Annotated in this window: 95 protein-coding genes and 1 tRNA gene (1 of these 96 running past the window's edge); 37 read left to right on the forward strand and 59 right to left on the reverse strand. The window is 40.6% G+C overall.

The features are described 5' to 3' along the window. On the reverse strand, window positions 1-3855 hold a 3855-nt coding region (locus QHT84_RS00005), incomplete at its 3' end, for a choice-of-anchor L domain-containing protein (protein WP_283237484.1). A 128-nt stretch (window positions 3856-3983) separates the two neighbouring features. On the opposite strand from QHT84_RS00005, the gene QHT84_RS00010 reads away from it, so the two are divergent. The 4 genes from QHT84_RS00010 to QHT84_RS00025 all read left to right on the forward strand — a co-directional run bounded on the left by QHT84_RS00010 (window position 3984) and on the right by QHT84_RS00025 (window position 8407). Further along, entirely contained in the window at window positions 3984-4880 is an 897-nt protein-coding gene (locus tag QHT84_RS00010; RefSeq protein ID WP_283237485.1) for a NifU family protein, read from the forward strand. Window positions 4881-5065: 185 nt separating this feature from the next. Then, entirely contained in the window at window positions 5066-7090 is a 2025-nt protein-coding gene (locus tag QHT84_RS00015) for a thioredoxin domain-containing protein (protein ID WP_283237486.1), read from the forward strand. 47 nt (window positions 7091-7137) lie between these two features. Then, entirely contained in the window at window positions 7138-7497 is a 360-nt protein-coding gene (locus tag QHT84_RS00020; RefSeq protein ID WP_283237487.1) for a hypothetical protein, read from the forward strand. A gap of 76 nt (window positions 7498-7573) precedes the next feature. After that, entirely contained in the window at window positions 7574-8407 is an 834-nt protein-coding gene (locus QHT84_RS00025; RefSeq protein ID WP_283237488.1) for a mechanosensitive ion channel family protein, read from the forward strand. A gap of 3 nt (window positions 8408-8410) precedes the next feature. Here the strand turns inward: QHT84_RS00025 and tsaB are convergent, their stop codons facing one another. The 3 genes from tsaB to QHT84_RS00040 are packed head-to-tail and all read right to left on the reverse strand — an operon-like array spanning window position 8411 to window position 11750. Next, a complete protein-coding gene (gene tsaB, locus QHT84_RS00030; RefSeq protein WP_283237489.1) occupies window positions 8411-9070 on the reverse strand; it encodes a tRNA (adenosine(37)-N6)-threonylcarbamoyltransferase complex dimerization subunit type 1 TsaB in 660 nt (219 codons plus the stop codon). A 4-nt stretch (window positions 9071-9074) separates the two neighbouring features. Further along, window positions 9075-10370 (reverse strand): efflux RND transporter periplasmic adaptor subunit, encoded by a 1296-nt coding sequence (locus tag QHT84_RS00035; protein ID WP_283237490.1) that lies wholly within the window; start codon window positions 10368-10370, stop codon window positions 9075-9077. 3 nt (window positions 10371-10373) lie between these two features. Further along, a complete protein-coding gene (locus QHT84_RS00040; protein ID WP_283237491.1) occupies window positions 10374-11750 on the reverse strand; it encodes a TolC family protein in 1377 nt (458 codons plus the stop codon). Window positions 11751-12000: 250 nt separating this feature from the next. Here QHT84_RS00040 and QHT84_RS00045 point away from each other — a divergent pair, with 250 nt between their 5' ends. Continuing rightward, window positions 12001-13299 (forward strand): DUF4403 family protein, encoded by a 1299-nt coding sequence (locus tag QHT84_RS00045; RefSeq protein ID WP_283237492.1) that lies wholly within the window; start codon window positions 12001-12003, stop codon window positions 13297-13299. Here the strand turns inward: QHT84_RS00045 and QHT84_RS00050 are convergent. The 26 genes from QHT84_RS00050 to QHT84_RS00175 all read right to left on the reverse strand — a co-directional run bounded on the left by QHT84_RS00050 (window position 13296) and on the right by QHT84_RS00175 (window position 47455). After that, window positions 13296-13550 carry a hypothetical protein gene (locus tag QHT84_RS00050; protein ID WP_283237493.1) on the reverse strand — a complete coding sequence of 85 codons (255 nt, stop codon included), beginning with the start codon at window positions 13548-13550 and terminating at the stop codon, window positions 13296-13298. The genes QHT84_RS00045 and QHT84_RS00050 overlap by 4 nt on opposite strands. Before the next feature lie 4 nt (window positions 13551-13554). Further along, on the reverse strand, window positions 13555-14145 hold the full coding sequence (locus QHT84_RS00055) for a DUF420 domain-containing protein (protein WP_283237494.1): 591 nt from the start codon (window positions 14143-14145) through the stop codon (window positions 13555-13557). Further along, window positions 14138-14827 carry an SCO family protein gene (locus QHT84_RS00060; RefSeq protein ID WP_283237495.1) on the reverse strand — a complete coding sequence of 230 codons (690 nt, stop codon included), beginning with the start codon at window positions 14825-14827 and terminating at the stop codon, window positions 14138-14140. The genes QHT84_RS00055 and QHT84_RS00060 overlap by 8 nt, the downstream gene beginning before the upstream one ends. 8 nt (window positions 14828-14835) lie before the next feature. Continuing rightward, on the reverse strand, window positions 14836-15492 hold the full coding sequence (locus tag QHT84_RS00065) for a hypothetical protein (protein ID WP_283237496.1): 657 nt from the start codon (window positions 15490-15492) through the stop codon (window positions 14836-14838). Between the two features lie 75 nt (window positions 15493-15567). Next, the gene (locus QHT84_RS00070; protein ID WP_283237497.1) at window positions 15568-15924 is read right to left on the reverse strand and encodes a cytochrome C oxidase subunit IV family protein; all 357 of its coding nucleotides are present in this window, start codon (window positions 15922-15924) and stop codon (window positions 15568-15570) included. Between the two features lie 22 nt (window positions 15925-15946). Further along, window positions 15947-16975, reverse strand: coding sequence for a cytochrome c oxidase subunit 3 (locus QHT84_RS00075; RefSeq protein ID WP_283237498.1), 1029 nt, complete (start codon window positions 16973-16975; stop codon window positions 15947-15949). Between the two features lie 43 nt (window positions 16976-17018). Beyond that, complete coding sequence (locus QHT84_RS00080; protein ID WP_283237499.1) at window positions 17019-17609, reverse strand: cytochrome c oxidase subunit 3; 591 nt, start codon at window positions 17607-17609, stop codon at window positions 17019-17021. 2 nt (window positions 17610-17611) lie between these two features. Next, window positions 17612-18514 carry a heme o synthase gene (gene cyoE / locus QHT84_RS00085; protein WP_283237500.1) on the reverse strand — a complete coding sequence of 301 codons (903 nt, stop codon included), beginning with the start codon at window positions 18512-18514 and terminating at the stop codon, window positions 17612-17614. Between the two features lie 218 nt (window positions 18515-18732). Continuing rightward, complete coding sequence (locus tag QHT84_RS00090; RefSeq protein WP_283237501.1) at window positions 18733-19350, reverse strand: fasciclin domain-containing protein; 618 nt, start codon at window positions 19348-19350, stop codon at window positions 18733-18735. 344 nt (window positions 19351-19694) lie between these two features. Next, window positions 19695-21821, reverse strand: a complete 2127-nt coding sequence (locus tag QHT84_RS00095; protein WP_283237502.1) for an energy transducer TonB — start codon at window positions 21819-21821, stop codon at window positions 19695-19697. A 16-nt stretch (window positions 21822-21837) separates the two neighbouring features. Further along, a complete protein-coding gene (gene deoC / locus QHT84_RS00100) occupies window positions 21838-22581 on the reverse strand; it encodes a deoxyribose-phosphate aldolase (RefSeq protein WP_283237503.1) in 744 nt (247 codons plus the stop codon). Window positions 22582-22660: 79 nt separating this feature from the next. Next, the gene (locus QHT84_RS00105) at window positions 22661-23053 is read right to left on the reverse strand and encodes a VanZ family protein (protein ID WP_283237504.1); all 393 of its coding nucleotides are present in this window, start codon (window positions 23051-23053) and stop codon (window positions 22661-22663) included. Then, the gene (gene gcvH / locus QHT84_RS00110; protein WP_283237505.1) at window positions 23025-23405 is read right to left on the reverse strand and encodes a glycine cleavage system protein GcvH; all 381 of its coding nucleotides are present in this window, start codon (window positions 23403-23405) and stop codon (window positions 23025-23027) included. The genes QHT84_RS00105 and gcvH overlap by 29 nt, the downstream gene beginning before the upstream one ends. Window positions 23406-23546: 141 nt before the next feature. Continuing rightward, the gene (gene sov, locus QHT84_RS00115) at window positions 23547-30794 is read right to left on the reverse strand and encodes a T9SS outer membrane translocon Sov/SprA (RefSeq protein ID WP_407649229.1); all 7248 of its coding nucleotides are present in this window, start codon (window positions 30792-30794) and stop codon (window positions 23547-23549) included. A 63-nt stretch (window positions 30795-30857) separates the two neighbouring features. Next, the gene (gene ruvA / locus QHT84_RS00120) at window positions 30858-31439 is read right to left on the reverse strand and encodes a Holliday junction branch migration protein RuvA (RefSeq protein ID WP_283237506.1); all 582 of its coding nucleotides are present in this window, start codon (window positions 31437-31439) and stop codon (window positions 30858-30860) included. Window positions 31440-31522: 83 nt separating this feature from the next. Then, window positions 31523-33814: an NADP-dependent malic enzyme gene (locus QHT84_RS00125; RefSeq protein ID WP_283237507.1), complete on the reverse strand. Its 2292-nt coding sequence runs from the start codon at window positions 33812-33814 to the stop codon at window positions 31523-31525. Window positions 33815-33894: 80 nt separating this feature from the next. Then, window positions 33895-34818, reverse strand: coding sequence for a tRNA epoxyqueuosine(34) reductase QueG (gene queG, locus QHT84_RS00130; protein WP_283238295.1), 924 nt, complete (start codon window positions 34816-34818; stop codon window positions 33895-33897). Window positions 34819-34927: 109 nt separating this feature from the next. Beyond that, a complete protein-coding gene (ruvB, locus tag QHT84_RS00135; protein ID WP_283237508.1) occupies window positions 34928-35950 on the reverse strand; it encodes a Holliday junction branch migration DNA helicase RuvB in 1023 nt (340 codons plus the stop codon). Window positions 35951-36029: 79 nt separating this feature from the next. After that, window positions 36030-37829, reverse strand: a complete 1800-nt coding sequence (locus QHT84_RS00140) for a cytochrome c oxidase subunit I (protein WP_283237509.1) — start codon at window positions 37827-37829, stop codon at window positions 36030-36032. Window positions 37830-37851: 22 nt separating this feature from the next. Beyond that, window positions 37852-39045 (reverse strand): cytochrome c oxidase subunit II, encoded by a 1194-nt coding sequence (locus QHT84_RS00145; protein WP_283237510.1) that lies wholly within the window; start codon window positions 39043-39045, stop codon window positions 37852-37854. Between the two features lie 20 nt (window positions 39046-39065). Further along, on the reverse strand, window positions 39066-40433 hold the full coding sequence (locus QHT84_RS00150) for a quinol:cytochrome C oxidoreductase (protein WP_283237511.1): 1368 nt from the start codon (window positions 40431-40433) through the stop codon (window positions 39066-39068). 27 nt (window positions 40434-40460) lie between these two features. Continuing rightward, on the reverse strand, window positions 40461-41024 hold the full coding sequence (locus QHT84_RS00155) for a c-type cytochrome (RefSeq protein ID WP_283237512.1): 564 nt from the start codon (window positions 41022-41024) through the stop codon (window positions 40461-40463). Window positions 41025-41032: 8 nt separating this feature from the next. After that, window positions 41033-41560: a DUF3341 domain-containing protein gene (locus QHT84_RS00160; protein WP_283237513.1), complete on the reverse strand. Its 528-nt coding sequence runs from the start codon at window positions 41558-41560 to the stop codon at window positions 41033-41035. An 8-nt stretch (window positions 41561-41568) separates the two neighbouring features. Continuing rightward, window positions 41569-42978, reverse strand: a complete 1410-nt coding sequence (nrfD, locus tag QHT84_RS00165; RefSeq protein WP_283237514.1) for an NrfD/PsrC family molybdoenzyme membrane anchor subunit — start codon at window positions 42976-42978, stop codon at window positions 41569-41571. Window positions 42979-43017: 39 nt separating this feature from the next. After that, a complete protein-coding gene (locus tag QHT84_RS00170; protein WP_283237515.1) occupies window positions 43018-46080 on the reverse strand; it encodes a TAT-variant-translocated molybdopterin oxidoreductase in 3063 nt (1020 codons plus the stop codon). A gap of 31 nt (window positions 46081-46111) precedes the next feature. Continuing rightward, on the reverse strand, window positions 46112-47455 hold the full coding sequence (locus QHT84_RS00175) for a c-type cytochrome (protein WP_283237516.1): 1344 nt from the start codon (window positions 47453-47455) through the stop codon (window positions 46112-46114). Between the two features lie 218 nt (window positions 47456-47673). Between QHT84_RS00175 and QHT84_RS00180 the strand changes: the two genes are divergently transcribed. Then, complete coding sequence (locus QHT84_RS00180; RefSeq protein ID WP_283238296.1) at window positions 47674-48063, forward strand: SPOR domain-containing protein; 390 nt, start codon at window positions 47674-47676, stop codon at window positions 48061-48063. Window positions 48064-48091: 28 nt separating this feature from the next. Here the strand turns inward: QHT84_RS00180 and infB are convergent, their stop codons facing one another. From infB to rimP, 3 genes are read right to left on the reverse strand one after another with little or no spacing between them, the layout of a single operon-like run. Continuing rightward, the gene (infB, locus tag QHT84_RS00185) at window positions 48092-50806 is read right to left on the reverse strand and encodes a translation initiation factor IF-2 (protein ID WP_283237517.1); all 2715 of its coding nucleotides are present in this window, start codon (window positions 50804-50806) and stop codon (window positions 48092-48094) included. A 42-nt stretch (window positions 50807-50848) separates the two neighbouring features. Beyond that, complete coding sequence (gene nusA, locus QHT84_RS00190) at window positions 50849-52090, reverse strand: transcription termination factor NusA (RefSeq protein WP_283237518.1); 1242 nt, start codon at window positions 52088-52090, stop codon at window positions 50849-50851. An 11-nt stretch (window positions 52091-52101) separates the two neighbouring features. Next, window positions 52102-52566, reverse strand: coding sequence for a ribosome assembly cofactor RimP (rimP, locus tag QHT84_RS00195; protein ID WP_283237519.1), 465 nt, complete (start codon window positions 52564-52566; stop codon window positions 52102-52104). 172 nt (window positions 52567-52738) lie between these two features. Between rimP and QHT84_RS00200 the strand changes: the two genes are divergently transcribed. Further along, a complete protein-coding gene (locus QHT84_RS00200; RefSeq protein WP_283237520.1) occupies window positions 52739-53563 on the forward strand; it encodes a universal stress protein in 825 nt (274 codons plus the stop codon). A gap of 48 nt (window positions 53564-53611) precedes the next feature. On the opposite strand, the gene QHT84_RS00205 is transcribed toward QHT84_RS00200, so the two are convergent. Beyond that, window positions 53612-53682: transfer RNA gene (locus QHT84_RS00205), tRNA-Gln, on the reverse strand. A 266-nt stretch (window positions 53683-53948) separates the two neighbouring features. On the opposite strand from QHT84_RS00205, the gene QHT84_RS00210 reads away from it, so the two are divergent. Together QHT84_RS00210 and QHT84_RS00215 are read left to right on the forward strand one after the other, a co-directional pair. Continuing rightward, window positions 53949-57224, forward strand: a complete 3276-nt coding sequence (locus QHT84_RS00210; RefSeq protein ID WP_283237521.1) for a glycosyltransferase family 117 protein — start codon at window positions 53949-53951, stop codon at window positions 57222-57224. A gap of 69 nt (window positions 57225-57293) precedes the next feature. After that, the gene (locus QHT84_RS00215; RefSeq protein WP_283237522.1) at window positions 57294-57983 is read left to right on the forward strand and encodes a polysaccharide deacetylase family protein; all 690 of its coding nucleotides are present in this window, start codon (window positions 57294-57296) and stop codon (window positions 57981-57983) included. Here QHT84_RS00215 and QHT84_RS00220 read toward each other — a convergent pair. Both QHT84_RS00220 and QHT84_RS00225 read right to left on the reverse strand, forming a co-directional pair. Beyond that, window positions 57955-58251, reverse strand: coding sequence for a thioredoxin family protein (locus tag QHT84_RS00220; protein ID WP_283237523.1), 297 nt, complete (start codon window positions 58249-58251; stop codon window positions 57955-57957). The genes QHT84_RS00215 and QHT84_RS00220 overlap by 29 nt on opposite strands. A 75-nt stretch (window positions 58252-58326) precedes the next feature. Further along, window positions 58327-59559, reverse strand: coding sequence for a metallophosphoesterase (locus tag QHT84_RS00225; RefSeq protein WP_283237524.1), 1233 nt, complete (start codon window positions 59557-59559; stop codon window positions 58327-58329). A gap of 131 nt (window positions 59560-59690) precedes the next feature. On the opposite strand from QHT84_RS00225, the gene polA reads away from it, so the two are divergent. From polA to QHT84_RS00275, 10 genes are all read left to right on the forward strand, one after another. Then, window positions 59691-62555 (forward strand): DNA polymerase I, encoded by a 2865-nt coding sequence (gene polA, locus QHT84_RS00230; protein WP_283237525.1) that lies wholly within the window; start codon window positions 59691-59693, stop codon window positions 62553-62555. A gap of 93 nt (window positions 62556-62648) precedes the next feature. Next, a complete protein-coding gene (locus QHT84_RS00235) occupies window positions 62649-63551 on the forward strand; it encodes a nucleotidyltransferase domain-containing protein (protein WP_283237526.1) in 903 nt (300 codons plus the stop codon). Further along, on the forward strand, window positions 63544-65007 hold the full coding sequence (locus tag QHT84_RS00240; protein WP_283237527.1) for a B12-binding domain-containing radical SAM protein: 1464 nt from the start codon (window positions 63544-63546) through the stop codon (window positions 65005-65007). The genes QHT84_RS00235 and QHT84_RS00240 overlap by 8 nt, the downstream gene beginning before the upstream one ends. Beyond that, window positions 64997-65773 (forward strand): class I SAM-dependent methyltransferase, encoded by a 777-nt coding sequence (locus tag QHT84_RS00245; protein ID WP_283237528.1) that lies wholly within the window; start codon window positions 64997-64999, stop codon window positions 65771-65773. Before QHT84_RS00240 ends, QHT84_RS00245 begins: the two co-directional genes overlap by 11 nt. Beyond that, window positions 65770-67137, forward strand: a complete 1368-nt coding sequence (locus QHT84_RS00250; RefSeq protein WP_283237529.1) for a B12-binding domain-containing radical SAM protein — start codon at window positions 65770-65772, stop codon at window positions 67135-67137. The genes QHT84_RS00245 and QHT84_RS00250 overlap by 4 nt, the downstream gene beginning before the upstream one ends. Before the next feature lie 4 nt (window positions 67138-67141). Continuing rightward, window positions 67142-68653 carry a hypothetical protein gene (locus tag QHT84_RS00255; RefSeq protein WP_283237530.1) on the forward strand — a complete coding sequence of 504 codons (1512 nt, stop codon included), beginning with the start codon at window positions 67142-67144 and terminating at the stop codon, window positions 68651-68653. A gap of 9 nt (window positions 68654-68662) precedes the next feature. Then, entirely contained in the window at window positions 68663-69784 is a 1122-nt protein-coding gene (locus QHT84_RS00260) for a hypothetical protein (RefSeq protein WP_283237531.1), read from the forward strand. Continuing rightward, window positions 69777-70523, forward strand: coding sequence for a glycosyltransferase family 2 protein (locus QHT84_RS00265; RefSeq protein ID WP_283237532.1), 747 nt, complete (start codon window positions 69777-69779; stop codon window positions 70521-70523). Before QHT84_RS00260 ends, QHT84_RS00265 begins: the two co-directional genes overlap by 8 nt. After that, a complete protein-coding gene (locus QHT84_RS00270) occupies window positions 70520-72055 on the forward strand; it encodes a glycosyltransferase family 87 protein (protein WP_283237533.1) in 1536 nt (511 codons plus the stop codon). The genes QHT84_RS00265 and QHT84_RS00270 overlap by 4 nt, the downstream gene beginning before the upstream one ends. Beyond that, complete coding sequence (locus tag QHT84_RS00275) at window positions 72052-73215, forward strand: MATE family efflux transporter (protein ID WP_283237534.1); 1164 nt, start codon at window positions 72052-72054, stop codon at window positions 73213-73215. The genes QHT84_RS00270 and QHT84_RS00275 overlap by 4 nt, the downstream gene beginning before the upstream one ends. Here QHT84_RS00275 and QHT84_RS00280 read toward each other — a convergent pair. Beyond that, window positions 73177-74106, reverse strand: a complete 930-nt coding sequence (locus tag QHT84_RS00280; RefSeq protein WP_283237535.1) for an FkbM family methyltransferase — start codon at window positions 74104-74106, stop codon at window positions 73177-73179. The two genes, QHT84_RS00275 and QHT84_RS00280, sit on opposite strands and share 39 nt — an antisense overlap. 70 nt (window positions 74107-74176) lie before the next feature. Between QHT84_RS00280 and QHT84_RS00285 the strand changes: the two genes are divergently transcribed. Continuing rightward, window positions 74177-75697: a B12-binding domain-containing radical SAM protein gene (locus QHT84_RS00285; RefSeq protein ID WP_283237536.1), complete on the forward strand. Its 1521-nt coding sequence runs from the start codon at window positions 74177-74179 to the stop codon at window positions 75695-75697. A gap of 2 nt (window positions 75698-75699) precedes the next feature. Next, window positions 75700-76362 (forward strand): methyltransferase, encoded by a 663-nt coding sequence (locus QHT84_RS00290; protein WP_283237537.1) that lies wholly within the window; start codon window positions 75700-75702, stop codon window positions 76360-76362. Here QHT84_RS00290 and QHT84_RS00295 read toward each other — a convergent pair. Beyond that, window positions 76343-77368, reverse strand: a complete 1026-nt coding sequence (locus QHT84_RS00295; RefSeq protein WP_283237538.1) for a LacI family DNA-binding transcriptional regulator — start codon at window positions 77366-77368, stop codon at window positions 76343-76345. The two genes, QHT84_RS00290 and QHT84_RS00295, sit on opposite strands and share 20 nt — an antisense overlap. Window positions 77369-77629: 261 nt before the next feature. On the opposite strand from QHT84_RS00295, the gene rplM reads away from it, so the two are divergent. The 4 genes from rplM to tsf all read left to right on the forward strand — a co-directional run bounded on the left by rplM (window position 77630) and on the right by tsf (window position 80412). Then, window positions 77630-78085, forward strand: coding sequence for a 50S ribosomal protein L13 (gene rplM / locus QHT84_RS00300; RefSeq protein ID WP_283237539.1), 456 nt, complete (start codon window positions 77630-77632; stop codon window positions 78083-78085). Then, complete coding sequence (gene rpsI, locus QHT84_RS00305; protein WP_169524679.1) at window positions 78085-78471, forward strand: 30S ribosomal protein S9; 387 nt, start codon at window positions 78085-78087, stop codon at window positions 78469-78471. The genes rplM and rpsI overlap by 1 nt, the downstream gene beginning before the upstream one ends. Before the next feature lie 189 nt (window positions 78472-78660). Continuing rightward, window positions 78661-79461, forward strand: a complete 801-nt coding sequence (rpsB, locus tag QHT84_RS00310; RefSeq protein WP_283237540.1) for a 30S ribosomal protein S2 — start codon at window positions 78661-78663, stop codon at window positions 79459-79461. A 120-nt stretch (window positions 79462-79581) separates the two neighbouring features. Then, window positions 79582-80412, forward strand: coding sequence for a translation elongation factor Ts (gene tsf / locus QHT84_RS00315; RefSeq protein WP_283237541.1), 831 nt, complete (start codon window positions 79582-79584; stop codon window positions 80410-80412). Between the two features lie 221 nt (window positions 80413-80633). Here tsf and QHT84_RS00320 read toward each other — a convergent pair whose 3' ends face one another. Continuing rightward, on the reverse strand, window positions 80634-81233 hold the full coding sequence (locus QHT84_RS00320) for an FMN-dependent NADH-azoreductase (RefSeq protein WP_283237542.1): 600 nt from the start codon (window positions 81231-81233) through the stop codon (window positions 80634-80636). 113 nt (window positions 81234-81346) lie between these two features. Between QHT84_RS00320 and QHT84_RS00325 the strand changes: the two genes are divergently transcribed. Next, window positions 81347-81706 carry a winged helix-turn-helix transcriptional regulator gene (locus QHT84_RS00325; RefSeq protein ID WP_283237543.1) on the forward strand — a complete coding sequence of 120 codons (360 nt, stop codon included), beginning with the start codon at window positions 81347-81349 and terminating at the stop codon, window positions 81704-81706. A 50-nt stretch (window positions 81707-81756) separates the two neighbouring features. On the opposite strand, the gene QHT84_RS00330 is transcribed toward QHT84_RS00325, so the two are convergent. Then, on the reverse strand, window positions 81757-83871 hold the full coding sequence (locus QHT84_RS00330; RefSeq protein ID WP_283237544.1) for a M3 family metallopeptidase: 2115 nt from the start codon (window positions 83869-83871) through the stop codon (window positions 81757-81759). A gap of 98 nt (window positions 83872-83969) precedes the next feature. Between QHT84_RS00330 and QHT84_RS00335 the strand changes: the two genes are divergently transcribed. After that, window positions 83970-84620, forward strand: a complete 651-nt coding sequence (locus QHT84_RS00335; RefSeq protein WP_283237545.1) for a queuosine precursor transporter — start codon at window positions 83970-83972, stop codon at window positions 84618-84620. After that, complete coding sequence (locus QHT84_RS00340) at window positions 84610-85170, forward strand: DNA-3-methyladenine glycosylase I (protein ID WP_283237546.1); 561 nt, start codon at window positions 84610-84612, stop codon at window positions 85168-85170. Before QHT84_RS00335 ends, QHT84_RS00340 begins: the two co-directional genes overlap by 11 nt. Before the next feature lie 44 nt (window positions 85171-85214). Here QHT84_RS00340 and aat read toward each other — a convergent pair whose 3' ends face one another. The 3 genes from aat to QHT84_RS00355 form a co-directional block, all read right to left on the reverse strand. Next, a complete protein-coding gene (gene aat, locus QHT84_RS00345) occupies window positions 85215-85850 on the reverse strand; it encodes a leucyl/phenylalanyl-tRNA--protein transferase (RefSeq protein ID WP_283238297.1) in 636 nt (211 codons plus the stop codon). 92 nt (window positions 85851-85942) lie between these two features. After that, window positions 85943-86329, reverse strand: coding sequence for a DUF3127 domain-containing protein (locus QHT84_RS00350; protein ID WP_283237547.1), 387 nt, complete (start codon window positions 86327-86329; stop codon window positions 85943-85945). A 2-nt stretch (window positions 86330-86331) separates the two neighbouring features. Further along, complete coding sequence (locus tag QHT84_RS00355; RefSeq protein ID WP_283238298.1) at window positions 86332-87207, reverse strand: flavin reductase family protein; 876 nt, start codon at window positions 87205-87207, stop codon at window positions 86332-86334. A gap of 174 nt (window positions 87208-87381) precedes the next feature. Between QHT84_RS00355 and QHT84_RS00360 the strand changes: the two genes are divergently transcribed. After that, entirely contained in the window at window positions 87382-88524 is a 1143-nt protein-coding gene (locus QHT84_RS00360) for a sensor histidine kinase (RefSeq protein WP_283237548.1), read from the forward strand. Window positions 88525-88553: 29 nt separating this feature from the next. Here QHT84_RS00360 and QHT84_RS00365 read toward each other — a convergent pair whose 3' ends face one another. Further along, the gene (locus QHT84_RS00365) at window positions 88554-88943 is read right to left on the reverse strand and encodes an HIT family protein (RefSeq protein WP_283237549.1); all 390 of its coding nucleotides are present in this window, start codon (window positions 88941-88943) and stop codon (window positions 88554-88556) included. Continuing rightward, window positions 88943-89419, reverse strand: a complete 477-nt coding sequence (gene greA, locus QHT84_RS00370; RefSeq protein ID WP_283237550.1) for a transcription elongation factor GreA — start codon at window positions 89417-89419, stop codon at window positions 88943-88945. The genes QHT84_RS00365 and greA overlap by 1 nt, the downstream gene beginning before the upstream one ends. Window positions 89420-89578: 159 nt before the next feature. Between greA and QHT84_RS00375 the strand changes: the two genes are divergently transcribed. Continuing rightward, window positions 89579-90004 (forward strand): Rieske (2Fe-2S) protein, encoded by a 426-nt coding sequence (locus tag QHT84_RS00375; RefSeq protein ID WP_283237551.1) that lies wholly within the window; start codon window positions 89579-89581, stop codon window positions 90002-90004. 33 nt (window positions 90005-90037) lie between these two features. Here the strand turns inward: QHT84_RS00375 and QHT84_RS00380 are convergent, their stop codons facing one another. From QHT84_RS00380 to QHT84_RS00405, 6 genes are all read right to left on the reverse strand, one after another. Further along, window positions 90038-92182, reverse strand: coding sequence for a TonB-dependent receptor (locus tag QHT84_RS00380; RefSeq protein ID WP_283237552.1), 2145 nt, complete (start codon window positions 92180-92182; stop codon window positions 90038-90040). Window positions 92183-92437: 255 nt separating this feature from the next. After that, window positions 92438-92839, reverse strand: a complete 402-nt coding sequence (gene arfB / locus QHT84_RS00385; protein ID WP_283237553.1) for an alternative ribosome rescue aminoacyl-tRNA hydrolase ArfB — start codon at window positions 92837-92839, stop codon at window positions 92438-92440. After that, complete coding sequence (locus tag QHT84_RS00390) at window positions 92829-94397, reverse strand: DUF4301 family protein (protein WP_283237554.1); 1569 nt, start codon at window positions 94395-94397, stop codon at window positions 92829-92831. The genes arfB and QHT84_RS00390 overlap by 11 nt, the downstream gene beginning before the upstream one ends. Continuing rightward, the gene (gene pnuC, locus QHT84_RS00395) at window positions 94397-95014 is read right to left on the reverse strand and encodes a nicotinamide riboside transporter PnuC (protein WP_283237555.1); all 618 of its coding nucleotides are present in this window, start codon (window positions 95012-95014) and stop codon (window positions 94397-94399) included. Before pnuC ends, QHT84_RS00390 begins: the two co-directional genes overlap by 1 nt. Further along, a complete protein-coding gene (locus tag QHT84_RS00400; protein ID WP_283237556.1) occupies window positions 95008-95754 on the reverse strand; it encodes a geranylgeranylglyceryl/heptaprenylglyceryl phosphate synthase in 747 nt (248 codons plus the stop codon). Before QHT84_RS00400 ends, pnuC begins: the two co-directional genes overlap by 7 nt. Beyond that, window positions 95754-96392 carry a 4'-phosphopantetheinyl transferase family protein gene (locus QHT84_RS00405; protein ID WP_283237557.1) on the reverse strand — a complete coding sequence of 213 codons (639 nt, stop codon included), beginning with the start codon at window positions 96390-96392 and terminating at the stop codon, window positions 95754-95756. Before QHT84_RS00405 ends, QHT84_RS00400 begins: the two co-directional genes overlap by 1 nt. Window positions 96393-96533: 141 nt before the next feature. Here QHT84_RS00405 and ahcY point away from each other — a divergent pair, with 141 nt between their 5' ends. Next, complete coding sequence (gene ahcY / locus QHT84_RS00410) at window positions 96534-97850, forward strand: adenosylhomocysteinase (RefSeq protein WP_283237558.1); 1317 nt, start codon at window positions 96534-96536, stop codon at window positions 97848-97850. 256 nt (window positions 97851-98106) lie between these two features. Here the strand turns inward: ahcY and QHT84_RS00415 are convergent, their stop codons facing one another. The 3 genes from QHT84_RS00415 to rplU form a co-directional block, all read right to left on the reverse strand. Then, window positions 98107-100497: a T9SS type B sorting domain-containing protein gene (locus QHT84_RS00415; RefSeq protein WP_283237559.1), complete on the reverse strand. Its 2391-nt coding sequence runs from the start codon at window positions 100495-100497 to the stop codon at window positions 98107-98109. A 147-nt stretch (window positions 100498-100644) separates the two neighbouring features. Then, entirely contained in the window at window positions 100645-100905 is a 261-nt protein-coding gene (rpmA, locus tag QHT84_RS00420; RefSeq protein WP_283237560.1) for a 50S ribosomal protein L27, read from the reverse strand. A 24-nt stretch (window positions 100906-100929) separates the two neighbouring features. After that, the gene (gene rplU, locus QHT84_RS00425) at window positions 100930-101340 is read right to left on the reverse strand and encodes a 50S ribosomal protein L21 (protein WP_283237561.1); all 411 of its coding nucleotides are present in this window, start codon (window positions 101338-101340) and stop codon (window positions 100930-100932) included. Window positions 101341-101563: 223 nt separating this feature from the next. Between rplU and QHT84_RS00430 the strand changes: the two genes are divergently transcribed. Further along, the gene (locus QHT84_RS00430) at window positions 101564-102889 is read left to right on the forward strand and encodes a M16 family metallopeptidase (RefSeq protein WP_283237562.1); all 1326 of its coding nucleotides are present in this window, start codon (window positions 101564-101566) and stop codon (window positions 102887-102889) included. 13 nt (window positions 102890-102902) lie between these two features. Then, the gene (locus QHT84_RS00435) at window positions 102903-104957 is read left to right on the forward strand and encodes a M16 family metallopeptidase (protein ID WP_283237563.1); all 2055 of its coding nucleotides are present in this window, start codon (window positions 102903-102905) and stop codon (window positions 104955-104957) included. 48 nt (window positions 104958-105005) lie between these two features. On the opposite strand, the gene QHT84_RS00440 is transcribed toward QHT84_RS00435, so the two are convergent. After that, a complete protein-coding gene (locus QHT84_RS00440) occupies window positions 105006-105872 on the reverse strand; it encodes a DMT family transporter (protein ID WP_283237564.1) in 867 nt (288 codons plus the stop codon). Window positions 105873-105983: 111 nt separating this feature from the next. Here QHT84_RS00440 and QHT84_RS00445 point away from each other — a divergent pair, with 111 nt between their 5' ends. Beyond that, window positions 105984-106361 carry a heavy-metal-associated domain-containing protein gene (locus QHT84_RS00445; protein ID WP_283237565.1) on the forward strand — a complete coding sequence of 126 codons (378 nt, stop codon included), beginning with the start codon at window positions 105984-105986 and terminating at the stop codon, window positions 106359-106361. A 99-nt stretch (window positions 106362-106460) separates the two neighbouring features. Here the strand turns inward: QHT84_RS00445 and gldD are convergent, their stop codons facing one another. The 4 genes from gldD to mutY all read right to left on the reverse strand — a co-directional run bounded on the left by gldD (window position 106461) and on the right by mutY (window position 109946). Continuing rightward, on the reverse strand, window positions 106461-107033 hold the full coding sequence (gene gldD / locus QHT84_RS00450; RefSeq protein ID WP_283237566.1) for a gliding motility lipoprotein GldD: 573 nt from the start codon (window positions 107031-107033) through the stop codon (window positions 106461-106463). After that, a complete protein-coding gene (locus QHT84_RS00455; RefSeq protein ID WP_283237567.1) occupies window positions 107033-108331 on the reverse strand; it encodes a gliding motility-associated protein GldE in 1299 nt (432 codons plus the stop codon). The genes gldD and QHT84_RS00455 overlap by 1 nt, the downstream gene beginning before the upstream one ends. A gap of 25 nt (window positions 108332-108356) precedes the next feature. Further along, window positions 108357-108794, reverse strand: coding sequence for a single-stranded DNA-binding protein (locus QHT84_RS00460; RefSeq protein ID WP_283237568.1), 438 nt, complete (start codon window positions 108792-108794; stop codon window positions 108357-108359). Window positions 108795-108905: 111 nt separating this feature from the next. Further along, a complete protein-coding gene (mutY, locus tag QHT84_RS00465; protein WP_283237569.1) occupies window positions 108906-109946 on the reverse strand; it encodes an A/G-specific adenine glycosylase in 1041 nt (346 codons plus the stop codon). A gap of 132 nt (window positions 109947-110078) precedes the next feature. Here mutY and QHT84_RS00470 point away from each other — a divergent pair, with 132 nt between their 5' ends. From QHT84_RS00470 to QHT84_RS00480, 3 genes are all read left to right on the forward strand, one after another. Continuing rightward, on the forward strand, window positions 110079-110372 hold the full coding sequence (locus tag QHT84_RS00470) for an HU family DNA-binding protein (protein WP_131474623.1): 294 nt from the start codon (window positions 110079-110081) through the stop codon (window positions 110370-110372). 394 nt (window positions 110373-110766) lie between these two features. Next, window positions 110767-112311 carry a ribonuclease E/G gene (locus QHT84_RS00475; protein ID WP_283237570.1) on the forward strand — a complete coding sequence of 515 codons (1545 nt, stop codon included), beginning with the start codon at window positions 110767-110769 and terminating at the stop codon, window positions 112309-112311. Window positions 112312-112605: 294 nt separating this feature from the next. Next, a protein-coding gene (locus QHT84_RS00480; protein ID WP_283237571.1) for a DUF7619 domain-containing protein crosses the window boundary here: on the forward strand, window positions 112606-115343 show its 5' portion. 154 nt of this gene lie beyond the right edge of the window; only the first 2738 of its 2892 coding nucleotides appear in the window; it begins with the start codon at window positions 112606-112608; the stop codon falls past the right edge of the window.

Raw genomic sequence — 115343 nt, forward strand, 5'->3', positions numbered from 1 at the left:
ACTCGTCTCCGATGTAATCGCATTGGCATCGTTTTGAGCATCCGCTAAAGTCGTGTGGAACGTAACATCGGTAAGCGTCGGGTCGATACCTCCCAATATCTCCGGTTCTACACTGCTTAAATCAAATGTCTCATACCCCACAGCACCCGTGTAATCACACAATTGGTAATCGGCTGGTGTAGTGGCCTCAGGGGTTGGGTCTACAATCAATTGTAATTGTACATAGTTGGCACAACCGGTTAAGGTATAGAACACACGTACATAAATCGTTTGTGTACACGGATCGATATTGTAATACGGACTCGCTATAGGATTGGCGCCGGTCTCGGCATCGGTTTGGGTTTCGTGGTAGGTAATGGAAACTCCCGGTACCGGCCATACTCCTCCGGCAATCTCTACCGAGGCATCTTCTAAATTAAATTCTCCGAAACAATCGTTGTTCGGATCACAATAGTGTAACGGTTGCGGCGTTAAGGCCACCGGTCCTTGAGTTACCTCTAACAACTGTGTTGTAGTGGCATAACAGCCCGTATCATTATCCTCAACGCGGATGTACACAATTTCGTTATCCGTACCGGTATAATCTAATGGGGCTGTAATTGGAGTGGTTTCGTTCTGTGCATCGAGTAAGGTGTTGTAATAGGTAACTGTTACATTGCCTACTCCTCCGGTTACTTGCGCTTCACTAACCGTCAAATCAAACTGCGCCTGATTGCTCAAACCATTACTACATTGGAATATCGGGTCGGGTTGGGTAACACTCGGTAGCGGATTCACATTGATAAAGAATGAACTTACCGTGTTACAACCCGTAGTAGTGTTGCGAATGTTAATCCATATCTCTTGCGGAGCCCCGATAACCGTATTGGTGTACAAGTTCGGTAACGAGTTGGTTTGGTTAGCCGCATCAGTCGGGTTATCATAGTAACCGATAGCCACGTTGGTCTGACCGTTGGCAATCTCCAAATCTTTACTGTTTAAGGTAAAGACTTCCACACCATCACCCGGATTGTTGTAATCACACAACTCGTAATCCGAAATCACCGGATTGGCCAATGGCAATGGGTTTATAATTAAATTAAAAGTTGTATTGGAGTAACAAGCCGGAGAACCGTTGTTGTACGCTCTTACATAAATCGTTTGGAAGCCCGGGTCGATATTACAATACGGACTCGCCAGAGGGTTAGCACCCGTTTGCGAATTGGTTAACGTCTCATGGAACGTAACCACTATATTAGGGTCACCTCCGGTAATCTCGTTGATCTTAGTGTTGAAATCAAAATTACAGTAAAAACCATCGTTATTGTTGCTGTCATCACATACCACATAATCCGTAGGTGTACTGATGACAGGTGCCGTGTTAACAGTCACGGTAGCGGAACCCGTTTGAGCTTGGCCGCAGGCAGGCGTGTTACCGCTACCATCCTGAACGCTTACCAGAGTGTAAGTGGTTGTAACAGTCAACGGACCCGTTAAAAGTCCAGCGCTACCTGAAGCATCCGTGGTAATGGTCTGATTTGGTCCGTTATTCACAGTGTACGTTACAGTTGTAAACGGAGAACCATTAAAAGAAATTGTGGTCGAATCCCCCGAGCATATCGTGGCAGTTCCCGAAATCGCTACAAAAGGCAGCGGAACAACGGTAACAATTGCGGAGCCAGTTTGTGTTTGTGAACAAGTTGTGGCTGGATTTACAACATTAACCAAGTTATACGTTACAGAAGAAGTTAAAACCGGAGTTGTAATGGTTGCTATTCCGGTTCCGCTCAGCGTTACAGTCTGATTCGGATTTGAATTAATATTGTAGGTCACCACTGCATTAGGGGTTCCGGTAAATGTAATCACAGCTGTATTCCCGGAGCATATAGATGTAGTTCCCGAGATAGTAACCGTAGGCAAAGGATTCACTGTAACAACTGCTGAACCGGTAATTGCTCTGGTACAGTTGGTGGTGTTGTTTAAAACACTCACTAAGGTATACGTTGAATTCGCAGTTAAATTAGGAGTGGTTACTGTATTGGTTCCGGTACCATCTAACACTACAGTTTGATTAGGACTACCATCTACCGTATAGGTAACGGTGGCATTCGGCGTACCGTTAAAGGTAATCACCGTATTGTTTCCGGAACAAATTGATGTTGTTCCCGAGATTGTTGCGGTTGGCAAAGGATTTACAACCAACTGAAAACTGGTGGTCCCAAAGCTGGTAGGATCGGAATTATCTTCTAATCTAACGTATATCGTTTGTCCGTTTGTCCCTGAAAAAGAAATAATAGGATTGATTGCATTTATGTCATTATTGGCATCATTTTGAGAGAGATGATACGATACCGTATAATCTGCTGCGGGATAGGTTCCCAAAACTATGGCTGTTTGCGGTGTAAAATCAAAGTTTGCTGTACCGCTGCCAAAACTGTTTTCGCATAGCGTTAACGTCGGTGGCGGATTAGGAATAGGGTCTGACGTACACAAAAGCGGATTGATATGTAGCGTAAATTGCGTTATGGCAATACAACCGGTCATATCGTCTTCAACTGCCGCATAAATAATTTCTCCATCAAAACCAATGTAGTTAGAAGGGTTCGAGATAGGTGCAATTAATTCTTGAGCTTCGAATAACGTATGATGAAAAGTCAACGTATTACTTAATCCATTCAAAATAACCGGCGTGTTTTGAGTTAAGTCAAACGGGTTAGCGCAAACGGTCAAATCATTAGGCGTCCCTAAGTCCAAACCGGGAATGTATTCCACTATCACACAATCGGTTTGTTGACAACCGCTCGGATAGGTAATGGTAACACAATATTCCCCTTCTTGAGTAACATCGAGCGTATGTCCGGTAGCCCCGGGAATCGTTCCGGTATTAAACGTCCAAGAATAGGTTGCTCCGACTATAGGTGTCGTACTAGCCTGAATTGTCAATGCTTCCGAGGCACAAATAGCATTAGTCCCCGAAAAATCTCCCAAACCATCATATTGTCCTGTTCCAGTAATATTAGCCGAACCGATATCAAAACTTCCGGCTCCTAAAAACACGGCCGAATCCAAGGCATTGTCATTTCGGTCAGCAATAACTAATTTTATGTGGTACACATTATTAGGAATAACCGCCGAAGTAGCCGTCATCAGAACGGTTTCCCCGTTAAAATTAGTAGCAGAAGTCACATCGTTTGGAGGTCCGTTGAAACCACCAAAATACCCCGGATTTACCGACGGACATCCTCCGTTAAACGCATTATCTCTAATGGTAATTACAGAAATAGGTGTTGTAGTACTCGGCACCAAAGCCAAGTTAGTCGTTGGTGTTCCGGCCGTAACGTTTGTTAAAAAAAAAGCAAAGGCATCCGAGAATGTACACTGGAAAGTCCCATACTCTTCCGAAACAAACAAGAAATCAAAACTCATTTGATTGGTCAACGGAGTAAAATCAAATTCTAAAATCGTGGCATTGTTGTAATCTGTCAAACCGGGATCAATACCCAATCCTTGTATGTAGGTAAACAAATCATTATCTCCCGGCCATCCGAAACCGCCATCACTCAGGGTAGAATCGTTGGGACCCGGCGCATTCATGACATTACCCGAAGACAAGATTACACCCGAAGTCAGTGGAAAGTTCGGATTGGTGTTTTGAAAATAGCCTATCCCGTTGGTAGACCCAAAGTTGGTTCCTGTACTCCACGTAATGTTACTTATCGTACCCACACAAGAATTAGTTCCCCCTGTCGGATTCGAAAAAAGGACATCCTGTACTAACTGAGGAACAGTATAAGTGGTGGTGTTTACTGTAATAGCTTGGGAATAAGAATTTAAAACTCCGGCTATTAACAAAAGTAAAAGTAAAATCCTTTTCATGCTTAGTAGTTTAGTTGTGTTGGTTGGTTGTTTTTTTTCATTAAATGTTAATTTAATGTTTAATTGTCCAAATATAAGTATTCACAGAAAATAACTTTGTTAAATTTGCAGAAAAATATTCCAAATCCATGAAAATCATCATAAAAGAAACCCAAAATCCAACGATAATTAAATTTGAATTCCCCGATTTTATTACGCAAAACGAAAGTTTCGAATTCAAAAACATCGATGAAGCTAAAAATTCGCCTTTAGCCCAACAGTTATTCTACTTGCCTTTCGTAAAAACGGTATACATTTCGGGCAACTTTATCGCGGTTGAGCGTTTCAGTATCGTAGATTGGGCTGATGTCAAAGAAGAAGTGGCCGAGCAAATCGAAAATTATGTCAACAATGGTGGTGTTATTGTACTTCCTCCCGAAAACCAAACCAGAAAAATGCCGGTTTCCGTATACGGAGAAACAACGCCTAACCCATCAGCTCTCAAGTTTGTAGTTAACAAAGCGTTGACCAAAACCACGGTTGAGTTTAAAAACATCGATGAAGCTCAAGCATCCCCATTGGCGCAGGAATTATTTAAGTTTCACTACGTAAAAGAAATTTTTATCTCTGAGAATTACGTATCCGTAACCAAATATGACAGTATTTCGTGGGACGAAATCACACTCGAATTACGCACATTTATCAAACAATTTATCGAAAACGGCGGTACGGTCATCGACGATAGCCTCATTCAAAATGACATCAAACAAGAGAAACAGCAAATCAAAAACTTCGACAACCTGGATGTAACCTCACAACAAATTGTGAACATCCTCGAAGAATATGTGAAACCCGCGGTAGCAGCCGACGGCGGCAACATACTCTTCGACTCTTACGACGAAAAAGACAAAAAGGTAAAAGTGGTGCTTCAAGGTTCTTGCAACGGCTGTCCGTCATCGACCTTCACCCTCAAAAACGGCATCGAAAACATGCTTAAAAGCATGCTCAACGACAACCAAATTGTAGTCGAAGCACTTAACGGATAACCCTGTTTCAAAAAAAAGAAGTACCTTTAAGCGTCCGAAATTGGACGCTTTTTTTATAATTTTTTTGAAGCTTTTTCCCGCTATCCGTTACAATCTTTTTGTTTTGTGCTCCAACTTCCCGATACTTCGGACACCGGCACAAAACAAAAAGGATTTTCACTGCTATCGGGGCTAAACAATCCAATATGAACGAACTCCACCTCGAAACCAGTCCATACCTGCTCCAACACGCCAACAATCCTGTGCATTGGAAAGCTTGGAACGAGTCGGCTTTAGCGCAAGCTCAAAACCAAAACAAACTTATCATTATCAGTATCGGTTATTCGGCTTGTCATTGGTGCCATGTTATGGAACACGAGAGTTTCGAAGATACAGAAGTCGCAGCGGTAATGAATGCACACTTCATCAACATCAAAGTCGACCGCGAAGAACGGCCCGATATCGATGCGGTGTACATGAAAGCGGTACAAGTCATGACCGGTCATGGCGGCTGGCCTATGAATGTGGTTACCTTGCCGGACGGCAGACCCATTTGGGGCGGCACCTATTTCCGAAAAAACGAATGGATCAATGCCCTCGAAAAACTGCAGGAAATCTACCGGGAAAATCCCGAAACCATCTACGACTATGCCCAGCAACTTCACGAAGGGTTACAAACCATCAGCATCATCCCTAAAACCGCTTCGGAAACGGTATTCGACCCCAAAACACTGACCCAACATCTCGAAAAATGGCAACGCAGTTTTGATTGGGAGTTTGGCGGCATGGCGCGCGCACCCAAGTTTATGATGCCGACCAACTACGAGTTTTTATTGCGTTACGGCTATCAAACCCAAAACACCGAGTTGCTCAATTTTGTCTATCTCACCCTAACCAAAATGGCTTATGGTGGTTTATTCGATACGGTTGACGGCGGTTTTTCTCGCTATTCGGTGGACTTGAAATGGCATGTACCCCATTTCGAAAAAATGTTGTACGACAACGGGCAACTGGTATCGCTCTATGCCAACGCCTACAAACTTTCCGGCAATGACTTGTACAAGGAAATCATCGAAAAAACATTGCAGTTTGTGGAAAAAGAATGGCTTACCTCAGAAGGTAGTTTTTATGCCGCACTCGACGCCGACAGCCTAAACTCGGAGAATCATTTGGAAGAAGGCGCTTTTTATGTGTGGACCAAGACCGAGCTGCAAGCACTCTTAGGAACCGATTACGAGTTGTTCTCCGAAGTTTTCAACGTAAACGATTTTGGCCATTGGGAACAGGGTAACTATGTGTTAATTCAAAATCAGTCAACGGAAACCATTGCGGCCCAACATCACCTAGACACAGCCGTTTTAGCCGCAAAGAAGAAAAAATGGGAAAACCTCCTTTATAGTGCCCGGTCCAAACGAAGTAAACCCCGATTGGACGACAAATGCATCACCTCTTGGAACGCCATAATGCTCAAAGGCTTTGTAGATGCCTATAAGGCATTGGGCAATGTAAAATACTTGAACATTGCCCTGCAAAACGCGCGTTTTATTACGCAAAAACTTTGGTCACCTGAAGGTCATTTGTACCGAACCTACAAAAACGGAAAAGCCACTATTAATGCCTATCTGGAGGATTATGCTCAGGTTATCAACGCTTTGATAGCCTTGTATGAGGCAACTTTGGACGCGTCTTGGTTGGACACCGCCAAGCAACTCACCGATTATTGTTTTGATTTTTTTTATGATAAAAAAGAAGCTTTTTTTGCATACACCTCGCAAAAAGACCAACCTTTGATTACTCCTCATTTTGAAACGGAAGATAATGTGATTCCGGCCGCCAATTCGGTGATGGCACACAATTTATTTCAATTGGGTATTTATTATCACAACACCTATTATGAATCGGTAGCCGAAAAAATGGTGCGCTATATGATGCCCAATATCGATTATCCTTCTGCTTATTCCAATTGGTTACACCTTTCTTTGAAGTATTCGGAACAGAATCGGGAATTGGCCATTTGCGGCCCGGAAGCGTTGGACTATGTTTTCAAAATAAATCAAAAATACACCCCTAACATTGTGGTGGCGGGTACTCTCGACCAAAGCCATCTTCCTTTCTTAACCGGTCGTTCTTCTCAAAATCAGACACTGCTGTATTTGTGTCAAAACAAGACTTGTCAACTACCAAGCACTGATTTTGAGCAAATTATACAGGAAATCACTTCGTTTTCTTAGAAAAAATTCGTACTATTGTTAGTAGTAACCAAATAAAAACAACAGGTATGGGATTGGGTAATTTTTTTAAGAATTTATTCGGCGGCTCCAAAGGAAACGTCGGAGGACAAACACAACAAATGGCGGAAGAAACCATTGAAAAAGTTAAAGACATGGCCGAACCGGTTGTGGATAAATTAGAAACGTTTGTGGAAACAGCTCAGGAAAAAATCAGCGAGTTGGTGCCGCAAGCAGCCGACACGATTGAAAACGTAGTTGAAAATGCCAAAGAAAAAATCAGCACGTTTACGGAAAACGCCACCGACACCGTGAAAGAAAAAATCAGTGCCTTTACCGGTGACAGCTCCGAAAACACTGAAGAAGCTATTAAAGAAACGGTAAATCGTGTAGAAGAAGACGCGGACTAATTTTAAAAATCAGTATTTTTGCTTTCATTATTATCCCGAATCCCGAGACTTCGGGAAGGGATTTTTTTATCAAAGCATGGAAAAAAAAGAACTGGAATACATCCACTCATTCGCCGAATATGTTGACCGATTTATTCGGTTGCTGATTGATTATTCTCCTAAGCTCGTTTCAGCATTAATCATACTCTTCGTTGGGCTGTACGTCATTCGTTTCATCAACCGATTGGTTCGAAAAATAATGGTGAAACGAGAACTCGACCCCACCTTATCTAAGTTTTTAGCCGACAGTTTGCTTTGGGCGTTGCGGGTTTTACTTTTTGTGACTTTTATTTCAAAACTAGGTATCGAAACCTCGTCTTTTGTGGCTATCTTGGGAGCGGCCGGTTTAGCCATTGGCTTATCGTTGCAAGGCTCGCTTTCTAATTTTGCCGGCGGGATGTTGATTATCTTGTTCAAACCTTTTCGCGTAGGCGATACGATTGAAGCACAAGGCGTTGTCGGAACGGTGTTAGAGATTCAGATTTTTGTCACTAAGTTAATCACCGGCAACAACCAAACCATCTTTGTGCCAAACGGTATTCTTTCAAACGGTGTGATTATCAATTACTCCATGCAAGGTAACCGCCGAGCTGATTTGGTTTTTTCGCTTTCGTATGATACCAATATCAAAACTGCTAAAGATATTGTGATGCAGGTAATGTTAAACCACCCTAAGGTATTGAAGAATCCGGCACCAACGGTAACGGTACGCGACTTAACCGATTCGGCGATTCACTTATCCATTAAGCCGTGGGCTAAAAATGTCGATTTTGGTGATATGAGCTCGGATATTCTTGAAAACTGCAAAGAAGCTTTTGATGCTGCAGGCATCGTTACTCAACCTTTTGTCCGAGAAGCATCGAAAGGATAATACTTACTTGGTCAGCATAAAATCTTTCAGATAGAACGGCTCAAAATACGCCACATCTTCAAAAAGTTGCTGTTGGTATTTACCATAACTCATAGCGCTCATGTGTTGGGCCGAAGGGAAAACAATTTCGGGCAGAAACACAAAATTCTCTCGAGTCAAAACCGTTTTGCATTTCTCCTGACAATCGCCCACTAAATATACGGTATCGGTAACCGAAGCATAACTTTCTGAGGTGAGAATTTCAGCTTGTACTTCCTGAATCTTTTTTTTATTACTATCAAAAACGGCACTGTACACCTCCATTCTGCGTGCGTCAATCATGGGAATTACCCAACCGTCATTTTGAGAAACTGCGGCAGCCAAAACCGCTAACGTGTCTACCGCAATTAACGGAATTTGCAAGGCGTAACACAACCCTTTGGCCGCCGAAACACCAATGCGCAATCCGGTATATGACCCCGGACCTTTACTGACCGCTATAGCGTTCAGGTCTTTTAAATGAATCCCGCTCTCTTGTAAAATGTTCTCGATAAAAACATGCAATTTTTCGGCATGTGAATACCCCTGCTCGGCAATTTCTTGACACAAAATTGTAGTTCCGTTATGCGCCAGAGACACCGAACAATTTTTAGTAGCCGTTTCTATGTTTAAAATATAGGCCAAGGAATTATTTTTTAGCTTTTTCTGTCTCTTTTTTCGATCTCACTTTGTCGCCCGATTTCAAGTCTTTAGTCACCGTGGTGTAGGGTCCTACGATTACTACATCGCCTTTCTTTAAGCCCGAAACTACTTCGATGTTCGTGTCGTCTTGAATTCCGGTTTTGATGACTCTGATTTTGGCTTTGTCACCTTCTTTTACAAAAACACATTCAAATTTTTTGTCGCTTTTGCCCAGGACTTTTTTGGCTTCGCCTTCCATCTTAGGTTCGTCTTTAGACGTTGCTGCTGTATCGTTTTTCACTACCACTGAACTGATAGGCACTCCGATTACTTTTTCTTTTCGCTTGGTAATGATATCAACCGTAGCGGTCATTCCGGGTCTGAACGGGGAATAGCTGGCCGGTTTGCCTTCCAATAAGTCTTGATACGATTCTTTTAGAATGCGAACTTTCACTTTAAAATTAGTTACCTGATCTGCCGTGGTAGTCGTACTGGCCGAATTGGAAATACTGGTTACGATTCCTTTAAACTCTTTTTTCAAATAGGCATCCACTTGTATTTTAGTGCTGTCGCCGATACTCACTTTCACAATATCATTTTCGTTGACATCTACTTCCACTTCCATATTATCCAAATTGGCCACTCTTAGCAATTCGGTTCCGGTCATTTGTTGCGTTCCCAAAACGCGTTCTCCTAATTCAACCCCTAAGGAAGAAATGGTACCGTCGGCCGGAGAATAAATGGTGGTTCGGCCTAAGTTGTCTTTGGCTTCTCTCACCGTAGCATTAGCACTTTGTACGTTGTAGTACGCCGACTCTTTGTTGGCTTTGGCCACTTCAAAAGATGCCACGGCTTTATCCCATTCGGATTTGGAGATAATACCTTTATCGTAAAGTGTTTTACTGCGATCGTAACTGGCTTTGGCTTCTTTGAAAGAGGCATCGGCCTGACTTAAACCGGCTTTGGTTCCCGACAAATTAGAAACGGTTCGGTTGTAACCCGAAGTATATAAATCGGGATTTATCTTCACCAGAAGTTGTCCTTTTTTTACCACTTGTCCTTCTTTGACCGGCAAATCAATAATCTCTCCGGATACTTCAGATGAAATTTTCACTTCAATTTCGGGTTGAATTTTTCCGGTGGCAGAGACTGTTTCTACTATCGTAATTTCATCGGCCTGAGCGGTTTCAATTTCGACACCTTCCTCTTTATTACCAATAGCTCCCGATTTAGAAAGCAACAATAGTACTATTAAAATAAAAACTAAGATTCCTGTTATCCAGTATATTTTTTTCTTTGACATGATTTATGGTTTTTGAATGATTGGGATTCCAAAATAAAGTTCTACCACTTTGGTTTTAAATATGTAATCGTATTTGGCACGAATAGCATCGGATTGAGAATTCACATACAGTGTTTGGGCTTGGTTGTAATCGAAGGTATTCATCATTCCTACTGCAAACTTTTCTTTGGCATAATTAAACGCTTCCAGACGGGCTTCTAAAGCCGCGATAGATGCCTCGTAGGTATTGAGCGCTCCTTTGGTATCGGTAATCGCTTTGTACACATTCGTTTCTAAATCGAGTTTGGCCTGCTCGAAAGCATTTTTGGATCTCTCGTAAGCGACTTTGTTTCGCTCGACATTATTTTTAGCGGAAAAACCATTAAAAATGGGAACACTGACTTGAACCCCGAAATTATGTCCTTTGTTATCGCTAAACTGATCGAAGACCGGTAGCGGGCCGGCAATGATTGGCACACCGTTACTATCTATACCGATAATTCGGTCCGAGTAACTGGCGTTAGTACCGAAATTATACCCAAAAGAAACGCTCGGCTGAAGCGCGCCTCTGGCGATTTTGACATCTCTTTCGGCGATGTCTAAATTGGCTTTTGCTATTTTAATTTCCACGCGTACTTCATTGGCTTTGGATACAATAGCTTCGGGGGTTTCGGACATGACCGGACTTGCTTTAGCCTCAATATCCACATCGGCAATATCAAAAGCGGCAAAATCTTCCAAACGAAGCAATTGCGCCAAACTCAATCGGGAAATCAGCAAACTGTTTTCGGCAGCCACCACTTTTTGTTTATCGGAAGCTACCGTTGCTCTCATATCCAATAAATCGCCTCTCGGAACCATTCCGGCGTCGACCAATTCTTGCGTGCGAACTAGTTGCTTTTCATCGTTAGCTAACTGAGCCTGTTGCACTTTTAGATTTTCTCTGTTAAAAAGAATATCCAAATAAGCATTGGCCACATACAACGAAATGTCGTCCTGCATTTTGGTTAATTGGTATTGAGCGGCCAGTTGGCTGAGTTTTGCTCTTCTCAATCGGTTTTGATTTTGCAATCCGTTGTAAATATCAACACTCGAACTCAAACTCATTTGGGTAAATTGCGTGGTCTGATTTTCTCGCGCATTAGTCACAGGATTGATGTTAGCTCCTATACTCCAAGAGTGAGATCCACTAGCATTTAAATTGGGCAAAAAGTTGCCGACAGCCGCTTTTTTTTCAATGTCGGCTAAGCGGACGTCTAATTCGGATTGCTTGATGGAAATATTGTTCTTGAGGGCATACTCAACACATTCCATGATGGTCCATTTTTTGGTTTGCGCCGAAGAAACTACTCCGAAAAGTAGCGCAAAACCAAACAAAAAGTAGGTGTTTATTATTTTCATATAGGATAGCGTAACGCTCGTTTTTCTTCCGTAAACAAAGATATCGCTTTTGTAATTTCTATCTTCATTTATATTTCTTTGATTTAGACATTTTTTTTTGAATAATGTTACAATAGTATTTCAGATTTAGATTTATTTTTACCGAAAATAATTTTTCATGTCCACGTTTAAAACGATTTTTCAGGTTGCAATCCTTTCATTTCTTATTAATGCATGCTCGACGGCAAAAAGAATTGAAGCCCTAAAACCAATGCCTTCCAACGATGCGCCTATGGTTTATAAAACCAAGACTTCTTTTGTAAACATGCCTTTGGAAATTACGCTGAAAGAGATCGAAAGTCAATTAAACAAGACATTAACCGGTCAGATTTATGACGATTCCAATTTGGAAGATGATAAAACGGAAATGAAAATTTGGAAAACCGCTCCCATAAAAATTATCGAGAAAAATGGCAAGATAGAAACGGTTATGCCTTTGAAAATTTGGTCTCGTTTTAAATACGGCACTGATTTTATGGGTTTAAACGATACCCGCGAAATTAATTTAAACGGCACCATTACCATGATTAGCAGTGTTAGATTATCCAACTGGAAAATGACAACCATTTCTCAGATTGAAGATTTTGAGTGGTCTGAAAGTCCGACTATTTTGGTCGCCGGGAAAAATGTTCCGATTACGTATATTATCAATCCGACGCTTTCTATTTTCAAATCTAAAGTGGCTAAAAAAATTGATGCCGCCATAGAGAAATCGTGTGATTTTAAGCCTTATGTTTTGGATGTTTTAGACAAAATCAGCACTCCGTTCCTCACCAGCGAACACTACCAAACCTGGTTTAAACTCATTCCGATTGAAGTTTATGTGACGGATGCCATACTGGAAAAAACTCAAATTAAAATGGATTTGGGATTGAAGTGCAACATGCAAACCATGGTAGGCATGCAACCGAAAGAGGGTTTCAACCGGGATGCCATTCAATTTAAAGCGGTAACCAAAATGCCCAACTCGATTACTGCCAACATAGTGGGTATTTCGACCTATGAAAGTGCTTCCAAAATAATCACCGGAAATTTTAAAGGACAGGAATTTGCCTCGGGTAACCGAAAAATTACGGTGGAAGAGGTCTCTCTTTGGCAAAAAGACGGTAAAATTATCATTGCTTTAACCATGAGCGGCAGCATTAACGGGACGATTTATTTGTCGGGTATCCCGAATTACAACAGCATTACCAAGGAAATTTATTTTGATCAAATGGATTATGTATTGGACAGCAAAGGAATTCTAACGCGAACTGCCAATTGGTTGTTGCAAGGTATGATTTTGAGAAAAATTCAGGAAAATTGCCGTTATTCTATTAAAGAGAATTTGGAAGAAGGGAAAAAGAATATGTTGCCGTATTTGAATAATTATTCCCCTATGAAAGGGGTTTTTGTAAACGGCACAATGAATGATTTTGAATTTGAAAAAGTAGAAATCACCGACAAAGCCATGATTGCATTTATTACCGCTACCGGAAAAATGAGTGTACGAATCGACGGAATGGATTAAGATTGATTGGCTTTCTTTTTACCGTAATACATTTTGTAAACCACAAAACCTATCCCGGCGACCAACAAATAAGGTATCGCCATCAAGAAAACGATGCCGTCATTTACAGCTTCTACTTTGGCATTATCTCCTGAACTCTCTAAAGAAGCACGACACATCGCGCATTGGGAAAAAGAGAGCACAGGCAACAAACAATACGCAAAAATCAGTAATGCTAATTTTTGGCTTATCCCATTTCTCTTATCTTTCATCGCTTTAATTGGCATAATACGGAGAAATCATCAAGTACACCAAAACCCCTGTCACGGCAACATACAACCAAATCGGGAATGTAATTTTGGCTAATTTCTTATGTCGGTCAAAATGCGCTGCCAAAGCTCTGACGTAAGTAACCAGTACCAAAGGAATAATCGCTACCGATAACACGATATGTGAAATAAGGATAAAGAAGTACACCAAACGCATCGAACCGGCATTGGCTAACTCGGTGGCATCCAAAAGACCATCGTGATTAATATCGCCGTATTTGGTAGAATCGGCAGTCATATGATACGCCACATACATAACCAAAAAAATGACCGAACAAGCGATAGACAAAGTCATCATTCTTTCGTGCACTTTTCGGTTTCCGTTTTTAATGGCCAAAACGCCCATCACTAAAAACAAAGCCGTCATGGCATTGATGGAGGCATAAATTGGCGGCAAAAAAGATAATGGTTCCACATCGAATCCGAAATCTTTGAGCTTCACCGTGAACAAAACGGCAACCGCAACGGGAATGATAATAGATACGGCAATGATGGAACCTTTGAATTTTCCTTCCAGTGTTTTGGGTTCTTTACTCATTTAACAGGGTTTTTATATCTTCTATAATGGCTTTTACGCCTTCTTTTTCTAATCCGTCGTAATACAGTATAGGGTTACCGAATTTATCTTTACGACATCTGATGTTTCCTTCTTTATCAATCAAGGCAAATAATCCCGAATGTTCAAATCCACCTGAGGCATTTTTATTTTCGCCGGCATAGATATTAAATCCTTTGTTTGAAATGTCATAAATGTATTTTTTATCTCCGGTAAGCAAATGCCAATTGGTCGATTTCACTCCGATTAATTCGGCATGTTCCTTCAATACTTTGGCGGTATCGTATTCCGGATTGATGGATATAGAAGCAATTCCGAAATTAGGATTTCCGAAAAATTCATTCTGAATGCTCACCATATTTTTATTCATAATAGGGCAAATAGACGGACAGGTAGAAAAGAAAAATTCTAAAACGTAGACTTTCCCTTTATATGTTTCATTACTAATCTTTACGTTGTTCTGATCGGTAAGTTCAAACTTTGGTGCCGGTCCGACAGTTATTAGGCCGGTTTCGGCACCTTTATTTTTATGATTGGAAACGGCGTCAATTCGGTCGCCTTGAACCACTGTATTGTTTTTAATCCGTTGCACTATTTTAGGGATAAATAAAATCCCGAAGACTAATATAACCAGCGATAATCCTATATACGATTTATTTTTCATGACAGTGATTAGATTTTTCGATCGGCATTATTTCTTTTCAACGCCAAACGATACTCGGCTAATATGATTTTTACATCATCCATCATATCATTGTGTAACTCGGAGGCAGAAGTAGTATTGTATCCTTCTTTGTATTCGGCTTCGCCCTGAACACTTTTCCCTTTGCGACCGCGTAGGTTTCTTTTTTTATCTACAATATAAACGTAAGACGTTCCGGAACGGTTATCGAGTTTTCCCAGCAACTTTAATTCATTAAAATAATTTTGAATTTCCTCGGGTTTGGCAAACACAAAATGATACCCGGACACTTTGGTAATTTTTCCGAGCTCTTTTAAGAGTTTTTGCGCTTGCTCTTGCGTACCGTCGGGCGCCACAAATACCATTTGAAAATCTTTAAACTCATGGTACTTGTTATAAATTTTTTGGTTTAGGGTAAAAAAATTGCCGCTATTGGTCATAATGTCTTGACCCGGAAAACCTAAAATAGTGATTTTTTTATCTAAGGTTACCTCTTTGCCATCTAAAGATTGCCACTGCTGATTTACATCGGGGATATTTGGCGTTATCGTGGGCAAGGTAATAAAACTGTTGACCCCGGAAGCAAAGAAAAGATAGGCTACTATAGGCAGGATAAACAGTACAAAAAGGACAATATTTTTTTTCATGAAATGGCCAAAAACTATAGTACAAAAATAAAAAAATCCCGATGGAATCGGGACTTTTTTTGAATTAATATAGTGTTAAAAATTCCATTTAATAGTAGAATTTTTAAAAACCTCATATACATAATCGGCTTCAACAAGTAAGATGAATACGAGATACAAAACAAGGAAAATAACGGTGGCTACTACAGCCCAACGCAAACTACTTTTTTCACCTTCCATGTGCATGAAAGCCCAAACGATGTAGTATGCTTTGTATAACGTTAAAATAATAAACACCCAGTTAAGCAAATTCATGCTTAGAAAGTTATTCATAAAAAGAAATTCCGGTCTTACAATACCTAAGGCAACCTCAATAATGGTTACAATAGATAATAAGATGAAAACTTTCCAGATTCTTGATGTATTGGATACATGTTCGTGTGCGTGTGACATAATAATCTATGTTTTTCTGTAATTAAACTAAGTAGAAGAAAGTAAATACAAATACCCAAACTAAGTCAACGAAGTGCCAGTAAAGTCCAACTTTCTCCACCATTTCGTAACTTTTTCTCTTTTCGTAAGTTCCTAAAAGAACGTTGAAGTAAATGATAATATTGATAACTACACCTGAAAATACGTGGAAACCGTGAAATCCGGTGATGAAGAAAAAGAAATCGGCAAACAATTTACTACCGTATTCGTTTCGCTCCAAGTTAGCACCTTCTACGACCAAATGAGCATTGGCCACCATGGTTTCAGAAGCTTCTCTGTTCAAAACCTCACGGTGCTTGTTTTTGTTCAAGCCCGGTTGCAACGATTTATTTTCTCGGTCTTCTTTCGTATCTCGGTAAATTTTTTCAGTTCTAACCAATAGTTCCGGATGCGCTTTGAAACCTGCCTGCACTTCAGCTACTGAATAAGACGGTAATGATGGCTCACCTACAAACCATAAACCATTGCTCTTTTTGTGCTGCTCTCTCGCTTCAGGCAAAACCACGGCAACATCCTCTAATTTTACTCTTTTTCCGTTTTTATCCACAAACTGGATAATACTTCCGCCTTTGGTTTCGATAGCTCCGTATTCTCCTTTAATGAAGTTTTTCCACTCCCAAGCTTGCGAACCCACGAAGATTAAACCACCGACAATGGTTAACAACATATAAAACGCTACTTTCTTTTGTTTCATCTGATGTCCGGCATCAACAGCCAAAACCATAGTTACTGATGAGAAAATCAAAATAAAAGTCATTAAGGCCACATAATACATTGGCGCATCTACTCCATGCATAAACGGAAAGTGTGTAAACACTTCGTCAGCAATAGGCCAATTATCGATAAATTTAAATCTTGAAAAACCGTATGCCGCAAGGAAACCGGAGAAGGTCAAAGCATCGGATACGATGAAAAACCACATCATCAATTTACCATAGCTGGCACCCATTGGTTCATTTCCGCCACCCCAAGTATTTTCGTTTGTATTTGCAGTAGTAACTGTAGCTCCCATAAAAGTTATTCGTTAAAAAGTTCCCAAATTTAGATTTTTTTTCTTATTTAAAGAAATATAAAAAGAAAAACAAACAAATCCACAAGAAATCAAGAAAGTGCCAGTACATTGCACCTAGCTCAATTCCAAGTAATTGACTTGAATTGTATTTTTGTTTAAAATGATTATAAATTATGATTAAAAGTGAAATAATCCCTCCGGCCAAGTGTGCTAAGTGAACCACGGCTATTACATACAGGAAAGTAGTGGCAATATTGCTTTGCGGTCCGGTAAAATAATACCCTTGATTCATCAACTGACCAAAGCCTTCAAACTGTAAAAAAACAAAAGCAGCACCCAGAATTAAAGTGACCCACAAAAAACCGGTGGTGGCACTTCTGTTATCCTTTGAAATTGCTTTTTTAGCCAAATGAAACGTCACGCTGCACAAAATAATGGCAAGAGTACTGAAATAAAAAGCTGTCGGAAACTGGAAGTCTTTCATCCAATCTTCTCTCGACTTACTTACGATAAAAGCACTGGTAATCCCGGCAAACATCATAAACATGCTGGCCATGGCGAACCACAACAGCAACTTATACGAGCGTGCGGTTCTTTCTTTATGCTCTGCGGCAGTCATAGGGGTTGTTGCCATAACTATCTTAAAAATTTATCTGTTATATAAACTATTTGTAACAAGGTAATGTATAACACACTCACCAACATTAACGTTCGGGCGGCTTTGGGAGTTCGTAATCGGTATAATCGCACGGCGTAAAAAATCATCCACAATCCCAACAAGAATACAATCCCGGCTGCTATTGGCGATATAAACAATTTCCCGGTATACCCTAAACACGGCAACATGGAAGCGACCAGCAACCATATAGAATACAATATCGTTTGCAAAGCGGTCGAATTATCTCTTTTCCCGGTAGGCAACATAAAAAACCCGGCTTTTTCATAATCATCATACAAGAACCAGCCAATAGCCCAAAAATGAGGGAACTGCCAAAAAAATTGAATCAGGAACAGCGTTCCCGCTTCAATTCCGAAATTATCAGTAGCTGCCACCCAACCCAACATAAAAGGGATAGCACCCGGAAAGGCTCCCACAAAAACCGAGAGCGGAGTTACCGTCTTTAGCGGCGTATAAACACTGGTATATAAAAAAATAGAAATCGCACCAAACATGGCCGATTTCGGATTGATTAAATACAATAAAATTAAACCGATTATAGTAAGTAAGCTGGCCACAAACAAAGCATGGTTCGGCGCCATCCGTCCCGATGCTACCGGTCGGTTTTTGGTACGATCCATTAAGGCATCCAAATCTTTTTCAATAACTTGATTGAACGCATTGGAAGCACCAACCATGCAATACCCTCCAACAGCCAACATCAAAAGTGTTGCGGATTGGAGACTTTCAAAATCAGGAACGCCCAAGAGATATCCGGCTATCGACGAAAACACCACACTGATGGCTAATCCTGCCTTCGTGATTTCTTTAAAATCTATTGCAATTTGTTTAAAAGAAAAAGTATTTGCCGTCGCGTTCATCGGTAATTGTAAGCTGCCGCAAAGGTACTTTATAGAAAACGATTTGACAAAAACAATTGACAAAAAATATTGAAAAATTCCGTTTACACCCAATCGCCTTTAGTTCTTCTGAACCGGGAAGTCTATCGGTTGGAATGCAACTTTGTACATCACCTTTACCAACTAAAAAAAAGAGACCGATACAACCGGTCTCTTTAATGGTAAAGAATTGTTGAAATTTAGTTGATTGGCAACAAAACGGTATCAATCACGTGGATAATTCCGTTGGATGCCGAAATATTAGCCGCTGTAATCGTGGCAGTATTCCCTATCGCATTGATAGAACCTGACGGAGTTACCGAAAACTGACTTCCTAAAAGTGTTGTTATTTCACGTGTTCCGCGCTTAGGAACTACACTGTTAGCCGCACGTCTTCCCTCAGTCACATGATACAACAAAACATCTCTTACTAAGGGAGCCGGAAGCTCTGTTATGCTGCTCACATTTAATGCGGCATATAAATTTTGAAACGCTTGGTCGGTTGGAGCAAAAACGGTATACTGATCCGTACCGTTGGCAAACAAGTCTACCAAACCGGTATTCAATTCGCTGTCAACATACACCAATGCGTTTACCAATTCGTTAAACCCACCGTTAACTGCTATTCCGGCAATAGAAGAATTTCCGGGAGCCGGAGCACGATTGTACGCATCAAAGGTTTCTTTGATGGAAAGTTTAGACGATGCAGTGTCATTAGACCCATTGTCGTCGGTAGAACATGATGTGAATCCGAATGCTGTCACAAATAAAACCAACACGGTTTTAGCTACTGTTAGCGTGATGTTTTTGTTTTTCATAGGTAATGATTTTGACGTTATTATTGATACTTAATTAAAAATTCAAGCAAAATAAAAAGTAGGAAGTAGAGTGGGCGAATTAAAAATGTTTAACATTTTCACTTCAAAGTTAAACAAAAATTAATTTGCTCCTGAACTTTAGCAATACTTTAACTATCGTTTCAAGTTACTGAAAACGAGCACAAATCACCAAAAAGAGCTGTGAAAAGAATAAGAATTCCCCAAGGCCAAGGAATTGCCTCCTAAATTAAGAGGCAGCAGCCACAAGAGAATTTGTATAGGAAGAAGATACCGCCTAATCAAAAACGAGATTTTTAATTGCGAAAGTTTGAATCAAAAAAAGATTAATAATCGAAATACCAATTAAAAATGTCACAACGTAAGCCAATAGAAAACCAAGTGGTACTCTCTTTGACCGCCAAAGCAGTTTCGGTAGCCGGAGTAAAGTTTCGGTATATCAAACTTCCGAACACTTTCATATTCGTAACGGGATTCACCAAATAGCCGGCTTGCAAATCGGCAATAAAAACATTCGTACTGTTCCCTTGACCTACAGTTACGCCTACATCATAAGGACGCCCTTCTTCATAATCACGGTAAATATCACTTCCGTAATTGAAGGTATCATTATCATTATTGAAGTCGAGCCCTCGCGTCCCAACCGTAATTTTAGCATCGGCAAAATAACGTCCGTTATGGTAGCGGGCAATGGCAATAAATTCTCTGAAATTACCGCCCCATTGGTGACCTAAGCTTTGGTTGTTGTGTCCATAATTGGTAATGACTTCGCTATGCGCATACACATAAGGACGCACTACATTATATTCGGTTTGCAACAATAAGTTTTTAATGTTGAAGGCATTGAAGTATTTCGCTCCGAGTTGAAAACCAAACTTATTTTTCCAACTTTTTTCACCCGATTTAATGTCATTTAACGAAAACTCATCCACTAAAAATTGGCCGTAAAACTGAATTTGATTATTCCACTTGTATTTGGAAGTTAACCCAAGCATCGCATTTCCGCTACGTGCCGAAGAAGCAAATTCAACCGAACGATAGAATATAATCGGGTTGACAAAACTCATATCAAAACCGCGGTTGTTTTTGTTGGTCCAAACCACCGATTCAAACAAACCGATATTCCATTTAGAGCTGATATTTAAACTTAAATAATGTGCCGCCGCAAACTTAGTCGCATAGGTTCGGTCTTGGGTCACATCAGGACGTACGTCTTTTAACCAAGTGTACAAATTAGTGTATTTAATTTTCCAAAAAGTAGTGTTGAGTTTGAAATACGGATACGGACTCGCGCCATCACTCCACAACAGCGAACGATACCCATCGCCAATAAAGTTTCGCCCGTAACCCAAATTCATGTTGATAAACTTACTGGGCGTATAGGCTAAATTAGCTTCGGCCAACGGGAAATCGTAGGCGTCCGACTTGAATCTTTTGGCAATTCCCATACCCGGAATAATGGCCGGGTTTCCGCCTGCCGGCGCCAGCGACTCGGCGTAGCGGTTAAAATAATCCGCAAAGCGGCCCTGACTTTCAAAAACGGTAGTGGTGAAGTTGATTTCTTTACCTAAGCCGCCGTTAAACTGAATTCCGCGGGTATTTACGTAGGTATACTGAGCCACACTTGGGTCACTTTTTCCGAATTGCAAGTCCACTATCGGATTGAGCGTAAACCAGTAATCTTCCCCTTGCATTTGAACCAAATTCTCATTCCAAAATTTCTTTCCCCACCAACCTTGTTTGTTTTTTAGCAGTGATTGATTGACTTGAGAAAAATTATAATATTTGGCTACATCAGCATAGGCATACGGCTTGGAACCGGTATGATTGTTGGCGCCCACCTGATTCATGTCGTCATCAAACTGCGCATAATAACTATGCGAAAAAGGAATGTTTAAATGACTTTGATATTGCGGATTATCAAACTTTCGATACTTGATACTGTCTACTTCGGAAAGAAATTTATCATTGGGTTTGTATACATAACTCGCTTTCTCCGCAGCCGCTGCGGCTTCTTTTTCTGCGATTTTTGCCGCTGCAATTTCGGCCGAGCTTTGTAACGGTATGGCAATTCTGATGGTGTATTTCGCGTAAACAGGGCGGCCATTGTAGGTAGGCGGACTTATTTTCGGCATTTGTTCAAAAACTCTTTTGCTCTCTGCGATTAAAGCCTCATCTGAAGCGTCTACATAGATAACTTTGAAAGCCCCTTTATCGTTTACTTCAAAAATGACAATGACAGTCCCTTTGAAATTATTTGCTTTTAACGACTCCGGAACTTTAAAATTTTGATAGACATTATCTTGCACCTGATTGTAAAAACACAGCTCTAAATCGGATTTGTCCAAACCTTCACAAGCAGGGAAAACCGGAAACTTCTCGGCGTTGGTTCGATTTACTTGTGCATTGGAAATTAAGGAAAATAAAAACAATACAGAAAATAGGTTTCTCATCTTAAAGCAATATGTTTTAATAATTACCGGTAGCTGTTTTACCATCAGCGATGGTTTTGGCGGCCGAAGTTCCAATCCTTTTTACTCCTAAACGAATCATCTCTTCTGCTTCTTCATATGTGCGAACTCCGCCTGCTGCTTTTACCGGTAAAGGCGAAGCATTTTCCAACATCAGTATGATTGTTGGTACTGTGGCTCCGTTAGGCTTGTTATTTTCGGTTTTATAAAACCCGGTGGAGGATTTAACAAAAACATTCGGAAAGCAATCTTCTTTGAAATGGGTAATGACTACATTTTTAATCAAGGCCGAAATTTGAATTATCTGATCATCCGTGAGAGCCGCCACTTCAATAATCCATTTGGCTACTTTGTGATGGGCAAAGGCCAGTTGCGTTCCTTTTAATACTTCGGTCTTAACCGTTTCTGTGTCGCCTTTTTTGAAAGCCTCGTAGTTGCAAACATAATCGAGCTCGTCGACGCCGTCTTCAATGGCTTGTGTGGCTTCTTTCAATTTATCTTCAAGTGAATTCGTTCCTTCCGGAAAAGAAATAACAGTTCCGATGAGCAACTTTGAATTCGCCTTGGCAATCATCTCCTTGGCCATTTTTACATGGTTGGGACGAATCATAATCAGCTTGAAATTTTCATCGATGGCTTCCTGGATAAAGCTTTTCACAACGTTGCGGTTTTCAGTTTCAGACAAGCCCGCTTGCGCTGCTGTTTTTAAATAGGTGGAATCGAGATACGGTTTTATATTCATGCGATAAAAGTAAAAAAAAATCCGTCTCATTTCTTAAAAAAACAAGACGGTAATTCTATGGAAAACGAAATCTGATCTTTTAGTCTTTTTTAAGTCTTTGCATTCCAACCACCACAAAAAAAGCGGTGAATGCTCCGGCCAAATTGGCCAACACATCAAAGACATCGGCATGTCGGGTTACGGTAAAGGCTTCTTGTAAAAATTCAATCACAATACCATACAACAAAGAACACAAAACAATCTTCATAACATCCCGTACGCTAATCTGTCGTTGTTGTACATACTTGCTGTAACTCCACAGTAATGTAAACATGAAATGGAACGTAAAATGTCCGTACTTATCGGCGCCTTCTACCTTAACCTCGGGTAAATCCCCAAATCGCACCAGACAAAGAATCAGAATTAAAAAAGTCCAGCCAATGGCCAGACTTCGTATTGTTTTCTTAAGCACCAATGAGTTCTTTGTAAGCATCACTGGACAATAATTCATCGATTTCCGACGGGTTGGCGATTTTCACTTTTATCATCCAACCTTTGCCGTACGGATCGGTATTAACCTGTTCCGGATTGGACTCTAAATCATCATTAAACTCGATGATTTCACCACTTAAAGGCAAGAATAAATCGGATACGGTTTTCACCGCTTCCACAGTACCGAAAACTTCGTCTTTGTCGAGTGTTTGGTCTAAGGTTTCCACTTCTACATACACAATATCACCTAATTCTTTTTGAGCGAAATCGGTAATTCCTACAGTAGCGGTATCACCATCAACTAAAACCCATTCGTGGTCTTTTGTGTACTTTAAATTGCTTGGTATGTTCATTCGTTTGTTTGTTTTATTCCGCGGCACTCCAACTAATTATTATTTCTTAATACCGGATGCCTCGGGTTATGTTGTGTTTTAAAATTTCTTCAAAAGTATGATTTCTGTACAAATTAATACAATCTTTAACTCAAAACTTTATTAATTTCCGAAATTATAACGCATGGTAAATCCGGTTCTGATATTGGTTAACGGGAACGAAGTGGATATAACCGGTTTAGAGAACGAATGATCATAGAAGAAAATAGCCGTCAGGTTTTTACTGAAGGAATAATCAGCCGTTAATTTTGCCGACCAAATGTTTTGTCCGCCGCCCAACTGATTGTTATCGTAATCCAAATAACGAACAATGGTTTTGTTGTTTCGGTAGGAGAAATCTACTTTCACATTCAAATCACTCTTGATGATTCCGGTAGGATTGTCGGCTAATTTCGAAGAGAAAATAACATCTTTGAAACGATAACCCAACCCAAGAATATACTCGTGTCCTTGTACTTCGGTTAAGAGATTGTTGTCAAAACTCATCGATAAGCTTCGGTCCTTTTTCATCTCGGCTAAAATTTTGAATGAATTTTTCATTTCAAAATCCAAACGAACTAACGGATTGAATTGCTCCACTAAGTTGATATTTCCGATGATGGTTTTGTTGTAGAAGTTACCGATACCGCCGTTATCCTGATTACTGCCGGAAGGATTGTAATCAAAATTAGAACGGAAAGAATTGATGGTATACGAAGCACGATACGCATGCTGAATCGAGAAACGCTTGAATCGATCTTTAAAGAACTTGTAACGCATCAAACCGCTGTATTTGACATTCCAGTTCGGAATAGGCAAGTTGCGGAAAGCGCTCAGTGAAACACCGTCTGCTGATGTTCCTGTATAAGCTGCCATGAAAGCCGGAATTAGTACGGCTTGGTTGTTTTTACCAAAACCTATCGGGTAATCTTTGTTGGCTACATAAAAAGCATAATTCGGATCTGACGGTAGCGGAATCGGGTTTGCCGGGTCTCCGTATCTCGGAATAGTACCACCATAGTATTCCGCTGCTAACCTATCCGCAATTTTGATACGGTTTGCTCTAAATTCGTCAAAAGTAACCGACCCGTTTTCGTCGCTTTTGCTAAAGGAAGTCCCGATTAAAACGGTAGAAATCGAGAAGTTTCCGAAACTGTAAGGCGAGCGCGGATTGTACATCCCGGTAGCTTCATCCACATCGTACTGCTCGGAATAATTTTCGGAATACGTTCGATTAGCCGTCAGATCGATTTTAAAATCAGGAAATAAATCCACGTTAGCCGTCATTTCCAAAGTCTTGGTAATGGTTTGGGTGTAGTTTTGATTAAAATCCGGATAGGTCGTTAACCAACCTCTTTTGGCTGCTTCATAGCGAATATCGTCTTGTGCACCGAATACGAACCCAAACGATGGTTTGGCCGAACCAAAGAAGCCTAAGCTTGGCAAGAATCCCGGAAGCATCGTTCCCTCGTTACGGGTATAATTAATCTGAACATTTTTAACGCTGGTTAATACCCCTTTCAATCCGTTTAAGAATTCATTAGAATTAGTGGCCGGTTGGTTTCGGGTATTGGTGATTTTTTCACCCGGTTTTGGAGCGGCAGTTGGCTTTGGTGCCGTTGCCGGTTTTTTTCCTAAGCCCAAATACTTGTATAACAATTCCATGTTAAAGGCCGTATTCAAACGATGGGAACCGGCATTTTGAATGGTGTTTCCAAGGTTGTATACTGTTCCGTCTACATCTTCTACGGAGGCCATCGCCAAGGAGGCCCGTTGCCAGCTGTAATCTCCGGTATAGGAATACGTCGATTTCACAAACGCTAAGAACGGTAATTTGTTGAGCGGCAATTCGTAGTTGACTACTATTTGTTGGTTGTGTTGGTTTGGCGTACCAATATTCCAGAAGTCGGTCCACAAGGTATAGCTGTTGTCCGGCACGTTATCTTCATTCAAATACGAACGCACAATATTATGGGTAGCCGCGGTGAAATTCACCTTCAAAGATTTGGTGATGTTATAGTTAAAACCATATTGGTAATTAAACATATAATTTCTGCGGAACAACGGATCAAGAGCAATACCATCGACATCCACTTGTCGGAATTGCTGTCTGTTGTATTGTCGGTTAATATTAGAACTGAAGGAGATGCTCGCCGGCAGGTAATTGAAATTAAAGTCGCTCAGCATTTTCCAATAACTGCTCTTTTTAAAATACTTGCTTTTTTTGAACGGTTCCACCGTCTTCGGTTTGAAAGAATACGTATAATCGACAGAGGTGATTACTTGTTGATCCAAATAGTTTTCAATTTCATAATTGTGCTTTTCCGTTTCATTATACGAATACGAAAGGGTTAAATTCTCAGGATCATAGATGCGCTGTTTCTGTTCGGGCGCTCTTTCCTTTTTAACCCCGATAAAGTTAATGCTCTTTCTTTTGGTATAATCAATAGCTCGGTTTCGGATATTATCTCTTTCAGCAGCATCGGTGGTATTGTCTAATAACTGCTCCAATCGAATATCCTGTTGGTACGGATCGTATTCCGGTGTAATGGTTTCTTCTCCCACCGCATAATTAAACGGCAAATTGATACCCCATTTTTTCGGCAATAGTTTGCCTAAACTAAAATTGGTTACAATGTTGTATTGTTGCATGTCTTCCCGACTTCTTTCATTCGGACCGGCTTCCAAGGCTCCGAAACCAATCGTGCTCATTCTACCGGTAGCCGACATGTTGGCAAAATCGGCCATATTGGTATCCACATTGACTACGGCTGCCATCCCGCCTTTGTTATCCATATCGGCAATGCGCAACTCGTTGAACCAAACTTCCCCTCTGACCCTGTCGGTATGGTTGTTTTTGATTCCCACCATTAGCGTTCGAACCAAACCGAAATTCGGGTTTCCTTTAATTCCCAATCGCAATAACGGATCTCCGTCACCATCCGGTAAAGTCCCATCGTCATCCGGATAATATATCCCTTCTCCCGGTAAACTGGCGGTATTGATTTGCAGGGCTCTGATTTTCATTTTGGTCAACAAATTCATAGCCAAATTCAACTCGTTTTCTTCCGGCCAAATCACATCAGCCAGGGTAGCGCCAAACGGAGTAACCTTTAACGGAATCTCCACTTGATAATAGTTGTTGGTAAAGTCATTTCCAAAACGGATAAAGGCTACCATTTGATTGTCTAACAAAGGAGAGGTATCTGTTGGTAAAGCCTCGGCATGCAAGAACATTTTCAGCTTGTTAAACTGACGCATGTCGACACTCACATTTTTGAATACCGCTCTCGAATCACCAACTTCCAACCCTTGTCCTCCGGCTCGTAATGACAGGGATTGTTCATTTTGATTGATGATTTGATTGTTCATATTTTGCTGCTCTCGGATAACTCCCGGTGGTGTTACATACCGTATCGGCACTCTGGCTGCATTTTCTTGGATATTCACCGCCAACACATCAAAATTAGTATTGTCATCATCAGGGTCGTTATCGGTAGGTTGGAACGAATTCTCATAACGTCTCCATTCCCCGCGCACCAAATCTAAGGCTCCGAAACGAAGCGTGATGGGTTGTGTAAATCCGGTCATAAAAACTCTCATGAAACGAATGGAACGGAAATCGCTGATACTTCCCACAACGTTTTCGGGCTGTGTTACCGGAATTTTAAACTGATACCAACGGGCGCTGCCGGTATTCCCGTTGGGTAATTCGATACCATTGGTAGTTCGGATATCGGTGATAAAGTTTTGACCTACCTGCATATTCGGCGAAGAACCCGGTTCCATTTTTACCCTATACTCGTAATAGGCATTCACGGTATTCATGGTATTGTCGCGGTTGATATCTTCCACATCGGGAATCGTTGTCGACCCTCGGTTGTTATTGGAAACCGCTACCGGAGAGTTGCCCTCTAATCCGTTGTAGTTTTTATATCTTTCAAAGATACTGGTTCCTGTGGCACTCAAGAAATATTGGTAATTATCGGCAGCCGGGTCATCATAGGTGGCATAGCCTCCGATTCCCGATAAATTGCGTTCCGCATCGTCATTCACACCGTCTAAACCAACATCTTGTGCATCCCGGTTAGCACCGTCAACATCAAAAGCATAAATTAAAGATTGGGAAGAAGGCACTTTTCCCCATACTGTAGTATTGGTCAGTGACTGCGAACTGCTGTTGGAAGGCAAACCGTTCTCATATTGTTTGCGCTCGTCTTTTAGGATGTCTTCAGATATCTCACCTAAGTTGAAATAAATATCTCCGGTGTTGGTGCTGCTGGCTTCCGCAGTAGGGTTGGCCGGATCGAAATACGGATCCATTACCCAAAACTGAATGTATTCAACGTTACTTTGCTCAAAGTTAGTCGAGTTAATGGCCCGCATAATACCCCCAAAATTCTCAGCCGGATTGACAAACCCCGACGGATTCAGCGCTTCCGGATTGTAATTATATGGCCCTCTTTCGTTGGGATAGTACGTCAAGTCTAAGGTATTAATTACTTGAGTTTGACCCACGGCGATTTCCAAATTCGGGAACAATTCCCGGCTGAATATTCGTCGGGTACTGTTGAGCGAGATTCCGTCCTGACCGATGTCTCCCGGTGTTTCCACATACAACGTTGGATCAATAGTATACCAATTTAACTTGGCTCTTTTGAATCCATAGGACAAGTCGACCGCTGTGGATCCGAAATCATTATAATCTACTCCGGCTTGCCATCTTGGTGTGGAAGACAAACTCCACGACAGCGCCGAACGCATATCAATAGTGGTTTGCGAGCCCTCGAAGTCATCTACATAAACGGTTGATTCCCCTTGAAACTGATCGGCTTTTGGGGTATCGGGTTTCAAAAATGCCACTTCACCGCGCAAGGAGAAATTCGAAGGAACATCGGTATCAACATTTGGTAATTTATTCGCTAATCGTGTTAAGAATGGTACTTCGGTCGAATAATTCACATTGAATCCGAAAATGGAATTGTTAACCGACTCCTGACCATAGTTCGATTTGTTGGTAAACGGTCTTTCTGTCATTTTGATGAAGGTACCCCCCACCAATAATTTATCGGAGAATTTATGCTCCACATTGATTCCCATAAACCTTCTGGTTTGTTGCCCGAAGGTGGAGTTGTTTTCTACCGAAACCTGAATAGGTGTATTGGAAGCTTGCAACGAAGGATCTAAAATTTGAACCCGACCTGCTTGGTAATTAACACTGTAGTCTACGCCTTCCTGCAATACTCTTCCGCCGGCCGTCACTACTACCGAACCTCTCGGAACATTGTAGGCGCCGATTGGAATACCGTCTCCGCCGGTCGATTTAAATCTTCCTTTTAATTGAAATTTATTTTTGGCCGCATCCTGTAAAGCCGCTGCTTGCGTTCTGCGATACATTTCACGGAACACATATTTCTCCTGATTATCATTAAATGATGAAATTGAAGGAATATCGGCAAAATAATCCTGGTAATAATCTTCAGCCGGATCTGTGGTTTTTAACTTGTCGAAAAGATGTTTACCAAAAGGCTCAACGGTAGTAAAAATGATGCGTCCGTTTTGTTGGTCTACGGTTAATCCCGGCATAAAATCAAAAAAACCGTCTCCGCCTTCCTGAGGGTCATTGTTGTAATTTAATCGGTCTACATTGAATACTTTTAACAAGGGTGTTTCCGCCACATTGGTAGGTAACGGCGAAGTACTGTTTGCCGGTGTAATATAGTTTAGCGGTGAAGGATCGGTGTACATAATATTCATCCTGAAATCTTCCTGCTCTAATTGAAACGCGCCCGGAATTTGATAAATGTTTTTCATCATCAAGTTCCAAACCGGTTTTTGGACATTCGTTAAATTACTTTTGAGCATTTTCAAAATCAAACTCTGGGAAGAAACGGTTTGATTGGAGGTGTCTGTGTTGTCTACGACTGTAGCATCAACGCCATCGGTCCCAAACTCTCCAACTTGATAGACATCATCACCAATAGTATACTGATACGCTACGGCCAAGACTTCGTCGTTGGCCAAACGCTGTTGTAGTGAAACATACCCTAACTGCGGATGATAGGTAAATTCATTCGGGGCTAATTTTCGCGCATTCTCTAATTTGGAATAATCGGTTCCTTCATCTACTACGTTGTTGAATCCGGCACTGGATGTTACAATATCTCTGATGTTGGAATTCAACAAACCGCCACCGGTTATAATAAGTTCGGGGTCGTATAGGTTATTGTTGTTGTCGGCCGGAACATTGCCTTCATTATCGGGTGGTGTTTGCGTGGAGTTGTAGACGAAGAAGTTCGCAGGTTGCGGTGTGATGGCCACTAAGCGGTTGTCCGGAATTCCGTTGTATTGCGACTCTCCCAAATCTTGAATCGCTACAATATTTCTAAGGTTATTGTTGGTCGTGCTAACACGATTTTGACGGTTGGTAACCCACACTTCTATTCGGGTAATTTGTACACGACTGTTGATATACGGATAATTGCGCAGGGCAAAATCATACTTGTTTCTAAAATATTGTGATAAGAAGAAGTGTCGGTCAGCATCATAATCCAATCCGAAGATTTCAAAATCCTGAATGGTTCCGCCACCTTGAGCAGTTACCGATTTGGTTTGTGATTTTTGTTCTGAGAAAACGCCGGTTACCGTAGTCTTTCCGAATTGCAACTGTGCTTTTACCCCAAACAAACTCTGAGCACCTCGAATCAGCGAATTGGTAAGCGGCATACTTACGTTACCGACTTCAATTTTCTGAATAATATCGTCTTCTGTTGGTGTATATTCGAGTTTGATTAAGTTTTGAAAAGCAAAAGTTGATTCGGTATCATAATTCGCATTCACATTTAATCGTGTCCCCACTTTACCCATCAAACTCATGCTGATTCGCTGGTCAAAATCGAAAGTAGTTTGTGCTCTGTTTCGGGGAGAAAAAGCCGGATTATCCTGTTTGGTATACCGAACACCTAAATCCATTTCAACCGATCCCGTCGGTTTTACGTCGATAGTATTGCCGCCGAAAATGGTTTCAAAAAAACCGGAATTTACATAGTATCTCGGCAATAAGTCTTTTTTGTTGGCTTCACTACCGTCTTTCTTACCGTCAATAGCATCTGATTTTGTTTTAAAATAATCGCGCATCGACTCTCTCAGCACCAGCTCCTCATATTCTTTCGGTGTTAAAATGATGGGATAATTAATATTGAACCCTTCAAATGTACTGGTGTAAATATAACGATTGGTTGCCGGATCATAGGTATAGGCATTCACAATACTGTTCGGGTTATTAATTTCAACTCTTCCGGTGGCGTATCCGGTTGAATCTTGAGCCGTCGGATTTATCTGAGAAAAAACAGTAACACTCAACAACATCATAATCCCAAAAAGGATTTTTTTTAAGTTGTCAAATGATTTTGTCGCGTATAGTGTTTCCAAAAATTACAAATTTTTTAATGCTTGTTTAATTATTATTTCTGTCGTAGCCTGTGGATTTTCTTTGATGATTTTATCCACTACTTTTTCCGCATTCTTTCTGACATAACCCAAAACTTCCAAAGCAGATAACGATTCTTCTCTGTTTATATTGTGTTGAGATGCTGAAATTTCATCTAAGTCATAGATTTTTAACACTTTTTCTTTTAAATCCAAAATCACTCTCTGGGCCGTTTTCCCACCGATTCCTTTAATGGATTGTATCGTACCCACATCACCACTTCCAATCGCTTGTATGATTTGCTTCGGATCTAGCGAGGAAAGCATGGTGCGGGCAATACCGGCACCTATCCCCGATACCGACAACAGCAATCTAAAAAGTTCTCTTTCTGACTTTTCCATAAAACCAAAAAGAGCATGGGCATCTTCTTTAATTTGAAGATGCGTATACAGTTTGACAAAATCGGAATTGGGGAGTAATGAAAATGTATGTAAAGATATATTAACATGATAACCCACACCATTACAGTCGATTACCACCTCTGTTGGTGTTTTTTCGACTAATTTTCCCTGAATATGTGCAATCATTTTAATTAAAATCTTATTTCAAATATAACAAAATTCTTAAACAGACGTTATCGAAGCGTTAATATCTGAACAATATACCAAATCTATTTTGTTGTGGCTTTTTTACGTTTCTCTTTTTCTTGTGCATCCACCACGGCCACGGCCACCATATTGACCATTTCTTCCACACTCGCCCCCAATTGGAAAATATGCACTGCTTTTTCCATTCCCAACATAATCGGACCTACCGAATCTACCTTGTACAATTCTTTTAAAAGTTTGTAGTTGATGTTCGCGGCTTCTAAATTAGGGAACACTAATGTGTTCACTTTCTTTCCTGCCAATTTAGAGAACGGAAACTTCTTTTCCAACATTTCCTGATTCAATGCAAAATCGGTTTGGATTTCCCCATCCACAATCAAATCCGGATAATATTTATGCAAATAAGCCACTGCTTCTCTGACTTTTGTAGCACTTTCATAGGAAGAAGACCCAAAATTAGAAAAGGAAACCATCGCAATTACGGGTTCCATCCCAAACATACGAACCGTTTTGGCCGTCATCAAAGCAATTTTGGCCAACTCATCGGCCGTCGGATTCGGGTTGATGGCGGTATCCGATAAAAACATAGGACCGCGGTTGGTCATCATCATATTAGTCGTGGCAATCAGGGTAATTCCCGGTGCTTTTCCTATTAATTGCATCAACGGTTTTACGGTCGACGGGTAACTTCTGGAATAACCCGACACCATGGCATCAGCATCCCCTTCATTGACCATCATCGCGGCAAAATAATTGCGTTCGCGCATCCATTTTTGAGCGTCCAAGAGTGAAATTCCGCGACGTTGTCTCGATTTCCAATACGTGTCGGCGTATTGCATGCGACGTTGGTCTTCTTCTTTGGTTTTGGGATCAAAAATAGGCACATCGGCTTCAAAACCAAGTTCTTCTTTGAGTTCCAAAATCAGTTCTTTGTTACCCAATAAAATTGGTTTAGCAATACCTTCTTCGTAAGCAATTTGAGCCGCTTTCAAAACATCTAAGTGATCGGCTTCGGCAAAAACAACTCGTTTCGGATCGGTTTTTGCCCTATTCGACAAGAGTCTAACCATTTTGTTATCAGAACCGAGACGCTCTAATAATTCTTCTTCATACTTGCTCCAATCGGTAATCGGATGTAAGGCAACACCCGAATTCATGGCGGCTTTGGCCACTGCCGGTGCCACCACGGCTATCAATCGAGGGTCAAAAGGTTTGGGAATGATGTAATCTTTACCAAAATTCAATCGGGTTTCGCCATAGGCTATGTTTACTTGTTCAGGCACCGGTTCCTTAGCTAATTCGGCCAAAGCATGTACGGCCGCCATTTTCATTTCTTCATTAATTTTAGTGGCTCGTACATCGAGTGCCCCACGGAAAATATACGGAAATCCGAGTACATTGTTCACTTGGTTCGGATGATCGGAACGACCGGTAGCCATGATAATATCTTTGCGTGTCGCCACAGCTAAGTCGTAATCTATCTCGGGTATCGGATTGGCCATAGCAAATACGATAGGGTTTTTGGCCATGGAAAGTAACATTTCGGGCGTTAAAATATTTCCGGCTGAGAGTCCTAAGAACACATCGGCTCCTACCATGGCATCGGCCAACGTAGTACCTTGTTTCCCGTGGGTATATCTTCGTTGCAAATCGGACAAGTCGGTTCGCTCGGGAGACAACACGCCATCTTTATCAAACATCACAATGTTTTCGGGTTTTACCCCCAACAAGATGTACAAATTGGCACATGCCAAGGCAGCTGATCCGGCTCCTGAAACCACAATTTTAACCTCGGTGGTTTTCTTTTTGGCTAACTCCAACGCATTCAATAACGCAGCCGAGGAAATAATAGCCGTACCGTGTTGGTCATCGTGCATCACCGGAATGTTGAGCTCTTCCACTAAACGGCGCTCAATTTCAAACGACTCCGGTGCTTTGATATCTTCCAGGTTGATTCCGCCGAAAGTAGGCGCAATGTTTTTAACGGTTTCGATAAACTTATCGACGTCTTTGGTATCGACTTCAATGTCAAACACATCGATGTCGGCGAAGATTTTAAACAACAACGCTTTTCCTTCCATTACTGGTTTGGACGCTTCGGGACCAATATCGCCCAAGCCCAAAACCGCAGTACCATTGCTGATTACAGCTACCAAATTTCCTTTGGCGGTATATTTATAGACATTATTGACATCTTTGGCAATCTCCAAGCAAGGTTCGGCAACACCCGGTGAATAGGCTAAGGATAAGTCTCTTTGTGTGGCGTATTTTTTGGTAGGCACAATTTTAATCTTACCCGGGGTAGGCTTGGCATGATATAAAAGCGCTTCTCTTCGCTTGCTGTATTTATTCATTTCGGTTTGTTTTGTTCTGACTTACAAAGGTAGAAGACTAACGGAAATATCGAAACATTTGGCTACTCTTTTAGCACGGTTTACTTTAAAAAAGCAATATTTCGTTGTAATCCTCGGTATTGGGTTCGTTTTACGGCTGAATTCTTAAACACTTTTCGAAAGGTATCTTCGGTAATTTCGTCCCAGTCCTTTTTGGTCATGGAAAGTAAATCGGGATGCGGTTGCCATAAAGGTTCACGATGTGGCTTAGAAAAACGGTTCCACGGACACACATCCTGGCAAACATCGCAGCCGAACATCCAATCGTCGAATTTCCCTTTCATATCATTGGGGATGTTTTCTTTGAGTTCGATGGTAAAATACGAAATACATTTGCTGCCATCAACTACATAAGGGGCTACTATGGCTTGTGTGGGACAAGCGTCGAGGCAAGCCGTGCAAGTGCCGCAGTGGTCGGTTGTGGGATTGTCATATTCCAATTCTAAATCGACTATCAGCTCAGCGATGAAATAAAAAGAGCCGACTTGTTGGGTTAACAGATTGCTGTTTTTTCCAATCCAACCCAGACCGCTTTTGGCTGCCCAGGCTTTGTCTAATACCGGAGCCGAATCGACAAAAGCGCGACCGCCTACTTCACCGATTTCGGTTTGGATGTAATGCAACAAGGCTCTGAGTTTTTCTTTGATGACAAAATGGTAATCCTGACCGTAGGCGTATTTGGAAATTTTATAGCTCTCGGGGTTTTGCTGTTCCTCGGGATAATAATTGAGTAGTAATGAAATCACACTTTTGGCGTCGTCTACCAATAAGGTTGGGTTTAAACGCTTGTCAAAATGATTTTCCATGTACTGCATTTGACCGTGGTATCCGTTTTGGAGCCAGCGTTCCAAGCGCGGCGCTTCTTCTTCGAGAAAACCGGCTTGGGAAATCCCGCAAGAGAGAAAACCGAGGCGTTGGGCTTCGGCTTTTATTAATTGCGCGTATTTTGATGTATTGGCATTCATTGGCATTAGGGATTGGAGCATTTGTTTTAAGCTCTTTTGGGCGGAGCCCAAAAAGCGAGTGCGGAAAGCCCGGCCTGAGCTTGTGTAGGGCACAAGCGAAGGAAATGCCCTAGAACAATCCGCCTTGTATGTTGGTGTTGATTTTACCTAAATGCTTGTAGGCTTTCTCGGTGACTTCACGGCCTCGTGGCGTTCTGACGATGAACCCCTCTTGGATGAGGAACGGTTCGTAGACCTCCTCGATGGTTTCACCGCTTTCGGAAACTGCTGTGGCTAGCGTGGAAAGACCCACCGGACCGCCTTTGAACTTATCGATGATGGTGGATAAGATTTTGTTGTCCATTTCGTCTAACCCATGCGCATCGACGTGGAGTGCTTGGAGTGAAAAACGGGCAATTTCGATATCGATTTTGCCATTCCCTTTGATTTGGGCGAAATCACGGACACGACGTAACAACGCATTAGCGATACGCGGTGTCCCGCGGCTGCGACCGGCAATTTCGATGGCGGCTTCCATGGTAATCGGCATTTTGAGAATACCGGAACTGCGTTGTACGATAGTAGTGAGTAATTCGGTGTTGTAATATTGCAAACGACTTTGGATGCCGAAACGGGCGCGCATGGGCGCGGTGAGCAAACCGGAACGCGTAGTGGCGCCAACTAAAGTAAAAGGATTTAAGTTGATTTGAACACTGCGAGCATTTGGGCCGGACTCAATCATGATATCAATTTTGAAATCTTCCATAGCCGAATAGAGGTATTCCTCAACGACGGGACTGAGTCGGTGAATTTCATCGATAAACAACACATCGCGCTCCTCGAGATTGGTGAGTAATCCGGCTAAATCTCCCGGTTTATCTAAAACGGGACCGGACGTGATTTTGATGCCGACACCGAGTTCATTAGCTAAAATATTGGCTAAGGTTGTTTTTCCTAATCCCGGAGGACCATGAAAAAGGGTATGGTCGAGTGCTTCGCTGCGCAGGTTGGCTGCTTCTACAAAAACTTTTAGGTTTTCGAGTACCTGATCCTGACCGGTAAAATCGTCAAAACTGAGTGGTCTTAATCTTTTTTCAAGATCAAGTTCCTCGGGATTATAATTGAAATTGGTCGGATTTAGATTTTCGTTCATAGCACAAATATAGGATAAAGTTTGATGCCAAAAAAAATGCCTTTCAGGTGAAAGGCATTTTTTTATATGAGTTTGAGGATTAGTGGTGTAATTGCTGTTCTCCTTCTTTCATCGGTACATTTTGAGGAACGAAATCTTCATCGTGACCCGGTTTACTGTAATCGTAAGGCCATCTGTGTACGTGAGGAATTTCGCCCGGCCAGTTGCCGTGGATGTGCTCGATTGGTGCGGTCCACTCCAAGGTATTGGATTTCCAAGGATTTTGAACAGTACGTTTTCCGTAGAAGATACTGCTGAAGAAGTTGTAAATAAATACTAACTGGAAAACACCCCCAACTAAGGCAAACGTGGTAATAATTACGTTTACATTTTGTAAATCGTCAAATAACGGGAAGTTGGTATTGGTGTAATAACGACGTGGTAATCCGGCCATACCGATAAAGTGCATTGGGAAGAATACTCCATACGCACAAACAGCGGTAACCCAAAAGTGAACGTATCCTAAGTTTTTGTTTAACATTCTTCCGAACATTTTAGGGAACCAGTGGTAAATACCGGCAAACATACCGTATAAAGCAGAAATACCCATTACCAAGTGGAAGTGTGCTACTACGAAGTAGGTATCGTGCACGTTGATATCCAAAGTACTATCCCCTAAGATGATTCCCGTTAAACCTCCGGTGATGAAGGTAGAAACCAATCCGATAGAGAACAACATCGCAGGGTTTAACTGCAAGTTCCCTTTCCATAGCGTGGTAATATAGTTGAATGCTTTTACGGCAGAAGGAATCGCAATCAATAAGGTAGTAAAGGTAAATACCGAACCTAAGAACGGATTCATCCCTGAAATAAACATATGGTGACCCCAAACGATAGTAGATAAGAAAGCGATAGCAATAATCGACATAATCATCGCGCGGTAACCGAAGATAGGTTTACGAGAGTTGGTCGCAATTACCTCAGAAGTAATACCCAACGCCGGTAACAATACAATGTATACTTCCGGGTGACCCAGGAACCAGAATAAGTGTTCAAACAATACCGGAGAACCTCCTTGGTAGTGTAATACTTCGCCTGCAATGTAAATATCCGATAAGAAGAACGAAGTTCCGAAGCTTCTGTCCATGATCAACATTAAGGCCGCAGACAACAGTACCGGGAATGAGATAACCCCGATGATAGCTGTGATAAAGAAAGCCCATACAGTTAGCGGTAATCTTGTCATTGACATCCCTTTTGTTCTAAGGTTGATTACGGTAACAATATAATTCAAGGATCCTAAAAGTGATGATGCAATAAAGATGGCCATAGATACTAACCATAATGTCATACCGGCTCCTGAACCCGACATCGCTTGTGGTAAGGCACTCAAAGGCGGATAAATAGTCCAACCTGCTGATGCCGGTCCTGACTCAACAAATAATGAGATAACCATTACCACACTGGACAAGAAGAACAACCAATATGACACCATATTTAGAAATCCTGAAGCCATATCTCGGGCACCAATTTGCAACGGAATTAATAAGTTACTGAAAGTACCGCTCAAACCGGCTGTTAGTACAAAGAATACCATGATAGTACCATGTATCGTAACGAGTGCTAAATACGTTTCATTATTCATCACACCACCCGGTGCCATTCTTTCGCCAAGGAAAAAACTGAAAACTTTAAAAGATTCTTCCGGCCAAGCCAATTGCATTCTGAATAGCATAGACATTCCAACACCAATGATTCCCATAATAATACCGGTAATAAGGTATTGCTTAGAGATCATCTTATGGTCAATACTAAAGATATATTTAGTAATGAACGTATCTTTATGGTGGTGTTCGTGTGCGTCGTGACCGTGATCGTGATTGTGAGCTACTGCTGACATATAGATAAACTTTTAAATTTTATTATTGTTTCATTTCTGCCTGTGCAACAACGGTAGTATCAGCAGCAGGAGCTGCAGCTGAATCTTTAGGTTGTTGCGTTGCACTTTCTTCAGAAGCTTTTGCTTCGGCTGCAGCTGTTTTCACAGCTTGTACAATGGTTTTAGGTGAATTCTCTTTTAACCAATTTTTGAAATCTTCCGGAGAATCCACTACGATTTTCATTTGCATGTTGTAGTGTGAAGCACCACAAATTTTGTTACACAACAATAAGTAGTCAAAAGTATACGGGTCAAGAGCTGTTTGTCCTTTTGCCACTAACTCTTCACTCTTCTTTGCTCTGATTGCGTTGATATTGGCCACTTTTTGAATGATAGCCGGTTTTTCTCTCATTTCGGCCGTAGTTAATGTTGGCACAAACGAGAAAGAAGTCACCATACCCGGAACACAGTTCATCTGTGCTCTAAAGTGCGGCATGTAGGCAGAGTGTAAAACATCTTGCGAACGCATTTTAAAGATTACTCTTTTCCCTTTAGGGATATGCAACTCAGCTGCTGTGAAATCGTCCTGGGCATTTGGATCAGACAAATCAACCCCTAAATTATTTACACCTTCGATGTATCGTACATTCGCTTTTCCTAAAACATTATCGGCTCCGGCATAACGCGCTTCCCATTTAAATTGTTGGGCGTATAATTCGATAACAATAGCATCTTGCTCGTCTTTTTCATCGACAAACATGATGTTAGTCCATGCATATAAGCCGTATAAAATTAAACCGGCTAATACCACCGCAGGGATAATACTCCAGATGAATTCTAACTTGTTGTTATCGGCAAAATACAATGCCTTTTGTCCTTGTCTCCCTCTGTATTTAAAAGCAAAATAGTGTAATAACGCTTGAGTAACGGTTTGAACAATAAAGATTAAAACCAAGGAAATCACCATTAGTCTGTCTACTTCAGGTCCGTGTTCGGAAGCTGAATCTCCAATCAGCGGTAAATCACTATAATACAATAAGCATAGTATTGTTGTTAAATAAATAAAGCCTAAGAAAGCAAACATCAAAAAGCCATTTACTTTATTATCATTATCATTTGCTATTTGAGTGTCATTCACATTTCCACTGCCAACTTGAGTTAAGTCAAATATCTTCGTTAACTGCCACAGGGCAACTGCTAATAAGACTACAACTGTAAGTACCAAAAAAGTTGTCATTTGTAATTTACTTTAAAATATTAATAATGAAAATGTTTACTTTCTTCAATAAACGGATTGCGTTTTGGTTCTAATGGGGCTTTCGTAAGGGCATTGAATACCACGAAAATAAACAACCCAAAGAAAAACAATACGGATGCAATTTCAGGGATACCAATAAACCATTGGTCTCCTACGGTAGCCGGCATAATCATGTTGAAGAAGTCAACATAGTGGCCCAACAAGATTACAATTCCCGCCATAACGATAATCCAAGTGATACGTTTGAAATCGGTATTGATTAAAACCAAGAACGGGAACACAAAGTTCATTACTACCGCACCAAAGAACGGCAAATTGAAATGCTCAATTCTGGTTTTGAAGTAGGTTACCTCTTCCGGTATGTTAGAGTACCAAATCAACATGAATTGTGAGAACCATAAGTAGGTCCAAAATACACTGATACCAAACATGAATTTAGATAAGTCATGAATGTGGCTTGAGTTCACATTTGGTAAATATCCTTTAGATTTTAGGTAAAGGGTTACCATAGAGATGGCCGTAATACCGCTTACAAAGAAACTGGCAAAAACATACCAACCGAACAAAGTACTGAACCAATGCGGGTCAACCGACATAATCCAATCCCATGACATAATTGATTCGGTAACAATAAAGAACACCAAGAATGCCGCTGATATTTTGAAATTCTTTTTGTAAAAAGAATTGTCGCTGGCCTCATCTTGTGCCAAACAATTTTTTCTGGATAAGTAACGATACAAATTCCAACCTGCAATAAAGATAGCCGCTCTGATAATCCAAAAAGCAAAATTCAAATACCCCGATTTACCGGCGATCAAATGATCGTAATTTTTATGTCCTACCTCGGTAACTCCGTCTTTCATCCATACAAATAAGTGATTGAAATGGAGACCTGATAATAGTAACAATACAAATAAGATAATAGAGCCCGGCAACAAATAAGCGGTGATACCTTGCATTACACGGAATAACACAGGAGACCAACCGGCTTGTGCCACTTGTTGAATCGCATAGAAAGCCAAAGCGCCTAAAGCGATTAACATGAAAAACAAACAGGCTACGTATAAAGCTGCCCAAGGCTTATTTTGCAATTGGTGCAAAACATGCTCTAAATGTTCAGTATGTTCAGCACTGGCTTTAGCATCGTGCCCGGCCGCTGGTGCAGTGTGCTCCGTTGAAGTACCATGTGCATCGTGAGCAGTTGCATTCGCTTCATGGCCGCCACCGTGATGTTCTTCGGCTTTCAAAATGGCCTCCACATCTGCAGTAGTCTTTGGTGCAGTTAAAAAACCATAACCAATCCCTAGGATACCGACGATCATTAGGACAAAAGAAAAGGTTTTTAATTTACTTGAAAATGTATACATATCTATAACAATCTGTTTGTTCTACAATTATAATTTACTTTTGAGTTGCATTACATATGCTGCCACTTGCCAACGCTCTGTTTGACTTAACTGATTGGCATGAGAACCCATGGAGTTTAATCCGTAAGTTACCACGTGGAAAATACTTCCTTCGTTGATGACTCTGTCTTTATAACTTGGCACACCTAAGAACTTCTCATTGCTTACTAATTTACCTTTACCGTCTCCGGTAGTACCATGACAAATGGCACAGTATATTGTAAAAAGCTCTTCTGCTTTTTTCATATCCACTTGGGTAGAATCTAATGGTGACTTCAAGTTAGCGGCTTTCACAGCCACTAAAGCTTCCGGAGTGTTTGGGTATTCGTAAGGCACAAAACCTCTTTTGATGGAGCCATCAGCCGGCTCTTGCCCTTCTTTCCCTTTAAGTCCGGTAGGTGAATTGAAAGCATCAGACTCTGAATAAGTCTCATAAGCCACAGATTCGTACATATTTGGCATATACTGATAGTTTGGCTTCTCGTCATTTTTACATGAAGATACACCTACTACGATACCTAACACTACTGTTATTTTAAGTAAACTTTTCATATCTAATATTAATGCTTATCAATTACTTTTACTTCAACTGCACCGGTTTCTTGAAAGAATTTCACCAATTCAGCTTCATTATCATGCACCGCCACTTCCATTAAAAAGTGATCATCGGTTGTTCTTACATCAGGGTTTTCCGCTTGCTTGAATGGCCATAATCTACTTCTCATGTAAAAAGTAATCACCATCAAGTGGGCAGCAAAGAATACGGTCATCTCAAACATAACCGGAACAAAAGCCGGCATGTTTTGATAATAGGCAAAACTAGGTTTCCCCCCGATATCCTGCGGCCAATCTTGTATCATGATGTAATTCATCATGGTGGTGGCCACTGTTAATCCTATACATCCGTAAATGAAAGCACAGATGGCTAAACGTGTCGGAGCAATGCCCATTGCTTTATCCAAACCGTGTACCGGAAATGGAGTAAAAACTTCTTCAATGTGATGATGCGCAGCTCTGGTTTTGTGTACTGCATCCATCAATACATCATCATCATTGTATATTGCGTGTATAACTTTATTACTACTCATAGCAATTATTAATGTTTATCTGAATGATTGTGACCTTTTGCTTCTCTTTCTCTTTTATAGTTTTCTCCCGAAGATTTCAAAATGGTTTTTACCTCCGCCTGAGCAATCACAGGGAATGTTCTGGCATACAAAAGGAATAACACAAAGAAGAAACCTATGGTACCGATAAAGATTCCGATATCGATGTATGTAGGTTGGAACATGGTCCATGAAGACGGCAGGTAATCTCTGTGCAATGAAGTCACGATGATTACAAAACGCTCAAACCACATACCAATGTTAACTACAATAGAGATGATGAAAGAGAACATGATGCTGGTTCTCAATTTTTTGAACCACATGAACTGTGGAGAGAACACGTTACAAGTCATCATCGACCAATACGCCCACCAGTAAGGACCGGTAGCTCTGTTCAAGAACGCATATTGTTCGTACTCTACACCTGAATACCAAGCCACAAATAACTCCGTGATATAGGCTACACCTACAATCGAACCGGTAATCATGATGATGATGTTCATCAATTCGATATGTTGGATGGTAATGTAAGCTTCAAGATTAGACACTTTTCTCATGATGATCAAAAGTGTGTTTACCATTGCGAAACCGGAGAAAACGGCACCGGCAACGAAATAAGGCGGGAAAATGGTGGTATGCCATCCCGGAATTACCGAGGTAGCAAAGTCAAAGGATACAATAGTGTGTACTGAAAGTACTAATGGAGTTGCTAAACCGGCCAAAACTAAAGAAACCTCTTCAAAACGTTGCCAATCTTTAGCTCTACCACTCCATCCGAAAGAAAGGATAGAATAAATTCTTTTTGTGAAAGGCGTTACGGCACGGTCTCTTAGCATCGCGAAATCGGGTAATAAACCTGTCCACCAGAACACCAAGGATACCGAAAGATAGGTCGAAATCGCGAATACGTCCCACAATAACGGAGAGTTGAAGTTAACCCACAAAGAACCGAATTGGTTTGGAATCGGCACTACCCAGTAGGCTAACCATGGACGACCCATGTGAATAATCGGGAATAATCCGGCTTGAATTACCGAGAAGATGGTCATTGCTTCTGCCGAACGGTTAATGGCCATTCTCCATCGTTGACGGAATAATAATAATACCGCAGAGATAAGTGTTCCGGCGTGACCGATACCTACCCACCAAACGAAATTGGTAATATCCCAAGCCCAACCTACAGTTTTATTTAATCCCCATGATCCGATACCGGTAGAGATGGTGTATACAATACAACCTATTCCCCAAAGGAAAGCGATTAATGCGATAGAAAATACAGTCCACCACTGTTTATTGGCTCTTCCTTCTACCGGAGCGGCTACATCTACAGTTACATCGTGATAAGTTTTATCTCCGATAACTAAAGGTTTTCTAATGGGTGCTTCGTAATGAGACGACATAATCCTTTATATTGTTTCTTAATTAATTACTATTTGATACTAGGTATTTCTAACTTTAACGTGATAGAATACATTTGGTTTAGTTCCTACGTGCTCCAACAAATGGTACATTCTGTTGCTCTCTGCTAACTTAGCCACTTGGCTTTCTTTGTTGTTCACATCTCCGAAGACCATAGCACCACTGCTACAAGCAGCCGAACATGCTGTTTGGAACTCGTCGGTAGCCACTTCTCTTCCTTCGCGTTTGGCTGTTAAGATAGTCAACTGTGTTTTTTGGATACACATTGAACATTTCTCCATAACCCCACGTGAACGAACGTTCACATCAGGATTCACCACCATACGTCCTAAGTCATCATTCATGTGGAAATCAAACTCATCATTATTGTTGTATAAGAACCAGTTAAAACGACGTACTTTGTACGGACAGTTGTTCGCACAGTAACGCGTTCCCACACAACGGTTGTAAGCCATTTGGTTTTGACCTTGACGTCCGTGAGAAGTAGCGGCAACCGGGCAAACAGTTTCACATGGTGCGTGGTTACAGTGTTGACACATTACCGGTTGGAAAGCTACTTGAGGATTATCGGCCGGACTTTCCATCTGACCGAATCCGCCCAACGAACCTTTGTCACCAAATAGTCCGTTAAAGCTTTCTTTTTTCTCGTTATCTTGTTCAAACGTTTCTTCTGATGAATAGTATCTGTCGATACGCAACCAGTGCATATCACGACTTCTTCTTACTTCCGACTTACCGACTACCGGTACATTGTTTTCGGCATGACAAGCAATCACACAAGCGCCACATCCGGTACAAGCATTTAAGTCGATTGATAAATTAAAATGATGTCCAACCGAACGGTCAAAAGACTCCCATAAATCTACTGAAGTAGCTTCTACTTCTTTGTGATCCAGAGATACTTTCGGTGTTGGGTTCCAAACATCCGGTTCATCGAATTTAGCCGTAAACACTGTAAGCGTGGTTTCTTTAATAATATCGCCACGACCCATTAATGTTTTTTGTGATTGCACACAAGCAAATTCGTGTTCTCCCGCAGCTTTGGTTAAGGAAGCCGCTTGAACATTATTGAAATTATTGTATAGCGCATACGCATTAACTCCTACTTGCATTTCTTCCTTAAGTCCGGCTTTTTTACCGTAACCTAAAGCCAAACCAATAGTACCCGGAGCTTGTCCCGGTTGAATAATCACCGGAGCCGTTACGGAAACGTTACCTACTTTTACAGTAGCATAACTTCCGTTAAGACCACCATTGGCAACGATTTCATTGGTTAATTGTTTCTTCTCAGCATCCGCTCTTGAAATCGTAATATAGTTATCCCAAGACACTCTGGTAATCGGATCCGGGAACTCTTGCAACCATGGGTTGTTCGCTTGTTGTCCGTCACCAAGACCGGTTTTGGTATATAAAACCAATTCGAATTCGCCTTCTGATTTGGCTTGTGCTAAAGCATTAGCTGCAGCTGTATAATCCGCTGAACCCGCCGTGGTCGGAACCGGAGCGCCAACTACTAAACCATCATGTAAAGCCTTATTCCATGTCATGCCGTTTAAGTAGACTGCTGCGTTGGCTTTGATATAATCGTAAAAAGAAGCGCTGTTTCCTGTCCATGACAACAACCCTTCTTGGAATTGTTTAGAACTGAACAACGGACGAATAGTAGGTTGCACTAAAGAATAGGTTCCTTTAGTCAACACCAAATCGTTCCAAGATTCTAAATAATGGGGAGCAGGGATGGCAATATTGGTTACTGAAGCCGTCTCATCTTCTCTTAATGAAAATGCTGCAGATAATTTTACTTTTTTCAAACCGCTAACAAATTCTTTGCTGTTAGCTAATGTATATACCGGATTCACATCACTCATAATTAGAGTGTGTACACTACCGGCATTCATGTCAGCAATCAACTGGGCCACTTTAGCATCAGAACCTTTACGGATTTGACGAGTTCCTGCAGTTGAAAAAGCCTCACTAGCCAAAGCTTGGTTGATAGCCAACACTAATAATTGAGCGTTCTTGTCTTGAATACCGCTCACTAATACGCCTTTGCTTCCGGCAGATTTTAATTGTTGGGCAGCCTTAACTACTACATCTTCATTCGCTATTTTCCCGATAGCCACACTAGCACCGGTCACTATGCTGTATATTTTAACAAGCGCTTGCTTTTGAGCAGCCACCGTCATAGGTACGCGCTTATCAGCAGCAGCACCCGACAAGGTCATGTTCGCTTCAAACTGAAAGTGCTTGGACATTTTTCCTTTTTGAGGGATTCTGCCTTGAGCATATCCGGCATCATAACCGCCGCCTTGCCAATCACCTAAGAAATCAGCACCTACAGAAACAATAGTAGCCGCTTTTGAAAAATCGTAATCCGCCAAAGCACGCTCGCCGTAAACTGCTTCGAAAGCATCTAGAGCGGCTGATTCGGAAACAGCATCATAAACCACGTGCTTAGCGGTTGGATTTTGAGCAATAAACTCGGCAATTAATTTTTCGGTAGAAGGACTGGCTAGTGTACCGGTTAACAATACTACTTGTCCCCCTTTTGCTTTAGCGTCGGCCAAACTCGCCTTTATTTTCAAATCAGCTGCCGCCCAAGTGGCGTCTTTTTGATCTATCTTAGTCACCTTCAAACGCATATTGTCGTACATCGACAATACAGAAGCATGCACTCTGGCATTAGCGGTGAATTTAGCACCGACCAACGTATTATTCTCAATTTTGATTGGGCGCCCTTCTCTTGTTTTTACCAACAAATTAGCAAAATCAAAACCATCAAACATGGTAGTGGCGTAAAAATCAGCCACACCCGGGATGATTTGCTCCGGTTGTAAAACATATGGAATTGACTTGTGGACCGGACCTTCACAAGCTGCTAAAGTAGCCGCCGCAGTACTAAATCCAACGTATTTCAAGAAATCACGACGAGTTGTTGAGGAAGAAGACAACGAATCCTTGTCAGACAGAAAGGTATCTGTCGGAATTTCTTCTACGAATTCATTATTTCTAAGCGTCTCAACAATAGAACTATTTTCGTTTAGCTCCTCAACACTTTTCCAGTATTTTTTGTTCGATGACATCGTATATAAATATTAGCTTCTTAATAATTGATTAATAGTGGCACTTACCACATTCTAAACCTCCCATTTGCGCTGCAGTTAATTTCTCTACACCGTACTTTTTGGAAAGCTCTTCGTGAATTTTAGTATAGTAAGCATTGCCTTCCATCTTAACATCAGTTTCACGGTGACACTTAATACACCAACCCATTGTTAAAGGAGCAAATTGTTTTTGAACTTCGTAGGTTTCAACCGGTCCGTGACATTTTTGACACTCAATTCCCGCAACGGTAACGTGCTGTGAGTGGTTGAAATATGCAAAATCAGGCAAGTTGTGAATACGCACCCATTTCACAGGTTGTGTTTTTCCGGTATATTTTTGAGTAGCTTTATCCCAACCTACTGCATCATATAATTTTTGAATCTGAGCATCGTAAAACGGCTTTCCGTAACCGTCTGTATTGGTAGTATCCGAAACCTCAGAAATATTTTTATGACAGTTCATACAAACATTTAAGGACGGAATACCGGCATTTTTACTTACTCTGGCTGCAGAGTGACAATATTTACAGTCGATACCGTTAACCCCGGCATGAACTCTGTGCGAATAGTGAATCGGCTGTATCGGAGCGTAATCCTGATCTACACCAACCTGCATCATCCAACCGTATACAAAGTAACCACTGGCCAACAAAAGGAAGATGGAAGCCACCAATACCAAAAATTGATTTCTAGCAAATGCTTTCCACAAAGAAACTGAACTTTCTTTCTCAGCCACTTGGATTCCGTTAGCTTTAGCCACTTTAGTCAACACATTATTCACAAAGAACAACATGACAACCAACATCAACATCACCAAGGACAATGCGCCAAGAATAACATTGTTAGAAAGACCGCTTTCTTCAACCGGAGCTCCTTTTCCATCCGGAGTAACTCCAGGCGCTTTAACTTCCGCCTTAGGCTCAGAAGTATACGCAATGATATTATCAATATCTGTTGTAGACAACTGCGGGAAAGCAGTCATTACGGCTTTGTTGTTTTCTTCAAAAATTTTGATTGCTTTGGCATCACCGGATTTAATCAAAGCAGAGCTGTTGTTAATCCACTTGTACAACCATTCTTTGTCGTACTTAGCCGCCACACCTCTCAGTGCCGGTCCGGTCATCTTTTTATCCAAAGCGTGACAAGCCGCACAGTTGGCGCCAAACAAAGCTTTACCGGCTGCAGCGTCACCCGTTCCGGCTGCAGGAGCAGTTGCAGCAGCTGCAGGAGCAGCAGCGGCATCAGTGGCCGGTGGTGTAGTTTGTGAAAAAGAAGTGAAGGAGAATGTTAGCATTAACGCTAAACTAAAGACTATTTTCCTTGAAATCGAATTATGGTTACCCACTTTTTTCATATAGTATAATGATTATCGACTAATTTTGGCACGATTTTTAACGATTGCTTTTGAGCTAAAAACCGACACTTTATTAAAAACTTGCACAAAAATACGACTTATGTACTATTATCAAAACCTTAAATATATCTTAAATAACAATTTATATCAATTCTAAATAACAAATTGTGTCTTGTTTAATTTTTTAAGTTTTACATTTGTATAAAAATCAAATCATTATGACCATTTTGACCAAAACAAAGCTGTTTTACTTGACTTTATCCCTGCTTTTTTTTACACAAAAAAGCCGGAGTCAGGAGGAAAAAGTAACCTTACATCAAGACCCGAAGTTTGAGCAGCTTTTAAATGAAAAAAGAAAGATAAACAGCTCAATTACTATCAATGATCGCTACAAAATTCAGATTTTTAACGGAGATAGTGAAAATTCAAAAAAAACGTTGATTGATTTTAAAAAGGAATATAAAACTCTTGATGCAACCATCGTCTTTAGTACACCCCAATACAAAGTTTGGGTCGGCAATTTTAAAACTCGAATTGAAGCTGAAAAAAACCTAGAGTTACTCAAAAAAAGATATCCCAATGCTTTTCTGATAAAGCCAAACAAATAAAAAAAGGCCCCAAAATCGGGGCCTTTTTTTATTTCAATTTTTTCTTCACTTCCACTTCCTGGAAAGCTTCGATAACATCATATTCGTGAATGTCGTTGTAGTTCTTAATCTGCATTCCACAGTCATATCCTTTGGACACTTCCTTCACATCATCTTTAAAGCGTTTCAGTGTGGCCAATTCTCCGGTGTAAATAACTACCCCTTCGCGAATAAGACGAATTTTAGAGTTTCTGAAGATCTTACCATCGGTGACCATACAACCGGCGATAGTACCGACTTTAGATATTTTAAAGGTCTCCCGAATCTCGGCAGTTCCGGTAATTTCTTCTTTCAATTCCGGTGACAACATACCTTCCATGGCGTCTTTCAAGTCGTCGATGGCATCGTAAATAATCGAGTAGTTTCGGATATCGATTTCCTCCTTATCGGCCAATTGCTTGGCATTTCCGGAAGGACGCACGTTAAATCCGATAATAATCGCATCGGAGGCCGAGGCTAGCAATACGTCAGATTCCGTAATCGCTCCAACGCCTTTATGAATAATTCTGATTTGAATTTCTTCAGTAGATAGTTTGGAGAAGGAATCCGATAAGGCTTCTACCGAACCGTCTACATCTCCTTTTAAGATAATATTTAACTCTTTGAACTGACCCAAAGCGATACGGCGACCAATTTCGGCCAATGTAATGTGCTTTTGGGTACGCACCGATTGTTCGCGTAATAATTGCGTACGTTTGGCGGCAATTTGTTTTGCTTCTCTTTCGTCTTCGAAAACATTGAATTTATCTCCGGCAGTTGGCGCTCCGTCCAAACCTAAAATAGAGATAGGTGTTGATGGTCCGGCCGTAGTCACGTTATGACCCCGTTCATCGTGCATTGCTTTGATTTTACCGTGATTTTTACCCGCCAATACATAATCTCCCACTTTCAAAGTACCGGCTTGTACTAAAACTGTAGACACATAACCTCTTCCTTTGTCTAAGAAAGCCTCTACTACGGTTCCGACAGCAGGTTTTTTCGGATTGGCTTTCAAGTCTAATAACTCCGCTTCCAACAATACTTTTTCCAGCAATTCTTTTACACCGGTTCCGGCTTTTGCAGAGATATCATGGGATTGGTACTTACCACCCCAATCTTCTACTAACAAATTCATACCGGCCAATTGTTCTTTAATTTTTTCCGGATTAGCCGCCGGTTTATCCACTTTGTTAATAGCAAAAATCATGGGAACTCCGGCCGCTTGCGCATGACTGATTGCTTCCTTGGTTTGCGGCATAATATCGTCGTCCGCTGCAATCACAATGATGGCAATATCGGTCACTTGAGCCCCACGAGCACGCATAGCCGTAAAGGCTTCGTGACCCGGTGTATCTAAAAACGTAATCGATTGCCCATTATCCAACTCTACTCCGTAAGCACCGATGTGTTGGGTAATTCCTCCCGATTCCCCGGCAATAACATTCGTTTTACGGATGTAATCGAGTAATGATGTTTTACCGTGATCTACGTGACCCATAACGGTAACAATAGGCGCGCGGTGAACTAAATCTTCCGGTTTGTCTTCCACCACTTCAATCGCTTCTTCAATATCGGTAGTGATAAACTCTACTTCATAGCCAAACTCATCGGCTACAATAGACAAGGTTTCCGCATCCAAACGCTGGTTCATGGTAACCATGATTCCCAAGGCCATACACGTTCCGATAACTTTGGTAATCGGCACATCCATCATGGTTGCAATTTCTCCGACGGTCACAAATTCTGTTACTTTCAGAATTTTGCTTCCTTCTTCCAATGCCTGCATTTCTTCTTCAGAACGCTGACGGTGAGAATCACGTTTGTCCCGACGGTATTTGGCTGCTTTGGATTTGTTTCCTTTTCCTTGTAAACGCTCTAGCGTTTCTTTGATTTGGTTTTTAACTTCTTCTTCTGTTGGCTCTACTTTTTGTACTATCGCGGGACGGTTACCCTTTTGGAATCCGGGTTTTCCGCCAAACTTAGCGTCTTTATTTTGAGCACCGCCAACTGCCGGTCTTTGTTCTCCGGGCTTTGGCGCAATTCTTTTTCTTTTGTTTTTATTGCTGTTCGCATTTTGTCCTGCCGCCGCATTAGGAGTAGCGGTATTGGCTTTAGCATCTTTTTTGAAATCCTCTTTTTTCTTTTTAGGCTTTTCAAACTGTGATAAATCGATGACCTGACCTGTTAAAGTAGTTCCCGATAATTTTTGATACTGTGTGGTAAAAGTTTCATCGGCTGTCGTTTCTTCTTTTACAAGAACTTCTTTTGGTGCACTTACCTTCTCGGTTTTCTCCTCAACAACTTCTTTTTTCTTTTCTTTGGGTTCTTCAGTAGAACTTTCCGTTGGCTGTGCCACCGGCGCTTTAGGTTCCAAATCAATTTTACCGACTTGTTTCGGACCGGTTACCACCGCTTTAGCCTTGATAAGCTCCAACCGTTGACGTTCCTCTTCTTGCTTTCGCTTATCTTCAATTTCTTTTTCACGCTCTAAACGAAGCGCTTCTTTCTCTTTTCTGATTTCTTCACTTACGCCTTTAGAAGCTTCTTTGTTCCCTTTGTCTCCTGCAAATTGGCCACAAAGAATATTATACACTTCGTCGGAAATCTTTGTATTCGGACTTGCTTCAATAGCAATCCCTCTATCTTTCAGATAATCTACAGCTCTTTCCAAAGAAATATTTAATTCCCTTAAAACTTTATTAATTCTAATGTTTCCTTCAGACATAAAATGTTTTTAATGTTATGGTTGATGTGTTGTGGCGAAAGATTAGTCCTCGAACTCTTCTTTCAATATTTTTATTACTTCTAAAATAGTTTCTTCTTCCAAATCGGTTCTTCTCACCAAATCAGCCACATCTTGATTCAGGATACTGCGAGCGGTATCTAAACCGATTTTAGCAAACTCATCAATTACCCATCCGTCGATTTCATCGGAGAACTCTGTTAATTCAACATCATCTTCTTCGATAGCGCTGCCTTCGCGAATCACATCCAACTCATAACCGGTTAATAATCCGGCTAACTTAATATTGTGTCCGCCGCGACCGATAGCCTTAGATACTTCTTCCAATTTAAGGAATACTTCAGCTCTTTTTTTCTCTTCATCAATTTTAACCGAAGATACTTTGGCAGGGCTTAACGCTCTGGTAATATACAACTGAATGTTGTTGGTGTAATTGATTACGTCAATATTTTCGTTCCCTAACTCACGAACAATACCGTGAATACGAGAACCTTTCATTCCCACACAAGCGCCAACCGGATCAATTCTGTCATCATACGAATCTACGGCTACTTTGGCTTTTTCGCCCGGAATACGTACTACTTTTTTAATCATAATCAAACCGTCAAAAACTTCCGGAATTTCTTGCTCGAACAATTTTTCCAGGAATTTATCCGCCGTTCTCGACATGATAATTTGAGGCTTATTGCCTTTCAACTCAACGCTTTCAATGATTCCGCGCACATTGTCTCCTTTACGGAAGAAGTCGGACGGAATTTGTTTTTCTTTCGGCAATACAATTTCGTTTCCTTCATCATCCACCAAAATTACAACTCTTGGTCTAACATGATGCACTTCGGCAGTATAAATTTCACCTATCAAATCTTTAAATTGTTTATAAAGATTGGTGTTGTCGTGTTCGTGAATTTTGGAAATCAAATTTTGACGCAATGCTAAAATGGCTCTTCTACCTAAATCGATTAATTTCACCTCCTCGGATACATCTTCTCCTACTTCAAAGTCGGGCTCAATTTTACGCGCTTCAGACAAGGCAATTTGTTGGTTTTCATCCTCCACCTCACCATCAGCGACCACCACGCGATTTCTCCAAATCTCCATATCTCCTTTGTCGGGATTGATAATGATATCAAAGTTGTCATCAGAACCGTATTTTTTCTTCAATGCGTTTCTGAACACATCCTCCAAAATCGCCATAAGCGTTACTCGATCAATAAGTTTATCATCTTTAAACTCTGAAAATGATTCGATTAATGCAATATTTTCCATGTCTGTTTTTATTAAAATATTATTATAACAATTGCTTCTTTTATGTCTGCATAAGGAATATCCCGTTGGTGCTCAACCGTTTCTTTTCCTTTGCCTATTTTTTTGGGCTCTCTCGCCTTCCACGAAAGCGTGATGTAATCATCCGAAGCTTCAATAAGCGTAGCCTCGATAGTTTCGGAGGCTGTTTTTACTTTGAGTGTTCGGCCTATATTTTTTTTAAACTGTCTGACCAATTTTAAGGGCGTTGACACTCCGGCTGAAGCCACTTCAAGTGAAAAATCCTGCTCTTCTCTGTCTAAATTGTGCTCGATGGCCCGACTGATATCAATACAATCTTGTAAAGATACGCCATTATCGCCATCCAAGGTAACCATTATTTTGTAACTGTCTGTAATGGTTAAGTCTACAAGAAACAGCGAAGGCTTTTCCTGCAATCCTTTTTCTAACAAATCAGCAACTTTTTCTTTGAATGTCATACTTGTATAAAAAGAGGGAAGCGATGCTTCCCTCATTATTTAATTTTGAATGGTAAATAACGCTGCAAATATAGTTATTTTTTTAAAAATCAAAAACCTTTGCCAAATCAAAAAAAAATAATACCTTTATATTGTTAATAATTTACAACCCAATACATACCTTTTTACCATTATGAAAAAAATATTAGTCCCAACAGACTTCTCGGAACACGCCGGTTACGCCCTTAAGGTGGCTGCTCAAATTGCAAAAAAAAACAACGGTGAAATTTTTCTTCTCCACATGTTGGAATTACCACATCAAGCCAGTGATGCTGTAGGTTCCGGACATGATTTGCCGGAGATTATGTTGTTTAAAAATGCCGCCATCAACAAGTTGGAAGAGTTGATGGACGACCCGAGTTTGGACGGCATAAAAGTTTCGGAAATCATACAATTCGAATTGGCTTTTGACGGTATCATGAATATCAGCAAGAAAAATGATGTTGATTTAATTGTTATGGGTTCTCATGGTGCCAGCGGCTTCAAAGAAATGTTTATTGGTTCTAATGCTGAGAAAGTTGTTCGCAACTCTGATATTCCGGTATTGATTATCAAGAAAGAAGCCGGAGATTTTGAAGTCAATAAGTTTGTTTTTGCTTCTGACTTTTCAGATGAAATTCGAAAACCATTTGCCAAAGTAGTGGAATTCGCCAATAAGTTCAATGCCGAATTACATCTGGTTATGATTAACACCCCCAGCAGTTTTAAACCAACGCATATTGCCAAAGATATCATGGACAGTTTCATTTCCAACTTTAGCATCAATAAATTTTCCACAAACATTTACAATGATGTGAATGTTGAAAACGGGGTCTTAAACTTTGCGAATCATATCGATGCCGATTTGATTGGCATGAGTACGCATGGCCGAAAAGGATTGGCTCACTTCTTTAACGGAAGCATTAGTGAAGACCTGGTAAATCACGCCGTAAGACCGGTGGTGACTTTTAAAATATAACCAACTGTTACAGAAACAAAAAAGCCTCTCAAATGAGAGGCTTTTTTGTTGGCCCACTAGGACTCGAACCTAGAAAGACGGCACCAAAAACCGTAGTGTTACCATTACACCATAGGCCATTTAAATCATTAAACACAATCACATACTAAGTTCGAAGAACCTGCGTTTTGCTTAATGCGAGTGCAAATTTAGAACAATTTTTATTTTACACAAACAATTCTTAGAAAAAAATAAATCATTGTCACGAAGGATGTCTATTCATAATCCTAATAAACTTGTACTTAATTTGTTATTGGGATGAGAATTTTTTGTTAATGCCCTTTTAATTGCGTCAAAAAAAATAGTTTCTTTGTATCCGATAACAAACCCTTCTCATTTCTTACATATGATGAATTTTAACTTCAACAAATGGAATACCGTTTTAGGATGGACAACATTTGCTATTGCGCTAATCACCTATACCTTAACAGTTGAACCCACCATGAGTTTTTGGGATTGCGGCGAATACATCTCAACTGCAGCCAAGCTTGAAGTAGGTCATCCGCCGGGGGCACCGTTATATCAATTATTGGGCGCTTTCTTTGCGATGTTCGCCTTTGGCAAAGAAAATATAGCGTTGATGGTAAACATGATGTCTGTATTCTCAAGTGCCTTCACCATATTGTTTATGTTTTGGTCTTCGACCATTTTATTACGAAAAATTGTTTCAACATATACCGAACTGGATAAAAATAAAGCTATTGTCATTTTAGGGAGTTCTTTTGTAGGGTCACTGGCCTTCACTTTTTCGGATAGTTTTTGGGCGAGTGCCGTGGAAGCTGAAGTGTATGCCATGGCATCGTTATTTATTGCGCTGTTATTTTGGTTGGCTTTGCGATGGGAAGAAGACATGCACAAACCCAAAGGAAATCGTTGGTTGTTGCTTATTTCACTGTTAATCGGGCTTTCGTTTGGGGTTCATTTCATGGCCTTGCTGACCATTCCTTCTATAGGCTTCTTGTACTTCTTTAAAAACTTCCAAAAGGTAACTGTCAAAAACTTTATCATCGCCAACATTATCATTGTGGCCATATTATTGTTTATTTTCAAACTGTTATTACCCTATACTTTGGCATTCTTCGGAAAAATGGAAATCTTTATGGTAAACAGCATCGGATTGCCATTTAATTCCGGAACTATCATTGCCGCGTTACTCATTGTTGCTTTTTTCTATTTTGGTTTGAAGTACACTCGAGAGAAAGGTCATCCTTTTTACAACACAGCATTATTATGCATCCTGTTTGTACTGATTGGTTTTTCTACCTGGATGATGTTGCCCATCCGCGCTAATGCCAATGTAGTCATTAATGAAAACAAACCCTCCGACGCGGCCGAGGTTTTAGCCTACTATAACCGTGAACAGTATGGCGTGAATCCATTATTTTACGGTCCGCAATACACCGATACGTTTGCCGGTTTAGATGAAGAACAACCTTATCTTGACAAAGCTCCTAACTATGAAAGAGATTATAAAACTGGCAAATATGTCATTGTAAACAATTACAAAAACGCCGAGCAAAATACTGCCGATGATCATAAAGCCTTTTTACCTCGATTATGGAGTACCGATCATATTGAAAATTATATTGAGTTTACCGGGGTGCCGAAATTCAGGCTTAACCCAAATTATGATTATGCGGCAGAGCTTCCGCAATATGTTGACGTAGATACCTTAAGTGAGGAACAGTTAGCACAAGCTGCTGAGCAACTCCGGGAGTTGATGCAAAAAAACGTAGCCGATTTTAAAACAGCATACGCCCAAAAACAAGTCGATAAAGAAGATTACATTGATTTTCTGAAAAAATACAGTGATTACATTATTGTAGAAAAACCATCCGCTTGGGACAACTTGAGCTTTATGGTGGAATACCAGTTTGGCTACATGTATGGCCGTTATTTATTGTGGAATTTTGTCGGAAGACAAAACGACATTCAGGGAAAATACGACAATCTCGACGGGAACTGGATCAGCGGCATCAAATTTATCGATGAAATTCACTTAGGCAAAGGCTCTCAAACCAACTTACCCGATGATGTCAAAAACAATAAAGGAAGAAATGTATATTATTTCATTCCGTTTATCATTGGATTAATCGGATTGATGTACCATGCCCAAAGAGACTTAAAAAGTTTCTATGTCTTATTGGCGCTGTTCCTGTTTACCAGCATAGCACTCAAAATATTCTTGAATGAAAGACCTTTTGAACCTCGTGAAAGAGATTATGCCTTGGTGGGTTCCTTTTATGTATTTGCCATTTGGATCGGATTTGGAGTGTATGCCATCTACGAAATTGTATGCGATTATATTAAATCCAAAATAACCGGCCCTGTCGTTGTTGGGCTATGTTTATTGGGCGTTCCGGTTTTAATGGCGTCTCAAAATTGGGACGATCACGACCGCTCCAATCGTTACACGGCTCCGGCTATGGCCATAAATTACCTAAACTCGTGCGACAAAAACGCCATTATTTTTACCATTGGTGATAACGATACCTTCCCGTTATGGTATGCTCAGGAAATAGAAGGCATCCGACCGGATGTTAAAATCATCAACACCCAGTTATTTATGACCGATTGGAATATCGATCAGGCAAAATTCAAAACCTACGAAGCTGAAGGATTGCCGATTTCGTTTGAACACCATGAGTACGTGGGTGACAAATTGGACTATGTGGCTCATATTCCGAAAACAGATGCCCGCTGGGAAATAAAATCGTTCATCGATTTCATCAAAAATCCTAAATCCATTTTTGACTTGCCTAACGGACAAACCATTCATTTTTATCCTACCAATAAAATCAGAATTCCGGTAGACAAAAATGCCATTATCAAAAACAAAGTAGTAGCCCCTAAATACTACGATTCTATCGTTCCTTATATTGATTTGGATATCAAAGGAAGTGCTATGTACAAAAATCGCCTGATGATGTTGGATGTGATAGCCAACAACAATTGGGAAAGACCTATCTATTTTACCGGTGGAAGTTTTGGCGATGACGATTATTTATGGATGAAAGATTACCTTCAATTGGACGGTCTCGTATATAAGTTAGTGCCGATTAAAACGCCTGTTGATAAAGAAAACCCATACGATATGGGGCAAATTGACAGCGAAAAGATGTACCGTCAGGTCATGAATTGGACTTGGGGTAATGGTGAGCTCACCACTATTTATCATGACCCGGAAACTCGTAAAAACAGTATTTCGTATCGCACCAATATGGCGCGTTTGATGGAGTTACTCATCAATGAAAACAAAACAGACAAAGCCAAAAAAATCATCGAATTGGGCATCACGAAAATGCCAATGGATTATTACGGCTATTACACCATGCTCGAACCTTTTGCCGGTGGTTATTATGCCGTGGGCGAGAAAGCAAAAGCGCGAGAATTGTTGGAAAAATTAATGACCAAATACAAGCAAAATCTAACGTATTACGCCGGAATCCAACCGTCTATTCAAAACGGAATTGCTACCGACATTATCACCGATATCGAGCGGTACAGAAGTCTGTTAATTGTGATGAAAGACCGTGGCGACTTAGAATTTTACAACAAAAACAAGCCTGTTTTCAACTCGTATGTAAAACGATTTGCACGATTTGGAAGGGATTTGGAATAATCCTCTTATAAACCTTAAGATGTGCCAATTGGAAACCGCTAATTGGCACATTTTTTTTATATTTAACCTATGAGTTTATGGGTCAAAACCAATCGTTTCGTTAAAACCATTTTTCCCAACTATATTTGGGCTATCCCTACGGATTCAAAGGAAGTCTTTCTCACCTTTGATGACGGTCCGATTCCCGAAATTACCGAATGGGTGTTGCATCAATTGGAACAATACAATGCCAAAGCTACTTTCTTTTGCATCGGTGATAATATTCAAAAACATCCTGCTGTTTTTCAAAAAGTAACGGCTCAAGGCCACGCCATAGGCAATCATACGTTTAACCATCTTAAAGGATGGAAAGTTTCGTTGGAAGACTACATTGAAAATACCAAAAAATGTTCGGTTACTATGGCCAACCACCTTCAGAATTCTGAACCCGGTCACTTATTCCGACCTCCTTACGGCAAAATCAAACGGGCACAAGCCAAAGCGCTCCGCCACTTAGGATATAAAATTATTATGTGGGATGTAATCAGCATGGATTTTGATGCCTCGGTCTCACCCGAAAAATGTTTGGAAAATGTAATAAAAAATGTGGAAAACGGAAGTATAATCGTGTTTCACGACAGCGTGAAAGCATGGAAAAACTTAGAATATGTTTTGCCTAAAACGCTGGAATTTTTGCAAGAAAAGGGATTTGTATGTTCAAAAATAAACGAACCATCACCGCTTGACGGGATTACAATTGCTCCTGAACCAAAGCAATGATACTGTTGGCGTCCAACTCTCCGGACTGTCTCCAAACCATTTGGCCGTCTTTGTAAATCATTAAAGTTGGCAATCCTTTAATACGCAAGGCATCGGCTAACTCCTGATTTTTATCGACATCAATTTTAATCACCTTTGCTTTATCTCCCAAGGCTGCCGCTACATCTCTGATTACAGGATGCATAGAAACTGAGGACTCGTTCCACTCTGTGTAAAAATCAATTAACACAGGCACTTGAGCATTGATTAATTCTCCGAATTTTGACATAAAACCAAAATATTTTTAGTTTCTTTTAAAGTAAAAAAAGAAATATTAAACCACAAATGTAGCATTTTTAACCAATTATGCTACTTTTTCCCTTTTTTTTAGTTCAAAAACCGTTATTTCAGGCCAAATTCCAACTCTACCCGGATACGCATGAAAACCCAAACCGCGATTTACGTATATATAGCGACCTACATTTTCATATAATCCGGCCCATTGTTTGTATACGTACTGCACCGGACTCCAGCGCACTAGACCCGGAATTTCTATCCCAAATTGCAACCCATGCGTATGACCGGAAAGCGTCAGTTGAAAATGTTTTTCATGATTCTTGACTTCGTATTCCCAATGGCTCGGGTCGTGACTCATCAATATCTTAAAATCTTGAGCACTTAAGCCTTCGGAAGCTTTGGCCAAATCTCCGGCTTGCTTAAAGTTCTTGCCCCAATTTTCAACGCCAACCAACGCTATCTCACTATTTCCTTTTTTAATTTTGGTGTGTTGGTTCAATAACAAGTCAAATCCAATCTGACCATATAATGCTTTGATGGCTTCAAAATTCTCATCTTTCGCTTGTTGCGAAGGCCAATCGATATATTCCCCGTAATCATGATTCCCTAAAACGGCATATTTCCCGTACTCGTGGTTTTCAATTTTGTTGAAGGTATCAATCCACGGATGCATTTCGGTCGCGTGTGTATTGACAATATCGCCGGTAAAAACCATCATGTCTGTTTTATGCTGATTAATCAAATGCACGGCATATTCTATTTTTTCCGGATCGTCAAAACTACCGCTATGAACATCCGAAATTTGGGTGATGGTGAAACCGTCAAAGTCATCCGGCAAATCTTCAAAGAATAAAGTCTGTTTCAGCACTCTGAAGTTGTACTTCCCTTTGGTCATTCCGTATAAAAGTGACGTAAACGGTATCGCCGCAACGACCAAAGCAACCTGACTCACAAATCGTCTTCGTTCGGGCAAAAAATCCCTGTTCTGGATATCGCCCATGAAATAGGTGATAAATCCCGAAAATACGCGGTACACATCTTCCATCAACATAAATCCGGTGAGCAATAATTTCGGAATAAACAACAGCAATAATAATCCCAGCGTAAATAAGGTTCGGCTGTTTTGACCTACCCTGCGATCAAACTGTGAAAATTGATAAAAAATATACAGTACAGCCGCCAAAGAAATAACCTGATAGGCCATCAAAATCCATTTGGTTTTGGTCACGGTTTTAAAAGCCTGAAACGCATAAACCTCAACAACAGCAATAAACAGGAAGAAAAAAATCCAACGAAACATTTTAAAATTTTTAACAAAATAACGAAGAAACCCAACATAATTGTGCGCTGTTTAACTATTTTTAACTAAAATATTTCTGTTCTTCGGAACTCAAAGTTTCGTTACCTTTACGCTTTATAATTTTTTTCAAAATGTCACAACAAAAACGCCTTTTCCTTCTCGATGCTTACGCCTTAATTTTTCGCGGCTACTACGCTTTTATCAAAAATCCCCGAATCAATTCCAAAGGAATGGACACTTCGGCCATCATCGGATTTATGAATTCTTTGATGGATGTTATAAAGCGCGAAAAACCCGACCATTTGGCTGTAGCTTTTGACAAAGGCGGAAGTGATTATCGCAACGAAATGTATCAGGAATACAAGGCACATCGCGATGAAACGCCGGAAGCCATCAAAATTGCGGTTCCCTATATTCAGGAATTACTACGCGCTATGCACATTCCCATTATGGAAAAAGCGGGTTTTGAAGCCGATGATTTGATTGGTACGCTCGCTAAGCAAGCCGAAAAAGAAGGCTATCAAGTGTTTATGGTAACGCCCGATAAAGATTTTGCCCAATTGGTTTCCGAGAATATATTTATGTACAAACCGGCGCGATTAGGAAACGACATCGAAATTTGGGGTGTGCCCGAAGTGTTGGAAAAATTTGAAATTGAAACACCGGAACAGGTGATTGATTTTCTCGGCATGATGGGCGATTCTGCCGATAATATTCCGGGATTTCCGGGTGTGGGCGAAGTAACCGCCAAAAAACTCATCAAAGAGTTCGGCACCATGGAAAATCTTTTGGAGAATACCGACAAACTCAAGGGTGCGCTAAAAGACAAGATTGAAAACAACAAAGAACTCGGTATTCTATCCAAAAAATTAGCCCGTATTATGTTGGATTGTCCGGTTGAATTTAACGCTGAAGATTTTGCGTTATCCAAACCCGATGTCGAAAAAACCGATGCTTTATTTATGGAATTGGAATTCCGTCAAATGAAAGCCCAATTCGACAAATTTTTCGGTACCGGAAAAGAATACGACGAAATTGAAACCAATGGCAATGGTGAAAGCGCTGAAGAAGCACCCAAAGCAGTGAAAAAACCGGCCACTAAAAAATCGAATGAAGACCAATTTGATTTATTTGGTTTTTCGGATGAGGACAACGGCGAAAGTAAACCGCATTCGTACTATGCTACTTTAGAAAATACCCCGCATCATTACCAAACAGTGCAAGGCGATTTACCGGTAAAATTATTGCTGCAAAACCTATTGAATCAAACTTCGGTTTGTTTTGACACCGAAACCACCGGTATTGATGCTTTGAATGCCGAACTGGTAGGCATGTCTTTCTCTTTTGAAAAAGGAAAAGGCTTTTATGTGCCGTTTCCCGAAAACCGAGAAGAAGCCCAAACTTTGGCAGATAAATTCAAACCGTTTTTTGAAAATGAGGCGATTGAAAAAATCGGTCAAAACATGAAATACGACCTTAAAATATTGTCTCATTACGGTATTCAGGTCAAAGGCAAATTATTCGACACCATGATTGCGCATTACCTCATCAATCCCGATATGCGGCACAACATGGATGTGTTGAGTGAAACCTATTTGAAATATTCGCCCAAATCCATCGAAACCCTTATCGGTAAAAAAGGCAAAAACCAACTGTCAATGCGCGATGTGCCGTTGGAAGATATTAAAGAATACGCTACTGAGGACGCCGATGTGACCTTCCAACTGGCCGCACATTTTCAACCGATACTGGAGAAAGTCGGCACCAAAAAACTGTTTGACGAAATCGAAATTCCATTAGTTCCGGTATTGGCCGCTATGGAAACCGAAGGCATTCGTTTGGATGTTCCGTTCTTACAATCGATGTCGACCGAAATAGATACCGAAATTAAAACACTGGAACACAAAATATACGAAATGGCCGGTGAGAAGTTCAACTTAGCCTCGCCCAAACAACTTGGTGCTATTTTATTTGAAAAGATGAAAATCGGCGGAGCCAAACAAAAGAAGACCAAAACCGGGCAATATGCCACCGGGGAAGAAGTGTTGAGTTATTTGGCCAACGAACATCAGATTGTAAAAGATATTTTAGATTGGCGCCAAATGGTGAAATTGCAAAGCACGTATATCGAAGCGTTACCCAATCAGGTGGATCCGAAAACACAGCGCGTACACACCGATTACATGCAAACCGTTGCCGCTACCGGCCGTTTGAGTTCCAATAATCCGAACTTGCAAAACATTCCGATTCGAACCGAGCGCGGGCGCCAAATCCGTAAAGCTTTCATCGCTCGAAACGAAAATTACACCTTGCTCTCTGCCGATTACTCTCAAATCGAATTGCGAATCATTGCCGCATTATCAGGCGAGGAAAACATGATTAAAGCCTTTCAAAACCATGAAGACATTCACCGCAGTACAGCGGCTAAAGTATTCCATGTGCCTTTGGAAGAAGTTACTAAAGAACAACGAAGCAATGCCAAAACGGTGAACTTCGGTATCATTTACGGTGTTTCGGCTTTTGGATTGAGCAACCAAACTTCCTTGTCGCGTTCCGAAAGCGCTGCTTTGATTGATGCTTATTACAAAACCTATCCGAAGCTCAAATCGTATATGTCGGAACAAGTTGAATTTGCGCGACATAACGGTTATGTACAGACAGTTTCGGGCCGTCGACGCTATTTAAAAGACATCAATTCGGCTAATGCCGTGGTGCGCGGTGCCGCCGAACGAAATGCTGTGAATGCACCCATCCAGGGAAGTGCGGCTGACATCATTAAAATTGCGATGATTAACATTCACAAGAAGCTGACGACCGAAAATTGGCAGTCCAAAATGCTGTTACAAGTCCACGATGAACTTGTTTTTGATGTGCACAACTCAGAACTGGAGCGAATCAAACCGATGATTAAGCACGAAATGGAAAACGCGTTCAAGCTAGCTGTACCGCTGGAAGTAGAACTCGGAACGGGGAAAAATTGGCTGGAAGCACATTGATTTTAAGGTGAACAATAGGTAAACATCGGCAGAAATAGCCTTTTCGCTTCAATTTATTTAGTACTTTTAGGTAACCAAAAAATGCTATGAATTTTGGAAACACTAAAAACCATATTGTATTTCTCCATCTTTAGATATCCGCTGAAGTTGGAAGAAATCCATAGTTACACCAACTATGAACACCTTTCGGACACCGAAAACGAATTGACGCATTTAATCCATGAAAAAATCCTCACCAAGGTAGATGATTTTTACGTCTATGGCAGCGATTTAGATTCGGTTATTAAACGCCTGCGCGGAAATCTGTACGCCGACAGGGCACTGAAAAAAGCCCGAAAAAAAGCCCGGTTTATTGCTAAATTCCCGTTTGTAAAAGCCGTTGGCGTATCGGGTTCTCTCTCCAAAGGGTATTACGACAGTGGCAGTGACATTGATTTCTTTGTGATTACGCAACCCGGAAAATTATGGCTTTGCCGTACTTTTTTGATGTTGTACAAAAAGATTTTTTTGTTGAATTCCCGAAAATACTTTTGCATCAACTATTTCGTGGCGGCTAATCAGTTAGAGATTGAAGAAAAAAACCGTTTTACCGCTACCGAAATGAAAACGCTCATACCGATGCAAGGAAAAGCCGTATTTGAAGATTTCTTCCGAAAAAATATTTGGGTAAACGATTATTTCAATAAATTCAAACCCAACCTGTCTGCGGTACCCAATGCCAAAAAACCATTCTTTACAAAATCGGTTGAGTTTGCGTTTAGCAATCCTATTGGGAATGGTGTAGATATGGTATTCAAAAGAATAACCATCCATAAATGGAAAGCAAAATTCCGATTCATGAATGATGAAGATTTTAAAATTGCCTTAAAATCAACCCGAAATATTTCGAAGCATCATCCTTCGCATTTTCAAAAGAAAGTGATTTTGGCGCTGAATACAAAAATTGAAGAAGTCAGCGATAATTACAATATCAATTTAGCCAAAGAACATGTCTGATATTCTTTTTTCGCATTCCTACTATTACCAACTCGACCCGAAGCAATGGAAAAACAAAACGCCTTTCCCGCCATTGGGAACGCTGTATGCGGCCTCACTGATGCGAAAAAACGGATTTACCGTTGATTTATTCGACACCAACTTATTGGACTCTCCACAAACCATTACAACCCGACTAAAACGAAACACCCCGACATATTTAGTCATCTTCGACGATGGTTTTAACTATTTGACCAAAATGTGTCTGACCAATATGCGGGAAGCCTGTTTTGAAATGATAGCCATCGGAAAGTTGTTTGGCTGTACTGTGATTGTGAACAGCTCCGATGCAACAGACCATTACAAAGACTATTTGAAAATGGGTGCCGATTTTGTTTTATTGGGCGAAGGTGAAATGACGTTGTTGGAATTACTGCAGACTTTAGAGGGTAAAAAAACCGTTGAATCCGTTACAGGTATTGCGTTTAAAGTTGACAATCGAATTCAGGTTACACCCAAACGCGAAGTTCTGCAACAGTTAGACGAATTGCCGATGCCGGCATGGGATTTAATCGATATGGAAAACTACCATTCGGTTTGGCAGCAAAGTGGCCAGCCATTCACGCTTAACATCGCTACCACCCGAGGCTGTCCGTACAAATGCAATTGGTGCGCCAAGCCCATTTACGGCAATCGCTACAATGCCCATTCTCCCGAATACATCGTGGAGGAAATTCGGTATTTACAGGAAAAATTCGGCGTCAAACGATTTTGGATGTGTGATGATATTTTTGGCTTAAAACCCAATTGGGTGCAGGAATTTAACGCGGCATTAAAAACCCAAAATCTGAACATCAGCTATTATATTCAAAGTCGGGTTGACTTATTACTAAAAGAAAATACCATTGATTGTTTGGCCGAATCGGGTTTGGAAGAAGTTTGGGTGGGTGCCGAGAGCGCTTCGCAAAAAATTCTAGATGCCATGGACAAAGGCACAACTGTGGCGCAAATCTATCAAGCTACCCAACTTTTAAAAGCCAAAAAAATCCGAGTGGCTTTCTTTTTGCAGTTTGGGTATTTGGGCGAAAATCAACACGACATTGCTAAAACTATTGCGATGGTGAAAGAACTGATGCCGGATAATATCGGAATCTCTGTTTCCTATCCTTTGCCCGGAACCAAGTTTTATGACAAAGTCAAAGACGATTTGAAACGCAAGACAAATTGGACCGATTCGGACGATTTTGAGATGTTGTTTCACGGCACATACCAATCGAATTATTATCGGAAACTGCAGCGGTTTGTGCACAAAGAATTTCGCAAAGCACAGGGAATCTATCATTTGAAACAAATTGTAAACCAACCGTCGTCTATTTCGGTTTCCAAAATAAAATCGATTGCCAAATTGGGCTATTACATTCCGAGTGCCTTTGTAGATTCGCTTTCATTACAAAAATTACAACATCATGAAAGCTGATTTTGACCAGGCCGCAGCCAATTATGACCATACTTTTACGCATACCGAGATTGGGCAAATGCAGCGCGCTCTGGTGTATGGCGAACTTTCCAATCACTTACACGGTATTCAGACCATATTGGAAATCAACTGCGGCACCGGAGAAGATGCCGTTTGGTTGGCCAAACAAAATCTTAATGTAACCGCTACTGATATTTCAACAAAAATGATTGAAGTAGCCAAAAACAAAGGCCATTTTGAGAACCTCAACTTTAGAGTCGCTGATATCAATTCGATTGCAACAACTTTTGAAAATGAAAAATTCGATTTGCTGTTTTCCAACTTTGGCGGGTTGAATTGTTTGTCGAAACCGGAACTTGGGCGATTCTTCCGAGAGATATCCTCCATTTTATCACCCCAAGGCAAAATGGCTTTGGTCATTATGCCGAAAAATACCCTTTGGGAACGATTGTACTTTTTGGCGAAAGCCCAATTTAAAAATAGTTCCAGAAGAAAAAAAGCAAGCGTCATCGCAAAAGTTGACGGAGAAAATGTCACTACTTTCTACTACAACCCGAAAGATATTGTAACTTTAGCCAACACTAATTTTGAAATCACAGCTGTAAAACCTATCGGATTCTTTGTGCCGCCGTCTTATCTGAACGATTTCTTTACAAACAAAAAAGGATTGCTGCGCTTTTTAAACCGATTGGAGCAGGGCGTCAAACATTGGTCTTGGCTTTCAAAATATGCCGATCATTACCTCATAATCTTGCAAAAAAAATGAGTATTGTATTTACACATGCGTATTATTTATCGGATGACCCGAAGGAACAAAAGATTATGAAACCCTATCCGCCGTTAGGGTTGCTTTATGTTTCGGCCTACTTGAAAAGTAAAAACATTGACAATGACGTTTTCGATACTACATTTTCCACACAGGCCGCACAACTCGATTTTATTTTAGAAAAGCAACCCAAAGTCATTTGCATTTACACCAATTTAATGACCAAAATTGAAGTTATTAAACTAATCAAAATTCTGAAAAAGGAAGCATTTGGTTTCCCGAAAATTGTTTTGGGCGGACCCGATGTTACGTATAATGTGGCCAATTATCTCAAAGCCGGTGCCGATTTTTTAGTGATTGGCGAAGGCGAAGAAACGACTTTTGAATTGTATAAGGCAATCATGACTCATAGCGATTTTCATCAAGTGAATGGCATCGCTTTTTTAGAAAACAACCAAATTATTCAAACACCGCCACGCAGCAAGTTCAAAGAACTGGACGAATTGCCTTTACCGAATCGCGAAGCCATCAACATGCAAAACTATTTGCAAACCTGGAAAACCAATCACGGTCAAAGTTCGATGACGATTTCTACGCAGCGCGGTTGCCCCTATACTTGCAAATGGTGCAGCACGGCAGTGTATGGTCAAAGCTATCGTCGGCGTCCGGCGAATCTGGTGGCGGCAGAAATGAAACTACTTAAAGAAAGATATAAACCCGATGCGCTATGGTTTGTAGACGATGTGTTTACCGTGAGTCACAAATGGCTGCTGGCTTTTAAAGAAGAAGTCCTGAAACAAGATGCCGTCATTCCGTTTGAATGCATTACGCGTGCTGAGCGGTTGAATGATGAAATTTTACAGCTTTTGAAAGACATCGGTTGTTTTCGAATTTGGATTGGAGCCGAAAGCGGTTCACAAACCATTATTGATGCCATGGACCGACGCGTGGATGTCAATCAGGTGAAAAAAGTGATTCAGGATACGAATGCGATGGGCATCGAAACCGGAACATTCATTATGCTGGGTTATCCGGGCGAAACTGAAAAAGACATTGAAGAAACCATTCAATATTTAAAAGAAGCAAATCCGACTTTATACACCATTACCATCGCGTATCCCATCAAAGGAACGAGTTTGTATAACGAAATAGAACACAAAATTACCCAACAGCCCGACTGGGAAACGTCTACCGATAGGGAGATTGACTTTGAACGCACCTATTCGAGAAAATATTACCAATACGCGGTACGTAAAGTGGTCAATGAAGTAGAGTTTCATAGAGCCTCTAAGAATAGTTTAAAAGCTTTGAAATTGAAAACCAAATCGATTTTGGCCGGCGGATTAATGAAAATTAGCAAATAAGCCTTTGAAAAATGAAACCACATACTTGCTTTTGCTGACGGCTATTTACTTTGTGCTTAGTCTTGTGGGCATTTTGCATCACGAATTGTGGTTGGATGAAGCGCATCATTACCTTTTAGCGCGCGACAGCAATTCTGTCATTGAATTGATTCAGAATACCCGATATGAAGGCCATCCGATTCTTTGGAACACTTTGCTATACGGTATAACCCGATTGACTGCGAATCCTTTTTGGATGCAGTTTTTACATATCCTGATTTCGACTTCGGTGGTATTCCTGTTTCTTCGAAAAGCCCCATTTTCTTTAGTGTTTAAAACACTTTTTATCTTTGGTTATTTTATGTTTTTCGAATACAATCTGATTAGCCGCAATTATATGTTGGGTGTGCTTTTTTTGTTTTTGGCGTGCTCCGTATATGAAAAAAGAAAAGAAAAGTTTACGCTTTTGTGCGCTTCTTTGGCATTGTCCTGCAATGTTCATTTGATGTTCAGTGTGTTGGCTTTAGTTTTTATGTTTACCCTGCTTTGGGAAAATTACCAAACCCGGGAACTGTTCCGAAAAAAGTATTTGCCGGGCTATGTTCTGTTTGGTTTAGGTCTTCTGTCATTAGGAATCCAATTGCAAACCACCCATTCGGAATGGTTCTTTAATTTGTTGGGAACTATTTCATGGCGCGAAAAACTAACCGGAGGACTCCTTTCGCTGTTCAAAGGATTGATAGCGTTTCCCGACTTTACTTCGATTCATTTTTGGAATTCCAATTTTATCGTCAACACCTATCGCCCATTGGCCTCGATACTTAGTTTACTGATCTATTTGGTCCCATTCATCCTGTTTTTCAAAAACAAGAAGATGCTTTTTTTTGTTTATATCGCTTTATTCGGTACTCAATTATTCTTTTTTGTAACCGAAAGAACTGCCGTTCGCTTTCACGGCATGACATATCTGATCATCATTATGGCCTTATGGATGCAACACTATGGGGCTTCAGATACATATAAAATTGGAACTGTTTTAACACGTTACCGATTCGATTTACTGCAAAAACCCATCGTTTACAGTATATTGACAATCCATTTCTTATCAGGTACAGCGGCCTATGCCACAGATTATGTGTATCCTTTTACCGCTTCAAAAGATACTGCTGATTACATAAAAACACATCATTTGGGAACGAAAGAAATTGTTTCTTTTTCCTGCGACGGAACAACTTTGAGCCCCTATTTGGAAAAGAAATTATATTTTTTAACCGAGCATAGTTATCAAAGTTATTGTATTTGGAAAAATGCCGATTCGGTTACCTATTCAAAAGAAATGATCCTGACCATGCTCTCCGGCTATATGGATAACCACGAGTATTGTGTTTATGTTTCGGGTGATTTATGGATAAAAGAGCAGCCCGATGTTTGGAAAACCATCGATAATAAATTTAAAATCCGTCTTTTGAAGACGTTTAATACTACCATCCTCGAAAACGGTTCCTATTATGTTTATGAAGTTTCTAAAATAAGATAATCGCAGGCTATGAAAAGTACTCTATTATATCTCATCATCACCTTTCTGCTGTCGTGTACCCACGACAGTTATTCTGATTTGGTTAGTGGTGAAACCACCGTCAACTTAAGATGGAATAAGGCTTACAATGATGACTCCATCGACAAATCATTAATAGGCCTTAAATGGGCTTTGTCTTATATGGGTGCCACTTTGCCAACCTCGAATACCGGTTTTAACGTTACGGGAAATATCATTACTATCAACATCAAATACTTGGGCTTTTCTAATGAAGCGCAACAAAAACTTCTTAAATTATCTGAAAAAATAAAACAAACCGAAGAATACCAAACCAACCAAAGCATTGATCTGGGTCGGTTTGTTGCTTTATTGCTTGGTGCTTCCGAACACTATTACAACATCATCGGAACACCCGATACACTCAACGCAATTTTAACCCAATATACGCTATTGCCGCAAAAAGGTTATGTCAATAATTCGAGTGTTTCTTTGGAACACCGTATCATTCGGTTTTCGGAACAAAACGGATTCAATCAGTTGTTTTTATCGGAAGAGGTCGATCCGGTTACAGGGGAAATTTATGAATATGAAACTATTGAATTGTTGCCCAACGGACAGCTTCGATTCGGCATTTTTGACACCAACGGCAACCGGAAAAACAGCGCCGACGCTTTGCACTCCGGCGCCGGAAAACCGGCCAAATGCATGTGGTGTCATGAATCGGGAATTAATCAAATGTTCAATCCCCAAAATGACTACGCCGGTTATCTGACCTATGCCGATTTTCAAAGTACCTTAATCGGTTATCGCGATACCAACCGAACCCAAAAATTGGCCCTGACTGACGGAGTCGATTTTGCCCAAACCCAACAACACACTTTAACGGAGTTGCTTTACATTTCTTTTATGGAACCTTCAGCGGAGCGCTTGAGTTTGGAATGGAACATGCCCTTGGCGCAGGTACAAAGCTTACTTTCGGGTTTGCCGACGCATGTGTATGCTGAATTTCCGTTTCTAGGGAACTTATACCACAGGGGTGATGTGGAAGCTTTGGCGCCTTATCAAGGGTTAACAGTATCCACTAATATACGAGAATATTCACCTGTTGAAGTCAACCATCTGAATGATTAATAACAAGAAAATAATCGTAGTACTGCCGGCTTATAATGCGGCTAAAACACTTCAAAAAACCTTTGAAGAAATTCCGTTTGAGGTGGTGGACGACGTGATTATTACCGATGATTTCAGCAAAGACAATACAATAACCATAGCCAAAAACTTGGGGATCAATCATATTTTATCCCATAATCGCAATAAAGGGTACGGTGCCAATCAAAAAACATGTTACAAAAAAGCGCTGGAACTCAACGCCGACATCATCGTGATGTTGCATCCCGATTATCAATACACTCCCAAATTGATTCCGGCGATGTGTACTTTGGTGGCCAACAATTTATACGATGTTGTATTGGGTTCCCGAATATTGAGCAAGGGGGCATTGCAAGGAGGCATGCCGTTGTATAAATACGTTTCGAACAGGGTTTTGACTTTTATACAGAACGTCTTAATGAATCAAAAAATCTCCGAATACCACACCGGATACCGATGCTTTGATGCGCGATTACTACAAAAAATCGACTTCGAAAACAACTCCGATGATTTTGTGTTTGACAATGAAATTTTGGCGCAATGCTGCTTTCTCAAAGCCCGTATCGGAGAAATTTCTTGTCCGGCCAAGTATTTTGAAGAAGCAAGTTCGATTAATTTTCTAAGAAGTGTAACCTATGGTTTGGGCGTAGTAAGGGTTGCTGTTTCCTACTTGCTGCAAAAAACAAGATTGGGTTCCTTTTCCCTTTTTAAAAACTTATGAAACGCATTGGGCAACAATATTATCCTTTACTGCCTTTGCTTTTGCTTTGCGGTTATTTTGTGTTCCGGGCTATCCAATTTCCGGCGCATGACTTTGCCAATTATTATTTTGGCGGAAAATTTTTGGCGGAAGGCCATTTCAATGCTGATATTTATTTTCCTTACGAATTCAATAAAGCCATTTTCGATGCGGGGCATTCGGGCATTTTCGTCAGTTATGCGCCAAACACGCCTTTCTTGGCTGTTTTCTTTTTACTTTTTTCATTTTTTTCTTTGGCGGTTGCCAAATGTATTTTCAATGGTATTTCGGTTGTTTTACTGGTTTTTAGCTGCTACCGATTGTCAAGCTATTACAAAATCGACCCCAAATACCTCATACTACTTCCGCTCGTTTTCTTAGTTCCGATAAAAAACAATCTGTTATTCGGTCAAGTGTACTTCCTGATTTTTTTCTTATTGGCCGAAGGTTGGCTCGCTTATGAGAAAAGACAGTGGCGATGGGTTGGCTTATTTTGGAGTTTGGCCATTGTAATAAAAGTTTTTCCGGTTTTACTGATTGCCTTGTTAGTATTCCGAAGACAATGGAAACCATTACTGTATTTGGTCGGATTTTCACTGTTGTTTTTGGGAACTTCCATCCTGTTTACCGGAATGGACATTTGGTTTTTTTACCTCAAAGAGGTGCTGCCGAAAGCATCTAATGGTGAAATTGCAACCGGTTTTGTTGATAATTACCAATCGGTTTTCATGTTTTTGAAACGATGTTTGGTTTTGGACAACATCGAAAATCCGGAACCCTTTTTCAATTATCCGGGTTTATTTTCGGCCACGATAATGGCTTTTAAAATAAGTATTTTGGTTATTGGGTATTTTGTTTCCAGAAGAGTTTCCATCACACCGTTTGGTTTCTCCTATTGGATTTTGGCGATGATAATCCTTTCCCCTTACGGAAGTACGTACAGCTTAATCCTATTGTTATTTTCGTTTTTCGCTTTGTTGAAAAGTGACCTGTCGATGGTGAAAAAAGGATTCGTTTTGGCTCTTATATTTTTAATCAACAATCTTCCCTTGTCTCTTTTCATAGACAACGAATTTCCGTTATCGTATTTGAGATTGTTTTTGTTGCTCTTTTTTGCGGTTTTTTTTATTGGGTTTATATCCAAAAAATCCATTGGGCTGAAAGCGGTTTTCAGCGGCGGTATTATTCTTCTAACTGTGTCTTTTTTTAATTCAACAGCTATCGAAAATGCAAGCGGACTGTTGCCTGCCGAAAGTCCGATTTTAATTTACGATTACGAAATCAAAAACAACCAACTCACCTATTTTTATTGGAACGAAACCGGTAAAAATAGTGGTGTACTACCCATCAGGGTTGAAGCACAAAAAGCGATAAAAAAGAATGAGGTAAGTTTGAATTTTGAAAAAAGCAACAAACGCAAACCTATTGTAGTCAACAACAATACCCTGATTTATCTTTCGGATTACGGTCGCGGTATTGGTTTTTTTACCCTTAGAAAATTTAAAATCAGGTGAAATCAAAACAAGTCATAGCGATGTTTAATGTGGCATTCCGGCAAATGGTAAGTACGGCATTCAATGTTTTACTGCCTTTTGTGGTGATTCATTTTGCCGAAAAACAAATTTGGGGCGAATTCGTATCGATTTTACTCTTCATTTTAATGGCTTCTGCCTGCAATAACTTTGGGCATAAAGAATATCTTTTACGACAGTTTAGTGCCGAGCCAGGCAAGATTCGCCGTTACTTTACGCAAAATCTCTACAGTCGTGTGCCTATTCTGCTGTTGTCTGTCGCATGTACCTTACTCCTTTTTCCGGTACCTCAGGCTTTTTTCATATCACTGAGTTTAATAGGGTTGTTTGTCAGTCAGTCTTTTGAAGCCTTAATTGTATTTGAAAAAAGATTCCGGCTCTCAGCAATCATAGAAATGGTCACAGGTGTAATCCTACTGAGTGCTATTTACGTTTGTAGAGAAAGCATTACGGCTTTACTGATTGTAAAACTTTATGCCGGTTTTCTGCTACTGAAAGCGTTGGTGTATGTGTATCTATTTTTTAGTTTTTTTGAAAAAAAGCAGACTCGGTTGTCTTTCTACATATTGAAAAAGAGTTTTCCTTTCTTTCTTTTAACGCTAGCCGGGTTTTTAGCTTCCAAAAACGATGTGTATTTGGTACATTTTTTTCTGAGTAAACCCAAACTTGCCGAATACCAAATCCTCAATAACCTCTGTCTTTTTGCCATGGGAACAGCCGGTTTTTTTTATATCCCGTTTACCAAAAACATCTACCGGAACAGCGAAGTCGTCATCGTAAAACTCCAGCGAATCTTGATTATCATGGGTTTTCTGATAACAATTTCAGCCGTAGCGGTCATCTTTTTGGTGGTAACGTTTTATTTGAAAACAACGGTCCCCGATTATTTTTATGCGATTGTCTTTGGGTATATTTTTCCGTCATTTGTGTACGGCATAAAAATTATAATGCTATCCAAACAACATAAAGAAATCTTGGTAACTACCTATCTTATCACCGGAATTGTGATTAATGTAGTGCTGAGTGCTTTGTTTCTAAACTTGGGACTTGATATCACAGGGGCTTTATTGGGTAGTGCTGTGGCTCAATGGGTTGTTTTAGGATTATTTCTTAAGCCAATGCAAGAGCATTGGGGGACATAAATTGATGAGCAGTTGTTTGAGTTTGCTTCTCGGTTCGGTAAACCGAAATGCTGAGATGCTTTTTTGATCGTTCTTTGTTATTGCTGTATTTTGCAACAAATGGAATCCCAAACTGTAGTAACCCAGCCAAAACAGCAGTACGGCTGATTTAATTTTGTTGGATTCCGTCAAATATTGGGTATCCAAAATATAAATCGCATCGCCGCAAGGAGCATAATGGTGCTGTTTGTGTTCGGGTTTTCCGAATACCGGTCGGTAGTTGTCGCGGTAGGTCATGAAGTCAACCAAAACGTAGCCTTTGCTACGTAAAAAAACATCGATGTCCGAAAACAAAACCTGATTTTGATACACTGCGACCGTGGAAACCTCAATTTTGAGCACATTGATACGTTTGTCGTTCAACCATTTTTCGGCTCCTTTCAAAACTTGGAGTTCCGAACCTTGGGTATCTATTTTCAGATAATCAACATTGGCTGTAAAATCTTTAAGATAATCATCTAATGTGATGGAAGGCACACGAACGATTTTATCTAAGGCAATATTGTCTTGCCATTGTACAAATTGCTGGTACGTGCCGAAATGTTTCCGGTAATTCTGAGTATCCGAAGGCAACAAACTGCTCATCGAAGCATGCTTGGTGATGTAAAAATCGACTTCGCCATTAGAATCCGACAAACAACTCGATTCGAGTTGCAGGGATTGAAAAGGATGCTGTTGGTATTTGTTTCGGAGCCTATCCAACTCGATTGGGTTGGGTTCAAATCCAACCATGTCGGTTATTGGGGACAATTCAAAACAGCTGTCGAGTCGGTCCTTGGAGCCGACATCGATAAAAAACAAAGATTCAATATTTTGCTTTTTTAAAATTCGGATTAAATCATTTGTTTTCAAGAGAAAGTGGTAGAATTAATCTTCAAATTTATACATTTAACATAACATAACTTTTTATTTTAATACAATTTTGACTTCTAAAATCATATTATTCAACCCCAAAAGTGCTAACGGTAAGCACCGCATTCCCAACTCCATTTTGCAAGTCGGTGCTTCCGTGCATGGAAAATATGACTATGTTTTTGTGGATGGTAATCTGGAAAAAAATCCTTGGGAAACGATTGAGAATTATTTAAAATCCGGTGAATACAAATACTTCGGTTCTACGGTCATGCCCGGACCGCAATTGCGTCAGGCGATTCCGTTTACCAAAAAGATAAAGGAATTATATCCGAAAACCATCACGATTTGGGGTGGCTATTTTGCGTCCAACCAGTATAAAGTTTCTTTGGAATCGGGCGTGGTGGATTATATTATTAATGGCCCGGGCGATGTGGCTTTTCCGTCGCTGATTACGGCTTTGGAACAAAACAAAAAAGACGAAATCTTCCTTATCAAGAATCTGATTTACAAAGATGACAAAGGCGAAATCATCAAAACGGCCGTCGAAGCATTGCTCGACCAAGACACGTTGCCTAAGTTTCCGTATGACTATTTGAATTCGTTTTATCCGGTTCAACATTATTTGGCCAAAACCTTTATGGGAAATAAAACCTTGTCGTATCACTCGAGTATGGGTTGCCCGTTTTCGTGTTCGTTTTGCGCTGTGGTTCCTATTTATAACGCCAAATGGAAAGGCATGTCGGCTGCGCGAATCTATGAAGACGTAAAATATTTTAAGGAAAAATACAATATCGACGCGGTGGAATTTCACGACAACAATTTCTTTACTTCGAAAAAAAGAGTGTTGGAATTTTCGGAACTCATTATGAACGACAACCTCAGTTATTGGGGCGAAGGCCGAATTGACACCATCAATATGTATAGCGATGCCGAATTGAAATTGATGCGCAAAGCCGGTTGTAAAATGATTTTCCTCGGTGCCGAAACCGGAAATGATGCCGTGTTGAAGCAAATGAACAAAGGCGGAACGCAAACCGGCCAAATGATTAAGGATTTTGTGCTGCGCATGAAAAATGCCGATATCATTCCGGAGCTTTCCTTTGTTTTAGGTATGCCGGCCAAAACCGAAAAAGAAGTGTACGACCAAATTTTATGGGACATCCATTTCATTAAAGAAATCAAGCAAATCAACCCAAAGGCAGAAATTATCATTTATCTTTTCAGCCCGGTTCCAACCGAAGGCTCGGAGTTGTACCAACAAATTCTGGACGCCGGATTTTCGTTTCCCAACCGTTTGGAAGATTGGATTTCGCCGAGTTGGGAAAACTTCGATTTGCGGAAAAATCCGTTAACCCCTTGGTTGAAACCGTACATGATTGATACGATTAAAAATTTTGAAACCGTTCTGAACGGTTACTACCCAACCGTTTCCGATTTCAGAATTCGCGGGTTTAAGAAAACCGTTTTACAAGCGGTTTCGGGTTGGCGTTACAAAACCGGAATGTACCATTACCCCTATGAAATCAAAGCTTTACAAAAGCTTTGGAAATACCGACAACCGGAAGTTGAAGGGTTTTATTCGGAATAATCATGAGAAGTTTTATCCAGCGCGTTACCCATCCGTTTCTAAAATTAGGTTTGCAATTGTATTATTGGAAACCCAGGAATTTCACTTATGACAGCATCACGGTCAAAATCCATCCCGATGTTTTTCCGCCGCAACTAACCTTCAGCACCAAAATTCTGCTGGATTTTATTCAAGATTTGGATTTGCAAAACAAGACACTTTTGGAATTGGGTTGTGGTTCGGGCATCATTTCGCTTTTGGCCACAAAAAAAGGAGCTCAGGTAACCGCATCCGACATCAATCAAACCGCTTTGGCTTTTTTAGTCGGCAATGCCGAAAAGAATCATTTAACGTTGACAACAATCTACTCTGATTTGTTCCAAAATATAAAAAATCGGACGTTCCATTATATCATAATCAATCCGCCGTATTATCCGAAACAACCTCGAAACGTAAAAGAACAGGCTTGGTTTTGCGGGGAAAATTTCGAGTACTTTGAAAAGTTATTCCGTCAGTTGCCAAGCTATTTATCTCCGAAAACCTCCTGCTTTATGATTCTTTCACAAGACTGCGATATCGAAAAAATAAAAGCCATGGCTTTTGAAAAAAACATGGCTTTTGAACTGGTTATGGAAAAAAAGACATTGGCCGAAACCAATTTCATCTTTAATATAATTTCTTCGTAGAATCACGCTGGCGCAATTCGGTTTTAATGGTTGTGGTCGTATACGTAAAGGTTTCCGTATCGCTTTCCAGTTTATCAATGAGTAATTGGGCTGCTACTTCGCCAATTTCAGGTCCGTGCTGACTCACCGTAGACAAACTCGGCGTCATACGACGTGACCATACACCATCAGCAAATCCTATTAACGATAATTCTTGTGGAATTTTGTAGCCGTTTTGTATGCCTAATTTCATAGCCGTAACCGAAGCGTGTTCGTCTAAGGCGAAAACACCATCCGGTTTGTTTTTGATAAAGAACCCACCGATTTTGGCATTAAAATCTTCGGAATTCTCGGTTAAAATGACCAATGAATCATCCACTTTTACCTGATGCTTGGCCATGGCTTCGTAAAAACCCTGAGCGCGCAGTTTACCCACACTCAAATTATCGATAGAAGACAGTAACGCTATTTTTTTACACCCGGTTTTAATCAAATGCTCAGTGGCATTAACCGCCGATTCAAAATCATCTACTATCACTTTATCGCAATTCACCTCATCGGCAATGCGGTCGAACATCACAATAGGCGTACCTTCATTAATAATGGAGGTGAAATGTCCGTATTGTTGGAGTTTTTGGGATTCTTCGGCAATCGAAAGAATAAAACCATCGATAGTTCCGTTGCTCAACATCTCCAACGCATTGATTTCTTTTTCCAAAGACTCATTGGAAATACAGGTAATCACCTTATACCCTTTTGCATCCGCCACTTTTTCAATACCACTGAACACTTTGGCAAAAAACGAATTCAGGATGTTGGGAATGATAACCCCGATGGTTTTGGTTCTTCTGTTTTTAAGATTCAAACCAATCACATTGGGCTTGTAGTTTTTTAATTTGGCATACTCCTGAACGCGTTGCTTGGTCGGCTCACTAATTTCCGGACTCCCATTGAGTGCTTTGGAAACGGTAGATACCGACACGCCCAACTCTTTGGCGATTTGTTTTAAAGTGGCTTTCGATTTCATTTTATCATGGTTAAAGCGTAAAAATAGTAAATTTTATTCTGTTAAAGTTCAACCCTAACAAGATTATCTCGGTGGTTTATCGACTTCAACCATCCCGAAAAGAAACTTTTAAATGCGCTAAGACCTTTCGCACCAAGGATTTCAAGTAAAAAGTTGACCTTTAGTAAAATATTTAAAAAAGGGTATTTGCTTTTATGATAATTAATTGTACTTTTGCAACCCCTTTATTGGGGATGGAATGTTTAATTAAAATAAATTATTGTGAACACATTAAGCTACAAGACAGTTTCAGCCAACAAAGCTACTGTAGATAAACAGTGGATTGTTGTAGATGCTGAAGGTCATAACTTAGGTCGTTTAGCTTCAAAAGTAGCCATGCTACTCAGAGGTAAATACAAACCAAGTTATACGCCGCACGTTGATTGTGGAGATAACGTAATTGTTATCAACGCCGAAAAAATCAACTTGACTGGTAACAAGTTAGATGACAAAACGTACATCAGACACACTGGTTACCCAGGAGGACAAAGAAGCTTGACTGCTAAAGTAATGCAACAAAAAAACCCTGCATTATTAGTGGAAAAAGCTGTAAAAGGAATGTTGCCTAAAAACAAATTAGGTGCCGAATTATTCCGCAATTTAAATGTAAATGTTGGTCCAGAGCACAAACACGCTGCTCAACAACCGAAAACCGTAAACCTTAACGACTTAAAGTAATGGGAGTTATTCACAAAATCGGTAGAAGAAAATGTGCTGTGGCACGTGTGTATGTTTCGGAAGGAACAGGAAAAATTACCGTTAACAAAAGAGAATTCAACAACTACTTCCCAACAGCTACTTTACAGTACAAAGTGTTACAGCCTATGTCTATGACAAACAACGCTGAGAACTTTGACGTAAAAGTAAATGTATATGGTGGTGGTTCTACAGGACAAGCAGAAGCTGTTAGAATGGCTATCGCTCGCGCGATGTGCGAAGTAGAAGCTGAAAACAGAGCTATCCTAAAACCAGAAGGATTACTAACCAGAGATCCTAGAATGGTGGAACGTAAAAAATTCGGTCAGAAAAAAGCACGTAAGAGATTCCAATTCTCTAAACGTTAATATGCTGACAGGTACTTTCCGCGCTGTCATGCTGAGCGGAGCGAAGTACGTTCATTTAGTATTGAAATTAAAAAACAAGTTGCCGATATTCTTTTTGTTGAAAAAGGAATTAGTTTAGCATCTAAATTTTCAAGACCATCGCAAGAGCTACTTGAAAATTGCTAACAACGGAACGTAAACTATTACACAATGGCAAACAAAATTGAAGTTAAAGAATTATTAGAAGCCGGTGTTCACTTCGGACACATGACTCGTAAATGGGATCCAAACATGGCTCCTTACATTTATATGGAGCGTAATGGTATTCACATCATTAACCTATATAAAACTGCAGCTAAAATTGAAGAAGCGAACGAAGCTTTGAAAAAAATCGCTGCTTCCGGTAGAAAAATACTTTTCGTAGCTACCAAAAAACAAGCAAAAGATATCGTGTCTGAAAAAGCGCAAGCGTGTAACATGCCGTACATCACTGAAAGATGGCCGGGTGGTATGTTGACCAACTTCGTAACGATTCGTAAAGCCGTTAAAAAAATGGCTGCTATCGATAAAATGAAGAAAGACGGAACCTTCAACACCTTATCTAAAAAAGAAAAATTACAAATCGATCGTCTTCGTGCCAAATTAGAGAAGAACCTTGGTTCTATCGCTGATATGTCCAGATTACCTGCTGCGTTATTCGTAGTAGATATCAAAGCGGAACACATCGCAATAAAAGAAGCTCAAAAATTAAACATTCCGGTTTTCGCAATGGTAGATACCAACTCTGATCCTCGTGAAGTGGATTACGTTATCCCTGCCAATGATGATGCTTCTAAATCTATCGAGAAAATTTTATCTTTAGTAACCGACGCTGTAAAAGACGGTTTGGCTAACAGAACTTCTGATGCCGCTCCTGAAACAGAAGAAGAAACTGTAGTAGCAGCTGTTGAAGCTCCTGCCGCAGAAGCTCCTGCCGAAGTAGAAGCTACAGAGACAAAATCTGAAGAATAAAACAAAAAATAATTACGAATTATGAATTGAAAAATTACGGATTATTTGGACTCGTAATTTGAAATTTGTAATTCGTAATTTACTTTTAAAAAAGATTTTTAATTAAAAAAACAAAATAGTATGTCAACAATCACAATTACTGCTGCAGACGTAAATAAATTAAGAACCATCACCGGTGCGGGTATGATGGACTGTAAAAAAGCTTTGGTAGAAGCGGAAGGCGATTTTGATAAAGCGATTGAAATCCTTAGAAAAAAAGGACAAAAAGTAGCCGCTAACCGTTCGGACAGAGAATCTACCGAAGGTGCTGCTATCGCTGCGGTAAATGCCGACAAAACTGCCGGTGCCGTAATTACCTTAAACTGTGAAACAGATTTTGTAGGTAAAAACGAAGGTTTCGTAAAATTGGCGACCGATTTCGCTAACATGGCGTTAAACTACGCTACTAAAGAAGAATTATTAGCCGCTGATTACAACGGAATCACGGTGGCTGAAAAATTAATCGAGCAAACCGGAGTAATCGGAGAAAAAATCGAAATCGGTTCTTTCGAAAGATTAGAAGGTGCTTTCGTGGGTTCTTACATCCACGCCGGTAACAAAATTGCCGTTTTAACCGCTTTATCGGCTAATGTAGCCGGTGCTGAAGAAGCCGCTCGTAACGTAGCCATGCAAGCAGCTGCGATGAACCCGATTGCTTTAAACGAAGAAGGTGTTGATGCCGATACTATCGCTAAAGAAATCGAAATCGCTAAAGACCAATTGCGTGCCGAAGGAAAACCGGAAGCTATGTTGGAAAACATCGCTAAAGGAAAATTAAACCGTTTCTTCAAAGACAATACTTTGGTAAACCAAGATTACATCAAAGACAGCTCTATGAGCGTTGCCGCTTATGTAAAATCGGTTGACGGTGGTTTAACGGTTACCGGTTTCAAAAGAGTAGCTTTAGGCTAATCCCGAATTAAAATTATTAATTCAACATACTGAAAACCTCGATTCTTAACCGAATCGGGGTTTTTGTTTTTCGGAAGCACCGCATTTGGGCTTCGGTTCACCTCTTCTCCCGCTGTCCGCGCTACACGGTAGCTTGCTCCCATCGGGGCTATACTTCGCGTTCTGTCCTAACAACAAAAAACCCGAATCAAAGGATTCGGGTGTATCTTTTTAACAGCTTTTTATACGGCTATACGCTCAATGGCTCTTTCCAAGGCATGCTCCATCAAACCGGAAACGGCAGTACCTTCGGCCCGAATCACTTCCACATCCGTAATCCCCATAAAACCAAGAACCGTTTTCAAATACGGCACCGCAAAATCGTACTCCTTAAAAGGACCTTCCGAAAAAACACCTCCCGAAGCTAAAGCTATATATACTTTTTTCCCTTCCACCAATCCTTTCGGTCCATCAGCTCCGTAACTAAACGTATAACCGGCTCGGGCGATATTGTCAATCCAACTTTTCAATGGCGACGGAATACCAAAATTGTATAACGGCAAACTGATGACAATCGTATCGGCTTCTAAAACCTGAGCAATGGCTTCATCCGAACGCTTGGTCAGTTCTTTTTGGGCCTCAGTAAGACGGTCCGCCGGAATACGCAAGGCATCAATTTGTGCTTCAAAAAGATGCGGAAACGGATTGACATTCAAATCCACCGTAGTAATAATACTCCCCGGATTAGAAACGGCGAGTTGGGCAGTTATCGAATCTCCTAATTGTCTGCTAATCGAGGCAGTACCTCTCGGACTGGCCATCACATGCAATATTTTTTTCATAATGTATTTTTTTTAGAATTATGAAGCAAAATTACATACCTTTGCTTTCAAAAAGTTAGTAGTATACTTTAGGTAAGTAGTTACCCAAAAGTAACCTCAACAATCATTACGCTATGGAAAAATTATTAACACCACTACCTAAAGAAAAATGCGTCCAAAAACTTAACGCCGTAGGCGATGCTTTGTATGTCATTGGCGGTAAGTGGAAATTGCGAATTATTATCGCGATGTCGGAAGGAAATTACCGTTTTAACGAATTGCAACGTACCATCGAAGGAATCTCTGCCAAAGTATTGAGTAACGAACTCAAAGATTTAGAATTAAATGGCTTTGTAAAGAGAACCGTACATGATGAAACGCCGGTAGTAGTGACCTACGAACCAACGGAATATACCCATACCCTAAAAAATGTATTGAATTCGTTAGCCGAATGGGGAACCATGCATCGGGAAAAACTACGCCAGGAAGGGTAAATCAGTAAAAAAAACCGACTCTGTGAAGTCGGTTTTTTTTATTCCTTTCGTTACTTAACTACCGGAAAGCTTCTGGCGCGCATTAAGGCGTCGCTCGTGGCCGCTTTCCCTCTGAATTTAATATACGACTCCTCCGGGTCTACCGTATTTCCTACGCTAAATACATGGTCTAACAATCGTTTGGCGACCGCTTTATCGTACAATCCTTTGCCATCCACCGTAAAAGCTTCCGTGGCATCAGCACTAATCACATCGGCCCACAAATAACCATAATAGCCGGCGGCATAATCATCTCCCGAAAAAATATGTCCAAACTGTGGAATTCGGTGACGCATGACAATTTCACTCGGCATATGCAAAGCCGCTAACGTCTCTTTTTCAAAAGTTTTAGGGTCGATCTTCGCGTTTTCCAACAAATGCAATTTCATGTCGACCAAAGCACTCGAAATGGTCTCCACGGTTGAAAATCCTTCGTTAAATGTGGCGGCTTTTTCGATGCGCTCTACCAACGACATCGGCATCGGTTTCCCGGTTTGATAATGCAGGGCAAATTGATTCAATACTTCCGGGGTAGCCAACCATCGCTCTAAAATTTGCGACGGAAATTCTACATAATCCCGTGGCGTATTCGTGCCCGACAGGGTAGGATACGTTACATTCGAACACAAACCGTGCAAAGCATGACCAAACTCGTGAAACAAGGTACTGGCATCGTCCCAAGAAATTAAAATCGGTTCGTTTTCTTTTCCTTTGATAAAGTTGCAATTGTTAGACACCAAAGTCAACACATCACCGTCCACCTTGCTTTGCTCCCTATATGCCGTCATCCAAGCCCCCGAACGCTTCCCTTTACGGGCATACGGGTCAAAATACCACAATCCCACAACGTTACTCGTTGTTTTATTGGACACTTCCCAAACACGAACATCGGGATGAAAAACCGGCACATTATTAACTGGTTTAAAGCTCAGATCGAATATTTCACCGGCCACCCAAAACATGCCTTCTCTCAATTTTTCCAATTGGAGATACGGCTTAATCTGGTTGGCATCTACATCGTATTTGGCCTTGCGTACTTTTTCGGCATAATAGCGATAATCCCAAGGTGCAATTTTAAATTTCCCGCCTTCGGCAGCTACCATTTTTTGCATTTCGGCTACATCTTCCTGTACTTTGACCAAAGCCGGATTCCAAACCGACATCATTAAATCGATTGTCTTTTCGGGTTTTTGTGCCATAGTGTTCGACAAACTCCAATCGGCAAAAGTCGCAAATCCCAATAGTTTTGCCTTTTCCGTACGAAGCTGCAGGATTTTCACTAACGTTTCATTGTTGTTATTGGCATTGTCATTATCGCCTCGACTCACAAAAATTTGAAAGGCTTTTTCGCGCAAATCCCTTCGGTTGGAAAAGGTCAAAAAAGGTTCTATAGACGAGCGTGTATTGGCAATACATCCCATGACACTCAGTTTTCGCTCTTTGGCTTCCGCAATAGCGGCATTTTTTAACTCTATCGGCAATCCGTCAAAATCGGCTTCGGTTTGCAAAGCCAAATAATAATTGGTCTCATCCGCCAATTGATTTTGGCTGAACTTGGTAAACAATCCGGCTAACTCCTGGTTAATCTCGGCAATACGCGCTTTGCTCTTGGCATCGGCCTGAGCACCTTCTCTGACAAAATTGGCATAGTGATACCATACCAAGCGCTGTTGCTCTTTCGTTAGTTTGCTTTTTTCAGGCGAACGATACACGGCAGCTATCCGATTAAAAAGCTTGGCGTTTTGGTAAATTTTATTGTTCGTTTCAAAAAACTTGGGGGTCATTTCGGTCTCTATCGGTTCAAACTCCGGGCTATTTAAATTGGAACTGTACAAATCAAAAACGGCCTTTACTTGAGCTAATTTTTTGCCGGCTTTTTCCATAGCCACTATAGTGTTTTCAAAAGTCGGCGCACTCGGATTGTTGGCTATCTTGTCATACTCCCCTAACTTTTCATTAATAGCGGCTTCAATAGCCGGTTTAAAATCATGTATGGTATAGGTTTCAAAAGCCGGAACACCCCCGTAAGGACCTTTCCAATCCGCGAGTAATGTGTTTTTAGTAGTCTGGGCATTGGTAGTAACAACAGGAACACTCATAAGCAATGTCAATAGTATTTTTTTCATTGGATTCACCTTTTTTCAAAAGTAACTAAAATTTGAATGGAAGACCGCATAAAATCGTACCCTATTATTGTTTACATTTGAGAAAAAGTTACCCGGGTATGTTCAAATCTAAAAAAGATACCGTCTATGTTGTTTTGGCCGGTATATTTATTACGAATGCTGTAGTGGCCGAACTCATCGGCGGCAAATTAATCGATGTCGGGCCGGCTGTAATGAGTATTGGCATTCTCCCCTGGCCAGTTGTTTTTGTCACCACCGATTTAATTAATGAGTACTTCGGAGAAAAAGGGGTTCGCAAATTATCACTCATCACTGCCTCGCTTATCGCCTACACGTTTATCATTTTGTATTTTGCCATGAAAATTCCGTCTACCGGTATCAGTTCGGTTACTTCGGATCAATTCAATGCCGTTTTCGGCCAAAGCCAATTGATTATTGTGGGCAGTATTATTGCCTTCTTGGCATCACAGCTTATCGATGTCACTATTTTTCATTTTGTCAAAAGAAGGACAGGAAACAAAATGATTTGGCTCAGAAGTACCGGCTCCACTGTAATTTCACAGCTATTCGACAGTTTTATCGTGTTGGGTATTGCGTTTTGGTTGCCCGGTATTATGGACACCAAAACCTATATTATTTCCGGTTTAACCGGGTATACCGTAAAATTAATTATTGCCATTGGAATGACGCCTTTAATTTATGCAGGACATTCTATCATTGAAAAATACATAGCCAAAGATGGACACTAAAATACGCTGCGCTTGGTGCGAAAAAGACGATTTATACCGTGATTACCACGATAACGAATGGGGGAGCCCGGTGTATGACGATGACAAATTGTTTGAATTTCTCGTGTTGGAGACCTTTCAAGCCGGATTGAGTTGGTACACCATTCTCAAAAAAAGGGACAACTTCCGCAACGCTTTCGACCAATTTGACTACAAAAAAATAGCCCGCTATGGCGAGAAGGAAGTCGAAAGACTCATGCAAGACGCAGGCATTATTCGAAACGGATTAAAAATAAAAGGCACGATTACCAATGCCATTGCCTTTATGAAAGTACAAGAAGAATTCGGCAGTTTTTCCAAATACATTTGGGAGTTCACCGGGGGAAAACCTATCGAAAACAACGTCAAAAAAATGAGTGACGTTCCGGCTACTACGCCACTTTCCGACAAAATAAGTAAGGATTTAAAAAAGCGCGGATTTAAATTTGTAGGGTCAACCGTAGTCTACGCGCACATGCAAGCCACCGGTATGGTGAACGATCATGTGGAAGAATGCTGGAGGCGAAAATAGTGTTTAGTCGCAGTCACCGTAAGCAGAAAAAAGGCACTCTGCGACTAACTCTTCAGTACTTTAATAAAAGTATCGCGTGAAATCTCAAACGCGCCCAATTGCTCCAAATAGTCATTGTGCAACTGGCAATCCAATAGTTTGTAGTTATGCTCTTTTAGGTGTTGCACTAAGGCCACAAAAGCAATCTTACTCGCATTCGACACTTTAGAAAACATACTTTCACCACAAAAAACATGGCCTAAATCTACACCATATAAACCGCCCACCAAGTCACCGTTTTGCCAGACCTCGACTGATTTTGCCAAACCCATTTTGTGCAATTGGGTGTACGATTCGATAATCGCTTCAGTAATCCAAGTACCCTCTTGTCCTTGGCGTTCTATTTGTTGGCACTGACGAATAACCGCTTCAAAATCTTGATTAAAAGTAACGTCAAACAGCTTTCGATTCAGCAAGTTCCGAATGCTTTTTGATACTTTGTACAACTGCGGCACTACAACCATGCGCTCGGGTGGCGACCACCACAATATGGGTTCGTCTTCGTTAAACCAAGGAAATATTCCGTTGCGATACGCCAACAACAAGCGTTCCACAGACAAGTCACCGCCAACTGCCAAGATGCCTTCATACGAAGCCTCTTCAACAGGGGGAAAATATAACTCTTTCGTTAGGAAATACATCATTTTCAAAATTCCAAATTCCAACAAAAAATCCCAAATTACAACTTGGTATTTGGGATTTAAATTTTAGAATTTATTTTTTCAATCAAAGATTAAAAAGGCAAATCATCGTGTTCTTCTTCGTTAAAGTTGGTCGCCGGCGCAAAGGCTTCTGCCGGAGGCATTGGCGCCATGGCAGACGGTGCTGCAGCAGCCGGAGCTTCCACTTGCAATCTTTCAATTCTCCAACCTTGAATATCGTTGAAATATTTGGTTTCGCCTTGCGGATTAACCCATTCTCTTCCTCGCAAGTTGATGGAAACTTTCACCGCTTCACCCACATTATAGTTGTTCAACAAATCGCATTTATCCTGCACAAAATTAATGCTGATATACTGCGGATATTGCTCCTCTGTAGCCACAACTAACTCTCTTTTTCTAAAACTGGCACTCACTTGTTGCTCAGGATTAATCACTCTAATTTTTCCGGTAACTTCCATAATTAATGTTTTGCTAAAAGCACTTTCCAAGCCGAAAGCACTTCGTTGTTATTCAAATATTCTTTAGCTTTTTGGTGAATTTTTTGCTCATCATCAGAGCTTAAAACGCCTTTCACGGCAAAATGCTGTTGTACAAATATAGTAATTTCTTCTTCGGTTGGCAAGGCTTCCACATTTCCTAATTTTCCTAAATCATTCCCGTCAAAAACGGGGCTTTTTTTAATAAAATCGGGTATCGCATCTACCCCAATTCCTAAAGTAGCCAACGGCTTTTCCACTTCAAACAAGCCGGCGTTGGCTCGCGAATACCAATTGCCGCCTAAACGCGACACCAAATCTATTTTGTGTTGATCAATGGCCCCTTTGTCATCTAAAACGCTCTCACTAATGTGAATTTTAACCACTTCGCAAATAATTAAATTACCCGCACCGCCTTGATTCCCCAAAGCAATAATTTCATTCACTTTACATTCCATTTGCACCGGACTCTCGGCCACACGATACGGTTTTACCATATCCGACGGCAACATCGTCAACCCCGATTTGACAAACTCGTTAACCCCATCAGGATACTCCGTACTCGAAAGCGACATTTGTTGCACGATGTCGTAATTCACCACATTAATCACCACCTGCTTGGTGGCTTCACAGTTTTCTAAGGTGTGTTTGGTGGTATTGTTGCGCACGCGTCGCGCCGGCGAAAACACCAAAATCGGCGGGTTGGAACTAAACACGTTAAAGAAACTAAAGGGCGACAAATTGGGTTTCCCGTTGGCATCCACCGTACTGGCAAAAGCTATCGGTCGCGGCGCCACGGCACTTTGCAAATAGCCCTGCAATTGCGCCGGAGAAAGGGTGTGAGGTTCAAAACTGAGCATGATTTTTATTTTTCTCAAAAATACAATTTTAATTGATTTCGGGAGCGAAGCGTTCGGGCATTCTTGCCCACCTTTTTCCCGCTTTCCGTTCTACAAGGTATCACTGCAATCGGGGCTAAACGGTATGGTCTTGTCTTTTTGGCGGTTTTGTCTATATTTATAAAAAATTTAAGCATGCAGTTTTCCGAAAAAAGAAACCTTACCCGCTGGATTATCATCGCGACGTCTTTTGTCATCGTAACGCTAATCCTCTGGAATACGTATACTTTTTTCCAAATCTTCAAACAGGAAGAGCGCGATAAAATGACCCTCTGGGCCAAATCGCAGGAAACACTCATCAATGCCAACGAGTTTACCGATGTCGATTTGCCCTTGCAAATTATTCAGGCAGCTACCATTCCAATCATAGTAACCGAAAAAGATTCTATCATCAATACCAAAAATATTGATGAGGACATCTTAAAGGACAAGGCTAAACTCAAGGCTTTTTTAAATACCTTAAAAAATCAGAACGACCCTATCGTGATGCAAATTTCCGAAGGGCGAACCCACAATTTATACTATGGCGATTCTTCTTTGCTCAACAAACTCAAGTACTATCCGATTGCATTATTGTTGATTATTTTCTTGTTTGCCGCGGTGGTGTACAACTTTTACCGAAGCACCAAAATGGCTACGCAAAACAAGCTTTGGGCGGGAATGGCCAAGGAAACCGCCCATCAAATCGGAACACCATTGTCATCACTCATTGGGTGGCTCGAAATTATGAAAGTGAATCATATCGATGAAACCATGGTCGCCGAGATTGAAAAAGACATTACCCGCTTGCAAACCATTACCGATCGTTTTTCTAAAATCGGTTCCGAGCCGGTATTGGAACAACTCGACATCGTGGCGGAGACCGAAAAATCATTCGACTACTTGCAATCGCGCTTCTCCAACCAAGTCAAATTCTCCTTCACAGCGCCCAAACATCCCATTTATGTTTCCTTAAATCCGGCGTTGCATAGCTGGACCATCGAAAATTTAGTTAAAAACGCCATCGACGCCATGAAAGGACGCGGTGCATTAGCTGTTGCTCTCGAGGAAGACCACCATACCGTTAAAATATTAGTGACCGATACCGGAAAAGGTATTCCCAAAAACCAATTCAAACGGGTTTTTGAACCCGGCTTTACCACCAAAAAACGGGGTTGGGGCTTGGGTTTGTCACTCACCAAACGCATCGTGGAAGAGTACCACAAAGGGAAAATTAAAGTCGCCCATTCCGAATTGGACAAAGGAACTACAATGCAGATTTCTTTTAAAAAGGCATAAAAAATCCCGATGGCTCGGGATTCTGTTTTCTATACATTGCTTTGAATGGCTTTCGTCAAATCTTCAAACTCTTGTTGGGTCAAAGCTGCTTTTCGTTGGAAACGCATGTCGTCCATGTCGTGCAACGGAATCAAATGGACGTGCACGTGCGGCACTTCTAAACCAACCACAGCTATACCGACACGCTTACAAGGAACTGTTTTTTCGATGGCTTTGGCCACTTTTCGGGCAAATTGCATTAAACCCAAATAATGGTTTTCTTCCATATCAAAAATCTTATCGATTTCTTGTTTCGGAATGCAAAGGGTATGGCCTTTCGCGTTTGGATTGACATCTAAAAACGCGAGATAGTGGTCGTCTTCTGCGACTTTGTAGGCCGGAATTTCGCCGTTAACTATTTTAGTAAAAACAGAAGGCATTAGTCTCTGGATATTTCTAAAATTTCGAAATTGATTTTTCCGTTAGGCACGCTTATTTCGGCAATTTCACCTACGCGTTTTCCTAACAATCCTTTACCGATTGGTGAGGTCACTGAAATTTTACCTGATTTTAAATCGGCTTCACTTTCGGCCACCAATGTATATTTCATTTCCATCCCGTTGGCTTGATTTTTTATCTTTACATTAGACAAAACCAACGCTTTAGACAAATCCAATTGCGATTCATCGATCAACCGGGCATTGGCATACAGCTCTTCCATTTTGGCAATACGCATTTCCAAAAGACCTTGTGCTTCTTTGGCGGCATCATATTCGGCGTTCTCAGACAAATCGCCTTTATCTCGAGCTTCAGCAATAGCTTGTGATGCTTTGGGTCTTTCTACACTTTTAAGGTGATCCAGTTCATCTTTTAATTTCTTTAATCCTTCTGCGGTGTAATACGATACTGTACTCATAATTTCATCATTTATATAAACAGAAAAAATCCCATCGGAACGGGATTTCTTTTTGCAAAGATAGTATTTTTAATTTATTTCAAATTTGTTAGCGTTTGGTAACGCAGGTCAAAGTTAATTAATTTAAATTTGTTTCGCTATACTAATTCAAAAATTTATATGAAAAAGATTCTTGTTTTGACGGTGCTTCTCGTGATGGCTTATGGTTGTGACGGCGGAAGTATCAATAACCGAAACCCCAATATCCCCAATTATCCTGTTGATGTTCAGATTAACATGAACTTACCCGCTTACAGCAATTTGCAGTTTCCAAGCAATCACATAGTGTATTTTGGTGTCAATGCCGGAGCTCGTGGTATTGTGGTTTTTAATACCGGTAGTAATTTTGTGGCTTTCGATTTGGCCTGTCCGAACCAATCGTTTGACAGTTGTTCGTCGCCCATGACTATCAACGGCATTGAAGCTACTTGTGACTGTGACAATACCGTTTACAACCTGTTTACGGGCCAAAGTCCCGGTCAACCCTACCCTATGAAACAATATCGGGTTACGGTGAGCGGCTCCAATTTATACATCACCAATTAACAAAAACCTCTCAGCTTCCTGAGAGGTTTTTAGTTATATTTTGAGTGTTACTCCGGCCAGGAAATTAATTCCCGCCTGCGGATAGTAATACGGATAGACATCCCACATATACCCGTTGGAAACATATTGTTTGTCGAGAACATTGTTAATCAATCCGGTAAACACTATCGATTTAAAAACCGATTTCGGTTGTATTTCATAGGTCACATTGAAATCGTTCACCCAATAATCGGGTAATTGTGCCGAAGGCAATTCGATGTTATTCATAAACTGTTTCCCTACAAATTTAGTCAACCAGGAAAATTGCCATGCTTTACCGGGTTTGTACACCACAATATTTCCGGCAATGACTTCGGGAGAATACGCAATATCTTTGGTTCCTACCGCATTACCGTCCACGTTCAAATCTACATTCTTATTTTGACTCAGGGTAACATTAGGGCGAATAATGACTTTTGAGGTTAACGCCAGCGTGGCATCTACTTCCAATCCCAATCGGTAACTGGTTTCGCTATTAGAACGAATCGGATTGCCGACATCATCCAAATTCCCGGTTAAAATCAACTGGTCTTTATAGGCCATATAGTAGACGTTGGTGTTTATTTTGGCTTTTTCCGAAACATAACGCCACCCCACTTCAAAATCATCCAATTTTTCGGGCTTGGCATTTCCGCTCTCGTAATCGGTGCGATTGGGTTCGCGTTGGGCTTTGGCATACGAAACGTATATGGTATTCTTATCGTTGAACTCATAATTCAACCCGGCTTTCGGATTAAAGAAATGAAAGGTGTCATTAACCCAATCGGCCTGAACACCATTGGCTTTATAGTTTACGGTTCGGTATTGCAAATCGGCATACAAACTCAGTTTTGCGGTTATTTGGTAATTGGCTTTGGTAAATAAATTTCCGTCCGTTTTTACCGCGTAATCCTCGTAATACCGATCACCCAATTCGCTGTCGGATACAAATTGCACCCAAATGACTTTACCGAAATGGTCGCCTTCGTACTTGTTCCAACCTCCCCCGAGAATCAAATGGAGCTTGTTCTTTTTATAATTAGCGGAAAAAGTAGTCCCGTAAAAATCGTTATCCAACCACTTCTGACGCACCAAATCGGTGGTGTTAATGGTGGTGTTTTCAATCACAACCGGGGTGAAACCGTAATCGGCAAAATCGGCATCTTCTTTGTAATTTTCGTAATAGCCTTTCCCTTGGGTATAATGCAAGGCCACATTGGTACTCCAATTTTCGGAAACTCTTTCACTCCAATGCAACTGGTAATGGTCTTGTTGGTAATTATCGGTTTCGTTTTCATAAAATCGGATGTTCCCGAATTCATCGGTGTAGATTCCGGCCGAATTAAACGTGCGATGTTCCTTCATCGTTTCGCCGTCAATGCCGTTCCAGGACTGGTATGTTTTTTCGGTACCGCCAAAAACCAAGGCCTTAATCAAAGTGGTTTTACCCACATAGGTTCCTTGTAAAAAATAGGATTTCAAATCGGAAGCCGCTCTGTCAATATACCCCTGAGAGTCGATATTGGAAAGCCTTCCGGCCAATTCAAAATGGTTGTTTAACAAGCCTGAGCTGAATTTTACCGTATGTTTTCGGGTATTAAAGCTGCCGAAAGAATTCGATATTTCGCCATTGCTTTCTTTAGAAAAACTATCGGTTAACAAATTCAAACTCGCGCCAAAAGCACCGGCGCCGTTGGTGGACGTTCCCACGCCGCGCTGCAACTGCAAACTCTCTACCGAGGAAGCAAAATCGGGCATGTTCACCCAAAACGTCCCATGACTTTCAGCATCGTTATACGGAATGCCGTTGATGGTGATGTTTACACGGGTAGCATCGCTCCCGCGTACGCGAATTCCGGTGTAACCCACGCCGTTTCCGGCATCGGAAGTAGTCACTACCGAAGGTAGGTAATTCATCAAAATCGGAATGTCTTGTCCGAGATTGCGTCCTGTAATTTCCTTTTTGTCGAGATTGCTGAACGACACCGGCGTTTTCGTAGTAACACGCACAGCAGATACCAAAACCTCATCAAGTTGATTGACTTGGGTGGTGTCTTTTACTTTTTCCTGCGAAAAAGCAGCCAAAGAAAGTATGACAGCGCTGAGCGAAAAAAGCCATGGTTTTCTTTTTCCTTTGGATACATTGAATAAAATTTCCATTCGTAAAAATTAAGTTACGAATAAAAAGAGGTAATTATTCTTGGTTAAAAAATGATTTGATACTCCTGACGATGGACTAACGTGCACTTTAGTTTTTCGTCACTTCCTTAAACAGCATTACCTGTTCTAAGTTCATTGGGTATAATCTCAGCTCGTTATTTAGAGCACCCCTTTTGAGACGGGACAAAGGTACGTGTAAAATCTACAATTATCCAAATTAGTTTCTCATTTCGACGAAAGAGAAATGACAAGATGCTACAGTCTTGGTTTCTTTCGGTTCTGTTTGATTTCGGAGAGATTGCGTTTGGCTTTGATTCGTTTTTCGATGACCGCTCTCGGTACCGTTGTTTTTTTTCGTTTTTCGGGAACGACTAAAGCTTGTTGTACCAACGCTAAAAAGCGTTTGGTGACTATGGTTTTATTTTTAAGCTGACTTCGATCTTCGTCGCAACTCAAGATCAGCAACCCTTCTGAGGATATTTTTGATTTGAGCTTGGTCAAGAGTAACTCTTTCTCTTCGGGATGTAATCCGTTCGAATGAGGAACATCAAAACTTAAAACCACTTTACTGGACACTTTATTGACGTTTTGTCCGCCCGGTCCGGAACTTCGAACCGCTTTAAATTGCAATTCTGATAGAATGATTTCAGTTTTCATATTGCGGTTGATGCGCCGGTTTAAGTAAGTCGTTAACCGTTTTAACCGGATTAAAAGTTATCAACGGCACTTCAACAAAAACAGTAATCCATTTGGCCATGGCACCGTTCCACAATCCCGGTAATTCGTAGCCTTTCAGGTCTTTTCCTTTGTTATTTTTATGTACAATGAAACCGGTACTGTGGTCTACAAATTGCGTCAAATCAAATTTTTGACCGAGGTAATCTTTGGTGGCACACACCAAATCTACCGGATTAAAATGGGTAGCTTTTGAGAGTATGACCATCTGTTCCCGATTGTTGGTATCCACTTGTGAGGTTTCTACAATTTGCAATGACACATTGCCTTTGTAACTTCGCACCCAAAAAGGACCGCCTCCCGGTTCTCCTTCATTTTTGACCATCCCACACACCCGAATCGGTCGGTTTAACTTGTTCTTGATGTAATCGATTTTGTTCTCAAGCGTATACTTGTAAAAATCGTCAACCACATCAATATTCAGGGATCTTTTCATGAAATGGATAATATTCGGAATATCGTTTTGTTGCACCGTTTGCCGGTCAACAGCATGAAGAATTTTGAATATTTTATCCTGAATTTCCAGTAAAACTCCGGCCAATCCTTTTTTGTACAATGCAATTTCCTGAATGTGATTTTGAATGACGTTGTCTATGTTTTTTACAAACAACACATCGGCATCCAAACTATTGAGATTGTTTATCAGCGCGCCATGTCCTCCCGGGCGAAACACGAGTTGGCCTTCTTCATTTCGGAACGGTTTGTTTTGCATATCCACAGCAAGGGTATCGGTACTTTTTTGCTGGTACGAAAAACTGACATGGGTTTTAGTCCCCGATGTGGCTTCTACTTTATCTTGTACTTTGGCAATAACTTCTCGGAATAGATTTTCATGATTTTCGGATACCGTAAAATGCAAATGCGAAACCGAATTGGAGCTCGCGTAGAATGCGCATTCGTTTAAATGCTCTTCCACCGGTGTGGCAATATGAGTATCGTATTGATGAAAATCGAGTACTCCTTTGGGTTTGTTGGCAAAATCAAAATGGTCTTGCGCGAGCATTAATTTGATAAATCGATAACTTTTTTCGTGGCGTTCGAGCGAATAATAGTCGGGATAAACACTTTTCACTCTGGCTTTTACGGCTTCGTAAAAAGGGAACTTTTCAATTCCGGCCAAGAAAACCGGTAGGTTTTTATCTTTTTTGCGATTGATGTAGGCATTAATGGTTTCGTTTTCGTGATCAAAGTCATTTAAAAATTCATTCAGGAATTTGAACATTCTGCTGGCCGCCCCGGAAGCCGGTACGAATTTTTTTAGTTTTAAAGACGTTTTTTGCGTATCAAACCGTTCCGCATACTGCTGAAATTCTTGCTCAGTAAGTTTCACAATACCATCACCTATAGTAGCCGGGCGTTCCAACGTAATTTTGGGAATCCCCGACTCAAAAAGCAACAGTTCACCCTCAATCTTATCAAGAGAAATACCCTGGCTATCGATATAGTCAAAATCGGCCTTGGTGAATCCGTATTTCGTCATTAAACTTTCTTTTCTTGTAATGTTCTCTTCCATTCTAAGTAGCCGAAAACGGCGATAATTGTAAAAATTAAATACTGGATACTCGTAAACGAATACCCTTTGGCAAAATACATTGGTATGGAAATCACGTTGCCCACGATCCACAACACCCAATTCTCTATTTTCCGACGGGCCATCAGCCACATGCCCACGAAAAAAATTCCGGTGACCAGCGTGTCTACGTACGATGTCCAATGGGTAAATTTATCAAAAATTGTGTAAACCGCGACCACAAAAAGCAGGGTTAACACAAATAACAAAGTCGACATCTTCTTTTCCGATGCCGTCATACGAGCAATAGGAAACAGGATTACGTTTTCTTTTTTTCGTGTCCAATGATACCAGCCGTAAAAACTCATGACTACGTAATAAAAATTAATCATCATATCACCCAAAAGCGACCATTTCCAAAGCAAATAGGTATAAATTCCGGTATTGATAATTCCGGTTGGAAACACCCAGATATTGTCTTTTTTGGCCATCCACACGCTCAGTAAGCCAAATACAATAGCGGTGAGTTCCAACACAATTTCATAGGTTGGGTAGTTTTTGTATTGCGAGAACAAGAACTCTAGCATGTTTTAATTTTGGCCTGTTCGTATTGATGCTGAAAAAAATCGGTGTCTTTTTCAAAAGCGGTGCCGATGACCACCATATCGGCTCCGGCGGCAAAGGCTTGGTCAATTTCTTTTTTGGAACGAATACCGCCACCAACTATCAAAGGTACGGAAATCCTTTGCGCTACAATTGCAATCATTGCTGTCGGAATTGGTTGTTGCGCTCCGCTCCCGGCCTCGAGATAAATTAATTGGTTTCCGATAAGTGTCCCTGCTTTGGCGGTTTGCGCGGCATAATGAAAATCTTCTCGGGCCAACGGTTGGGTTTGAGATACTCTTTCTACAGCCGTTTCGATTCCGCTTTCAATGAGAATATATCCCGTAGATATCACTTCCAAGTTGGTTTTTTCCAACATCGGAACGGCATCCACTTGGTGTTGGATCAGATAATCCGGATTGCGACCGGAGAGCAATTGCAAAAACAACAGGCCATCGGCCTCGCCTGAAATTTGTGACGGATGACCTGGAAAAAGCAAAATCGGCAGACGACTTCTTTGTTTTATTGCCACAACCAAATCGGACAAATGCTTTCCTTGAAACGAGCTGCCACCCACTAAAATGTGGGTTGCCGGTGATTGGTTGATTTTTTCCATCAGATTCGGAACAGCTGCAATCGTTAGTTTATCAGGATCTAAAAGAATAGCCAATAATTTTTGGTCATTCGATTTCGCATGTAATATGTCGGTGTAAATGGTGCTCATTATTTCTTTTCCCCCGAGTTAAATGCACAAACAAAAACATAATTGTCGATAAAATCAAACTGTATGTCAAAATATTCGACATGATCGTTGAATTGAAGCTCGGCTATTGCCTTTTTATCCTCCAACCGAAAGGGCTTTTCAAAAATATGTTCGGGAAAACTAATCCCTTTTTCGTTTTTGATTTTAAAAACCGATTCTTTAATACCCCAAATAACCGTTGCCTTTTTAATTTGGTTTTCGTGAGAAAGCTGATCCAAATGAAACGTTTCCATGAATCGCGGGGCGATATGGAGTGTTTTCTCTTTGAGTAATTCCAAATCGGCTCCCACAATTTGGTTACTCAAAACGATAACCGAACACTCGTGGGAATGCGAAACGGAAATGTGCGTTCCGTCGTTCAAATGCGGCTTTCCGTAGGCATCATAGTACAAATCAAAATCGGTATACCCTGCTTCCATCAGAAGGCGACGCACGCTTAAAAAGCCTTTCTGATGGGCTTCCGATTTCATTCCTTCCAACCTTGCCAAGGAAACATCTTTCAAGGCTACAGAACGAAAAAGTTCATCGAACGTCTCCGTAATCTTCCAAACGTACAGCGAGGTATTTTGATTTAAAGCTTTGATTCCTAGTAACGGCATGAGTGTTTTGAAATTATCTGTTTGTAATTCAGAAAATTAAGGAATTAAACAATCCCTAAAAAAACGAAAAAGGCTTTTTTAATTCTTTTCTATTGTGTAATTTTGCACCACAATTCTTTAAAAAACAAATATACACAATAGATGAGTACACAAACATTACCTTATGTAGCTTACAAAGTTAAAGATATTAACTTGGCAGCTTGGGGAAGAAAAGAAATTGAATTGGCCGAAGCCGAAATGCCGGGATTAATGGCGCTTCGTGCGGAATACGGCGCCAGTCAACCATTAAAAGGGGCTCGCATTGCCGGATGTTTACACATGACCATCCAGACTGCTGTTCTAATCGAGACTTTAATTGCGTTAGGAGCCGAAGTGACTTGGTCTTCTTGTAACATTTTCTCTACTCAGGATCAGGCTGCTGCTGCGATTGCTGCTGCGGGCATTCAGGTTTATGCCTGGAAAGGTTTGAATGAAAAAGAGTTTGACTGGTGTATTGAGCAAACCTTATTCTTTGGAGAAGACAGAAAACCATTGAACATGATTTTGGATGATGGTGGTGATTTGACCAATATGGTATTCGATCGTTACCCTGAGTTGATCCCGGGTATCAAAGGATTATCAGAAGAAACAACTACCGGTGTTCACCGTTTGTACGAAAGAATGAAAAACGGTACATTATACATGCCGGCGATTAACGTAAACGACTCCGTTACGAAATCGAAATTTGACAACAAATACGGTTGTAAAGAATCGGCTGTAGATGCTGTTCGTCGTGCAACCGATATTATGTTGGCCGGAAAAAGAGTGGTTGTTTGTGGCTACGGTGACGTAGGTAAAGGAACAGCGGCTTCTTTCAGAGGTGCCGGTTCTATTGTAACCGTAACTGAAATTGATCCGATTTGTGCGTTACAAGCAGCGATGGACGGGTTTGAAGTGAAAAAATTAGACACCGTTATTGCTAATGCCGATATCGTGATCACGACTACCGGTAACAAAGACATTGTAGTAGGAAGACACTTTGAAGCGATGAAAGACAAAACCATCGTATGTAACATCGGTCACTTTGACAATGAAATCGATATGGCTTGGTTGAACAAAAACCACGGCAATACCAAAGTAGAAATCAAACCTCAAGTAGACAAATACAATGTAAACGGCAAAGATATCATCGTTTTAGCCGAAGGCCGTTTGGTGAATTTAGGTTGTGCTACCGGTCATCCGAGTTTTGTAATGAGTAACTCGTTTACCAACCAAACGTTGGCTCAAATTGAGTTGTGGAACAACAGTGCTGCTTACAAAAACGAAGTGTACATGTTACCGAAACACTTGGATGAAAAAGTAGCGGCCTTGCACTTAGCCAAATTGGGTGTGGAATTGGAAACTTTGAACGAAGAGCAAGCCGCTTATATTGGTGTTGACGTTCAAGGACCATTCAAACCGGAATATTACAGATATTAATCCGACTGGCTTAGACTTCTTAGATCGTTAGATTTTTAGATATTGAAACCCTCGCAGTGATGTGAGGGTTTTTTATTTCACGACAAATCCTGTGTAGCCCCGATGGAAGCAAGCTACCCCCGTCCCGAAATTTCGGGATCGGGGTAGTGCGGACAGCGGGAACAAGGACTGCCGAAACAGCCCGAACCTTTCGCTCCTAAAACCCAATCGGTGAACAAAAAGTTATACCCACAGCCGGTATCATTTGAAATTTGAGTTATCGCTTTAGCGCAAAATGCCCTTTTTGCGTTTTGCCATCCGGGAACTTTATCAGGTACCAATAATCGTCTGAGGGAAGTTTTCTTCCGTTGTAAGTACCGTCCCAACCTTCGCCATTGGCTTTCATTTGTTTAATCAGTTTCCCGTAGCGGTCAAAAATTTGAATGAGGGTGTCGGGTTGGGTTGTAGCACAACCCAAACGCCAAATATCGTGATGCCCGTCGGCGTTAGGAGTAAAATAAATCGGAATTCCGATGATTTCAAACGGCAGTGAGGCCACACCGCAGCCATCAGTATCACTCACATAAGCCGTGTGGATGCCGCAAGATACGTTATGGAATTGGTTGCTCGACTGAAACGGACCGTTGGGACTGTCGATACTATAACCATAATTGGGCGAAAAGGGGTTTATGGTGACCGAATTATTTTCGATGCCGGTGCCTTGGCTCGCGACCGACGTAATGTTAGCGCCATTGGACGTATTCACTATAATCGTACGCGTGCTGACACAACCGTCAGCATTCACGACATTCACCGTATAGGTCCCGGGCTGATCGACAAGGATAGCAGCCGTCGTTTCGGGAAGTACCGCTCCGCCATAACTCCAGACATATTGATACGGATGCCCGTCAAGTAAACCGGCGTCAATGGTGGTTTGAAACCCCGGCAGGTTGGCACAAACATACGCTTCGCCATTGGGTTCAATGGGCGGAAGTCGGTTCACCACCAAAGGAATTTCACTAATCCCTGAACACCCGTTAGCACTGTCTTCAACTCTTACAAAGACACTTGAACTGTAGGGAGTGGTATTGGTATGCATCAAATTGACCAACTGATTTTGTTCGAGTAAAGCGTCCTGAAGCGTCAGAAAATAGGAAGCGGTTTGTGTGGGCAGCAGGACGATATTGGCCTGATTGAGGTTGAATGTCGCCAAGCCGTTTTGCTGTACATCACAAGTTTCCAATCCGGCTACGCTTTGCCCTACGGCGACATTCACATGGAGTGTCAAGGGATAAGTGGTGCTGCAGCCGTTAGCATATAACAACTGCGCCAGGATGTTTTGAGGATTTGCGGTATTGGTATAATTGACAGGTAGCGGTTGATTGGCGGTAAGGCTTGCATTATCCAAATAATACGTCACGTCTACATCCGAAGCTCCTTGGGTAAAAAATCCATCGGCTTCCGAAAGATTAAACAAGGTGACGCCATCCGGATTGATGCCATAATCACACTGAACGAGACTGGCGGCTGTTACAACGGGAAATGAGTTAACGATTAAGTCAATCGGACTGATAAAAGTACAGTTTCCGTCTTCAATTTTTACAAAGAGCGTTTGGGATTCGGGCACTGTGTTGTAAAAAAACAGCGGTAGCGGATTGAGGTTGTTTTCAGCATCGGCTTGCGATAAATAATAGGTAACCGTTATTCCGGGAAGGAGATTCGGGAAAATAACCGAAGTAACATCTTGCATATTGAACGTAGTCTGACCATTGAACTTGTTGCCGTCAGTCGTATCGTCACAAATCGAAAATTGATTTTCCGACAAACCAATTTCACCCGAAATAATGAGGTCAAATGAACCGTTATTGAAGCACTCGGTTACGGTGCTCTCTATTCTGACATAAATGGTTTGGGGATTCGAGGTATTGACAAATGAACTCGGATCGGTTATCGCATTCTCTCCCAAAAAAGCATCACTTTCGTTAGTATAATACGTAACCGTAACATTGGTTTGGCTGCCAATAATATGCGGCGTATTCTGGGTTAAGTCGAATACGGTTGAAGCATTCGGAACACCATCAACATCACACTGAGTTAAATCAATGGAAGTTACGCCGAGAGGCAAATCAAATTGAGGCGGATCGTTAAAGGTGGCCGTTCCGGTCCAGATTATCGAAAAATTACTGTTTCCGATGGCACGATCAACGACGAGCATGTAGGTTTCGTCTGCCAACACATCGACAACCGAAACAAAACTGTTGCCGTCGCCGGCAGGACCTTCACTAGTGTCGGTTTCAGAACTTTGCAAACCGGTTATATTATACGTTAGTCCCGCCATATTGGGATTGGTAGTAGAACAACGGATGATATTTTTTTCAATACAAGATTCGTAATAATAAAGGTAGAAGTCAAAATCCTCAATCAGGTTGGGGCTTTCGGGAACAATGGTGAATTCAAGCGTACCGGAAGTGGCAATTTTTATTTTCATCCAAATACTGTTGTACTCTTGGCCGCCACAACTACTTACTTCCTGTATTGACCCCGAGCCGTTTACTTCAACATTGTTAAAATTTGTATTCCCACATACGACTATGGCATCTGCACAATCATTTTGGGCATTGAGTGTAATGCCAAGGAAGATTAGAACAAAAAGGAGTGCCTGTTTCATATGAAATTCAAATTTACTGAATTTCTGCACAAAAGACAACACGCTAAGAACAGATTATAGAAAGAACCGGTTTCCGAGATGTATTATTCAAAACAAAAAACCCGTTCAGTACTGAACGGGTTTTGTATAATGATAAGAGTTTTGTTCTTATGCTTCGAAGGGAAGGATAGACACAAATGATTTGTTGTCTCCTTTTTTCTGGAATTTTACAATTCCGTCAACTTTTGCATGTAAAGTATGATCTTTACCCATGTAAACGTTTTCTCCGGCATTGTGTTTAGAACCTCTTTGTCTAACGATGATATTCCCTGCAACCGCAGCTTGACCACCGTAAATCTTAACGCCTAAACGTTTCGATTCTGATTCTCTACCGTTCTTCGAACTACCGACACCTTTCTTGTGAGCCATGACGTTTTAGTTTTTAAATGTTAATTATTCTTCAGTGGTTTCTGCTTTTTTAGCTTTCGGAGCTTTTGGCTCTGCGGCTTTTTCAGCTTTAGGTTCAGCCGATTTGGCTGCTTTTTTTGATCCGGTAGCACTGATTCCCTCAATAACGATTTGCGTTAATGATTGTCTGTGTCCGTTTCTTTTTTTGTACCCTTTTCTTCTTTTCTTTTTGAAAACGATAACTTTATCTCCTTTTAAGTGTTGTAACACTTTGGCTTCTACTGAAGCACCTTCTATAGCTGGGGCGCCTAAAGTGATGTTCCCATTGTCGTCTAACAAAAGAACTTTGTCAAAAGAAACTTTTGACCCTTCTTCGGTAGCCAAACGGTGAACAAAAACTTTTTGGTCTTTGCTTACTTTGAATTGTTGCCCTGCTATCTCTACGATTGCGTACATAACAATAATGTTTAGTTAAATTTTAAGTGCGCAAATATACGACTATTTCTTATTCACACAACAGAATAACAGAAAAATTTCATGTCTGTTACGTAACTCATTACACTAGGCATCAGATTTTTGAATCATTGAAACGTTTTTGGATAAAAAAAAGTACATTTGTGTAACAAAATCAAGGGTTAGTTAACTAACTGAACAATCAACGAAAAAATTTCAATTTTTTATGAAAAAATCATTAATTGCTTTAAGTTCAATGCTTATGCTTGGAGGAACAGCTCATGCGCAAAAGGTGGCGTTTGAAGAGTACGATTTGCCAAACGGATTGCATGTTATTTTACACAACGATCCGTCGGCGCCGGTGGTGATTACCTCGGTAATGTACCACGTAGGATCCAAAGACGAAAATCCGGAGAGAACGGGTTTTGCTCACTTTTTTGAACATTTATTGTTTGAAGGTACCGAAAACATCAAAAGAGGAGAATGGTTTAAAATTGTAACGTCTAACGGAGGAACCAACAACGCCAACACTTCGGAAGACCGAACGTATTATTTTGAAGTATTTCCTTCCAACAATACCGAGTTGGGATTGTGGATGGAATCGGAACGATTAATGCATCCGGTAATCAACCAAATCGGAGTGGATACACAAAACGAAGTAGTTAAAGAAGAAAAAAGATTACGCGTAGACAACCAGCCTTATGGCCAGTTGATTGCCGAAGTAAAGAAAAACATGTTCAAAGTGCATCCGTACCGTTGGGCACCTATCGGTTCAATGGCGCACTTAGACGCAGCTACTTTAGAAGAATTTCAAGCGTTCAATAAAAAATTCTACACGCCGAATAATGCGGTTTTAGTGGTTGCCGGTCAAATCAATATCCCACAAACCAAAGCGTGGATTGAAAAATATTTCGGCCCGATTCCGAGAGGTGTTGAAATTAAGAAAGAAACCTTTGTAGAAGCGCCAATTACAGAGCCTATTAAAGCGCGTTACGAAGACCCGAACATCCAAAAAGAAATGGTGGTAGCGGCCTACAGAACGCCGTCAATGAAAACGCGTGATGCTCGCGTATTGGATATGATTTCAACGTATTTAAGCAACGGGAAAAGTTCTAAATTATACAAGAAAATTGTAGACGATAAAAAAATGGCGTTACAAGTAGGAGCCTTCAACTATAGCCAAGAAGACTACGGCCAATATATCCTTTACGGAATGCCGCAAGGCGAGACCACTTCAGCCGATTTAATCAGAGAGATTGATGAAGAAATTGTAAAAATGCAAAACGAACTCATCTCTGAAAAAGATTTCCAAAAATTACAAAACATTTACGAAAGCAACTACGTTGACGGCAATGCCAGCGTGGAAGGGGTAGCTGAAAATTTAGCGACTTATTATTTGTTGTATGGGGATGTAAATTTAATCAATACGGAAATCGACATGTACCGTTCTATCACTCGTGAAGAAATCAGAGACATTGCTAAAAAATACCTGAATCCGAACCAACGTTTGATTTTAGATTACGTTCCGGCCAAAGACAAAGCTCAAAACTAAGACTCAAAGGATTATGAAAAAAACATTTATATTATTATCAAGCTTGTTTTTAACCCTTATTATGCAAGCACAAGACAGAACGCAGCCTAAACCGGGACCGGCGCCGAGTATCAACATCAAAAAACCGGAAACATTTTCATTGCCTAACGGCTTGAAAGTTTTGGTAGTGGAAAACCACAAACTGCCGAGAGTTTCTTATAGTTTAACTATCGACAACACCCCGTATGCCGAAGGAGACAAAAAAGGGGTTGATGAATTGACCAGCGCTTTAATAGGAAACGGCTCTTTGAAAACGCCTAAAGATGCTTTTAACGAAGAAATCGACTTTTTAGGAGCGAATATTAATTTCTATTCTTCGGGTGCTTCGGCCAGTGGTTTGTCGAAACACGCCAAAAGAATTTTAGAATTAATGGCTGAAGGAGCACTAACGCCTAACTTTACTCAGGAAGAATTTGATAAAGAAAGAGATAAATTAATCGAAGGCTTAAAAACACAAGAAAAAAGCGTTACCGCTGTAGCCGGAAGAGTTGAAAAAGTGTTGGCTTACGGTAAAAGTCACCCGGCCGGAGAGTACTTGTCTGAAGAAACCATCAAAAATGTTTCTTTAGCGGATGTGAAAGCGAATTACAGAACGTATTTTGTTCCGGAGCACGCTTATCTGGTAATTGTAGGTGACGTAAAAACAAAAGACGTAAAGAAAAACGTTGAAAAATTGTTCGGTTCTTGGGTAAAAGCTACGGCGCCAAGATTAACCTATTCTAATCCGACCAACGTACAATACACACAAATCAACTTTGTGGATATGCCTAACGCCGTACAATCTGAAATTACCTTATTCAATACGGTAAACTTAAAAATGAGTGACCCAGATTTCTTCCCGGTAATTTTAGCAAACCAAGTGTTTGGCGGCGATTTTAACAGCTACTTAAACATGAACTTGAGAGAAAAACACGGCTGGACTTACGGCGCCCGTTCGAGTGTTGGTTTCGACAAAAACATGCACAGCGAATTCAGAGCCAATACCCAAGTGAGAAATGCGGTAACCGACAGCGCTATCACGCAGGCTTTGTACGAGTTAAATCGTATCAGAACTGAGAAAGTAACCGAAGAAACCTTGAATAACGTTAAAGCAGGTTATATCGGTCGTTTTGTAATGCAGGTAGAAAAACCGGCTACTGTGGCGCGTTATGCGTTAAATATTGAAACCGAAGGCTTACCGGCTAATTTCTATGAAAACTATATCAAAAACATCAACGCCGTTACGCCTGATGATATCATGAGAGTGGTAAACCGCTATTTCTTAGCCGACAATATGAGAATATTGGTGGTAGGAAAAGCCTCGGATGTATTACCGGGATTAGAAAGTTTGAAAATTCCGATTTTCTACTTTGACAAGTTTGGTAATCCAACCGAAAAACCGGCTATGAAAAAACCGGTTCCTGCCGGAGTAAGTGTAAAAACGGTTATCGATGCTTATGTAGCAGCAATTGGTGGTGACAAAGCCATCAAATCGGTAAAATCGATTGCCTCAGTAGGAGAAACCAAAATTCCGCAAGCACCAATGCCGTTAAGCTATACCTCTAAAATCGATGCTAAAGGAAGAATGATGGTAGAATTATCTATGGCCGGTATGGGCTCGTTGATGAAACAAGTAGTCAACGGTAATTCGGGATACATGATGCAACAAGGTCAGAAAAAAGTATTAGAAGGCGATGATTTGGCTAAAATGAAAGAAAGCGCCGTGTTGTTTAACGAAACCTTATTAGCAAACAAACCGGGGGTTACCGTAACCGGTATCGAGCCCATGAACGGCAGCGATGCGTATACAGTTGTGGATGGCGACACTACCTACTATTTTGATGTAAAATCGGGCTTAAAAACTGCCGAAGCAACTACGGATGAGCAAGGTGGTCAAAAAGTAACTCGCGTTACCTATTTCAACGATTACCGCGCCGTAAAAGGCGTTAAAGTTCCGTTTAACACCGTGATGAATGTTGGTTTTGAATTGGATATTAAAATGTCTGACGTGAAAATTAACGAAGGGGTTATCGATGCTGATTTTCAATAATTGATTTTTTTTGTGATACTAAAAAGACCGTTCTGAGAACGGTCTTTTTTATTTTCTACTCGAAAGGTAAACGCCTATCAACACAATCAGCGCTCCAATAAACTGAACCGGTGTCAACATTTCATGATCCAACAATCCCCAAAAGAAAGCCACTATCGGAATCAAATACGTTACCGAAGTCGCAAACACCGGTGATGAAATCTGAATCAATTTATAAAAAAGAACATTAGCCACTCCGGTCCCAATAATTCCCAATACCGCCACAAAAATCAGCGCATGCTGTACCTTTTCATGGGTGACTACCGAAAAGAAATCGGTGAAAGACAAAATCAAAAACGCCGGCACTACCATCACGGCAAAGTTTCCCGTGGTAATGGCAAGCGGTTTCAAATCGGACAAATACCGTTTGATTAAATTCACATTCGTAGCATAGCAAACCGAAGCGATTAAAACTAAGATAGTGTACCAATAATTCTGATTAGGATGATGCGCCGCTCCGTTAAGTATGAGCAAAGTGGTGCCCAAAAAACCAATAATTACTCCGATAATTTGCGTTCGTTTGAAATCCAATCTGAAAATAACAGCACCGATAATGAGCGTGTTTAACGGCGTCAGCGAATTGAGGATCGAACTCACCGAACTGCTGATTTGAGTTTGCGCGATGGCAAAAAGATAAGCCGGAACAAAGGTGCCGAATAATGCCGTTAACGCAATATACTTCCATTGGTGTAACGGAATGGTGGCGAGGTTTCGAAAACCAACTAGCAATAAAAATAGCGCACAAAAAATAATGCGCAACGAACCCAACTGGAAAGGATTCAGCGCTACCAAACCCTTTTTGATTAATATGAATGAGCTGCCCCAAATCAGAGCCAGGGCAATCAACAGCAACCATTTCAACTTTTGTGTGGGCATATCTCCATTTTTATGCGTCAAATTTTGTAATTATTTTAAGAATAATAACTTTAATTTTTATTTATTTTTGTTGGCACAAGCAAGCCTAAACTTAAAAAAAATAATACTATCATGAATTTTTCCAAATCACTTGTAATGTTGGGCGTAGCCGCATCAATGTTAATAGGCTGTAAAGATACAGCCGGCAAACCTACCGCATCAGAGGCCACTCAGGAAACTGTAGCGGATGCCCCAAAAACACCGGCGGTAGCGGCCAAACCCGAAACTGCTCAGTTTAAAATTGAAGGAATGACCTGTGCCATGGGTTGTGCCAAAACCATCGAAAAACGATTGGCTAAGATGGAAGGCGTACAAAAAGCCACGGTGGATTTCGACAAAAAAGAAGCAACTGTCGAATTCGATGCAGCGGTTTTAACGCCACAAAAATTGTATGCTACCGTGGAAGCTACCGGTGACGGAGCCACGTATAAAGTAGCGCAATCCAAATAATCCGATTACAATACAATCATAACAAAAAGGAACTCCGTAGAGTTCCTTTTTTATTTAGCTTGCTTCGCCAGTTCGCTTTGCTCGTGCCGCTCCTTCGGTCTAACGACCTTGGGTCCATTGAATACTTTCGAGCAATTGCTGCATGTCATTTTTTACATAATCGGCGGCCGGCATAATCGAATCATAATTTGGCTTGGCGTAAAAGTAAACCGAACCGGTTACAAAATGTTTGGTGCTGTCGGTGGCATAAAACTGGGCGTTTGTGGCCGCGTTTCCGCCTACTCTGTAAAACATACCATATACCTTTTTATCCGGATTAATATACGGCTGCTCCAAGATATCATCGGCTTTGATTACGTGTTCATAGGTTAGTTTTTGCGCATCTCGAAGCAAGGTATTGATATCGCCGTTTACCGTTTTGTAGGTCAGGTAAATCGTGGCTTTCATCTTAGGATAATGAATCGAAAAACCGCAGTTTTTATCTTCTTTTATAACAGCATCTTCATTGATGTCAAATTCAAACGGACAGTGATTACTGAAATGGGCATACTGCGCTACAGGATAATCCAAGCGCAACTGTCCGGCCGGTTTGGGCAAGGTGTCGTTTTTACAACTCGTCAAACTGAGTGTTAGTATAACGGCTAAAACCCCAACTGTTTTAAATAGCTTCATTATGAATCGAGAGTTACTTTTAATTGTTTAATTCTTTTTTTATCGACCAATTCTATAGTAAAATAGAGGTTGTCAAAGTGTATTTTTTGCCCTTTTTTGGGGAAATTACCCAATATCTCTAACACAAATCCGGCCAAGGTTTCGGCTTCTCCTTTATTTTCTTCAAAAACGGTTTCATCTACATCCACAATACGGTAAAAATCTTTGAGGTTGATTTTGCCTTCAAAAAGGAAATTCTTGTCGTCGATTTGTGAAAAATTAATGTTTTCGTCATCAAATTCATCCGAAATATCGCCAACTATTTCCTCTATGATGTCTTCCAAAGACACCAAACCCGAAGTTCCGCCGTATTCATCCACCACGATGGCCAAATGGCTTTTCATGCTTTGAAAATCTTTTAACAAATCGTCGAGTTTCTTGTTTTCGGGTACAAAAAAAGGTTTTCGCATCAGCGTATTCCATTCAAATTCCTTTTTATGAATATGCGGAATCAAATCTTTGACAAACAATACGCCTTCAATTTGATCGATATTTTCACGGTATACCGGAATCCTAGAATAGCCTTTATCAACTATTTTGGCGTAAATATCGGCAAAAGGCTCATTGATTTCCAGTGCAAAAATATCGATACGCGGGCTCATCACTTGTTTGGTATCGGTATTCCCGAAAGAAACGATGCCTTCTAAAATTTTTTGTTCCTCGGAAGACGTATCTTCGGAAGAAGTCATCTCGAGCGCCTGGGACAATTGATTAACCGAAAAATTCGATTTTTGTTTTCCCAATTTATCATGCAAATACACCGAAATGTTGCGCATGGGCAAACTCACCGGCGATAACAACAAATCCAACACATACAATGGTCCGGCCATGCGTACCGAAAATTTAGCGTTATTGCGGCTGGCATACACTTTAGGCAATACTTCGCCAAAAAGTAAAATTAAAAACGTGACCAAAACCACTTCAGTCAGAAACTTCAATAGCGGTGACGTAATGGAAACAAAGAGCGAATTGCTCAGAAATGAGAACAAAATAATCACCCCAATATTGACAAAATTGTTGGCTAACAAAAGGGTTGCCAACAATTTTTTGGGCTTTTGCAAAAGTCTTGAAATGAGATTGGCTTTGCTTGGATTCTCCGTAGTGAGTTTCGCTAAATCTTCTTTAGTGAGTGAAAACAAAGCCACTTCAGCGGCCGAAATCATCGCCGAACAAAGAAGCAGCAATGCAATAGCCAAGCTTCCTAAAAGCAAATGGGTATCTATGTAATCAAAAAAGTGTAAACCGGGCTCGGGGTCCAACTGCAGTCAAGTTAGTTAAACAATATCAAAACGGTAAATCATTTTCAGGATTTGCCGGATTGGGCGCTTCAAAGGTAGCATTTTTTGGTTCAAGATGTTGGGGCGGTTTTACACCTTCAATGTCTTTTTTAGTGGTTAAAAAAGTAAATTCGGTAACCTGAATCTCGGTGGTGTATTTGGTGGTGCCGTCTTCGGCTTGCCATTGGCGTGATTTAATGCGACCTTCCACATAAATTTTATCGCCTTTGGACAAATATTTTTCACATATTTCGGCGGCCTTGTTGCGTACTACTAAATTGTGCCACTCCGTCGAATTTATTTTTTCGTTGGTTTGCTTATTGATATACACTTCGTTGGTAGCCAAAGGAAATCTGCCGATGCAATTTCCGCCTTCGAAATAGTGCATTTTTACTTCATCGCCTAAATGGCCTATCAGCATTACTTTGTTTAATGTCCCGTTCATTGTAGCGTGTTGTTTAATTTTCTTCGGCAGCCGTATTCGGTCGAATCACTGCAATACAATCGGATTGAGGGCGCCTTGGGTTTCTCAAATTTACAATTATTTTTTGAAAAATCAATACCTTTCTTTTTCAATAAAGTTAAAAATCACGACGGGAAACGGCAATTTTTTAACTGATTCCCAGTCAGTTCCGCCTTTTAGCGTTCCTTTTACCCGTACTTTCCAGAAATCAATATGCAAATGTTGGTGAGACAATTTATGCAAAGTGGATGCTGTTGCGTCGCGATGAACCGATTGGATGGCATTCGGCACCAACTTTTGTTGGACAATGCGCTTTTCAACATCGGCTTCCGGTTCTGACGCTGTTGTTTCTATCAAGGGAAACTCGTACAAATTATGCCAAATGCCTTTCGCGCTCCGCTTCTGCACTAAAGTGTGGTGTTGTTCATCGGCAAAAATCACATAATGAAACCAACGGTCTTTCACTTTGTTTTTTTTCGATTTGACCGGCAAAGCAGCCACCTTCTTTTTTTGCAATGCCGCACAACTGTCGTTAAAAATACAGTGGTTACAATCGGGATTTTTAGGGACGCATTGCATTGCTCCAAACTCCATAATGGCCTGGTTGAACACGTTTGCTTCTCCTTTGGGCAGCAGTTCACGAGCCAAAGCGGTGAACTCTTTTTTGGCATCCGAAGACGCGATATCGGTTTCCACCTCAAAGTAGCGCGCTAAAACGCGATACACATTGCCGTCGACCACAGGAACACTTTCGTTATAGGCAAAGGAAGCAATAGCCGCGGCGGTATAGTCGCCTATGCCTTTTAATTGAAGTAATTCGGAGTAGCTTTGAGGGAATTGCCCTTGGTAATCCGAGGCGATTTTTTGAGCGGTTTGATGTAAATTTCTGGCACGGGAGTAGTAGCCCAAACCTTGCCACAATTTGAGCACTTGCTCTTCTTCGGCTTCAGCCAAATCAAAAACCGTCGGAAAAGCTTCGGTAAACCGCAAAAAATACGGCAATCCTTGGGCGACGCGGGTTTGTTGCAACATGATTTCAGACAACCAAATAAGGTACGGATCGGTTGTATTTCGCCAAGGTAAATCACGCTTGTTCAGTAAATACCATTGGATTAACGACTTAGAAAAATTCATCACAAAATTTAGGTTCACAAAAATAAATGTTTATGTGATTAAATTTTAATAGATTATGCTTGAAATATTGTTTTTTTAATTCATATATTTGCAACCTCAAAATTTTACTCATAATAATAAATACGAAAGAAAATGACGAAAGCAGATATCGTAGCGAAGATTTCAGAAAAATTAGGCCTTGAAAAAGGAGATGTTCAAGCCACTGTTGAAGCGTTTATGGAAGAAGTAAAAACTTCTTTGGAAACCGGAGACAATGTGTACCTAAGAGGTTTTGGTAGCTTCATCATCAAAACAAGAGCTGAAAAAACAGGAAGAAACATTTCTAAAAATACGACTATCAAAATTCCTGCCCACAATATTCCGGCATTTAAACCTGCTAAAGTATTCGTAGAATCTGTAAAAACCAATACTGAAGTAGCAGTATAAAACTTATTTATTAATCACAAAAACACCAGCGTATGCCAAGTGGTAAAAAAAGAAAAAGACATAAGGTAGCGACTCACAAACGCAAAAAGAGAGCAAGAGCTAACCGACACAAAAAGAAAAAGTAGTTCTAAACTACTTTTCTTTTTTTAGAAAACGTTCATTGAAATGGAAATTCAGTATAAGCAGTTTCCGGTCTCGGTTTACAGTTCGCCTGTTGACTGAATACTGTGACTGCCGACTAAATTTCACCGGGTAACAACATTACCTGTTTTAAAATGTTTAATCCATCCTTACAATTCAGTTGCGAGTTGAAAAGTTGCGCGTTCCGAGTTGCAAAACCCGAAACCCGAAACCCGAAACCCGAAACCAAAAAGTACGGATAAAAATTTACAACATGAATAAAGAATTAATCATCCGTAGTGGTGAGAATGCTGTAGATTTTGCCTTATTAAAAGATGGAAAACTAATTGAATTACACAAACAGGAAGACACCAACAACTTTCAGGTAGGCGATATTTTTATTGCCAAAATCAGAAAGCCGGTGGCCGGACTAAACGCGGCGTTTGTAAACGTAGGCTTCGAAAAAGACGCCTTTTTACACTACCACGATTTGGGTCCGAATTTAGCTTCCTATTTGAAATTCATAAAACTTGTAAGCGCAGGTAAACTAAAAGATTTCTCCCTAAAAAACTTTCAGTTTGAAAAAGAGATTGATAAAAACGGTGCCATATCCGATATATTGAGCGCCAATCAATCGGTACTGGTTCAAGTTGTCAAAGAACCTATTTCCACCAAAGGACCAAGAATCAGCACCGAGCTGTCGTTCGCGGGTCGCTTTGTAGTATTGGTTCCTTTTTCCGATCGCGTGTCTATTTCTCAAAAAATAGATTCCAAAGAAGAAAAAGACCGACTCAAGAAACTGGTACAATCCATCAAACCTAAAGGTTTTGGCGTTATTGTGAGAACAGTAGCGGAAGGCAAAAGCATAGCCGAATTAGAAAAAGATTTGCAGAACTTACTAAACCGATGGACTGCAATGTGTAAAAAATTACCAACCGCGCATCATCCGTCCAAAATATTAGGAGAGCTCAACAAAGCCTCTTCCATATTGCGCGACGTGTTTAACGATACCTTTACCGGTATCCAGGTTGATGATGCCGAGTTGTATCAAGAAACAAAGGACTATTTGGCCGAAATAGCTCCCGAGAAACAAAAAATCGTTAGGCTTTACCAGTCGAAAGACGTGCCGTTGTTTGAAAAATACCATATCGAGCGACAAATCAAAACCTCGTTCGGGCGCACCGTTTCCATGAGTAAAGGAGCGTATTTGATTATAGAACATACCGAAGCCCTACACGTCATCGACGTGAACAGCGGCAACCGTTCTAACAAAGCCTCCAACCAAGAAGATACCGCACTCGAAGTCAATTTGATTGCCGCAGCCGAAATTGCGCGTCAATTGCGACTCCGCGATATGGGCGGGATTATTGTTATCGATTTTATCGATATGCAAAATCCGGACAACCGCCAAGTCTTGTTCAACTTCCTACGCGAAGAAATGAGCGACGACAAAGCCAAACACAAAATCTTACCGCCGAGTAAATTTGGACTCGTTCAAATTACCCGCCAACGCGTAAGACCTGAAGTGAATATCGAAACCCGAGAAGAAAACCCGAACAATTTGAGCAGCGATATCGATGCGCCGATTCAAATTATCGACAAAATTTCATTCTCCCTCGAAAAATTCATCAAAGACTACAACGGCGTGAAACTCAACGTACATCCGTTTGTAGCGGCCTACCTTAAAAAAGGTTTTCCATCAATACGTTCAAAATGGTTTTTTGAACATAAAAAATGGGTGAAAATCATACCGCGTGACGCTTACACGTATTTAGAGTATCATTTCTTCGATAAAGACGGAAATGAGATCAAAGAATAAAAAGAAAAACCGCCTTTCGAAAGACTGGCGGTTTTTTTGTGTCAAAATCTATCGTTTAAACAATGTCACACTGAGCTTGTCGAAGTGCTTTTTGGGAGCTGTTTCCGGCTATCCGCTGTATCTTTTTAGCTTGTGCTTCGACTCCCGAAGCTTCGGGACAGCATAACAAGCTAAAAAGGATGCCGCTGCTATCCGGGCTAGGATTTTGTTTAAACAATGATTTTTTTGCGAAAGTTTTGAAGTGAATTTTATCTTATAAGTAATTTATATATATTTGACTTTCAAACCATTCTTATGAAGAAACTTTACACTTTTTTACTTGTCGCATTTATTGGATTTTTGGGAAATGCACAGATTGTAAATATTCCAGATGCCAATTTTAAAGCAAAGCTTTTGGCAGCAAGTCCAACTGCAACAATTGCATACAATTCTGCCGGAACTAAAATAAAAATTGACACTAACAACGACGGTAATATTCAGGTAAGTGAAGCTCTTATGGTTTATCAACTTTATGTAAGCTCGAGCAACACCGCCATAACTCCTACATCAATAGTAGATTTAACCGGATTAGAGAGCTTTACTAATTTAAGAACATTTTCATGTACTAATAATAATGTAAGTGTTTTAAATCTTACGCCGTTGGTTAACCTCAAAGTACTTTCATGTGGCAACAACCCATTGATGAGTATCAATTTAAGTTCCTTAGTCAATCTTGAAAACTTAACCTGTCATTCTAATCAGTTGACTTCATTGAATCTTTCCAATAACAACAATCTCAAAACCATTTCGTGTTATAATAACAGCATTTCTAATTTGAGTATTACTAATTGTAATGATTTAACCTCTTTAGATTGTAGCTCTAATCAATTATCATCGCTTGATGTTTCAAATAAGGTTAATTTAACGAATCTGAATTGCAATAATAATATTATTACAGACCTAAACATCGCAAACAGTTATGCCTTTACTTCTTTCAGTTGTGCCGGGAATCAATTAACATCTTTAGACATTACCAACAGACTCAATTTAGCATCCTTAAATTGTAATAATAACCAATTGACTTCGCTTAATATTACAAATGATTTAGCTTTAATTGATTTGAGTTTTTTCAACAACCAAATACAAACCATCAACCTTGACCCGTTTATAAACATTGAAACATTGGCATTAGGCGGAAATCCTTATACAAGCCCCATAAATTTAAGCACTTTGGTTAATTTATATTGGTTAGACGCTCAGAACATTGAAAGTGTGGATGTATTCCCCTTGAATGCCACAAGTATGCCCTTGTTGACAAATTTGAAGATATTAAAAACCGACGGCTCTAACTTAGGCAATTTCAATTATGCTCTCATCCCGAACTTGGAACAACTACTTTGTCGAAATACTGATTTAACTAACATTAATTCCATTCCTACAACCCTTATAACTTTGGTGGTTCAAGCTAATCAGTTAACCTCATTAGACCTGACAGCCTTTACAAATTTAACAGCTGTAAACGCCTACGACAATCAAATTACTAATTTGGTTTTAGGAAATCACCCTGAAATGTATTTTTTAACCATTGGTAAAAACTTATTTCCAAATATAGATGTTTCACATCTACCGGCACTAACAACTCTTCAAGTTAATAATAGTCCAAATTTGGTGTCCTGCAACATAAAAAATGGAGCCAGCGGTTTTTTTGGGTTTTCAAATTGCCCCAACCTATTGTATATCTGTGCAGATGAAGCAGAAGTTGTTACTGCACAAAATGATATTGTAACCAACGCTGCCAATTGGAATGGCAATCCGAACTGTCATGTCAACACCTATTGTACCTTTGAACCCGGAGGCACTTTTTATACGATACAAGGAAATCATCGTTGGGACACAACCAATAATGGTTGCGATACAAACGATTTTTTATTCCCAAATATGAAGTTTAATATTTCTAACGGAACGACATCTACGACCTTTATTTCGAGCAATGATGGTACTTATCATTATGATGTTCCGGCTGGTACTTATACTGTAACTCCTGTATTAGAAAATCCAACATATTTTACAACAACACCATCCAATACCGGAAACATTGTTTTCCCAACAGCAGCGAGCCCATTTATCAGAGACTTTTGCATAAGGTCATTGGCCAATAATCCTGATTTGGAAGTGGCTGTTTATCCGTTAAGTAACCCTAGACCGGGTGTTAATAATCTATTTATTATTGTTTATAAAAACAAAGGCGGTATTCCGCAAAATGGCAGTGTTAATTTTAGTTTTGATGATGCGATTCAAGATATGGTTTCTTCTACAGTAACACCAAATACTCAAACGAGCGGAAATTTGACTTGGAATTTTTCCAACTTATTGCCGTTTGAAACTAGAAGCCTGATGGTAACCTTTAATTTAAATACACCTATTGAAACGCCTCCAGTAGAAAGTGGTGATATTTTAAACTATGGTGCGACTATTACAGGTATACTCACGGACATCCTGCCAAGCGACAACAGCGCTTCCGTAACACAAACAGTTGTCAATTCACAAGATCCTAACGACAAAACTTGTGCCGAAGGCATTTCAGTCACACCAAGTATGGTAGGCCAGTATGTTCATTATGTTATCCGTTTTGAAAATACCGGAACAGCTAATGCCATAAACATTGTGGTAAAAGATGTTATCGATACCACTACGTTTGATATTGCTAGTTTGATTCCGCAAAACAGCAGCCATTCTTTTTATACGAGAATAATCAATACCAACCAGGTAGAATTTATTTTTGAAAACATCAACTTACCTTTTGACGATGCCAACAATGATGGTTATGTCGCTTTTAAAATTAAAACCAAGCCTACTCTGGTTGTTGGAGATACTTTTAGCAATACAGCTAATATTTATTTTGATTATAATTATCCTATTACGACCAATACGTTTACCACAACAGTACAGTCTCTAAGAAATCCTGACTTTGATTTTGGAAGTGTCTTCACACTGTCGCCGGTTCCTGCCCAAAATACACTGACCATTACGCCTAAAGAAAATGTTGTAATGAG

This window comes from Flavobacterium sedimenticola (assembly GCF_030053345.1).
GTDB lineage: Bacteria > Bacteroidota > Bacteroidia > Flavobacteriales > Flavobacteriaceae > Flavobacterium > Flavobacterium sedimenticola.

Excerpts from the sequence above, each read along its gene's own strand:
- QHT84_RS00470 (WP_131474623.1), top strand. The coding sequence starts at position 110,079 with ATGACGAAAGCAGATATCGTAGCGAAGATTTCAGAAAAATTAGGCCTT.
- QHT84_RS00240 (WP_283237527.1), top strand. The coding sequence starts at position 63,544 with ATGTCTGATATTCTTTTTTCGCATTCCTACTATTACCAACTCGACCCG.
- QHT84_RS00350 (WP_283237547.1), bottom strand. The coding sequence starts at position 86,329 with ATGGAAGTTACCGGAAAAATTAGAGTGATTAATCCTGAGCAACAAGTG.
- QHT84_RS00215 (WP_283237522.1), top strand. The coding sequence starts at position 57,294 with ATGAGTTTATGGGTCAAAACCAATCGTTTCGTTAAAACCATTTTTCCC.
- rpmA (WP_283237560.1), bottom strand. The coding sequence starts at position 100,905 with ATGGCTCACAAGAAAGGTGTCGGTAGTTCGAAGAACGGTAGAGAATCA.
- QHT84_RS00095 (WP_283237502.1), bottom strand. The coding sequence starts at position 21,821 with ATGAGAAACCTATTTTCTGTATTGTTTTTATTTTCCTTAATTTCCAAT.
- QHT84_RS00055 (WP_283237494.1), bottom strand. The coding sequence starts at position 14,145 with ATGAGTAAAGAACCCAAAACACTGGAAGGAAAATTCAAAGGTTCCATC.
- QHT84_RS00320 (WP_283237542.1), bottom strand. The coding sequence starts at position 81,233 with ATGAAAAAAATATTGCATGTGATGGCCAGTCCGAGAGGTACTGCCTCG.
- QHT84_RS00435 (WP_283237563.1), top strand. The coding sequence starts at position 102,903 with ATGAAAAAAACATTTATATTATTATCAAGCTTGTTTTTAACCCTTATT.
- QHT84_RS00355 (WP_283238298.1), bottom strand. The coding sequence starts at position 87,207 with ATGCTCAGTTTTGAACCTCACACCCTTTCTCCGGCGCAATTGCAGGGC.
- QHT84_RS00160 (WP_283237513.1), bottom strand. The coding sequence starts at position 41,560 with ATGAGTAGTAATAAAGTTATACACGCAATATACAATGATGATGATGTA.
- QHT84_RS00460 (WP_283237568.1), bottom strand. The coding sequence starts at position 108,794 with ATGAACGGGACATTAAACAAAGTAATGCTGATAGGCCATTTAGGCGAT.
- ruvA (WP_283237506.1), bottom strand. The coding sequence starts at position 31,439 with ATGATTGCACATATTCAGGGAAAATTAGTCGAAAAAACACCAACAGAG.
- QHT84_RS00170 (WP_283237515.1), bottom strand. The coding sequence starts at position 46,080 with ATGTCATCGAACAAAAAATACTGGAAAAGTGTTGAGGAGCTAAACGAA.
- QHT84_RS00210 (WP_283237521.1), top strand. The coding sequence starts at position 53,949 with ATGATGAATTTTAACTTCAACAAATGGAATACCGTTTTAGGATGGACA.
- QHT84_RS00400 (WP_283237556.1), bottom strand. The coding sequence starts at position 95,754 with ATGAGCACCATTTACACCGACATATTACATGCGAAATCGAATGACCAA.
- QHT84_RS00035 (WP_283237490.1), bottom strand. The coding sequence starts at position 10,370 with ATGTCAAAGAAAAAAATATACTGGATAACAGGAATCTTAGTTTTTATT.
- nrfD (WP_283237514.1), bottom strand. The coding sequence starts at position 42,978 with ATGTCGTCTCATTACGAAGCACCCATTAGAAAACCTTTAGTTATCGGA.
- QHT84_RS00325 (WP_283237543.1), top strand. The coding sequence starts at position 81,347 with ATGGAAAAATTATTAACACCACTACCTAAAGAAAAATGCGTCCAAAAA.
- mutY (WP_283237569.1), bottom strand. The coding sequence starts at position 109,946 with ATGAATTTTTCTAAGTCGTTAATCCAATGGTATTTACTGAACAAGCGT.
- deoC (WP_283237503.1), bottom strand. The coding sequence starts at position 22,581 with ATGAATATAAAACCGTATCTCGATTCCACCTATTTAAAAACAGCAGCG.
- QHT84_RS00040 (WP_283237491.1), bottom strand. The coding sequence starts at position 11,750 with ATGAAAATAATAAACACCTACTTTTTGTTTGGTTTTGCGCTACTTTTC.
- QHT84_RS00010 (WP_283237485.1), top strand. The coding sequence starts at position 3,984 with ATGAAAATCATCATAAAAGAAACCCAAAATCCAACGATAATTAAATTT.
- QHT84_RS00065 (WP_283237496.1), bottom strand. The coding sequence starts at position 15,492 with ATGAAAAAAAATATTGTCCTTTTTGTACTGTTTATCCTGCCTATAGTA.
- rimP (WP_283237519.1), bottom strand. The coding sequence starts at position 52,566 with ATGACATTCAAAGAAAAAGTTGCTGATTTGTTAGAAAAAGGATTGCAG.
- QHT84_RS00445 (WP_283237565.1), top strand. The coding sequence starts at position 105,984 with ATGAATTTTTCCAAATCACTTGTAATGTTGGGCGTAGCCGCATCAATG.
- QHT84_RS00125 (WP_283237507.1), bottom strand. The coding sequence starts at position 33,814 with ATGAATAAATACAGCAAGCGAAGAGAAGCGCTTTTATATCATGCCAAG.
- QHT84_RS00440 (WP_283237564.1), bottom strand. The coding sequence starts at position 105,872 with ATGCCCACACAAAAGTTGAAATGGTTGCTGTTGATTGCCCTGGCTCTG.
- ruvB (WP_283237508.1), bottom strand. The coding sequence starts at position 35,950 with ATGAACGAAAATCTAAATCCGACCAATTTCAATTATAATCCCGAGGAA.
- QHT84_RS00025 (WP_283237488.1), top strand. The coding sequence starts at position 7,574 with ATGGAAAAAAAAGAACTGGAATACATCCACTCATTCGCCGAATATGTT.
- greA (WP_283237550.1), bottom strand. The coding sequence starts at position 89,419 with ATGAGTACAGTATCGTATTACACCGCAGAAGGATTAAAGAAATTAAAA.
- QHT84_RS00090 (WP_283237501.1), bottom strand. The coding sequence starts at position 19,350 with ATGAAAAACAAAAACATCACGCTAACAGTAGCTAAAACCGTGTTGGTT.
- QHT84_RS00260 (WP_283237531.1), top strand. The coding sequence starts at position 68,663 with ATGAAAAGTACTCTATTATATCTCATCATCACCTTTCTGCTGTCGTGT.
- QHT84_RS00220 (WP_283237523.1), bottom strand. The coding sequence starts at position 58,251 with ATGTCAAAATTCGGAGAATTAATCAATGCTCAAGTGCCTGTGTTAATT.
- ahcY (WP_283237558.1), top strand. The coding sequence starts at position 96,534 with ATGAGTACACAAACATTACCTTATGTAGCTTACAAAGTTAAAGATATT.
- QHT84_RS00140 (WP_283237509.1), bottom strand. The coding sequence starts at position 37,829 with ATGTCAGCAGTAGCTCACAATCACGATCACGGTCACGACGCACACGAA.
- QHT84_RS00045 (WP_283237492.1), top strand. The coding sequence starts at position 12,001 with ATGCCTTCCAACGATGCGCCTATGGTTTATAAAACCAAGACTTCTTTT.
- QHT84_RS00060 (WP_283237495.1), bottom strand. The coding sequence starts at position 14,827 with ATGAAAAATAAATCGTATATAGGATTATCGCTGGTTATATTAGTCTTC.
- aat (WP_283238297.1), bottom strand. The coding sequence starts at position 85,850 with ATGTATTTCCTAACGAAAGAGTTATATTTTCCCCCTGTTGAAGAGGCT.
- QHT84_RS00020 (WP_283237487.1), top strand. The coding sequence starts at position 7,138 with ATGGGATTGGGTAATTTTTTTAAGAATTTATTCGGCGGCTCCAAAGGA.
- QHT84_RS00015 (WP_283237486.1), top strand. The coding sequence starts at position 5,066 with ATGAACGAACTCCACCTCGAAACCAGTCCATACCTGCTCCAACACGCC.
- QHT84_RS00335 (WP_283237545.1), top strand. The coding sequence starts at position 83,970 with ATGTTCAAATCTAAAAAAGATACCGTCTATGTTGTTTTGGCCGGTATA.
- QHT84_RS00330 (WP_283237544.1), bottom strand. The coding sequence starts at position 83,871 with ATGAAAAAAATACTATTGACATTGCTTATGAGTGTTCCTGTTGTTACT.
- QHT84_RS00475 (WP_283237570.1), top strand. The coding sequence starts at position 110,767 with ATGAATAAAGAATTAATCATCCGTAGTGGTGAGAATGCTGTAGATTTT.
- QHT84_RS00145 (WP_283237510.1), bottom strand. The coding sequence starts at position 39,045 with ATGACAACTTTTTTGGTACTTACAGTTGTAGTCTTATTAGCAGTTGCC.
- sov (WP_407649229.1), bottom strand. The coding sequence starts at position 30,794 with ATGATGTTGTTGAGTGTTACTGTTTTTTCTCAGATAAATCCGACGGCT.
- QHT84_RS00150 (WP_283237511.1), bottom strand. The coding sequence starts at position 40,433 with ATGTATACATTTTCAAGTAAATTAAAAACCTTTTCTTTTGTCCTAATG.
- QHT84_RS00340 (WP_283237546.1), top strand. The coding sequence starts at position 84,610 with ATGGACACTAAAATACGCTGCGCTTGGTGCGAAAAAGACGATTTATAC.
- cyoE (WP_283237500.1), bottom strand. The coding sequence starts at position 18,514 with ATGAACGCGACGGCAAATACTTTTTCTTTTAAACAAATTGCAATAGAT.
- pnuC (WP_283237555.1), bottom strand. The coding sequence starts at position 95,014 with ATGCTAGAGTTCTTGTTCTCGCAATACAAAAACTACCCAACCTATGAA.
- QHT84_RS00375 (WP_283237551.1), top strand. The coding sequence starts at position 89,579 with ATGAAAAAGATTCTTGTTTTGACGGTGCTTCTCGTGATGGCTTATGGT.
- QHT84_RS00075 (WP_283237498.1), bottom strand. The coding sequence starts at position 16,975 with ATGGGAGCTACAGTTACTACTGCAAATACAAACGAAAATACTTGGGGT.
- QHT84_RS00080 (WP_283237499.1), bottom strand. The coding sequence starts at position 17,609 with ATGGCAACAACCCCTATGACTGCCGCAGAGCATAAAGAAAGAACCGCA.
- QHT84_RS00390 (WP_283237554.1), bottom strand. The coding sequence starts at position 94,397 with ATGACGAAATACGGATTCACCAAGGCCGATTTTGACTATATCGATAGC.
- QHT84_RS00265 (WP_283237532.1), top strand. The coding sequence starts at position 69,777 with ATGATTAATAACAAGAAAATAATCGTAGTACTGCCGGCTTATAATGCG.
- arfB (WP_283237553.1), bottom strand. The coding sequence starts at position 92,839 with ATGAAAACTGAAATCATTCTATCAGAATTGCAATTTAAAGCGGTTCGA.
- QHT84_RS00105 (WP_283237504.1), bottom strand. The coding sequence starts at position 23,053 with ATGCTTACAAAGAACTCATTGGTGCTTAAGAAAACAATACGAAGTCTG.
- QHT84_RS00430 (WP_283237562.1), top strand. The coding sequence starts at position 101,564 with ATGAAAAAATCATTAATTGCTTTAAGTTCAATGCTTATGCTTGGAGGA.
- QHT84_RS00405 (WP_283237557.1), bottom strand. The coding sequence starts at position 96,392 with ATGCCGTTACTAGGAATCAAAGCTTTAAATCAAAATACCTCGCTGTAC.
- gldD (WP_283237566.1), bottom strand. The coding sequence starts at position 107,033 with ATGAAGCTATTTAAAACAGTTGGGGTTTTAGCCGTTATACTAACACTC.
- QHT84_RS00250 (WP_283237529.1), top strand. The coding sequence starts at position 65,770 with ATGAGTATTGTATTTACACATGCGTATTATTTATCGGATGACCCGAAG.
- QHT84_RS00175 (WP_283237516.1), bottom strand. The coding sequence starts at position 47,455 with ATGAAAAAAGTGGGTAACCATAATTCGATTTCAAGGAAAATAGTCTTT.
- tsf (WP_283237541.1), top strand. The coding sequence starts at position 79,582 with ATGTCAACAATCACAATTACTGCTGCAGACGTAAATAAATTAAGAACC.
- QHT84_RS00365 (WP_283237549.1), bottom strand. The coding sequence starts at position 88,943 with ATGCCTTCTGTTTTTACTAAAATAGTTAACGGCGAAATTCCGGCCTAC.
- nusA (WP_283237518.1), bottom strand. The coding sequence starts at position 52,090 with ATGGAAAATATTGCATTAATCGAATCATTTTCAGAGTTTAAAGATGAT.
- polA (WP_283237525.1), top strand. The coding sequence starts at position 59,691 with ATGTCACAACAAAAACGCCTTTTCCTTCTCGATGCTTACGCCTTAATT.
- QHT84_RS00415 (WP_283237559.1), bottom strand. The coding sequence starts at position 100,497 with ATGAAACAGGCACTCCTTTTTGTTCTAATCTTCCTTGGCATTACACTC.
- QHT84_RS00155 (WP_283237512.1), bottom strand. The coding sequence starts at position 41,024 with ATGAAAAGTTTACTTAAAATAACAGTAGTGTTAGGTATCGTAGTAGGT.
- rpsB (WP_283237540.1), top strand. The coding sequence starts at position 78,661 with ATGGCAAACAAAATTGAAGTTAAAGAATTATTAGAAGCCGGTGTTCAC.
- infB (WP_283237517.1), bottom strand. The coding sequence starts at position 50,806 with ATGTCTGAAGGAAACATTAGAATTAATAAAGTTTTAAGGGAATTAAAT.
- QHT84_RS00200 (WP_283237520.1), top strand. The coding sequence starts at position 52,739 with ATGAAAAAAATATTAGTCCCAACAGACTTCTCGGAACACGCCGGTTAC.
- queG (WP_283238295.1), bottom strand. The coding sequence starts at position 34,818 with ATGAATGCCAATACATCAAAATACGCGCAATTAATAAAAGCCGAAGCC.
- gcvH (WP_283237505.1), bottom strand. The coding sequence starts at position 23,405 with ATGAACATACCAAGCAATTTAAAGTACACAAAAGACCACGAATGGGTT.
- QHT84_RS00050 (WP_283237493.1), bottom strand. The coding sequence starts at position 13,550 with ATGAAAGATAAGAGAAATGGGATAAGCCAAAAATTAGCATTACTGATT.
- QHT84_RS00380 (WP_283237552.1), bottom strand. The coding sequence starts at position 92,182 with ATGGAAATTTTATTCAATGTATCCAAAGGAAAAAGAAAACCATGGCTT.
- QHT84_RS00180 (WP_283238296.1), top strand. The coding sequence starts at position 47,674 with ATGACCATTTTGACCAAAACAAAGCTGTTTTACTTGACTTTATCCCTG.
- QHT84_RS00225 (WP_283237524.1), bottom strand. The coding sequence starts at position 59,559 with ATGTTTCGTTGGATTTTTTTCTTCCTGTTTATTGCTGTTGTTGAGGTT.
- QHT84_RS00360 (WP_283237548.1), top strand. The coding sequence starts at position 87,382 with ATGCAGTTTTCCGAAAAAAGAAACCTTACCCGCTGGATTATCATCGCG.
- QHT84_RS00290 (WP_283237537.1), top strand. The coding sequence starts at position 75,700 with ATGAGAAGTTTTATCCAGCGCGTTACCCATCCGTTTCTAAAATTAGGT.
- QHT84_RS00270 (WP_283237533.1), top strand. The coding sequence starts at position 70,520 with ATGAAACGCATTGGGCAACAATATTATCCTTTACTGCCTTTGCTTTTG.
- rplU (WP_283237561.1), bottom strand. The coding sequence starts at position 101,340 with ATGTACGCAATCGTAGAGATAGCAGGGCAACAATTCAAAGTAAGCAAA.
- QHT84_RS00295 (WP_283237538.1), bottom strand. The coding sequence starts at position 77,368 with ATGAAATCGAAAGCCACTTTAAAACAAATCGCCAAAGAGTTGGGCGTG.
- rpsI (WP_169524679.1), top strand. The coding sequence starts at position 78,085 with ATGGGAGTTATTCACAAAATCGGTAGAAGAAAATGTGCTGTGGCACGT.
- QHT84_RS00245 (WP_283237528.1), top strand. The coding sequence starts at position 64,997 with ATGAAAGCTGATTTTGACCAGGCCGCAGCCAATTATGACCATACTTTT.
- QHT84_RS00070 (WP_283237497.1), bottom strand. The coding sequence starts at position 15,924 with ATGTCACACGCACACGAACATGTATCCAATACATCAAGAATCTGGAAA.